This is a genomic window from Pantoea sp. MT58, assembly GCF_014495885.1.
In the GTDB taxonomy this organism is placed as follows: domain Bacteria; phylum Pseudomonadota; class Gammaproteobacteria; order Enterobacterales; family Enterobacteriaceae; genus Pantoea; species Pantoea eucalypti.
In genome coordinates this window covers 172,200-287,542 of record NZ_CP061083.1, presented here as the reverse complement: position 1 = coordinate 287,542, position 115,343 = coordinate 172,200, and the positions used below count along the sequence as shown (strand labels likewise).

Here is a 115,343-nt window from a genome sequence, read left to right as displayed (position 1 = left end):
ATCTCAACAAGGCTCAGCGGGTAGTCGGTGTAGGAGCCACTGATCGACAGCGCCGTCTCAACAAAGGTCTTTAATCCTTTAGGGCCATAGACCGTCATCGGTGAGGTCAGTCCGGCCATCGACCGGCTGGTGAGTAATCCCGGCAGCCCGAAAATATGATCGCCATGCAGATGGGTGATAAAAATCTTGTCCAGCTTGCCCGGTTTCAGGCTCGAGCGCATAAACTGTAATTGCGTGCCTTCCCCGCAGTCAAACAGCCAGGTTTCACCACTCAGTGCGCGGGTAAAAGCAATGGAGGTCACGTTACGTTGCAGGCTGGGAGCACCGCCGCCGGTGCCAAGAAAAGTAAGGTGCATGGTATGCTTCCCTGTAAGCGAGTGAAAAAACAGAACCCTATTACAATCATAGGCGCAAACTTTGCGTCATTTCGACCTCCAGCGTTACACTCAACCCCAATTTTTTATGCAACCGGATGGATACTTCAATGACCCGACATTTCGACTATCTCGCCATTGGCGGCGGCAGCGGCGGCATCGCCTCAATTAACCGTGCAGCTATGTATGGCCAGAAATGTGCCCTGATTGAAGCAAAAGAGCTGGGCGGCACCTGCGTAAACGTGGGTTGCGTGCCGAAAAAAATCATGTGGCACGCTGCACAAATCGCCGAAGCTATCCATCTCTACGGGCCGGACTATGGCTTTGACACCACGGTGAATCGCTTCGACTGGGCCACACTGGTGAAAAACCGCAGCGCCTACATCGACCGCATCCATAACTCTTACGACAACGTGCTGGGTAAGAACAAGGTTGAAGTCATTAAAGGCTTTGCCCGCTTTGTCGATGCGCACAGCGTTGAAGTTAACGGCGAGATTATTACGGCTAACCATATTCTGATCGCCACCGGCGGTCGTCCGGTTCACCCCAATATTCCGGGTGCGGAGTACGGCATTGATTCCGACGGTTTCTTTGAGCTGGATGCCCTGCCAAAACGCACCGCCGTGATCGGCGCGGGCTACATCGCGGTCGAGCTGGCCGGCGTGGTAAATGCGCTGGGCTCAGAAACCCACCTGTTCGTGCGTAAACATGCACCACTGCGCAGCTTCGATCCGCTGCTTACCGAGACGCTGGTCGAAGTGATGAACACGGAAGGCCCGGCGCTGCACACCGAATCCATTCCAAAAGCCGTGATTAAAAACAGCGATGGCAGCCTGACGCTGCAGCTGGAAAACGGCAGTGAATATATTGTCGATTGTCTGGTCTGGGCGATTGGCCGTGAGCCAGCCAACGATAACCTCAACATCGAAGCTGCGGGCGTGGCGCTGAACGACAAAGGCTATATCAATGTCGACAAGTTTCAGAACACCAATGTCTCAGGCATTTATGCTGTGGGTGACAACACCGGTGCGGTTGAGCTGACACCGGTGGCGGTTGCCGCTGGCCGTCGTCTCTCTGAGCGTCTGTTTAACAACAAACCGGACGAGCATCTGGATTACAGCAATATTCCGACCGTTGTATTCAGCCATCCACCGATTGGTACCGTGGGACTGACTGAGCCACAGGCGCGCGAACAGTATGGCGATGACCAGGTGAAGGTCTACAAATCGTCGTTCACCGCCATGTACACCGCGGTCACCCAGCATCGCCAGCCGTGCCGCATGAAGCTGGTCTGTGTGGGTGCCGATGAGAAGATTGTTGGTATTCACGGCATCGGATTCGGCATGGATGAGATGCTGCAGGGCTTCGCCGTGGCACTGAAAATGGGTGCGACCAAGAAAGACTTCGATAACACCGTGGCGATCCACCCGACCGCAGCGGAAGAGTTTGTGACAATGCGCTAGTAACTCACCTCATGCGCATCCGTTACCCGCTGAAACGTTGTTCTGCGGGTAACGGCCTTAATTAAAATAGGTTTCCCGCAACGGCGTCAGTGCCGCGCCCAGTGCCGAACTGTCTCCCTCAATGGCGCTTAGCAGAATATCCGGATATTCCGCAGAAATGTCCCAGCGTTTACCCGAACACGTCCGCGGCATGGCTAAGAACATTTCGCCCAGCTTCCGGGGAATTTCGCCTCCTAAGATAATGGCCGCGGGATCGATCACCGCATTCATGGCATCCATTGCCCGATGCAGGTTTGGCGTTACCTCTTCTACCCACTGTTGCGCAATCGGCCAGGCCGGATCGAATTTATGATTGAGATCGCGAATATCTTTAATTTCAATACCGCCGTGACGTAACCGATCGATCAGGATCCCCAGAGCCGGCCGCAGCTTGCCCTCTTCCGGCGTAAAAATACGGCTGATCTCCCCCGCATTACCAAATGCCCCCTGGAACGGTTTACCGTTAATCACGATGCCACCGCCGAATCCATAATTAAAAGAGAGATAACCAAACGTATCGTATTTCAGCCCGGCGCCTAAAAAGGCTTCAGCGTGCGCCGCCGTCGTGGCGTTATTTTCAATCCATACCGGTCGATCAAATAACATGGTAATTTCACGACGCAGATCGATACCCATCCAGTTTTTTAAAGGTTCAGGCGGATTGAAATACTTTCGGGAATCATAAAGAAAGCCCGCCATGCTGTATCCCACACCACAGACTTTTTCTGGCGAAATATCGTATTGTTTTAAGGTATCCAGATAGTGATGTTTGATATTGAGTAAGGTACGGGCAGGGTCGCGCGGATGCGTATCCAGTACGCAGTATTCTGTAATACCGCCCCGGAAATTAATCAGGCTGGCGGCAACACTGTCTGAGTTAATAGAGATACCGTAACCATAACGTGCATTCGCATTCAGTGATAACGACGGGCTGGGCTTGCCTCTTCCCTGGGACGGCGATTCCCCCAGGCTGAGAAAGCCATTTTCGGTCAGCGTATCAACAATACGGTGAACAGATGACTGATTCAAAATGGTTTGCGAAACCAGTGAGGAGCGGGAAATGCCATCGTTACGGCGGACAAGCTCCAGAATGAGTTTTTCACTGCGATTAAGTTCGACATCATGACCAGCGGAATATCCATGAACCACAGCGTTGTCCTCACCATATTTAATAATGGGTTCTGTTAATACCCTAGCATGCTTTTATGCATGACGAATAGTAAAGGGCCCTGCCTTTATGTTTTCGTAAAATGTGCTGATTTTCAGCCTCTCCTGCCCTGCTTATCGCGATCATAAAAGCATCATAATAGTGAAACATAGCAGAGAGACACTCTAATATCATGCAGTGAGCATTATATTAAAACCGAGCCTGATGTCCGGATGGGTATTTTCGCTGTGCACTGGGTTTTGCCTCCATACACACGCTTCTTTTTATGCATCAGGTAAACAATGGAAACGCGCTTAAAGGTTGCTGAACGTATCGCACAAGAGGCTTCACTTTTGGCTCTGGACTATTTCAGACAGCTGAGTGAATTAGAGGTCTGCGAAAAAAGGCCGCAGGATGTCTTCAGTGAAGCCGATCGGGAAGTGGAAAATCTGATCCGGCAGCGTCTGGGAGATCATTTCCCACAGGATCCTGTTATCGGTGAAGAGTATGGCGGTGAGCTCAGCGCCAGCTACTGGTCTGTTGATCCTATTGATGGGACCAGTAACTTCCTGCGCGGCTCGTCATTGTGGGGGATTTCTGTTGGCTATGTGCAGGATGGCGAGCCGGTTATGGGCGTGATCGTCCATCCCGTTTTAAACCTCATGCTGAGCGGCGGCAAAGAGAGAGGTGTTTATCTGAATGGTGAACCCTTTGAACGGCCTGTGATCGCCGGGGGGCTTAAAACCGTGGCGATTGGCGACAGTCCATCATGGGATTTCACCCATCAGCTCTGTATTGAAAAGGCCTATCGGGACGACGGCTGGAATGTTGTGCGCTATCGCTGTGCCACCGTCGGTTTAACCTTTAGCGTGCTGGGTTACGTCGACGGTTATCAGGAATGTTTTAGCAGCATGTGGGACGTTTCTGCGGGCTATGCCCTCTGTAAAGCGGCGGGACTGGATGCGCATCTTGCCGGCACACAGGAAAAAAGCAGCACACATGTGAGTGTCGGCACGCCCGAAATGAACCGCCTTTCTGCCCGGTTTATCCCTTATCCTCGATTTACGCCTGCCTGACCACGCATTGCCCCGGACTTACCTTATCACTGCATTTCAGGACAGCGTCTCCCCGCTGCCCTGCCCGCTGTGCGCGCTCTGCCAGAGCATCTTAACCCTCTGAACTTAATATTAATCATAATGCATTAAAATAATTAGCGCGTTAAACATACGATTTCAAATAAACCTTACATTAACCTGTTAAATATAGGTTTTAAAAACTTAATAAATTCTTAACCTCTCTGAAATTGCTTAAATTCACTACGCCTGATTATTATGCGCATCGCATTAATTAAGAAATCCCTGGCATTTTATGACGGAGCAGACCACGTGAACACGCTAGAAATCCACAATGCCATGCTGACATTTGACGATTTTGTCGCGCTGAACGGCATTTCACTGCAGGCCAAAAAAGGGCAATTTGTTTCCCTGCTTGGCCCCTCTGGCTGTGGCAAAACCACGCTGCTTAAAGTCATTGCCGGCTTTTACAGTCTTGATAGTGGCGAAGTACTGATCCACCAGCAGGACATGCATCATGTCAAACCTGAACATCGCGACACGGCGATGTGCTTTCAGTCCTATGCGCTTTTTCCTCACCTGTCCGTTGCTGAAAATATCGGTTTTGGCCTCAGGCAGATGAAGATGGCAAAAACGGATATTCACGATCGCGTAGCGCAGACCGCTGCTCAGGTATCACTCAATGCGCATTTGCCTAAACTGCCGGCGCAGTTATCCGGCGGTCAGCAGCAGCGCGTGGCGCTTGCCAGAGCGCTGGCCGTGCGTCCGGAAATCGTGTTGTTTGATGAGCCGCTGTCAAATCTGGATGCCAAATTACGGGACAAGGTACGACTGGAGATCAGACAGCTTCAGCGCTCCCATGGATTTACCGCCATTTATGTTACCCATGACCGTGCAGAAGCCCTGTCGATGTCTGACATTGTGGTGGTCATGAATGCCGGAAAGATCGAACAAATCGGTACGCCGGATGAGATCTATTATTCCCCGATAAACCGCTTTGTCGCCGGTTTTGTCGGTCAGGCTAACGTGATGGAAGCCCGCGTACTGGACGGAGACAGCAGCAGCGGTATTTATCGTATTGCGTGTGTCATGGGCGAAATGGAAATACACAGTCACCAGCCGCCCGTCTCGGACAAGGTCTATACCTTCTGGCGTCCTGAGGATGCCCTGCTGAGCGAACAGGATACGGGGAAAAACACCCGGGCTTTTGAGATCGGTGCCGTGAGTTTTCTTGGCAATATTTCTGAACTCCAGGTTCATCCGATTGGGCATGAAGAAACAGACTATCAGTGGTGTATCCAGTTAGTCGGCAAAAACACCATACAGGAAGGTGATCGGGTTAACTTCTCCATTGCGCCAGACAGAATCCGTTTTTTACAGGAAAGCTGTTCATGAAAATGCGCAACCGCAACAGGCTTAGCTGGCTGCTGGTTTTGCCTGCCGTCGCGCCGGTCGTGCTGACGCTGGTGCTGATTGTCATCATGGCGCTGGCGCAGTCCGTTGGTCTGTTTAATTTTGGCGCGCCGGCGCATTTCACACTTCAGTACTGGCAAACCATCCTGAACGACAGTCAGCTTTGGCGCGCGACAGGCTATTCACTCAAAATTGGCGTCATCAGTGCCGTTCTGTCCGTCGCGCTGGCGCTCCCGCTGGCACTGTGGCTGAGAAAACCCTTTCCCGGCTCAATGCTGATGGGCGGTTTGCTTAAAGCCCCGCTGATGGTGCACGGACTGGTTGCCGCGCTGCTGTTTATCAATCTGATTTCCTGGCAGGGTTTTATTAACCTGGGCTTGCTCAAGCTGGGGATCATCTCTCACCCCATCAGGATGCAAAATGACCGCTGGGGAACGGGCGTGATTATTTTGCAGGTCTGGAAACAGCTTCCCTATGCGCTGCTGATTATTACCGGCAGCCTGCGCGCGATTGGCGACGAAATTTTTAATGCCGCGCGGGATTTGGGTGCCGGCAGAGCTGCCCGGCTGTTACAAATCATTCTGCCTTTATCTATCAAGTCCGTTCAGGTGTCGCTGGTGCTGATTTTCATCGGTGCATTAGGTGACTTTTCATTCCAGGTCGTTGCGGGGCCGACCAGTGTGTTCTCTCTTTCGCAATACATGCTGCGCTTCCCCGAAATCAGCGCCCAGGGCTGGAATCTTGCCGCGGTTGTCGCCGTGATTTTAATGCTGGCGGCTTTTGTCGGTGCAGTCGTGCTTGCCGCCCTGGCGAAGTGGCTACAACAAGTCGGAGAACAGCGATCATGAAAGCCAGAGAGACCTTATCCCCGCTGCGAATCGTCATGATGATCATTATCATCGCCCTGTTTATGCTGTGGCTGGTCATTCCCTTTATGTTGACCGTCCTGTGGTCACTGGTCGATAAAACCCATCCGTGGGCATGGCCAGATGCCCTGCCGCCGGTTGTCTCCCTGGGCCGTTGGGTGGAAGTCTGGACCACGACCGCGTTACCGCAGGCGCTCAGGAACAGCTATTTACTGGCGGCAACCGTCTCGGTCTGCACGCTGATGCTGTCTCTGCCTGCCGCGTGGGCGTTTGGCAGAATGTCGTTTACGGGCAAACATTTTTTACAGAATGCGATCTTATTGCCGCTTATCGTTCCGGGCTTTGTCGTGGCACTGTTTTTTTCCATGTTGCTTAACGTGGCGGGCATTCACAGCCGGTTTGGCGGCATTTTGCTGGGGCATATTATTATCCTGATGCCTTATGCCGTGCGCATTCTCACCCTGTCGTGTTCGCAGATACGCCAGGACACGCTTGATGCGGCACGGGATATGGGCGCTTCGGTGATAAACCGTTTTTTAGTCGCCTGCCTGCCCACCATCAGGCCGGGAATATTTGCCGCACTAATTATTGTTTTTACGTTATCAATAGAAGAGTTCGCCATAAGTTTCATTGTTGGCTCACCCGATTTTATTACCGTCCCGGCCATTCTCTATTCTTATCTGGGTTATAACTTTATTCGACCCAATGCGGCGGTCATTTCTTTAATGCTGGTTGTGCCAAATGTCATTTTAATGCTGATTGCAGAAAAATTACTGACAAGAAATCCTGTCGCCGCCTTTGCAGGAAAAGGCTGACAGTCTTTAATTCGCGTTATTGGGGAAACATATGTTCAGATTCGTTGCTGCAATATTATTGCTGGCCGGGGCTTTCTGTAGCCAGGCTCAGGATTTAACTACGATGAACTGGGAACAGATTGTCGAACAGGCGAAAAAAGAAGGGGAATTAACCTGGTATCAATGGTATTACCAGGACCGTTTAAAAGAGCAGGTCAGCCTGTTTGAAAAACAGTACGGTATTAACGTTACCCTGTCTGAAGGCACACTACAGGGTAATATTAATAAACTCATGGCAGACCGGGGACGGGATACGGGTGACATTGATCTGTTTTCGATTGGCGGCGGGGCATTCGGGACCGTATCACCTCAGAAAACGTTTTTTGGCCCGATTAATACACTGCTGCCGGCAGGCAAAACCCTGAACTACACCATTGAGGGAACGGACAGTAAAGGCTATGGCGTGGCATTTTGGGGCAACCAGACCGGTCTGGCCTACGATTCGCGCCGCCTGAAAGAAAGTGAGTTACCGCGAACATTGCCGCAGATTACGGCCTTTCTGCAGCGTCATCGTCAGGAGTTTGGCTTCAACGTTGAAAACGGCGGATCCGGCCCGGCCTTTATTGAATCGGTGACGCGCACACGGGTACCGGGTTTTGATTTCACGAAAGGCGATGCGGATCTAAAAAGCCTGACGGCTCTGCAGCCGGCCTGGAACTGGTTCAAACAGCAGCGCCCCAACTACATCATTACGGCCTCCAACGCCGACAGCGTCACCCGGCTGGTCAGCGGTGAATTCCTGCTGGTCCCCGCCTGGGAAGATTATCTGGTGGGATTAGAAAACCACGGTGAAGTCCCGAAAACGATCCGGCTCTATATCCCCGATTTCGGCATGCCCGGCGGCGGAAATATGGTGGCGATACCTGTAAACGCACCCCATAAAGCGGCAGCGTTGCTGTTTATCCACTGGCTGACGCTGCCCACCACCCAACGGCTGTTTCAGCAGGTTTATGGCATTACGCCTCAAAACAAAGACGTAAATCGTGATGCCGGACTGATTAACAGCAAAGAGCGTATCCATGGCACCCAGTTCATGCCTAAACCGCTGGGTGATGAAGTCAGAACCGAATTTTCTAACCAGGTTTTGCTCAGGTAGACCTGCGATATAACCCTAACAGAAGGTAACGCCAATAATGTCGACCCAAAAACACCCTGCACGTGTAGTGAACTCCCGTCTGATTGCCCATCGGGGAGCACCGCTACTGGCACCGGAAAACACGCTACCTTCGTTTCTGGCGGCGGTGGAACACGGCGCAACGTGGATAGAGGTGGATGTCAAACTCACCAAAGATATGCACCCGGTCATTATTCATGACGATTCCGTAAACAGGACAACGAATGGCAAAGGCTATGTGGCGAATCTGACCCTGGATGAGATCCGGTCGCTGGAGGCTGGCGTATGTTACGGCCACCTTTTCAGGGGCGTGAAAGTGCCTACACTGGCTGAAACAGTCGGCTTTGTACTGGATAAAGGCGTCGGGCTACAACTGGAAATCAAACCCACCTCCGGGCAGGAAGTGGAGACGGCGGAGATTGCGATCGCTCAGTTGAAATCACTGTGGCCAGCAAGCGAGAAGAAATTATTCATCAGCAGTTTTTCTGAGATTTCGCTGCAGGTTGCCGCACGGCTTATGCCTGACGTACCCCGCGGGCTGGCGGTTTGCGTCCCGCCGAAAGACCCCGCGGCGCTTCTCGCCAGAACAGGTTGCCAGATCCTGCATTTCCTGGGTGACTTCGCGACAGACGAAGACCTGGCGCGACTGGCCCGTTCAGGTATTGAATTCGCGATTGCCACGATCAATGACCCGGTTCTTGCCCGAAAATATATTGATGCGGGCGCGCAAACCGTATTAAGCGATATACCTGACTTAGCCTTTTAATAAAAAATCACCAGGAAATACGCTACCAGAATGTAATAACACCAGGGAAAGTCATTATAAAAAATGGCCATAACCTTTATGGCCGATATCACCATTTCATGATTTAGCGATTAAACAATACGAATGTGAGATTGAAATAAATACCGTCCTGAGCGGTAACCTCCTCATGCTTCAGCTAACTGAAAAGGGCAGATGATATGCACAATAAAATAAAAACAGCCGCGCCGTATGCAATGTTTTTTATGGTCTCATTCTCTGCATGCTCCGCTGGAATTTATAATAAAGATGGAAATAAGCTCGACCTGTACGGTAAAGTCGATGCGCGCCATGTTTTCTCAGATAATATTGCAGAAGATGGCGACAACTCTTATGCACGCCTGGGTTTTAAAGGTGAGACGCAAATTAATGATCAGCTTACCGGTTATGGTCAATGGGAATACAATTTCCAGCTGAATCACAGTGAAGGCGGTAGCGACGCGCAAACGGGGAATGCCACACGTTTAGGCTTTGCAGGTCTGAAAATGGTCGACTTCGGCTCGTTCGATTATGGCCGTAGCTTTGGGGTACTGTATACCGCCTCCGCCTATACGGATATGGCACCGGTCTACGGTTCCGGCACCATGACCACTAACGATAACTTCCTGTCAAAACGCTCAACCGGCCTCGCGACCTGGCACTCTCCGGAGTGGGGTGGATTAAAGCTAACCCTGCAGTATCAAGGGAAAAATGACCGCGCAACCGCCAGACTGGCTAACGGGGATGGTTACGGTGCTGGCCTGACTTACAACATTACCGATGGACTGAGCATTGCGGCGGCAGGGATGAAAGCAAAACGGACGCTGACTCAGCAAGCTGACGGTCAGGGAGACGATGCCACCGCCTGGGTAACCTCTGCAAAATATGATGCCAGCCAGATCTATCTGGCCGCCATGTATGGCGAAGCCAGTGACGTTACGCCTTATGGACAGCTGGCACAGGTCGCTGACAAAACCCATAACGTTGAGGCAATTGCGCAGTACCAGTTCCTGAACGGTTTGCGCCCTTCAGTCGGTTTTGTCACGCAGCGTGGCGAAAACCTGCAGGGCGCAGGAAATTTTGCCGGGGGCAGTCAGACGATGCAGAAATATATTGCGGTGGGCACCTATTACTATTTCAACAAGAACATGCTGACCTACGTGGACTATCGCATTAACCTGCTGAAGGAAAACGACTTTACGCGTGCCACCGGCATTTCGACGAAAGACAGTATCGCTATGGGCCTGACCTATCAGTTTTAATCAGGCGGCCTCTGCCTGCACACAAGCTTTAACCTGTGTCGCTTCAATCCTGAAAATCGCTACTGTCGCGAGGCCGGCGAATGCCGGCTTTTTTTACGTCAGTCGCAAGGGGAAGGGTTACAGGGATGAGTCGTGCATGCCCAGGTATGCAACCTGACGGAGGTTTTCCAGCCACTTAACATACGCCTGATCCCATAACGCCGCGGGCGTGCCCGCCTTGCCAAGACCAAATCCATGTCCGCCTTTGCTGATTTGAATCAGCTCAACCGGCACGCGGTTGCGGCGACAGGTGTCGCGCATCAGCTCGGTGTTAAACGGATTTGAGGTGTGATCGTCCTCGGCCTGCGCCAGAAACGTGGGCGGATATTGCCGGGTGACATAGTTCTGCACTGACCAGTTCGCCTCATCCTGCGGCGTGGCATTTTTGCCGACCATCATCAGATGGGTATTAGTGTGCTGATAAGGCGCTTCCAGGGTAATAACCGGATAGATCAGGCCAACACTGTCGACTTTCGGCACCACTTCATCCAGCGGATCGATGGCCGGATACGATGCAAAATCTGGCCGCGCTGCCGCCAATCCCAGCAGATGTCCACCTGCCGAGAAGCCCAGTGCATGCACTTTGCGCTCAAAAGATCGCACCAGCCGGATGGCACGCTGCGCATCCTGCAGCGGTGCCAGCCGTCCCGCCTGCCACTTCTCATGCGGCAACCGGTAGCTGAGCACATAGGCGGTATAGCCACTGGCATTGAGCCAGCGCGCCACCGGCCAGGCTTCGCGGCCCATACCGATCCAGCGATAACCGCCGCCTGCAGCGATTAATACGGCTTCACCATTGGGGTTTTCCGGTTTAAAGCGCTGAATGGCCGGACTGACGATATTTGACCAGGAACCGGTGCTGTTAATATTTAACTGGCCGGATGGGCCGCCGCCGCCGGGCGGATCATCCGGCCAGAGGGGAATAATGTCATCGCGGGCAAATAATTTGCCGGTGGTCATGGAGAGCCCGAGCGCTCCCGTGCCGAGAATAAAGCGTCGACGCGTAATCATAATGCCTGTTGTGTGAAGCCCGAAATGTCAGCAAACCGTTGCGGTAGGCTAAAGAAGTATGAACAAATGCAAGTCTGGTGCACTGGCTGGCGATTATGTACGCAACAGCCCCTGAAAAGCCATAAAAAAACGCGCCCGGCAGGCGCGTTTTATTTCATTCCGTCTGGTTAATCTTCCTGCTGGAACTGCGCCATCACGGCCTGTTCACACTGCTGTTCGTTGACGCGCAGTTTGGCACGCTCATCGTCCCCCAGTTGCAGCCAGGCACTGGCCACTTCACGCGCAGACTCTTCGTCGAATTCGGGCTGATTCATCGCCGACGGTGACTGGCCGCCCGCCACGGTCGATTTCATCTGCTCAACGTAATGATCTGCAGTGGCGACCTTTTTCTCGCCGCTGACGATGTGGCATAACTGACTGGCGTAAACATTCTGCTCAGTGTCAGTGTCATCCGCCGCCAGCGCGCTGCCGGTGGCGAGGATACTCAGCAGCACTATCTGAGTTACTTTCATTCTTAACTCCTGTTCGTTCGGGTTAAACCTTGCGCTGAAGGGCTTCGAGGCGCTTCTGACGCCAGTTCAGCAGCGGCGTCACGGTGGTGCCGTGAACCACCACGCTGCAGACCACCAGCGTTAACGCCATATTGGTCATAATTTCCATCTGCGGGCCTTGCATCCCGTGCGTCCAGGCATAGGCGATGTAGTTCAGACTGCCAATTCCCCGGATGCCCAGCCAGCCAATCAGCAGGCGCTGCCCCAGCGGCAGTCCGGCTCGCATTGTTACCAGCCAGACGGCCAGCGGTCGCACCACCGCAAACAGCACCAGGCCAATCAGCACGCCGTAGATGTTCCAGTGCTGCGCCAGTGTGACGCCCAGCACCACCATCATGCCAGCCGCCAGTAAACGTTCAATAGTATCGCCAAAAGAGAGGGCGTCGCCTACTACAAACCCAATCGATTTGACCATATTCGTGCCGCCCTGATGCGCCAGACGCATGTTAGGATTTACCAGCGCCTCAGAGGGCAATATCCGCTCGTCGTCAGAGAGATCGTCCGGCTGATGGCGACGGAACACGCCCAGTTCTGCGCGGCGTAATCCCAGCCCGGCGGCAAAGGCTGCAAGGAAGCCGGAAGCACCCAGCCACTCCACCAGTGAATAACTCAGTGCTATCAGCGCCAGCGCCAGAAAATCATTGGGTGCGACATCGCCATTGGCATTGCGCAGTCGGGTCGCCAGCATGCCGATCAACTGCCCCAGGACAAACCCGATGACAAGCCCGCCGCCAATCGCCCAGAGCACTTCGACCGCGCCCCAGTGCGCCAGCATCGCGCCATTCAGGCTTTCGCCATTGAACAGCAGCAGCGCCAGCATCAGCAGTGGCAGCGCGGAGCCGTCGTTCATGCCCGCCTCGCTGGATATTGCCACGCGAAGTGAATCATCATCCTGTGCATCATTGACCGAGATTAAGCTCGCCAGCACCGGATCGGTCGGCGCGACAATCGCCCCAAACGCCAGCGCAATCGGCCAGTCTAATCCCACCAGGAAGTGTGCCAGCAGGGTCATTGCGGCGACGGTGAGCAACATGGCGGGAAAGGCCAGCTTCAGCCCGGTGTGCCAGCAGTTATTCTGCAGCGGCTGACGCAGCTTGAGACCGGTGATAAACAGCGAGGCTGCCATGGTGATTTCAGTGATGTGGGCCACGGCTTCGGAATGGGTAACGATATCAAGGTGGATAACATCAAATCCCCACGGGCCGCACAGCATACCCGCGATCAGAAACAGGCCAAATGAGGTAACTGGCCCCCGGTGAATCCAACCGGAAGCCAGCGACATCAGCAGCAGGAGGCCGCCCGTCGCTGCTGTCCAGGCTAAAAAGTTCATAACACTCCAGAATATTTCGGGTTTATGAATAAGCCTGGCACATTTTTTGACGGGCGAGGTGTCAGTTTTTCAGGTGACGACTGGCGAAGCGGACCGCGACAGCGGCTGCACCAGCTATGGTGGCGAGTGCAACCACGCCATTCCAGCCCCAGTGTGCCAGCGCCAGACTGCCCAGCGCCGCACCGGTCGCCATACCGATAAACACCACGGTAAACAGCAGGGCATTAAGGCGACTACGTGCTTCCGGGGCCAGGCCGTAGACCAGCGTCTGATGCGCCACCAGCGTGGCCTGTACGCCTAAATCAAAGCCGATAGTACAGACGACTATCAGCGCCAGCTGCGCCGGCATGGGCAGTAATGGCAGCAGGAACATCAGCGCAAAAGAGATCGTTACCAGCGCGGCACCCGCCTGCGTGACCCTTGCCGGACCAATGCGGTCAGCAAAACTGCCCGCCAGCGGTGCCGCCATGGCGCCCGCTGCACCGGCTAAACCAAAGGCTCCGGCAACGGCACTGTCCAGATGAAAGCGGTCGCTAAGCATTAATGCCAGTGTCGACCAGAAGGCGCTGAAGGCCACTGACAGCAGACCCTGAGCCAGCGCGGCCCGGCGCAGCGTCTGGTGGTGGCGCCACAAATGCACCAGCGACAGCAGCAGGCGCGGGTAGCTTACCGAGGTGCCTGGTGTGAAGCGCGGCAGCACACGCCACAGCGTCAGCGTAATCAGCAGCACCGCCAGCGCGGCAATCATATACATGGTGCGCCAGCCGAAATACTCCGCCACCACCCCACTGACCACCCGCGACAAGAGGATGCCAACCAGCAGCCCGGTCATCACCGTGCCGACCGTTTTACCCCGGCTGCGTTCCGGGGCCAGCGCCGCCGATGCAGGCACAATATCCTGCGCCACCGTAGCCGTCAGGCCGGTGATAAAACTGGCAATCAGCAGCGCGCTGAGCCCACCGGAAAAACCACACAGCAGCAGCGCTGCCACCAGCAGTAAGCCTTTGATAAAGATAATGGTGCGACGGTCATGACGATCGCCCAGTGGCGCCAGCAGCAGAATGCCCAGGGCATAGCCCGCCTGGGTCAGCATCGGCACCATACCGACTGCGCCAATGCCTGCGTTAAACTGTTTGCTGATGATATCCAGCATCGGCTGGCTGTAGTAAATCGACGCAACGCTGAGTCCGGCACCCGCGGCCAGGGTAAACACCAGCGGTGTGGAGAGCGATTCATTTTGAGTCTGGGTTGATATGGCTGACATGCTGTAATCCTCTTCATTTCGTACAACCATTAAAGCGCATCGCGGTTATACGCGGTAGACTGATATCAGGCAAAACCGTTATGCGTGGTACGTATGAACAATCCTAACAGCAGCGATCGCATCGACCTGATGCAGACCTTTATCCGTATCGTCGAGAGTGGCAGCTTATCGGCCGCCGCGGCCCAGCTGGGTACGACACAACCTACCGTCAGTCGTCGGCTGCAGACCCTTGAGCAGCGGCTGGGGCTGAAGCTGATCCTGCGCACCACGCATGCGCTGAAACTCACCGATGATGGTGAACGCTGCTACGCCCAGGCACGGCAGCTGCTGGCGACCTGGCATACGCTGGAAGATGAGCTGACCGGCGCCAGTGCCGATCCGGTCGGTACACTGCGGGTTCGTGCCCCGCACGCCTTTGGTCAGGATCAGCTGATCGCCCCACTGGTGGACTATCTGCATCGCTATCCCCGGCTCAATATTGAGTGGATGCTGAACGATCGCACACCCGACTTTATGGCCGAGAATGTCGACTGCGCCATTCAGGTCGGTGCGCCAACCGATCCCTCGGTGGTGGCGGTTCTGCTGGCCGAAGTGCCGCGCATTGTGGTGGCGGCCCCGCACCTGCTGGCACAGTATCCGCCCATAGCGCAGATTGAACAGCTGCGAGATCTGCCATGGCTGGCCCTCACCAGTTTTTACCGTAACGAAGTGGCATTGCAAAAGATTGACGATGGCCAGCCGGTGAATCTGGCGATTACGCCACGGCTGAGCAGTGACAGTTTGTATGCGGTGCGCAAAGCGGCGCTGGCGGGCATGGGTGCGGCAATTGTCTCCTCCTGGGCGGTACAGGAAGATTTAGCCGATGGCGACCTGGTTCAGCTGGTGCCTGCGTGGCAGGCACCACCGCTGCCGGTGTGGCTGACTTATCCCTGGGCGAGTTACTACCCGGCCAGGCTGCAACACTTTTTTGCGATGATTAAAGAGGTGATGCCGCAGCTGGCGGGCACGCGTCCGGCGTCGCAGCCAGCAGGTCGTTCAGGGAAAACAGATCGGCAGGGATAACGCAGAGGCCCGCGTCAGCGGGCCACCAGGGGGATATTTTACTTTTTATCGTAGCGCGACATTTTGTCCAGCCAGCCCATCACAAAGGCAGAGAGCACAAAGGTCAGGTGGATAATCACGTACCACATGAGTTTGTCGTTTTCGACATTACGCGCTTCCATGAACACCCGCAGCAGGTGAATCGACGAGATGGCAACGATGGAGGCAGCGACTTTGTTTTTCAGCGAGCCGGAGTCCATCTTGCCCAGCCAGCTCAGCTTCTCTTTGTCTTCGTCGATGTCGAGTTTAGAGATGAAGTTCTCATAACCCGACAGCATTACCATCACCAGCAGGCCGCCAACCAGCGTCATATCCACCAGTGAGAGCAGCAGAAGAATCAGATCGTTTTCCGCAATGCTGAAAATGTTGGGCAGCAGGTGGAAAATTTCCTGGAAAAATTTAATGGTCAGCGCCAGTAATCCCAGCGAAAGTCCAATGTAAACCGGAGCCAGCAACCAGCGCGATGCATACATCAGGTTTTCGGTAAAACGTTCCATACAATCCCACGAATAATCAAACAGGACCGGCAGTATAACTGATCCACTGTGAAGTTATTTCAGCCCTTCGTCAGAAATTTCAGGGGCGGGCGGCAGCGGCAGCGAGAGACGAAATGCCGCGCCACCTTCGGGCCGGTTTTCGGCCCAGATCTGGCCGCCATGGCTCTCGATAATGGTTTTACAGATCGCCAGACCCAGCCCGACGCCCGGCACCGCCGACTCTTTATTGCCGCGCCAGAACTTATCGAATATCCGGGTTAAATCCTCTTCGGCAATGCCGGGTCCGCCATCCCAGACCGCAATTTCCAGTCGTGATGCTGCACGCCAGGCGCGGATGCCGCGTGGCGCGCTATTACCGGCATACTTCAGGCTGTTCTCTATCAGGTTAGTGAAAACCCGCTCCAGCAGCGTGCTGTCCCCTTTGATCAGCACGATGTCATCCGGCAGGTCGAGCTGGACCTCATGCCCCTTGAGCGAGGGTGCCATGCTGCTCAGCGCCCCACCAATCACCTCTTCCAGCGCCAGCCACTCTTCCCGCAGATTGAGGCCGCCCGACTGAATGCGCGCCATATCCAGCATGTTGCTCACCAGCCGGATGGTGCTGAGCGTCTGCTCGCGAATCTGGCTGGCCTGCGGCACATATTTTGAGTTGTCACTGGCCAGGTCAAGCATCAGCATTTCTGCCTGACCAAACAGTACGGTCAGCGGGGTGCGCAGGTCGTGTGACAGCGCCGACAGCAACGCATTGCGCAGCTGTTCACGCTCCGCTGAGAGACGGGACACTGCCTCGCTGTGTGACAGCGCCATCCGCTCCAGGGCATTGGCGATCAGCACCGTAAAGGTTTCCACCAGCCGCTGCTGCTCAGGAATCATCAGCTGACGCAGGTTCTGCGGCTCCACCACCAGTAATCCCCGGCACTGCGCGCCGCTTTTCAGCGGCAGGATCTGATAAGGCACTGCCGGTAAGGTATCGGTGCCCGCGCCTGCAGGCTGGCCTTTGCTGTAACTCCATTTAGCAATCGCGCGATCCGGCTCGCTGGCCGGTAACGCATCGCCCACCGCTTTCAGCTCGCCCTGCTCATCGGGCAGCAGCAGCAGGCAGCGCGCCTGTAGCGTGGCGTCGAGCACACGCTGGCTGGTGGCGGCGATATCCTGCGGTGTCAACGCACTGCCCAGCGATTTCGCCATCTCATAGAGCTGACGCGCCCGCTGCTCGCGGTAGCGCGCCACCCGCGCCTGATAGCGCACGCCTGCCGTAAGATTCCCGACAATCACGCCGACCGCCAGCATCACGCCAAAGGTCACCAGGTATTGCAGGTCGGAGACCGCCACCGTGCCGGTGGGGGCCACAAAGAAGAGGTCGAAGGCGACGATATTTATCACCGTGGCGATCACCGACGGCCAGCGGCCATAGCGTAGTGCCACGATCACCACCGCCAGCAGGTAGATCATCACGCAGTTGGCGGGATCGAAATTGATCAGCACCGATTGCCCGGCTGCGGTCACCAGGATACAGAGCACCAGCGCCATCATCACGCCGCGCAGCTGAATGCGCCATTTTTCGCTGTTAACACGACCATCCGGCAGCGGATGCGGCGCATCTTTCAGCGGCTCATCCAGCGCCACGACCAGCAGATCGAGATCCGGTCCAAGCTGGCCCAGTCGTTCAGCAAAACTGTCACGCCGCCAGCGCCGAAGCGGGCGACGGCCGGTGACGATTTTGCCCAGATTGTGTTCGCGGGCATAACCCAGCACCGCTTCCGCTTCATCCGGTTCAGAAAGGGTGGCGGTTTCCGCGCCCAGCTCCTGTGCCAGCTGTAATGTGCGCAGGATGGCCCGTCGCCGTGCTTCCGGCAGCCGGTTGAGCCGGGGCGTTTCAACATAGACCGCGTGCCATTCGCTGCCCAGTCGCGCCGCCAGTCGGGCTGCGGTGCGCACCAGCTTTTCACTGCCGCTGTCGTCGCCAATACAGAGCAGGATAGCGTCGCGGGTGTGCCAGACCCGATCCCGGCCCTGCTGATCGCGCCAGGCGCGCATCTGATCGTCTACCCGATCGGCGGTGCGGCGCAGCGCCAGCTCACGCAGGGCGAAGAGGTTACCTTTACGGAAAAAGTTTTCGATGGCGCGCTCAGCACGATCGCCAATATAAACTTTGCCCTCTTTCAATCGCTGGCGCAGATCGTCGGGCGGCAGATCGACCAGCACCACTTCGTCGGCACTGTCAAAAAAGGGATCGGGTACGGTTTCGCGCACCTGAATGCCGGTGACGCCGCCGACCACATCGTTGAGGCTTTCAAGATGCTGCACGTTGACGGTGGTCAGGACGTCGATGCCCGCTTCCAGCAGCTCCTCAATATCCTGCCAGCGCTTGGGATGGCGCGAGCCCTTAACGTTGGTGTGCGCCAGCTCATCCATCAGGATGACGGCAGGATGGCGGGCCAGCGCGGCATCGAGATCAAACTCTGCATGACGCGAACGGCCGGTGGCGCGACGCGGCAGCAGGGTTAATCCTGTCAGCAGCTGTGCGGTTTCCGGCCGTTCGTGGGTCTCTACCACGCCGATCAGCACATCCAGACCCTGCGCACGCAGCCGCTGTGCCTCCTGCAGCATGGCGTAGGTTTTGCCCACGCCAGCACAGGCACCAAAGTAAATTTTCAGCTGCCCGCGATGCGTTTCGCGGTTAGCCTGCAGCAGCGCGTCGGGATCGGGACGCTGGGGTTCGTGGTTCATCGCTTCCTTAACACCATTACAGTTCGTTGAGCGCCATATTCAGCTGCAACACGTTGATCGTCGGTGTGCCGAGGAATGGCATCAGTGGACGATGCGTCATCTTTTCAATCAGCGCCTCGACCTGCGCCACCGGCACTTTGCGGCTGGCGGCGACACGCGGCGCCTGCCAGCGCGCGGCCTCCGGCGAAATATCCGGGTCCAGCCCGCTGGCTGAGGCAGTGACCAGCTCGACCGGCACGGCAGCCGGTGCCTGCGGGTTCGCGGCCCGCAGCGCAGCGACGCGATCGGCTACCGCTTTATCCAGCGCCGGATTGCTGGCGGCCAGGTTGCTGCCGCCTGAGGAGAGCGGGTTATAGGGTTTATCGCCTGTGGCTGAAGGGCGGCCCCAGAAATAGTTGGGCTGGGTAAAGTTCTGGCCAATCAATGCTGACCCGCGCGCCACGCCATCTTCCTCCAGTAGCGAGCCGCTGGACTGGGACGGAAACAGCCATTGCGCCAGACCAGTAGTAAGCAAAGGATAAACCACGCCGGTGACAAGCGTAAGCAGCAACAACAGTAAAATTGCCGGACGTAACTGACTCATTTTTCTCTCCTCAGGCCATGCCTGAAAACACTAACAGCAGATCGATCGCTTTGATGCCGACAAACGGCACCAGCAGGCCACCCAGACCATAAATCAGCAGGTTGCGGCGCAGCAGCGCAGCGGCGCTCAGTGGGCGGTAGCTGACGCCTTTCAGGGCCAGCGGGATCAGGAAGACAATCACCAGGGCGTTAAAGATCACCGCCGACAGGATTGCGCTGGCGGGCGAGTGCAGCTGCATCACGTTAAGCATGTTGAGCTGCGGATAGGTCGCCGCAAACGCCGCCGGGATAATGGCGAAATATTTCGCCACGTCGTTGGCAATACTGAAGGTGGTCAGCGAACCGCGCGTCATCAGCATCTGTTTACCGATGTGCACCACTTCCAGCAGCTTGGTCGGGTTAGAGTCGAGGTCGACCATGTTGCCCGCCTCTTTCGCCGCCTGGGTACCGGAGTTCATCGCCACCGCCACATCCGCCTGCGCCAGTGCTGGCGCATCGTTGGTGCCGTCACCGGTCATCGCCACTAAACGGCCTTCGGCCTGATACTGACGGATCAGCGCCAGTTTGGCTTCTGGTGTGGCCTCTGACAGGAAGTCATCCACGCCCGCTTCTGCGGCAATCGCCGCGGCGGTCAGCGGGTTATCACCGGTGATCATCACCGTTTTGATACCCATTTTGCGCAGCTCGGCAAAGCGCTCTTTGATGCCGCCTTTCACGATATCTTTCAGCGCCACCACACCCAGCACATTTGCGCCTTCTGACACCACCAGCGGCGTGCCGCCACTGCGAGCCACCTCTTCCACCTGCGCATTCACTTCGGCAGGGAAACGACCATGGTTCGCTTCGATATGGCGACGAACGGCATCGACCGCGCCTTTGCGGATCAGCCGGTCCTGCACGTTCACGCCACTCATGCGGGTCTGGGCTGAGAACGGAATAAAGCTGGCGCCCATGCTGCTGAGATCGCGTTCACGCAGATTGAATCGCTGTTTCGCCAGTACCACGATGCTGCGACCTTCCGGCGTCTCATCGGCCAGCGAGGCGAGCTGCGCGGCGTCGGCCAGTTGCTCTTCGCTGACGCCTGGCGCGGGCAGGAACTGGGTCGCCTGACGGTTACCCAGCGTGATGGTGCCGGTTTTGTCCAGCATCAGCACATCCACATCCCCTGCGGCTTCCACCGCACGACCGCTGGTCGCGATGACGTTTGCACCCAGCATCCGGCTCATCCCCGCCACGCCAATCGCCGACAGCAGGCCGCCGATAGTGGTCGGGATCAGACAGACCAGCAGTGCCACCAGTACCGTGACGCTGACCGGCGTGCCACCCCATGCCGAGAACGGCCAGAGCGTCACGGTCGCCAGCAGGAACACGATGGTCAGTGACACCAGCAGGATGGTCAGGGCAATCTCATTTGGCGTTTTGCGGCGTTTTGCGCCTTCCACCATAGCGATCATCCGGTCAAGGAAGGTTTCGCCTGGGTTGGCGCTACAGGTGATCACCAGCCAGTCAGAGAGAATACGCGTACCGCCAGTGACTGAGGCGAAGTCACCGCCTGACTCACGGATTACGGGTGCAGACTCACCGGTAATGGCGCTCTCATCCACTGAGGCACCGCCCTCCATCACTTCACCATCACAGGGAATGATATCGCCCGCTTCAACCAGCACCGCGTCGCCTTTACGCAACTCATCGGCACTGACCTGCTGCCACTCGGCACCATAGCGCGCCGACGCCAGTTTCTTGGCAAAGCTGGTTTTTTTCACCCCTTTCAGGCTGCTGGCCTGGGCCTTACTGCGCCCTTCTGCCAGCGCCTCTGCCAGGTTGGCGAACAGCACGGTGAACCAGAGCCAGACCGCAATCGCCCCGGTAAAGCTTGCGCTGCCGCTGATGCGTCCGGTCAGCATGGCCAGCGCCAGCAGCGAGGTGAGGATGCTGCCGAGGTAGACCACAAACATCACCGGGTTACGGAACTGCACCCGGGGATCGAGCTTTTTTACCGCATCCCAGGCCGAGGTACGCAGCAGGGCTGCGTCAAATAACGCCTGTTGTTGACGACTCATGAGGATTGTCCCTGAACAAGTTGCAGATGCTCAGCCACCGGGCCCAGCGCCAGAGCAGGAATAAAGGTCAGTGCACCCACCAGCAGCACCGTGCCGATCAGCAGTGCAATAAACAGCGGACCGTGGGTTGGCAGCGTGCCGTTACCCACCGGCTGCACTTTTTTCACCGCCATCGCACCGGCGATTGCCATCACCGGAATGATGATGCCGAAGCGACCCAGCAGCATGCAGACAGCCAGTAACAGGTTCCAGAACGGCGTGTTCACACTCAGTCCGGCAAAGGCGCTGCCGTTGTTGTTAGCCGCCGAGGAGACCGCGTAGAGCACTTCGCTGAAGCCGTGAATGCCCGGGTTCGCCATTGCGCTGCGTCCGGCGTCGGTCATCATCGCCAGGGCGGTGCCGATCAGCACCAGCGCCGGAGTGACCAGAATCGCCAGCGCGGTCATTTTCATCTCCCACACATCGACTTTTTTGCCCAGGAACTCCGGGGTACGGCCAATCATCAGTCCGGCAATAAAGACCGCCAGCAGTACAAACAGCAGCATGCCGTAGAGGCCGGCGCCAACACCGCCAAATACCACCTCGCCCAGTTGCATCAGCCACATCGGCACCATGCCGCCCAGCGCGGTAAAGGAGTCATGCATGGCATTAACGGCACCGCAGGAGGCGGCGGTGGTAATGACCGCGAACAGGCTGCTGTTAAGGATGCCAAAGCGCGTCTCTTTGCCTTCCATGTTGATGGCGCTGTCGGCCCCCAGCTGGAGGAAATGCGGGTTGCCCTGCAGTTCGGCCCACATCACGACGGCGACCGCCGCCACAAACATCAGCGTCATCGCCCACAGCAGCATGTGGCCCTGACGACGGTCACGCACGCTTTCGCCAAACGCGAAGCAGAGCGCTGCCGGGATCAGGAAGATGCTCAGCATCTGCACCAGATTCGTCAGTACCGTCGGGTTCTCAAAGGGATGTGAGGAGTTGGCGTTAAAGAAGCCGCCACCATTGGTACCCAGCATTTTGATCGCTTCCTGCGACGCCACCGGTCCCATCGACAGCGTCTGCTGCACGCCTTCCAGCGTGGAGAAGCTGTGATAAGGCGAGAAGTTCTGGATGCTGCCCTGACTGACAAAAAACAGCGCCATCAGCAGGCTGATCGGCAGTAAGACGTAAAGCGTGATGCGGGTCAGATCTCGCCAGGCGTTACCCAGAGTTGCAGAGCTGCGATTGGCGAAGCCACGGATCAGCGCAAAGGCCACGGCGATACCGGTCGCGGCAGAGAGGAAGTTCTGCACCGTCAGGCCCACCATCTGACTGAAATAGCTCAGGGTGCTTTCGCCACTGTAAGCCTGCCAGTTGGTGTTGGTCACGAAGCTCACGGCAGTGTTCAGCGCCAGATGCCAGCTCAGGCCAGGCAGCTGCTGAGGATTCAGCGGCAGCGAGCCCTGCAGCAGCAATATAGACAGCAGCACCACGAAACCCAGCGCGTTGAACAACAGAATCGCCAGCAGGTAGTGCGGCCAGCGCATGTCCGACGCCTGCGCGCCTAGCAGTCGCCACAGTGGCGTTTCCAGGCGGGCAAACACCGGCTTGTCCGCCACTAACGAGGCCAGACCCCGTCCGAGCGGCTGCGCCAGTACCATCAGCAGCACCAGATAAAATGCGATGAGTAAAAAAGCATTGGCCGCCATCAGAAGGCCTCCGCATTTAACAGGGCATAGATCAGATAGCCCAGTAACAACACCACCAGCACAATGCCGGTTATTACGCCCACGCTCACAGGAACCTCCAGAGGATTGGATTTATGGCTTAGCTTGCGCGGAGGCGTATAAAGACGGGGTTAAAATGCAGCGGGCGGGCGTAAAAATAGTGTAAAAATGGCGAAAAATCAGGCGACTTCCAGCGCCCAGATACGATTAAGATCGACGTTACCCCACAGCTTGCTGTCTTCTGCACCTACAATGCTGTCGGTGCAGAAGCTGTCGCCGAGGTCGAGCTCTTCCGGTTTCACTTCACGCTGAGCGTGCAGCGACCAGAAAACGTGCACACAGGGACGCATCAGCGATTTCTCACCCGCTTTCACCACTAACGCCACCCGGCCAGAGGCCAGACGCACCAGCGATCCCACCGGATAGATACCAATGGTTCTGACGAAGGTGTGCAGTAATGCAGGGTCGAAATGCCCGCGCCAGCTCAGCATCTGATGCATTGCCTCTGCCGGTGTCCAGCCGTTGCGATAGGAGCGGGTCGAGGTGACGGCATCATAGACATCACACACCGCCGCCATGCGGGCGTAGAACGAAATCGCCTCGCCTTTCAGGCGGTGCGGATAGCCGCTGCCATCATATTTTTCATGATGATGAAGAGCGATATCGAGCAGATCGTCGTCAGCGTTGGCCTCTATCAGCATCTGCGTGCCGACCACCGGATGCTCACGCATCACCCTGAACTCCTCTTCAGTCAGCTTGCCCGCTTTGTTCAGGATCGCCAGTGGCACAGCCGCTTTGCCGACATCATGCAGTAAACCGCCCATGCCCACCCGGCGCAGCTGCTGCTCATCCAGCCCGAGTTTTTTACCCAGCGCAATCATCAGCCCGCAGACCGCCATAGAGTGCAGATAGGTGTAGTCATCATGATTTTTCAGCCGCGCCACGCTCAGCATGGCGGAGGGTTCACGCGTGATCGATCCGGCGATTTCATCCACCAGGTCCATCATATAATCGAGCTTCAGGCCGTTACCCAGCCGCGCTTCGTTGAACATCGCCCGCACTTTCGGCTTGCCCTGCTGAAAGATCTGCTGCGCCTGATCCATTTCCTGAAAAAACGGAGTGCGGCCAATGGTTCTTTTTGCGACCGTGGTGGCGATCGGCGTCTGAACCGATCGATCGAGGTCGATCCAGAGCTGGCGGATCCCTTCGCTGCGTAGCGTGGCAATTTGTCGTGGATCGGTGATCAGCATCTGATTATGAATGCGCTGCTCTTTTATCCACCAGACTTCCAGCTTGTGGATAAACATCCCCGGGCGCAACTCATCAATGGTAATCAGCTTAATCACGCTATCACTCCTTAACATTAACGGTTGGGATAAGGTGATATCGGCAGCCGGGCTGATTTTCTTCAGGCTGTTTTGTGCGAAGCGTGGGGTCGGGAGAGGGATCAGAGGAGAGGCGAACTCTTCAGACAGAACGATAAATCGGTGTTCAGGTCCAGACTGAGCGGGACAACAAATCCATAATCATCCATGGAAGATTATGGATTTTCCCTTAACAGCCAGATCGTTAAACGGATTATTTATGACTTGATGGATCGTCTTGAGTGCAAGAGCAAAGATTCGAACATTCTCAGTCAGTGTGACGAAACCACTCGTAACCCTAAACAGTAGTTTTTGCGTAACTCAATAGAATTATTTATATTTATGACGCATATTTTTTGCTTACCAATGGTACTAATAATAGGATCATAACCCTGTTTTAAATGACGGAGAATGGATGCATGGCGAAGAACTTAGCCCCCCGGATATTGTGTAGTGGAACGTCCCGGAACACTTGAATATCAGGCGCGGGAACTGTTCAGAGATACACGTTCACCCGCTACCAGCCTGTTTATGAAACTTAATGCAGATACGCCGTATCTTAAGCCAGGGCAAATCCTGATTGTGGCTGACTCCGATACATCCCCTCAGCTTACAATGCAGATGCTAACAACGCTCCGTCAGGCTAAGAATAAAACTAATGCGGCATTGATTGGTGTGAACGACGATGACGCCAGTTTTATGCAAAAACATTATGGAACGATTGCCGCACTGACAGGTGCTGGAGACAAGATTTTTAGCACTCCAGGAGATGCGGGTGAAAAATATTTTAATGCTATTGAACAAACTCTGAAAAAAATCGAAGTCAGCTACCAGAATCAGTTCCGCACGCAGGGTTCTCTGATAGGCCAGCAGTTCTTTGTTGAACGCAATCAGCTACTACAGCAGCTTAAAGAGCTGGTCAATAAGCCGCTGTTAAAATCCCTTGCACGGTATACTGTAAAATTCCAGCAGTATGACAATATGAAGCGCGCATTAAATCTCTCCAGCCGCTCGATAGTGCATGAATGGTCTACTGTTGGAATAGGTGGCATTCCAGGGTATTCATACTATGTCGGTAATGCAGCCAGAGCTGCGCGTTTTTTAAAGACTGGCGGACTCATCGGGATTGGATTCGCTTTTGCAGGCACGACTAATGATGTGGTTGATGCATGCAGCAAAGGGCGCGAGGATGAATGTGGGAAGATTGCCGTTAAAGACTACTCAAAGTTTGCTCTCACTACAGGTGGAGGGATGTTGGGTGGTGTTTGGGGCAGCTCTGCCGCGTTAGCTGGCTGTGCGGCTATTGGAATAGCAACAGCGGGCGCTGGTGGTGTTGCATGTGCAGTTGTAGGGTCGGTCGCCGGTGGTGTTGCAGGTAGTTCAGGCGTCGAAACTATAATTAATAAAGTTGCAGAATATTATGATAACTAATAAATTGCTGGCTGGTACTTCATTATTTTTTGGTGGGCTGGGATGCGGCCTTCTGATTCTGTCGCTTATAATATATTTAATTAAACGACAGGATTATTATAACCTGGTCTCTTCTTACAGAGAGAAATATAATTTCCCCGGCCCCTGCTCCTTTTATTATACGACTGGCTTCTTCGGAGTTTTTCCGGTTTTACGGTTTTTCATAAAATTAAGTCGCAGGCAGAAAATAAGCTACCTTGCCATCAATGATCCTGGCTATGATTTCTTTGAAAATAATAAACAGAAGATATCTCCCTGGATGAAGATTTATTCTTTTTTTTGGTTTGCCGCTACCGCATGCTATATCTTATTTGCTATCTTTGGACTGCTTTTACCTTAACAGTTAATGGCCCAACTAAGGGCCTTTCTTTAGATCCCGCCAGCCCAACCGAAACACAGTAAACGTTTTTTCGATATTCTCAATCAGCTGCGGTGGCAGAAATTCCCCTTTGATCAGCACTTTACATTGCTTTAATGCCATCTTCTTTCTCCTGATTGTTAAATGATGCCGGGCGTCCGGTCTCTTCGCCGACACGTTCAATCGGCCCCATCACCAGCAGGAACAGCAGCGCTGCGACCACGCAGTGTGCCGCCACAAACGCCAGTCCAATGCTGTAGCTACCGGTCAGCCCAACGATGATGCCGAACAGCAGCGGCGTGGTGAAACCGGCAATATTGCCGATGCCGTTAAAAATGGACCCCGCCAGACCCACCGCCTCTTTGGGTGCGGTATCACTGATCACCGTCCAGGTGCCTGCGCCAGCCGCGATGCCTTTACCAAAGAAGGCGAAGGACATAATGGCGATGATGCCGCCGTTACCGGGAATAATCGCCGCCAGCACCAGGCTGGACGCCATCAGCATGCCGACGATATAGGGCGTTTTACGTGCCCAGGAGACGCTCCAGCCTCGGGCGAGTAACTTGTCTGACAGGTAACCGCCACTGATGCCGCCCAGAAAACCGAACAGCGCTGGCGCAATAGTGGCGAATCCCGCTTCCATGATGTTCATGCCGCGCGCCTGCACCAGATAGATTGGAAACCAGGTAATAAAGAAGTAGCTGAGCGCAATGATGCAGTACTGACCGAGATAGGCGCACCAGAGCATGCGATTGGTGAGCAGCTTTCTGAACATCGCTTTGCTGACCGGTGGTCGCGCTTTCAGCGTCTGCGCCGCATCGATATCCACCAGCGCGCCACCGTCGACAATGTGGCGCAATTCACTTTCCGATACGCCGGGGTGGTTGCGTGGCTCGCGCATCCAGGCCGCCCAGACCAGGACCGCCACCAGACCGATGCCGCCCAGCACAAAGAATGGCCATTCCCAGCCAAAGCGCGAGACCAGCCAGCCTGAAAGCGGCGAGAAGATAGCGACAGCAAAATATTGCGCCGAGCTGAACAGCGATGATGCGCGTCCCCGCTCTGCGCCCGGAAACCACATAATGACCACGCGCGCATTAGCGGGAAAGCTGGGTGCCTCTATGAGTCCCAGCATAAAGCGCAGTCCAAACATCAGCATCAGCGCGCCGGTCATGCCGCTGGAGAACTCGCCCACAAATCCCATCGCCAGCGTTGAAACTGACCAGAGCGCCAGTGTAGCGCCATACACTTTTTTGGCCCCGAAGCGGTCAAGCAACAGTCCGCCAGGAATCTGACCGATGACATAGGCCCAGCTGAAAGCAGAGAGGATCAATCCCAGCTGGATCGCTGACAGACCGAACTCCTCTTTGATTGCCGACCCGGAGATCGAGAGGATCGAACGGTCGGCGTAAGCCACAACCGACAGAAACAGGATCAGGCAGAGGATCCCGATGCGGACATGGGTCGTCCGTTGAGGCGTTTGTTCTTTAGGCATGAGCTGAATTCCTTAAAAAGCGGCAGGTTGCGCCACGAGGTTTTTTTCAGGAATAACGCTGAGAATTCCCGCTTCTGGAAATATAGATAGGAGGCTAACGATGGGTCACTGTGCAGATGTCAGGATCGTCTGGCCCGATTAAACGGTTTTCTGACAATCCTCACAACTGCCCGTGCGGCACTGCACAAAAGCGCGAAAAGCTGCGGCTCACTACTGCAGAGTGTGCACCAGGTCGGGGATTTCCCCCGCGCTGACCGCTATGACGAGGCGATTTCACGGCAAAATGTGGCGGCGCTAGCAAGAGTGAAAAGGACCGGTTGTCAAACCTGATGGCAGTTTCTAATCTGCAAATGATCCTGCTTTTCCATTTTTATAATAAATGAAAATTCCATTCCATCCGGTAACCTCGGGAGCCTCTAATGAAAAAACATGCATGGGCAATACTCTGTCTGCTCTCTCTTTCAACACCGGCGCTGGCTGAGAAGATAGGTGTCTCGATGGCCTATTTCGACCAGAACTTCCTGACTATCATCCGCCAGTCGATTGAGAAAGAGGCTAAAGTGCGCCAGCTGGAGGCGCAGTTCGAAGATGCACGTGGCGACGTAGGGCGTCAGACCGATCAGGTGCAGAGCTTTATCAGCGCCGGGGTGGATGCGATTATTGTCGACCCGGTGGACTCTGCCAGTACGCCAGCCCTGACAAAACTGGCGCAGCAGGCCCATATTCCACTGGTCTATGTTAACCGCTCACCGGGCGATAAAACCCTGCCGCCAGGCGTGGTGTTTGTTGGCTCTGACGAGCGCGAGTCAGGCACGTTGCAGATGGAAGCGCTGGCAAAGCAGGCCGGTTACCGTGGCAACGTCGCCATCATGATCGGCAACCTCAGCGATGCGGGCGCGCTTCAGCGCACCAAAGATGTGGAGCAGGTGGTGGCGAAGTATCCCAATATGAAAGTGGTGCTGAAGCAGACCGCTAACTATGCACGCAATGAGGGGATGGATTTAATGCTCAACTGGCTGTCGAACGGTGAGGATATCGATATTGTCGCCGCGAACAACGACGAAATGGCAATTGGCGCCACGATGGCCATTGCTCAGTCGAAGCCGAAGAAAACCATTCTGGTGGGCGGGATTGATGCCACGCCGGATGGCCTGAAAGCGCTGGCCAGCGGTAAACTGGCCGTAACCGTGTTCCAGGATGCCGTGGGTCAGGGCAAAAAATCAGTTGAAGTGGCGCAGCAGATGATCAAAGGCCAGAAGGTAGATTCTCACCAGTGGATCCCGTTTGAGCTGGTAACGAAGCAGAATATGCAGCACTACAGCAATAAAAATCCGTAATGCAACACGGAGCGGCCGTGATGCCGCTCCGGTTATCACTTCTCGTGCAGCAGCTTCGCCATCATCACCACGTCGCGCAGCTGACCGTCGCGGAGTGCCGCCTGGCGCATCACCCCTTCCCGCTCAAAGCCCAGCCGCTCATAGAGCCGCAGCGCCCGTTCGTTGTCGTGAAACACCTCCAGCTCCATACGGGTAATGCCCAGCCAGTTGCGGGAGTAGTCCATTGCGGTGCGAATCAGCCGCTCACCGACACCGCGACCGCCGAAATCGGGATGCACGCCCAGTCCAAAACTGATGCAGTGGCGGGTGCGCGGCTTGTTATCGACAAACAGCGTCAGCTCACCGACCAGCTCGTCATCAATTTCTGCCACAAAGGCGATAAACCCCTCGGCGTCCATTCGGGCAATTTTTTTCTCCCAGGTCGCAACGCTGGGAAACGGCAGTTGCAGTGTCCAGGGATAGACATCGGGATGACTGTAGAGGCGCTGATAGGCGGCGGCATCCTGCGGTTCCCGTGCCCGAATAATGATTTCCATATTTTCTCCTTTTAGCCGAACGGGGTTCATGCACTAAGCTGTAGCTCTTTACCGGACGGAAAGAGTATCGCTATGTTGTATCGTCGTTTTGAACGTTTTATCAATATATTTCATGACGCGCCCACCGATTCGCCGCCCTCAACGGTCTGGTCGTTTTACCTCTACTACCTGCGCCAGGTCTGGCCCAGTTTCGCAGCACTGCTGGTGGTGGGACTGGCGTCAGCGCTGATCGAAGTGTCGCTGTTCAGCTATCTGAGCCGCATTATCGATATGGTGAACCACTCCACACCCGCCAGCCTGTTTCAGGATAACTGGCCGATACTCCTGTGGATGGGAGCAGTGGCGCTGATTCTGCGGCCGATTTTTATCGCCCTGCACGACATGCTGGTTCACCAGAGCATCAGCCCGGGCATGACCAACCTGATCCGCTGGCAGAATCACAACTATGTGCTGCGCCAGAGCCTTAACTTCTTCCAGAACGATTTTGCAGGTCGTATCGCCCAGCGCATCATGCTGACCGGCAGTTCACTGCGTGATTCCGCGGTGCAGCTGGTCGACGCTATCTGGCACGTGCTGATCTACGCCGTGACGTCGCTGGTGTTGTTTGCGGATGCCGACTGGCGACTGATGATCCCACTGATTATATGGATGGTCGCTTACAGCGCCTCGCTGCGTTTCTTTGTGCCCCGCGTCAAAGCCCGTTCGGTGGTCTCTTCAGAGTCGCGTTCGAAGCTGATGGGCACCATTGTTGATGGCTATACCAATATTGCCACCATCAAGCTGTTCGCCCACAGCGATCTGGAGCGTAAGTATGCGCGTGAGGCGATGCAGGAGCAGACGGAAAAAACTCAGCACGCTGGCCGCATGGTCACCAGCATGGATCTGACCCTGTCAGCACTGAACGGCCTGCTGATTGTCTCTACATCCGCGCTGGCGCTGTGGTTGTGGAGCCAGTCGCTGATCAGCGTAGGCGCCATTGCGCTGTCGACCGGTCTGGTCATCCGCCTGGTCAATATGTCTGGCTGGATCATGTGGGTCGTCAATGGCATCTTCGAAAATATCGGTACAGTTCAGGATGGCCTGAAAACCATTGCGCAGCCGCTGAGCGTGCAGGATGCGCCGCAGGCTAAACAGCTTAAGGTGACGCGCGGCAACATCCGATTCGAGGATGTGCGCTTTGACTATGGCGGTGGCCGTCAGGTGATTAACGGCTTTAATCTCGACATTAAACCGGGCGAGAAGATTGGTCTGATTGGTCCTTCGGGGGCCGGTAAATCGACGTTAGTGAACCTGCTGCTGCGTCTTTATGACCTTAACGGTGGGCGGATTGTGATCGACGATCAGGATATCGCCGCAGTGACGCAGGAGAGCCTCCGTAGCCAGATTGGCATGATTACGCAGGACACCTCGCTGCTGCACCGTTCGATTCGGGAAAACCTGCTTTATGGTCGTCCTGACGCCAGCGAAGAGGAATTACAGCTTGCGATTCACCGCGCCCGCGCCGATGAGTTTATTCCGCTACTCTCCGATTCACTGGGCCGCACCGGGCTGGATGCACACGTGGGGGAGCGTGGCGTGAAACTGTCGGGTGGTCAGCGTCAGCGTGTGGCGATTGCCCGCGTGCTACTGAAAGATGCGCCGGTGCTGATCATGGATGAGGCCACCTCGGCGCTGGACTCCGAAGTGGAAGCGGCGATTCAGGAGAGCCTGGAGTCACTGATGCAGGGCAAAACCGTTATTGCGATTGCACACCGCCTGTCGACCATCGCGAAGATGGATCGACTGGTGGTGCTGGATAAAGGCGGTATTGCTGAGATGGGCAGCCATCACGAGCTGCTGGCGCAGAACGGTCTGTATGCCCGTCTGTGGCAGCATCAGACCGGTGGCTTTGTCGGCATCGATTAATCGCCGCGTCGATAGGGTAAGGCGTCGCGTGCTTCTTCCGCCCAGCCGCGCACGCCTTCCCGCTCCTGCACCAGAAAATCGGCCACGGCATCGCGCAGGCCGGGATGCAGCAGATAGTGCCAGGAGTGGGTAATCTGCGGCTCAAAGCCGCGCACCAGCTTGTGCTCGCCCTGCGCACCCGCATCAAATCGCGTCAGCCCTTCATCCAGGGCTAAATCCATTCCCTGATAGAAACAGGTTTCGAAGTGCAGCCGATCAAACTCCGCCAGGCAGCCCCAGTAGCGGCCATAGAGCGAGTGGTTGTCCCGCAGATAAAAAGCCATTGCCGCCGGTTGCTGCTGTAAGCGGGCGATCACCACCACAATATTCTGCGGCATTCGTTCCGCCAGCAGACTGAAGAAGTCGCGCGTCAGATAGGGCCGCTGACCGCGCACCGCATAAGTGTTGGCATAACAGGTATAGACAAAATCCCACTGATCTTCGCGCAGCTCATCACCGCGATAGCGGTCAAACACAAAACCGCTCTGCGCCACCTGTTCACGCTCTTTACGCAGCTGTTTGCGCTTGCGCGACATCAGCGTGTCCAGGAAATCCTGAAAATCGCGGTAGCCGCGATTATGCCAGTGATACTGACAACCGAGCCGTAAGAGCCAGTCGGGCTGATCGGCCAGCAGCGCGTTAGCCTGCGCATCGGTAAAATTGATGTGCGCACCGCTTAAGCCCTGCTGCAACAGGCTTGCCGGCAGGGCTGAAACCAGCTGAGACGCGGCAGAGGCTTCTCCCAGCAGGCGTGCACCGGTGACCGGGCTGAAGGGTATCGCGCCCAGCCATTTCGGGTAGTAGCGGATGCCGGCGCGCTGGCTGGCATCCGCCCAGGCGTGATCAAAGACATATTCGCCCTGTGAATGGCGTTTGCGGTAGCCCGGCAGCGCGGCGCGGGTCACGCCCTCTTCCCGCCACAGCAGATGGTCAGGCTGCCAGCCCGCCTCAAACCGTACGCTGCCACTCTCTTCCAGCGTCAGCAGAAAGGCGTGGCGCAAAAATGGCTGGTCATCAGGCAACAGCGCATCCCACTCGGCGGCCGGAATCTCCGCCAGTGACGTCAGGTGAATCAGCGACATGAAATACTCCAGTGAACGTCGGGCAGAGAATCAGTCAAGCAGGTTTTCCGCGCCAGCGAAAGGGTTAAGGCACGCAAAGTGAAGGCTGCATCGCCTGGCCACAGCCCCTATACTGCGACTTTACCTCCTCAGGACTTGGCCATGGATCGACTCGATTGTGACCGGATGTTTGTCACGGTGCTGGAAACCGGCAGCTTTTCTGCCGCGGCGTTGCGTCTCGGCACCAGCAGCAGTCAGGCATCAAAACTGGTTTCAAAGCTGGAGCAGCAGCTCGGCGTGCAGCTGTTGAAGCGCAGCACGCGCGCGCTGTCGCCCACCGATGTCGGACGCAGCTATTATGAGCGGGTGAAGAATCTGCTCGATGCCTTTGAGGCGCTGGATGCCAGCGTGCGTGAAAGTGCGACGACGCCCACCGGCAGGCTGAAAATCAGCGCACCCGGCTCCTTTGGCACGGCGGTATTGTCTCAGGTGCTGGTGGCGTTTGCCCGGCGCTATCCGTTGATTGAGCTGGATGTCAGTTTTTCAGACCGGGCCGTGAACATCGTCGATGAAGGTTTTGATATGGCGATCCGCATCGGCACGCTCAGCGACAGCAGCCTGGTGGCGCGCAAGCTGAGCGAAGTACATGTGCGTATCGCCGCATCACCGGTCTATCTGGAGCAGTTCGGCACGCCGCAGCACTGGCGTAACATGGCACAGCATCAGTGCATTATCGACACCAATTTTCGCGATCCCCGGCACTGGCCGTTTACCAGCGGGGACGGCAGCAGTGAAATTGTGACTGTGCCGGTGCGTGGACGTTTGCGCTTCGCCAATACTGAAGCCTGTCTGCAGGCCGCCATCGCCGGTCTGGGCATTGCGCGTTTGCCCGGTTTTATTGCGGCCCCGGCGCTGCAACGTGGGGAGATTGTCCGGCTGCTGGAAAACTTTGAGACGCCACCGCTAGGCTTGTTTGCGGTTTATCCGCCCGCCCGTCATCTGCCACATCGGGCACGCCTGCTCATCGACTTCCTGGTGACGCACTTCACGCACGCTCCACCGGCGTGATTTCTTCCATATTGGAAGAAATCATTGTCTTACAGACCCGATTATCAGTCGTTTAGTCATCAGTTAAGCTACTTCTCTCACCACAGAGGAGTTGCGCGATGTTAGTAGAAGGCAAATGGAGTAGTGACTGGCATCCGGTGCAGGCTACCGATAAACAGGGCGGATTTGTTCGCCAGACATCCGGTTTCCGGCACTTTATCAGTAGCGATGGCTCGACTGAATTCGCCGCCGAACCGGATCGTTACCACCTCTATGTGGCGCTGATCTGCCCGTGGGCGTCACGTGCGCTGATGGCCCGCAAACTCAAAGGGCTGGAGTCAATGATTAGTGTCACGGTGGTTGAGCCGCAGCTCGGGGCTCAGGGCTGGCGCTTCGGCACGTTTCCCGGCGCACAGCAGGACCCGCTGAATAACGCGCAATATCTGCATGAAATCTATACCCGTGTCGCGCCCGATTACACCGGCCGCGCCACCGTGCCGGTGCTGTGGGACAAGAAGACCGGCACCATCGTCAATAATGAGTCCGCTGACATTGTGCGCATGTTCAACAGCGGCTTTGGCGATCTGGCCGATAACCGCATCGATCTCTATCCCGCCGCGCTGCGCCAGGAGATTGACGCGCTGAATGAGAGTCTCTATCAGCGTCTGAATAACGGTGTTTATCGTGCTGGCTTCGCCACTACCGCCCTCAGCTATCAGCAGGCATTTAATGACGTCTTTAGCCAGCTCGATGAACTGGAAGCCCTGCTCAGCGATGGTCGCACCTTCCTGCTGGGAGAACGGCTGACTGAATCCGATATTCGCCTGTTCGTGACGCTGATTCGCTTTGACGCAGCCTACCATGGCCTGTTCAAATGCAACCTGCGCCGGATACGCGACTATACGCTGCTGAATCGCTATCTTAAGAGCATGTTATCGGTCTCCGGCGTACGTGAGACGGTCAGTATCGATCACATCAAACAGGGTTATTACTCGATCAAGGCGCTGAATCCGAACGGGATTGTTCCGGCTGGCCCGGATATGAGTGAATACAATTTGTAAGGGCATAAGCTAAAGGAGCAATGATGGCAAAAGCACTGGTAATTTTTCTGCATGGCGTGGGCAGTAACGGCGACGATCTGGCACCAATTGGCCGTCACTGGGCGAAGCTGTTGCCGGATGTGATTTTTGCCTCTCCCAATGCGCCTGAACGTTTTCCCGGTGGTTTTGGCTGGCAGTGGTTCAGCCTGGCGGACATCACACCTGAGAACAGGCCTGCCCGTGTTCGGGCAGCGCGGGCGGCATTTGATGCAACCCTTAGCGAGATTATTGCGCAGCACGGCTTCGCGGAACGCTGGCAGGATGTGGTGCTGGTCGGCTTCTCGCAGGGATCGATCATGGCACTGGATGCCCTGGCGTCAGGCCGTTATCCGCTGGCAGGCGTGGTCGCCTTTTCCGGGCGTCTGGCGGTTGACGGTGAATTAACCCCGCAGGCTCATGTGCCCGCGCTGCTGATTCACGGTCAGGCCGATGAGGTGATCCCGTGGCAGGAGAGCGAATCTGCCGCAGCACGACTCCGGGCCGCAGCGGTGCCGGTCGACGCGCGCTTTGAACCCGCCACCGGCCACACTATTTCCGCTCAGGGTGCTATGCACGCCGCCGGATTTATCGGCCAGTGTTTACAGGACTAACCCCAGTAGCGGTTTAACGCCTGCCAGGCATGACGTGCTGCGACGTCGGGCGGCAGGCGTTTCAGCGTATCATTAAAGACTTCGATACCCACCGGCCCCTGATAGCCTGCACTTTTCAGCTTATCGACGAAGCGTTCAACATCAATAATGCCATCGCCGGGCAACTGACGATGGTGTTTTGCCATCGCCATCAGGCTATGCTTATCCTGCGCGGGAACCGCGGCCATATCACACAGCTGCACTTCATAAATACGGTCGGCAGGAATGCCGTCCAGCTGCGAGGCGTCACCGCCCAGTGCGCAGATATGGAAAAGATCCACCACCAGCCCGATATTGGGCTGATCGAGCCGCTGCAATCGCTGCCACGCCAGCGGCAGCGTATTGTCCACGCTGCACCAGGCCATCGGCTCATACATAATGCGCATGTTGTAGCGTGCAGCTTCAGAGGCCATCCAGCGCAGGTCATCATCAATCTGGTCGGCGCAGCAATCTTCGCGGGTGCTGGCCGGTGCCTGAATCGTGTCGCAGCCCAGCGTCCGGGCAATCTGTATAAACTGGCGCAGCTCTTCGCGCTTCTGGCACCGTAGCGCACCCGGTGCGCCGGTAAAATCGCGCAACACCTGCAGATTAGTAAAGCCAGGTCCCTTCAGTGCGCTGATCTCAGCCAGTGCTGCCGCACCGCCCTCGTATGCGTCAACATCCTCGCGCCAGATCTCGACCTGATCAAAACCGGCGTCGCGCGCCGCCTGCAGTTTCTGGTCGGGTTCACCGTTTAACAACACCAGGTTAAGGAAGGTAGGATTGGTTCGCATGGCTCGGCTCCTTAATCGTCCGGAATAATCGGTGACGTTCAGCGTTACGCCCGCAATAGCCATGCGGGCGTAAAACCTGAAACAGTATCTACCTCTTAAGCGTTAAGACAAGCGCCGATTAGCCAGATCAGCCCAGCAGCGTGACCAGCGCAAAACCCGCAAACGCCATCAGCAGTGAGCCAATCACATGCACTAGCGCGCTGGCCATCGCCCACATATATTTTCCGGTCTGAAGCAGCCCCATTAATTCCGCAGTAAACGAGGAGAATGTTGTCAGGCCGCCACAGAGTCCGGTGACGATCAGCAGTTTCCAGATCGGGTCCACGTCGGGATGGCGCACAAACCAGGCCATTGCGCCGCCGATCACCAGCCCGCCGATCAGATTCACCAGCAGCGTGCCCGGCGGCAGATTAGGAAAGAGCGCATTAAAACGCATCGAGAACAGCCAGCGCAGTACACAGCCGGCAGAGCCGCCGATCATCACAGCCAGTAACGGTTTAAACATGTGTTGCTCCTGATAACAGAGTAATGTCGGGCTGAGGGGGGAAAGGCAGAGATAAACTGCGCCTGACACCTCAGCTCCCGCGAAAGGATTGAGTGTCAGGCGTCATCAGCCGGTGTTAAGCCCACCGGCGGTTGGGAAAGGTGGCACGCCATCACCTTGAGCCGGTGATAATACGACGCCCGTTTCAGGCTGGCAAGCCTGTGCGCATGGCGGATGAATCGCTTGACGCCCTGCCCGCTGGCGGGGTAATGCTGAGAGTTTACAGCCTGTTGCGGAGAGCCTATGCGTACCCTGATTTTTGATACTGATATCGGCGTGGATGATGCCTTTGCGCTGGCTTATGCGGCGCGGACGCAGCATCTGCTGGGAATTACCACGGTGTCTGGCAACGTAGCGGTGGGTCAGGCGGTGAAAAATGCCCGGCTGTTCTGCGACAAAATGGCGATTAATGCGGAGGTCTATCGCGGCTGTTCACGGCCGCTGGCGCTGGCGCCCTCTGCGCCCGCCCGGCTGCACGGTGAAGATGGACTGGGCGATGCGTTTGATAACACCTGCAGCGATGAGGCGCCAGGCGCGGTGCAGTTTATTATCGACAGCGTGCGGGCGCAGCCGCATCAGATCACCCTGGTGGCGATTGGTCCGCTGACCAACATCGCCACGGCCATTAATCAGGCGCCGGATATTATTCCGCTGGTGAAAGAGCTGGTGATCATGGGCGGCGCGTTTGGCACCGATGGCCACAGCGGCAACGTGACGCCCTTCAGCGAATTTAATATCTGGAAAGACCCGCATGCCGCCGATCAGGTGCTCGCCTCGGCGCTGAACGTGGTGGTCATCCCTCTGGATGTCACGCACAAGGTGTTAATCAGCAGTGATGAGGTTCAGCGTCTGAACCAGCCGGTGCTGAGCGCTATCTGTCGTCCTTATCTGGCTTACAGCCTGGCAAAGGAGGGTTTTGCCGGTATGGCGCTGCACGATACCCTGGCAGTGGCGTGGCTGACGCTGCCGCAGGCCTTTACCCTCACTGAAAGTCCGCTGCGGGTCATCACCGAGGGCATCGCCTGCGGTCAGACTGTGCGTAAGCTCGGCGCACTGGCGTCGCGCGATGATCCCTTTGCCGGTCTGCCCGCCCAGCGTATCGCGCTCGGCGTGGATGCCGACGCGGTGCGGGCGCACTTCTTTGAAACCCTCACCGCGCCCTGAAACGCCGCGTTAGCGGTCGAAGTGAATCACGCCTTTGATCAGTTCGCGATTATTGATGACTTGCGACTCAAAGGTTTCATCCAGCGTGGAGAAAGCCAGGTGATGATTCAGCATCATTTCAGCACGCAGCTGGCCGCTGGCCATCAGTGCACTTACCAGATTAAAATCTTCGCGGGTGGCATTGCGGCTGCCCATCAGCGTGGTCTCTTTTTTGTGGAATTCACTGTCAGGGATAACCAGATCGCCTTTGTGCAGGCCGACATAGACGATTGTGCCGCCGTGCCGCATCAGGTTAACCGCATTGTTCATCGCCGCCGGGCTGCCGGTGGCGTCGATCACTTTCAGCGCCAGACGACCACCAAACTGATCCCGTAGCGCGCTGTAAAACGCCTCATCCGCCGGATTCAGTGCCGCCAGACCCAGCTGATCAGCGACATGCTGGCGACGGAATTCGCTGGTGTCCGCCACCACGACCTGCGCGCCACTGGCGGCGGCAATGGCGGCGACACCCAGCCCAATCGGTCCGGCACCCACCACCAGAACCTGCTCATCCGCCACAATGCCTGCACGACGCACCGCATGGGCGCTGATGGCAAAGGGCTCAATCAGCGCGGCCGCTTCCGGGGCCACCTCATCCACCGCCAGCAACGTGCTGACCGGCACGCTTAAGTAGTCGCAGAAACCGCCATCCTGATGCACGCCTATCACCGAGATCTGTTCACAGCAGTTGGTCTTGCCACTCTGGCAGGCGTCGCAGCGCAGACAGGAGATGTAGGGCATTAACGCCACCCGCTGGCCTGCCTGAAAGCCCTCGGCGCCACTACCCAGCGCCACCACTTCCGCACAGATTTCATGGCCCAGCACCCGTGGATAGCTGAAGAACGGCTGATTGCCGGACCAGGCGTGGATATCCGTGCCGCAGATTCCGGCGGTGAGAATTTTAATCAGCGCCTCGCCAGCGGCAGGCGTGGGGGTGTCGCGGGTGGCCCAGACCATCTTACGTGGTTCAGCGATGACCAGTGCTTTCATTGTTGTCATGGTGATTCTCCGGTTGTCCTGCAGGCAGTTACGGCGAATCCTGCCTGATGCGCAGCGTTCGTTTACGGGAAGTGTGAAGCACGGCGATTTTTTTGGGCTTTGAATGGTTTTTAATGCATTAAAAACCGGAGAGTCAGATGAGCCGCAGCCAGAATTTGCGCCAGAACGTCATCAACCAGATGCTGGAGAGTATCGCTCAGCGACATATTCGTTCGCCCCTGCCACCGCAGGCGGCGCTGGCGGAGATGTTCAATATCAGCCGGACCACGGTGCGACATACCCTGCACTATCTGCATCAGTGCGGCGTGCTGGATAAAGTGGATCAAACCTACGTTATCGTGCGTGATCCCCGCGATGAGGACAGTTTTAGCGCCTTAACGCCGCCGATTGAGCAGCAGGCCAGTCACTTTGAGCAGATGTTTTTTAATATGATCAATCAGCGGCAGCTGGTGCCCGGCGACACCTTCAGCGAGCTGCAACTGGCGCAGCAGGTGAAAGTCAGTCCGGTTGTGGTGCGCGAATTTCTGCTGCGCTTTATGCGCTATGACCTGCTGGAGCCGGTGAAACGCGGTCAGTGGCGCATGAAAAAATTCACTCAGGATTATGCCGAGAAGCTGTTTGAACTGCGCGAGATGCTGGAAACCCACGCCCTGAGCCGCTTCCTGAATCTGCCCGCCAGCGATGAGCGCTGGGTGCAGGCGCGGGATCTGCTGGATCGTCACCGATCCATGCGCGACACCATCGCCAGTAACTATCGCCACTTTGCTGCGCTGGACCGTCAGATGCATTCGCTGATTTTATCCGCCGCCAATAATCCATTTTTTAATCAGTCGCTGGAGATCATCTCAGTCATCTTTCACTCGCATTATCAGTGGGATGAAAGCGATCTTAAGCAGCGTAACATTGTCGCGCTGGAGGAGCATATGGCGATACTGACCGCGCTGATTGGCCGTCAGGATATTGATGCGCTCTGTGCATTACATAACCATCTGGCGACCGCTAAAACCTCAATGGTGCGCTCAATCGGTCAGTACAATTAAAAACCGATTAAAAACCACAAAGCATTAGCTCCCGCACGATTCAGAAACATCTTTGCAACATCCTTAACCCTTTGCTCTTAGTCTCGACTGCAACGTCACGGCGGCCTTTTGCCGCTGCGCGCAGACCCCTTCTCACCATAACGATAAGTACCCAGTTTCGGGAGAGTGCAATGGAAAAGACCTCAGTAACCGGTCGCGACAGCGTGACCGGCGACACGCCACCAGGCCAGGATTTCGTGCCAATGCGCAGCGATGTGGTGCGTTCACCGCGTATCCGCAAAGTGCAGATTACGGCGATGCTGCTGTTGCTGTTCGCCGCCATCATCAACTATCTGGATCGCAGCTCGCTGTCGGTCGCGAACATGACCATCCGCGATGAGATGGGGCTAAGCGCCACCGAAATCGGCTTCCTGCTTTCTGCTTTTTCGCTGGCGTATGGCCTGGCGCAGTTGCCGTGTGGCGCGCTGCTGGATCGTAAAGGGCCGCGCATTATGCTCGGCATCGGCATGTTTATCTGGTCGCTGTTCCAGGCCGCCTCGGGTCTGGTGCATAACTTTACCCAGTTCATCCTGGTGCGCATTGGCCTGGGTATTGGCGAAGCGCCGATGAACCCGTGCGGCGTGAAAGTGATCAACGACTGGTTCAACATTAAAGATCGCGGCATGCCAATGGGGATGTTTAATGCCGCTTCAATGATTGGGCTGTCGGTGGCCCCGCCGATTCTGGCGGCGATGATGCTGGTGATGGGCTGGCGTGGCATGTTTGTCACCATCGGTATCCTCGGCATGTTCCTCGCTATCGGCTGGTATATGATTTACCGCGACCGGGATAACAACACCCTGAGCGCCGAAGAGATCCACTATCTGCAGGCGGGCAGCGTGGCGTCGCGGAAAGAGCCCATCAGCTTCAAAGAGTGGCGTGGCCTGTTTAAGCAGCGCACCATGTGGGGCATGATGATTGGCTTCAGCGGCATCAACTACACCGCGTGGCTCTATATCGCCTGGCTGCCGGGCTACCTGCAGTCCACCTATCATCTCGATCTGAAAAGTACTGGCCTGCTGGCGGCGATTCCGTTCCTGTTTGGTGCAGCGGGAATGCTGCTGAATGGCTATGTGGTTGACTCGCTGGTGCGTCGTGGCTTTAACGCCGTAAAAACCCGCAAAGTCTGCATCGTTAGTGGGATGCTGCTGTCAGCCGGATTCACCGCCGTGGTGACCCGCGCGACCGACACCACCAGCGCCGTGACGCTGATTGGCATGGCGCTGTTCTGTATCCACTTCGCCGGGACCTCGTGCTGGGGATTGATCCACGCTAACGTCACCGCCCGCATGACCGCTTCGGTCGGCAGCATCCAGAACTTTGCCAGCTTTATCTTCGCCTCGTTCGCGCCAGTGATCACCGGCTGGGTGCTCGACACCACCAAATCGTTCAGCCTGGCGCTGATGATCTGTGCCTGCGTCACGCTGGTTGGCGCACTCGCCTACCTGCTGCTGGTGCGCCAGCCCATCACCGACGGCGAATAATCGCAGGACGGCGTGGCGGCTACGTCAGCGCCGTCAGCGTGACGCCATGTTTTGCACCGTAACGTTTAATACCTGCCATCACCTTCTCTGAATTAAGCGGAGGCGGCGGTGGCAACAGCGGTGCCCGTTCACGCAGCGCCGAGTCGAAGCGGGCAAACGTCGCGAAGTCACGCGGGTAGCGGGCTTCATCCACACCAATTAAAACTCCCTCGTCACGCGCATGGGACAGCAGCGCCCGCCAGCGATCAATCTCCGCCAGCCCGATACTGTCGGTACCATGAGAAAAGAGCATCATATCGATGTTACGGAATGGCGGCTGTTTTTCCAGGAAACGTTGCAGCGCTAATGCCGAGGATTCGCTGCTAAAGCTCAGCCAGAACGGAATCGACTGCTGCTGCTGCGTACACCACGGATCCATCAGCAGGAAACTGTCCACCGTCAGCCGGGTCGGTAAGATTCCCGCCGCCAGATACCAGTCGCGGTAGATCTCCGCCACCACATAACTCATTGCTTCCGGATTCTCGTAGCGAATCTCCATCAGCTTCCAGCTCTGCGCTTCGGCAAGCTTTTTCAGCGGTGCGATCAGATAACCATCCAGCCCCCACTCCGCTTCCGGCACCCGGTCGGTAATGGCTGGCGGCGTCCAGCGCTCACGATCCACACCGTAACGTGCCAGATATTCCGCCACGCGCGGACCGCCCTGCATAAACTCTTTTTCGCTGGCTCCGCCCGGCGCACCAAACTGAAAGAAAGAGCGATCGCTGGTGCGCGTTACCGGCCATTGCTGGGTGCAGTGATTGATAAACAGCGTGGAACCGGCGGGCAGACTGCCCATCAGGAATTCGTTAAAAGCCAGCGGCAGTTCGCGCAGTTTCAGCCGGAAATAGCGCATCTGGTCGAGCATCAGGCGATCCTGATTCGGATCGTGCATGTGGTGAACCGCCAGCCGTGGCCAGGCAGCCAGCAGCGCGGCGGCCACCTCTTTACCCTGCTCAAAATTCGCTTCTGCATCATCCGGATCGTTACTGGCGGCGCGCACCGGACAGAGAAACGTCTGCGGCAGCCAGGGCACGTTCATTGCCGACGCCAGATGTACCAGCGCGCCGTTCGACGAACCGATAAAGGCCGCCGGATAATCCTGCTGTGGGTACTCACTCACCATCCATTCAGCAATGCCTTCTATATCCAGCTCACCCGCCTGCCGCAGGCTGATGCCTTCTGCCATGCCGCCCAGCGCATAACCCCACTCACGTAGCCCGGTCGGCAGACGATTCAGCGAGGGCAGTAACCGGTCAAGCGTCGGTGACTGGCTCGGACTGGCGAAGGGACGATCGTGAAGCGCATTTGCAAGCGCCAGAAGCATGGCGGCAGCAGAGTCAAAACGGGCGATGCCCTTGGGCGGTTTACTCATGCTGATTCTCCTGCTGAATGCGCGCCACGAACGGGCGGATGGCGTTGCAGAAACTCCACGGATAGACGTAGTGCAGCGTGTGGGTACCATCGCGCAGCGTCAGACGTTCGCTGCGCGGCATCAGCGCGGCGAGCTCATCCAGCCAGCGTGCCGGGCAGACTGGATCACGCGAGCCACGCAGCAGCAGTGTTGGCGCGTTGATGTAAGTGAGGCGATGCTCAATATGGTCGCGCATCATGACGCGTAATGTGCCGAACGCGCGCCATAGCCCGGCCTTGGCGTAGTCGATGCGCGCCAGCGAACCCGGCGAGCGATGCGCCTCCAGACCACGATTGCGCCAGTTGCGCCAGAACTGGCGTGTCAGACTGCGCGCATGGCGATCCACCGTCGGCCCTTGCAAGACCAGCCCCGCTACCGCCTGCGGATATTTCACCGCCAGCGCAGCCAGAATCTGGCAGCCAAACGCATTGCCCACCCAGATGGCACGCTGAAACCCGTTGTGCTGCAGCCAGAGCCAGAGCGCATCAGCCTGCTGATCCACCGTCATGATGGGTGCGGAAGGTGGCAGCGTGCTGGCCCCAAAACCAGGCAGATCCGGCACCAGTACGTGATAGTCGCGGCCCAGTGCCAGTGCGAGCGGCTCCATCGCCCGGCCCGACATCACCAGCCCGTGAATCAGCACCACCGGCAGTCCCTGATCCTCATTAGGTGTGACACGCGTAAACATGCGCCAGTCGCCCACCTGCTGGAAATAACCCGCCAGCCCGGCGTGGTGACTGCGCGGCAACACCGGCGGCGTCTGCTTCAGTTGCTGCCAGCGTTTCATACCCCAAAGCGTAGCCGCTACACCTAATCCCACGCCTGCCACAATCGCTGCCTGTTTTCGTCGATGCTTCTGGATCATCCGCTGCTCCTGATTTGGGGAGGATAATTCAGTGTAGGACGGGATTGGGTTGAAGGCGGGTTAATGGTGGGTTGAAGGTTTGGCGTAAGAGGTAATTTCTTAGAGAATGGCAAAATTTGCTGTGTAGCGTCGCTTGCTGTTTTGCGGACAACATGACCCCGACCGTACACTATATTGCAGATGGCAAGTAGCGCACTGCTGCATAATCCTGTTTACAAGTGCTTCGCGCTTTAGAGCTGGATATCAGACATAAAGAGTAGTTATCAGAAAGAGTGCCCTTTGCGGGATTTTTAGTGCCATTATCAGGTAAAGTTATTTAAGCTACACAGGTAATTTTAAGGATAAAAGTCTATGAAATTGAACGAAAAGGCGCTGCTGGATTCCGGCTTTAACTATGCAGATCTTCAGAAGCTTAAAAACAACATTGCTAACTATGGCGGCTCTCTGGATTCGGTTATCCATGACCTTGCTAACCGCTTTATTGCTGCAAAGTGGATTACTATCGTTGCCTTAGCCATTCTCGTTCTCACGTTAGTGCTGGCATCCTCAGATACCAGCATCACGCTCACAGGTACACTTGCAATTGTATTACCTTTTATATGGTATCTAACGCCAGCAACACTTGCCTATAAGGCATGGCGCTATCGTAAATTAACAACTAATTCTGAACAGCGCCCTTAACAGATATAAGGTCAAATATGACTTTGGCCGTAACACCATAACCGACTATGTGCATTGTGAGTTTGGCGCGGCTCATTGTGTTAACTTTTCGGAAATAATCGGATGGCATGTATCTGAATAAACGCCAGGTTCCGGGGCGCCTGAAGAGGCCAAATACGGTATAAGCATTTGCGACCAGCGAGACTGATTTATAGACTGCCAGCCCGCTGTTTGGACTGAACCCCATAAATTGAGCGGAAGACATGGCAGCATCAGCCACTAAACCTTCGGTGTTTTTTATACCCATAACGTAGTTCGAAAATTCTTTGCTTATGCCGTTAGCGCCGTCAATAACCAGCACTGCACCGGCCAGAATACCCATAGGCGTCATAGAACCTATAAGGGTTAGGCCAGTAGCTATTTCGGCACCGGCCATAACAACATTTACAGCAGAAATCACATACCCAACGATTTTATTGTTTTCCTTAACAAACTCCACTTTGGCGTAGAGTTTCGCAGCTTTCATGCGCAGCATTCTGTCCTGCTCCTGAAGGTTTTCCATTTCTATCCGCAAATTTCTAATACATGCCACGCACTCTTCGTCAGATTTTGCACGTCGTGCAGCGGCAAATTCCTTCTCAATGAGATCTCTAATCTCCTGAACGAACTTTACCTGAGTCATGCCATTTGAAAGATGGGCCGAGGACACATGATTAGCCGTATTGATCAGCTTTCTGGCCTCAAGATTAATCATTGTTTCAGCCCAGTGCTTATTTCGGCCTGAGCGCATCATATCGAGCAATGCTGCATCCATTTATATTCTCCCTGAACATTATATCGCCGATAAGACCTCATATATTCAGCTATAAGCCGTCGATTACGACAGAATTAAGCTACATGAGATAGCATATTAAAGGATGACCTATCAGAAAAAATTTACAACTTAGAGCGGCACTAAATCATGACACTTTTGCCATGATTCTCACGTTGACGCAGAGACAATCAGCATGAAATCGAAAACCAGGTTACATAAACAAGGAATTACAACCAGCACATAACGCACGGCTGCAAAGGCGTCATTTTGTCGCCAGAAAGTGTTTTTAGCGGAAACACAACAAGAAGAGTGGCAGAAGCAGATTAGACGCACCAGGAAGTGCAAAACGCGGGTTTACTCAGAAGAAAGCAAAAGCAAAAGGTGATAATCACAGGTCGATCCCTGACCGCGATTATCGAGGGTTTCTTGCGGGGTGCTTAGTACATGGCACCCGGCGGTACGTGTTTGAACGTCTCAACATAAGCGCGGAACACGTGTTTAATGATGCGTTTCATAAAATGCCTGATTCAAATTTAGTTGAACATATACTGAAAAAGTATAGCCGCTGTGCGTTTTAACAGCAAATAAATTTGAAGCAGATCACAAAAATACCGCTTTTATGTGCAAAGGCCCTAGGCGGTGTAGCCAAGATGCTGCAACAGAATGGTGGAGCCGACGGCGATTAACACCACGCCACCCAGTACTTCCGCCCATTTGCCCAGTACCGGACCGATAAAGCGTCCGACTAATACGCCGGTCGTCGCCATCACTGTGGTGGCGGCACCAATGGTCAGCGCGGTGGTGATGATATTCACCTGTAAAAAGGCCAGACCAACGCCGACCGCCAGTGCATCCAGGCTGGTCGCGACGGCAGTGGTCGCCAGGACCATAAAGCCATGACTTTGCGGGGCTTCACAAGGTTCTGCGACGGCTGTCTGACGAAAACCTTCCATCATCATACGGCCACCCAGAAAGGCCAGCAGGGTGAAGGCAACCCAGTGATCCCACGCCATGATGTAACGACTGGCCGCCAGGCCAAGTGCCCAGCCAATCAGCGGGGTCAGCGCTTCAATAGAGCCGAAGATCAGACCGGTACGCAGCGCTTCTTTAAAACCAGGACGATGCAATGTGGCACCTTTGCCCAGCGCAGCGGCAAACGCGTCCATCGACATACCCAGCGCAAGAATTAAAGTGGCAATAAAGGTCATGATTTATTCACCTGGGGCGAAAAAGCGGCAATTCACGCTGAATTCACCACACAAAGTGTTCAGTTATGAAAAAGTGGGCGCAGTCTACCACGCAAACCTCAAGATAAAAAGACAGTAAAATCAGGGATTTAAGTATAGCAAAGGCTATAACTCTTATCATTCGCTATGAATGGCGCTAAGTCGATGGTGGCAAAGCATTTTCTGGCCGTTTTCCCTGCCCTGCACTACGCCGTGTGGGCGGATTGCCGCACACCACCATTGAACCCTGTCGGCGATTACCGGAAAATGCCGGGCTGATAAATATGGGAAACCGGTTATGAATAGCCCTTTTGAAACGTTGGTTGTGCCTGGTGGCATTTTGCTGCTGGGCTTTCTCTCGGCGCTGCTGCTGCCCGCGCCCGCTTTTAGCGTGACAGTAGCGCAGCATCTGTTGCAGATGTTCCATTTACAGGATCTGAATCAGCTCTATACGGTGGTGTTTTGCATCTGGTTTTTGCTACTGGGCGCCATAGAGTTTTTTGTTATCCGCTTTGTCTGGCGTCGCTGGTTCAGGGGCTGACCGCCTGCGCATCGACCAGCGCTTTTAGCCGTTCAGCGCTGCGCGCGTAACCTTCACGCGGCAGATGTGCCGCACCCAGTACCAGACCCGCACCGCGCTGCCCGGCCTGCTGATACCAGACCGACAGCGGCGAGGGGGCCATGCCCCACTCCACCGCCTGCTGCGCAATGGCCTCATCCGGAGTACCGGCGGGTAAGCGGACAATCACCGCCAGCCCGGCGCGTTGCAGGTCGGGAAAGTAAGGATGGAGCGCCGCGATCATCTGCTCCAGTCGCTCATGATAAACGCGCTTCATGCGCCGCAGATGCCGCATAAAGTGGCCTTCCCGCAGAAACTCCGCCACCGCGTTGTGTAACAATCCTGAGGATGCAGGCGAAAGCAACGCGCAGACCTCACCGAAGCGCGCCGTCAGCGCCGGCGGAACCACCATAAAACCGAGCCGCAGTTGCGGCGTCAGCGTCTTGCTGAAGGTGCCGATGTGCAGCACCCGCCCTTCACTGTCGAGCGCGGCGAGTGCAGGGGCCGCGCGATTACCGGGCTGAAGCTCGCCGAGATAATCATCTTCGATAATCCAGCGCTGCTCCCGGCTGGCCCAGTTCAGCAATTCATGACGGCGTACCAGACTCATGGTGATGCCAAGCGGCGCCTGCTGTCCCGGTGTGACCAGCGCGAAAGCGGCATCCGGCGCGCGGAAAATCCCGGTCGCCACCTGCAACCCTTCGGCATCAACCGGCACGGCAACCGGCGTGACGTGTAGCGCTTCAACCGCGCGACGTGCCACCCAGAATCCGGGGTCCTCCAGCCAGGCCTTTTTGCCCTGAAAATTCATCGCCAGCCCAATCAGGCCCATCGCGCCCGCATAACCGCTGGTGATAATGATCTGATCCGCCTGACACCGCAGGCCGCGTGCCACCGCCAGGTAGGCCACCAGCGCCTGACGCAGCGCTAAGCTGCCGCGTGGATCGGGATAACTCGCCGGTCTGCTGACCTGCATGCGCGTCTGACGCTGCAGGATGCGCAGCCAGACTTTTGCCGGAAACGCATCGCTGGCCGGAATGCCCATCTGAAAGGTCAGCGGTGGCGCTTCATACTCTTCAATTCCATCAGGATGGAGTGACTTGCAGTTGGCATCATTGCCGGCCGGTTTTAACGGTGGTAATGGGCTGACGAAGGTGCCTGCTGCGCCTCTGGCCTGCAGAAACTGTCCATCAACCAACATGTCATAGCTGGCACGCACGGTGCCACGTGCCACGCCGAGCTGCGCCGCCAGATCGCGGCAGGAAGGTAAACGCGTACCAGGCTGTAAACGCCCTTCACCAATCGCCTGTTCAATCAGCAGTCGCAGCTGTTCGCTGAGCCCCCGTGATGCACCGCGTTGCAGTGTCAGCGTAGAAAGCGGCGATGGGCCAGTCAGACTCTCATTTTTTGGCACTTTATCTGCTCCATTGAAAGGCCGAAAATCACCTCATCAATCCCAGGAGGCAATAAGATGAGCGAACGTATCGATTTTCACCTTGCAGCACCGGCAGGCATGAAAGCGCTGGGCGGCGTATACAGTTATCTGGCACAAACCGATCTGCCACTCACTTTACTGGAACTGCTGTTCCTGCGCATTTCCCAGATTAACGGCTGCGCCTACTGCATTGATATGCATACTAAAGCGCTGAATAAATCGGGTATGAGCTGGGATAAGATCGTGCTGACCCCGGTCTGGCATGAATCGGGGACGCTGTTCAGTGAGAAAGAGAAGGCCGCTCTCCACTGGGCTGAATGCCTGACGCTGATTGCTCAGCAGGGTGCGCCAGACGCCTGCTATGCGGCACTGACAGCCGAGTTCAGTGAAAAAGAGATTGTCGATCTGAACATCGCGATTGGCCTGATGAACACCTATAACCGCATGGCGATAAGTCTGAAAAAGCTGCCTGCCAGCGCGAATCAGTCATAGGTGAATCCGATGCGTGGGCCGATGCGCACGCATTTTCACACTCACAAAAATGTAACATTATTTTTACACAAGCGGCTGTTAAGGCCCTGCCATCCTGATTCCTGTTATTCCTTACTGCGCAATAAATCGCTAAATTTCAGCTAATTAAATAATTCCGCACTGTTCACATCCTTTCCGGCACTGCACCAGCATGGGGCTTTTCCGCAACATCCGCTTTTAGTTAACTCACTGACTTCACTCTAAAAAATCACTAATACGCCGCGCATCGTGATGATTAATTCTTATGCTGAATCATTTCTGCATTTAAAAAATAAACTAATGTTTAATTCAGATGCGAGAATGTTATATTCGGATGACTAAGCATAACGTTCAGTTAACGCGTTATCACCGCTTTAACCCTATACCTGAGACTTAACCTTTGAGAAATAGCGCAACGCGCTCGTAAGAAGCGTGACTATTTCGCCTGCGAAACTGTTGGGCTTCAGGTCAACAGAAGAGGAGATATCGCCTCATGAGCAATTCAGCTGTAAACCTTGCGCTCGCGATGAGTGCCATGGCAAAGGACACCACTACTGCGCAGGAGCGCAAAGACGTTGACGTGCTGCTGATTGGTGCTGGTGTGATGAGCGCTACCCTCGGTGCATGGCTGCAGGATTTAGAGCCGGACTGGTCCATCGAAATGGTGGAGCGGCTCGATAGCGTGGCCGAAGAATCCTCCAACGGCTGGAATAACGCGGGCACCGGTCATGCGGCGCTGGCGGAGCTGAACTATACGCCTCAGCAGGCGGATGGCAGCATCGACATCTCTAAAGCGATAACGATCAACGAATCGTTTCAGATTTCCCGCCAGTTCTGGGCTTATCAGGTTCAGAAAGGCAACCTGCGCAATCCCAAAAGCTTTATTCATAGCACGCCGCACATGAGCTTTGTCTGGGGCGACGACAATGTCGACTTCCTGCGCAAGCGCTTCAAAGCGTTGCAGAAAAGCACTCTGTTCCGCGGTATGGCCTACTCCGAAGATCCGCAGCAGATTGCCCGCTGGATCCCGCTGGTAATGAATGGCCGTGACCGTCGCCAGAAAGTGGCCGCGACCTGGACAGAGATGGGCACCGATGTGAACTTCGGTGAGATCACCCGTCAGCTGATCGCCTCGTTAGAGAAGAAAGCGAATTTCCAGCTGCGTCTGCGTCAGGAAGTGCGGGATCTCAAAAAGCTTGCCGATGGTCGCTGGCAGGTGACGCTGCAGTGTCTGAACAGCGGCACGCGTCGCACGCTGACGGCGAGCAAAATCTTTATTGGTGCGGGTGGCGCGGCGTTACCGCTGCTGCAGAAAGCCGGTATCCCGGAAGCGAATGGTTACGCCGGTTTCCCGGTGGGCGGTTCATTCCTGGTCACGGAAAACCCGCAGGTCGTTGCGCAACACATGGCTAAGGTTTACGGCAAAGCCAGCGTCGGTGCGCCGCCGATGTCCGTGCCGCACGTTGACACCCGCGTGCTGGATGGCAAGCAGGTGCTGCTATTTGGCCCGTTCGCCACTTTCTCGACCCGGTTCCTGAAACAGGGTTCGTTGATGGATATGTTCACGTCCCTGAACAGCAGCAATATGTTGCCAATGGTCAAAGTGGGGCTGAAAAGCTTCGATCTGGTGAAATACCTGATGGATCAGGTATTGCAAAGCGACAGCGACCGGATGGAGGCGCTGCGTGCTTATGTGCCGCAGGCGAAGCAGGAAGACTGGCGCCTTGTCACAGCGGGTCAGCGTGTGCAGATTATCAAGAAAGATGAGAAAGAGGGCGCCGTGTTGCGTCTGGGCACCGAAGTGGTCGCCTCGCAGGATGGTACGATTTCCGCTCTGCTGGGTGCCTCGCCAGGCGCCTCAACGGCGGCACCCATCATGCTGGAGCTGCTGCACAAGGTCTGTCCTGAGCAGATGGCTTCACCGGAATGGCAGAACAAAATCCGTGCGGTGGTCCCCTCCTGGGGACGTAAGCTTAATGGCGACGTGGCGCTGACAGAAAAAGTGTTAGCCGAGACCAGTCGTGTTCTGCAGCTCGACTATTCGCCGGTTACGCCGATGGCGGCCAACGATGAAGGACGGGAAACCGCGTTCGTCGTCGGCAAGTAATACAGTGCCGTTGATAAAAAGGCTCCGCATAGCGGGGCCTTTTTTATTGGGCGGTTGCCTGGTCGTCCTGAGGATTCTCTATTAGGGTTAAGGCATCTTTTAGCCGAACGATCAGGAGGAACCCGCATGTCTTACTCCCCTGCGTCACCCGAATTTACCCTGCTCGACCGCTACTGGCGGGCAGCGAACTATCTCTCAGTTGGACAGATTTACCTGATGGATAACCCGCTGTTGCGCGAGCCACTCAGGCCGGAACATATTAAACCGCGTCTGCTGGGTCACTGGGGCACCACGCCAGGTCTGAATTTTATCTATGCCCACCTCAACCGTGTTATCCGCAAACAGAACCTGGATATGATCTATATCTGCGGGCCAGGCCACGGCGGTCCCGGCATGGTGGCGAATACCTGGCTGGAGGGCAGCTATAGTGAGATTTATCCGCACATCTCGCAGGATGCGGCGGGTATGCAGCGCCTGTTTAAACAGTTTTCCTTCCCTGGCGGCATTCCCAGCCACGCGGCACCGGAAACGCCGGGCTCAATTAATGAAGGCGGCGAGCTGGGCTATTCGCTCTCTCATGCCTTTGGTGCGGCCTTCGATAATCCCGATCTGGTGGTGCCGTGCGTGATTGGCGACGGCGAAGCGGAGACCGGGCCGCTGGCCTCCAGCTGGCACGGCATCAAATTCCTCAATCCTGAACGTGACGGCGCAGTGCTGCCGATTCTGCATCTTAACGGATACAAGATTGCTAACCCGACGCTACTGGGCCGCAGCAGCGATGAGGATCTGCACCAGCTATTCAGCGGCTACGGCTATGAGCCGCTGTTTGTCTGCGGGCATGAACCGGAAAAAATGCATCCGCTGATGGCGGAGACGCTGGATACCGCCTTCAGTAAGATCGCTGCGTATCAGCGTGAGGCGCGCAGCGGCAACGCCAGCAACGACGTGCCGCGCTGGCCGATGATTATCCTGCGTAGCCCCAAAGGCTGGACCGGCCCTGAAACGGTCGACGGCAAGAAAGTGGAGGATTTCTGGCGGGCGCATCAGGTGCCGGTCGCGGCCTGTCGTGAAGATGAAGGTCATCGCCAGATCCTTGAAACGTGGATGCGGAGCTATCAGCCCGACGATCTGTTTGATGAACAGGGTCGCCTGAAGCCGGAACTGCAGGCGCTGGCACCGGAAGGCGATAAACGCATGGGGGCTTCGCCATATGCCAATGGCGGCCTGCTGCGCCGTGAGCTGGATGCACCTGACATCGCGGAGTTTGCCTGCGATATCAGCGAGCCAGGCACAGAGATAGCGCAGGCCACAGAGCATCTGGGGCGCTATCTCAGCGTGTTGTTCCAGCGTAACCGCGATAATTTCCGCCTGTTTGGCCCGGATGAAACGGCCTCTAACCGTCTGACGCCGGTCTTTGACGTGACCAGCCGCACCTGGCTGGAACGAATAGAGCCGTACGATGAGCAGCTGGCGCGGGATGGCCGGGTGATGGAAATCCTCAGTGAGCATCAGTGTCAGGGCTGGCTTGAAGGCTATCTGCTGACCGGCCGCCACGGGCTGTTCAACTGCTATGAAGCTTTTATTCACATCGTCGATTCGATGTTTAACCAGCACGCTAAGTGGCTGAAAGTGACGCGCAAGCTGGGCTGGCGTAAACCGATTTCGTCGCTGAATTACCTGCTCTCTTCGCACGTCTGGCGTCAGGACCACAATGGCTACAGTCATCAGGATCCGGGCTTTATCGATCATGTTGCCAACAAGAAAGCAGACATCGTGCGCATCTATCTGCCGCCCGATGCCAATACGCTGCTTTGGGTGGGCGATCACTGCCTGCGCACCTGGGACCGCATCAATGTGATTGTGGCGGGCAAACAGCCTGCGCCGCAGTGGCTGGATGTGGCCAGTGCCGTGACCCATTGTGAAGCGGGTATGGGCGAGTGGCGCTGGGCGGGCACCACGCCGGCACATGACCAGCCAGATGTGGTGATGGCCTGCGCCGGTGATGTCCCAACTATGGAGACGATGGCGGCGGTCGATCTGCTGCGTGAGATGCTGCCTGAACTGCGCATCCGCGTGGTGAACGTGGTCGATCTGCTGGCACTGCAGCCGGAAGATCAGCATCCGCATGGCAAATCTGATGCGGAGTTCGACGCGCTGTTTACCCAGGATAAACCGGTGATTTTTGCTTTCCACGGCTATCCGACGCTGATACATCGCCTGACCTATTCCCGAACCAACCACCGCAACTTCCATGTGCGCGGCTTTAACGAAGAGGGAACCACCACCACGCCATTTGATATGACGGTACTGAACGAGCTTGACCGCTATCATCTGGCGCAGGAGGCGATTCTGCGCGTGCCGGGCCTGGCCGACGCGCATCCTGAGCTGCTGGAGGATTTACAGCAGCGTCTGGCGGAACATCATCGCTATGTCCGTGAGCATGGCGAAGATTTGCCGGAGGTGCAGAACTGGAAATGGCCGTCGGCCACTGCACCGGGTGTGCCCGATTAAGCGGCCAGCAGCGCGTCGGTCAGCATCCAGACGGTGGTCGCCACCAGCGACAGCGCCATCAGGCTGTTAAACAGCTGGCGCTTCCAGGCAATCTGCAGATGGCTGCGCAGGCGATCGCCCAGTGCTGCCCAGATCAGGATGCAGGGCAGATTGAGCAGCATAAAGCCGATCATCACCGTCAGGACGCCGCTGCTGCCGCTATAGAGCAGCGCGACGTTGGTGGCCATCAGCCAGGCCTTGGGATTGATCGCCTGGAAGCAGGCGCCGCCCACTATCGTCATTGGCTGAGGACGGGTGCGCGCTTCGGGTGCGGCAGCGCGAAAAATTTTCCAGGATAACCACATCAGATAAGTACAGCCTGCCAGCGTCAGCGGCAGGCGAATCGCCGCCATCCAGTGCAATAACACCTCCAGCGCCATCCCGGCAATCACCGTCTGCACCGCACAGCCCACCAGAATACCGAACACCATTGGCAGAGTGCGCCGCATGCCAAAATTGACCCCGGAGGTCGCCAGCAGCAGATTGTTCGGGCCTGGCGTAATTGACATCACGGTAACGTAACTGAAGAAAGAGGGATCAAGCATGGTGACTCTCCTGAAGGTAGACAGAGTTCTATGCTACGGCGGGGAAAGAGATGGTAACAGGGACACAAAATCACTATTGTTATGGTTACAGTTATCGTTAACAGAAATTGTACCCATTCAGGCCGGAGGCTATTGTGTCCCTTGCTCCCACCACCGAACAACCCCTCTATCAGCAGCTGGCAGAGAGCTTCGCTGAAGCCATCCATCAGGGAACGCTGAAACCCGGTAAACGCCTGCCGGCGATCCGCCGTGTTGCGCAGTCACATCAGGTCAGCGTCAATACCGTGCTGAATGCCTGGCAGATGCTGGAAGATCGCGGGCTGATTGAGGCGCGTCCGCAGTCGGGCTATTACGTGCGCGGCGTGTTGCCCGCCGTCACCCGCCACGGTCAGCATAAGACCCGGGTACGCGATCCCAGCAGCGGTAAACTCGACCTGATCGATAAGGTGTTTGCGGCGCAGAATCATCCCGACTACACCAATATTTCGCTGGCCTGCCCGCAGGACAGTGAGCTTTTCCCGGCGGCACGCATCGCCCGGATTACCGCCTCATTGTTGCGTCGTGATCCCAACATGATTGGTCGCTATGCGCTTCCGCCCGGTAGTGAGCGCTTACGGGAGGAGATAGCGCGACGGGCGCTGCACGCCGGACAGACAATTACCGCCGATGAGATCACCCTGACCCACGGCTGCATGGAGGCGCTTCAGCTGGCGCTCAGAGCAGTCACGCAGCCCGGCGACTGCGTCGGACTGGAGTCGCCGACCTACTTTTTCCTCTTTCCGCTTCTGGCCTCGCTCGGTCTGAAAGCACTGGAAATCCCCACTGACCCACAGCACGGGCTCTCGCTGGATGCACTGGAGATGCTGCTGCAGGAGCAGCGTATCAAGGCGCTGATTGCGATGCCGAGCGCGCAGAACCCGCTGGGCTGCGGTATGTCGCTGGAGAATAAGAAACGGCTGGCAAAGTTAGTGAACACTTACCACGTTCCGCTGATAGAAGATGGGCTGTATGACGAGTTGCAGTTCGACTGGCCGCTCTCACCCGCCGTGAAAGCCTTTGATCGCGATGGCTGGGTGATCTACTGCACCAGTTTCACTAAAACCGTGGCACCCGATTTTCGTATTGGCTGGACCGCCGCAGGCCGTTTTCATGATGCGATTGCCCGACTGAAAGCCGTCTCCTCAATGGCTGAATCTGCCCTGCTCTCCGAAACGCTGGCGGAGTTTCTGGCTTCCGGCGGTTACGACCACCATCTGCGCACGCTGCGCCGTCGCTATGCAGCTAATCTGGATGAGGCGCGGGGTCTTATCGCCCGCTACTTCCCGGAAGGCACGCGCGCAACACTGCCGCGCGGTGGCTTCGTTTTCTGGGTTGAGCTACCGGGCGGCGTGAATACCACCGCGATGTTTGATCGGCTGCTGCAGGAGCAAATTTGCGTTACGCCTGGCGCACTCTACTCACTGAGCGAGCGCTACAACCATGCGCTGCGACTCTCCTGCTGCTATCCGTTTGATGCGCGCTACAGCCGGGCGATTCAGCGTGCAGGCGAAATCGCCTGTGAGCTGGCAGGAATACCGTGCGGTGAGGCTCAGGGTGTACCGTTGCGGCCCCAGACGGTATAGCCGCGACGTTCAGTCAGGCGCTCGTAATAAGTCCGCACCGCAGGGTAATCGGGATGGTCGAGCGGGGTCTCAAACCAGCGGTTCACCGCCAGGCCAATCGGAATGTCTGCCAGCGTGAAATTACGTCCGGCAACATAGCGGCCGGTTTTTTCCAGCTGCTGATTGAGAATGCTCATAGTGTGCGCCCAGCCTTTACTGGCCGCAGCCAGCAGACGCGGATCCTGATGAGCCGGGGAGTTTCGCACCAGCGACATAAATGCGTAGCGCCATGAGGTGTTGAGTTCGGTAGCTTGCCAGTCTATCCACTGATCGACAGGCGCTCGCGTTTGCGGATCATGAGGATAGAGCCACTCGCCGCCATAGGCGTTCGCCAGATAGCGCAGAATGGTATTGGATTCCCACAACACAAAGTCATCATCTTTCAGAACCGGCACCATCGCATTGGGATTCAGTGCCATGAATTCGGGTAGGTGGGTTGAGCGGAAGCCATCGCCCCACTCTTCGCGCTCAAAATCAAGGTCAAGTTCGTCACACAGCCATAGTACTTTGCGCACGTTGATTGAGGAGGCGCGTCCCAGGATCGTTAGCATTCAGAGTCTCCGGTAAAATCTTTAACTTATTGATAACGCTGTTAGCTGTTATAAGCAATCATCCGGCAGAGAAAAGGCCACACTGAACCCAGAGCAAGGAGTCACAATGAAGGTCGCGTTTAAGCAAGTCGATGTGTTTACCTCATCCGCCTTTAATGGCAATCCGCTGGCGGTGATCATGGATGCTCAGGGGCTAAACGACAGCCAGCTGGCGGCAATTGCCCGCTGGACGAACCTGTCGGAAACTACCTTTGTGCTGCCGCCGCAGCACGAAGAGGCGGATTATCGGGTGCGTATTTTTACCGTGGAAGGCGAACTGCCGTTTGCCGGTCATCCGACGCTGGGCACCGCACATGCGCTGCTGGAGGCGGGCTGGCCTACCCGAACGCCGGGTGAAATCGTGCAGGAGTGTGGCGTCGGAAACGTGACGGTGAAGATAGGTGAGGCGGGCGAACTGGCATTTGCCGCGCCGGCGGCCACCCTGATGCCGTGGCAGGATGCGCTGATGGGGAACGCTTTAAACAGCGACGCGTTCGATCTGACGCAAAGCCCGACGGTGGTCGATATGGGGATTCGCTGGCTGCTGGTACCGATGGTCAGTGCCGACGCTGTGCTGGCGCTGCAGCCCAATGTCAGCGATTTGCAGCGTCTGGTTAAGCATGCGGGTGTTTCGGGAGTGATGCCGTTTGGCCGGTTGCCTGAGGGCGAGCCTGAGCAGTATGAAGTGCGTGGCCTGCTGGTAGAAAATGGCAGCCTGACCGAGGATCCGGTGACCGGCAGCGCCAACGCCTGTCTGGCGCGTTACTTCGCAGCCGCAGGCCATACCACCGCCTATCGCGTTCGCCAGGGAACGGCCCTGCAGCGTGCAGGCCGGGTGAACGTATCTTTCGCTGGTGAGACCATCTGGATTGGCGGCAATACGGTTACCGTCATCGATGGCACCATTACACTGTGAAAGACGGCGGCGTCGTGTTTTCAACGACGCCGCCCGCGGTTAAATCCCCTGCCCGCCTGAAGCCTCAATCCGCTGCGCGGTGATCCAGCCGGTTTCGTCACTGAGGATCGCGCTGATGGCGTCGCCGATATCATCCGGCAGTCCGACCCGACCCAGCGCCGTCAGTCCGGCAATCTGATCGTTAATCTCGCGGGTATCACGCACCCGGCCACCACCAAAGTCAGTCTCTATCGCGCCAGGTGCCAGAATATTGACGCGAATGCGCCGTTCGCCCAGCTCTTTCGCCTGGTAGCGCGTCAGGACTTCCATCGCCCCTTTCATCGACGCATAGGTCGAGGAGCCAGGGTAGACCAGTCGGGTCAGCCCGCTGGAGATGTTCAGGATGCGGCCACCGTCATTGATCAGCGGCAGCAGCTTCTGAGTGAGAAAGTAAGGCCCTTTAAAATGCACATTGACCAGCGCATCAAATTCCGCCTCGGTGGTGTCGGTAAACGGCTTGTAGTGTCCATGACCCGCGTTGTTCACTAAATAGTCAAATCGCTCCCGTTGCCATTGCTGCTGCAGTGCCTGTTTCACCTCTCCAACAAAGCGGTCGAACTGACCGGTTTCGCCGACATCCAGTGCCAGCGCCACGGCGCGCCTCCCCATCGCCGCAATTTCCTTTACGACCGCCTGCGCCTCATCGGCATGGCTGCGGTACGTCAGAATGATATCGGTGCCTCTGGCAGCCAGTTTTAAGGCTCCATTCCGGCCTAACCCACGGTTTCCACCGGTAATTAACGCCACTTTCTGATTCATCGCTCACACCTGTTGAAAAATTGAACACGGGTTAAGGATATTCGCGAATTATTGATCTATAAACAGGGGTAAACGCGCATCACTGTTTCAATAAAAACAACAATCGGTGAACAACATGGACAAAATTCACGCAATGCAGGTCTTCGTGCGGGTGGCAGAAATGGGCAGTTTTACCCGCGCAGCAGAAAGTTTAGGTGTGCCGAAAGGCAGTGTATCCCGGCAGATCCAGGCGCTGGAGAATCAAATGGCAACACGTTTGTTGCATCGCACCACGCGCCGGGTGCAACTCACCCAGGATGGATTAGTCTATTACGATCGCTGTCTGGATTTATTGTCGATGATTGACGATATGGACAGCCTGTTTCAGCACGAACCCGCCTCGCTCAGCGGTAAACTCCGGGTGGATATGTCGGTGGCGATGGCCACCGGTTTTATCCTGCCACGACTGCCCGAATTTTTGCAGCACTATCCCGGCATAGAGATTGAGCTGAGTAGCAGCGATCGTCAGGTGGATGTGATCCGCGAAGGGTTTGATTGTGTCCTTCGGGTTGGCGAACTCAAAGATTCGGGGCTGATTGCGCGAAAAATTGGTACCCATACCTTGATTAACTGCGCCAGCCCTGGCTACCTTTCGCGGTTCGGGATGCCCATCCGGCTGGAAGAGCTGTCGCAGCATGCGATGGTGCATTACAGCCAGCAACTCGGTCAGGCATCACCCGGATTTGAATATTTTGATGGCAGGCAGTGCCATTACGTTCATACCGGCGGCGTGGTGACGGTGAACAGCACCGAAACCTATCGCGCCGCCTGCCTGGCGGGCTTAGGGATTATTCAGGTGCCTGCCGCCGGCATTCAGACATTGCTGGAAAGGGGTGAGCTGGTGGAAGTGCTGCACCGCTTTCCCGCCAGGCCGATGCCGATCCATCTGCTCTATCCGCACCGGCGCAATGTGGCACGTCGCGTGCGGGTATTTATGGAGTGGCTGAGTCAGGTGTTACAGGAGTACGTCACCTGAGCGGCTATACTTTGATTTTAATGATAAACAGGACAGTGAAGGTCTATGACAGACAAGCAGGAAAATCCGCAGGATTTGCAGCCACAAAAGCCGCTTATCGATATTAAAACCGGCAACCACACCGTAGATGAATCTATTGTTCGCGTGTCGCGTTTCGCCACCTGGTTTCAGGCTATTCCGGCGGTGGCGCATTTCATTCGCGCCCTTGACCGCTTTAACGATCGGCTCGGCAGCCAGTTTGGCGCGGCGATTACCTATTTTTCGTTTTTATCGCTGATTCCCATTCTGATGGTGTCGTTCGCCGCCGTGGGTTTTGTGCTGGCATCGAATCCGGATTTGCTGACCGATATCATCAACAAAATCGTCAGCAGCATCAGCGACCCGACACTGGCAACCACGCTGAAAAATACGGTGAATACCGCGATTCAGCAGCGTGCCACCGTGGGGATTACCGGTTTACTGCTGGCGCTCTACTCCGGCCTTAACTGGATGGGTAACCTGCGTGAAGCGATTCGTGCCCAGTCGCGCGACGTATGGGAACGCAAACCGGATGACAAGGAGAAGATCTGGAAGCGTTATATTCGCGATCTGCTGTCGCTGGCGGGTCTGATGCTGGCGCTGGTGATTACGCTGTCGCTGACCTCGGTAGCCGGCTCTGCGCAGGCCTCTATCGTGAGTGCGCTGGGCCTGGATGGCATTGACTGGTTGCGGCCTGCGCTGACCATTATCGCCACCTCGATTTCCGTTATGGCGAACTATCTGCTTTTCCTGTGGATTTTCTGGATTCTGCCACGTCATAAGCCACGTAAGAAAGCGTTGTTCCGCGGGACACTGCTGGCGGCAATCGGCTTTGAGGTGATTAAGTTTGTGATGACGCTGACACTGCCGAAGATGGCGACCTCGCCTTCCGGTGCCGCCTTTGGTTCAGTGCTCGGCCTGATGGCATTCTTCTACTTCTTCGCTCGTCTGACGCTGTTCTGTGCTGCGTGGATCGCCACTGCCAAATATAAAGACGACCCACAGATGCCTGAAGCGGGCAGCGCGTCACGACACAAATCATCGTAATCCGTTAACAACAGCGGAAAATATTTCCCCTCGGCTATTTTTTAATCAGATAACAGGATGAATAGCTGAGGGGTCACTTTTATTTAGCCCTTTCTTAGAGTATCCCGCCATATATCGTCCGGTTTACCCCGGTATCACCCGGTATTCACAGCACCACAGAAATTATCCTCTTTTTGCCCTCTGAAGCCAGACGCGGCGCGGGTTTTCATCATTGAATGCGCCCTGGCAGATGCGTAAGATTCTTTATCTGTATTTACAAATAAGAAACAGTTATGCAAGCCTCCCTCACAGACACACTCGACAAACAGCAGGATCCCACGCCGGTTAACTCACGCAGTAAAGTGGTGATTGCCTCGCTGGTCGGTACGGCCATCGAATTCTTCGACTTTTATATTTATGCCACGGCTGCGGTAATTGTTTTCCCGCACATTTTCTTCCCGCAGGGTGATGCCACGGTCGCAACGCTACAGTCGCTGGCCACTTTCGCTATCGCCTTTATCGCGCGTCCGATTGGCTCAGCGGTGTTTGGTCACTTTGGCGATCGCGTCGGGCGTAAAGCCACGCTGGTTGCCTCGCTGCTGACCATGGGTATTTCCACCGTGGTGATTGGTCTGCTACCCAGCTATGAGACGATTGGCGTGATGGCGCCGCTGCTGCTGGCGCTGGCGCGTTTTGGTCAGGGACTGGGGCTGGGTGGAGAATGGGGTGGTGCGGCGCTGCTGGCGACGGAAAATGCGCCAGCGAAGAAGCGTGCGCTTTACGGTTCGTTCCCTCAGTTGGGTGCGCCGATTGGCTTTTTCTTCGCTAACGGGACTTTCCTGCTGCTTTCATGGCTGCTGACCGACGAGCAGTTTATGCAGTGGGGCTGGCGCGTGCCGTTTATTCTCTCTGCCGTGCTGGTGCTGGTTGGTCTGTATGTGCGCGTTTCGCTGCATGAGAGTCCGGTGTTTGCCAAAGTGCAGAAAGAGAAGAAGCAGGTTCGGGTGCCGATTGCGGCGCTGCTGAGCAAGCATCTGACCGCCACGATTCTCGGCACTTTTATCATGCTGGCGACCTATACGCTGTTCTATATCATGACCGTCTATTCGATGAGTTATGGCACCACGGCAGCACCGGCGGGTCTGGGCATTCCGCGTAACAGTATGCTGTGGATGCTGATGCTGGCGGTGATTGGCTTTGGGGTGATGGTACCGATTGCTGGTTTGCTGGCTGACCGTTTTGGTCGTCGCAAGACGATGATTACCATTACGCTGATGATTATCGGGTTTTCGTTCCTGTTCCCGGCAATGCTTGGTTCAGGTTCACAGGCGCTGGTGATGGCGTTTCTGCTGCTGGGTCTGAGCATTATGGGGCTGACGTTTGGCCCGATGGGCGCGCTGCTGCCGGAGCTGTTCCCGACTGAAGTGCGTTATACCGGCGCATCGTTCTCCTATAACCTCTCCTCGATTCTGGGTGCCTCCGTTGCGCCTTATATTGCGACCTGGCTAAATGCCCATTATGGTTTGCAGGCGGTGGGGCTGTATCTTGCGTCAATGGCAGTACTGACGCTGATCGCGTTGCTGGCCTGTAAAGAGACGCGTCACCAGACGCTTTATGACGTGTAATCCGGTTGGATGAAGGTCAGTGAAACCCGGCAGATGCCGGGTTTTTTTATGGGTTGTTGAGTAAATAAAGGGCGTTTCAGGGAGCATACATCTACTCCGCAGGGTTTAAAGTGTCGCCTTGAGGTCAGGTAGCAGGCTCAGGGCGCATACGCCTTTCGCAAAGACGTAAAAGACGCCATCCCTGGCAGGCTCAGCGCGGCCGATTACGCACCTCATCCCTGAGGTGCGCCCGTAGCTGGGCCACGCATTGCGTTATTCAAAAACGCTCCCGCCGTTTTTGTCCCTGGCCCGTGATGCTTTGCTACAGGCGTATGCTCCCATCGCCTGAAGCAGGTTAGCTGTCAGTTTGAAGATCTTGCATAGTGCTAATGAGGCAGGGTGATTCGGGCAGCAATGAAGAAGCTTGAGGGCACTGGCAACACGGGCAGAGGAGGAAAGCGTCCCGCGCCAGGGACGGCGCGGGCCGAGCATGCCAGGGATGGCGGGTTTTGCGTCTTTCCGATCTGACCGTATTGCCTGTGCAGCTCGATCTTACAGCGAAGCAGGCAGTGCAGGCTCCGTTCCTACAGCGAACCTTCCAGGCAGTGTTCCCAAACAAAAAACCCCGGCGAGCCGGGGTTTGTTTTGCTGAAAATTGTGATGAGGTTGATTAGCCCGCGACAGCGATGCGCTTCATGTCGGTCATGTAGCCACGCAGTTTGCGGCCAACGGTTTCAATCGGGTGCTGGCGAACGGCTTCGTTGACGTCACGCAGCTGCGCGTTATCAACCTGAGTGCCTTCAACCGCTTTACCCAGATCGCCTGGCTGCAATGTGGTCATGAACTCTTTCAGCAGCGGAACTGCGGCGAAGGAGAACAGATAGTTACCATATTCGGCAGTATCAGAGATAACCACGTTCATTTCATACAGACGCTTACGGGCGATGGTGTTAGCAATCAGCGGCAGCTCATGCAGTGATTCGTAGTAAGCAGACTCTTCAATGATGCCGGCGTCTACCATGGTTTCAAACGCCAGCTCAACGCCCGCTTTCACCATCGCTACCATCACAACACCTTTGTCATAGTATTCCTGCTCTTCGATTTTGCCTTCATACTGTGCGGCGGTTTCAAACGCGGTCTGGCCGGTCTCTTCACGCCAGGTCAGCAGGTTTTTATCATCATTTGCCCAGTCAGCCATCATACCGGAAGAGAATTCACCAGAGATGATGTCATCCATATGCTTCTGGAACAGCGGCGCCATGATGGTTTTCAGCTGCTCTGACAGCGCATAGGCGCGCAGTTTCGCCGGGTTAGAAAGACGATCCATCATCAGGGTGATACCACCAAACTTCAGTGACTCGGTGATGGTTTCCCAGCCGAACTGAATCAGTTTTTCTGCGTAAGCCGGATCGGTACCTTCAGCCACCAGCTTGTCGAAGCAGAGCAGTGAACCCGCCTGCAACATGCCACACAGGATAGTCTGCTCACCCATCAGGTCAGATTTCACTTCTGCAACGAAGGAGGATTCCAGCACGCCAGCACGATCGCCGCCAGTCGCAGCTGCCCAGGCTTTAGCAATCGCCATGCCTTCGCCTTTTGGATCATTTTCAGGGTGAACCGCGATCAGCGTCGGCACACCAAAGCCACGTTTGTACTCTTCACGCACTTCAGTACCCGGGCACTTCGGCGCCACCATCACAACAGTGATGTCTTTACGGATGCTTTCGCCCACTTCAACGATGTTGAAACCGTGTGAGTAGCCCAGTGCAGCGCCATCTTTCATCAGCGGCTGAACAGCCTGAACCACAGCAGAATGCTGCTTGTCTGGCGTCAGGTTAACCACCAGGTCAGCCTGCGGGATCAGCTCTTCGTAAGTACCCACTTTGAAACCGTTATCGGTCGCTTTGCGCCATGAAGGGCGTTTCTCCGCAATCGCTTCAGCACGCAGTGCATAAGCAACGTCCAGACCGGAATCGCGCATGTTCAGACCCTGGTTCAGGCCCTGCGCACCACAGCCAACGATAACGACTTTTTTGCCTTTCAGGAAACTGGCACCATCCGCGAATTCATCACGTGCCATGAAGCGGCATTTGCCTAATTGCGCCAGCTGGTTGCGCAGGTTCAATGTGTTGAAATAGTTAGCCATGGGTACTCCAGTAAGGTTGTGTTTGCTTTTTTTGTTCAGGAACGGCGAATCGTGCAGCGCCGCGAATGACCCCATCATATGACAGGAATTCTGTTGCTTAAATTGATATATTAACAACGTCACATTGCAATAAATGCAACACCACTCAGAGGCGACGCGCACATGGATTTACGGGATCTGAAACTGTTTCTTCATCTGGCAGAAAGCTGCCACTTCGGGCGCACTGCGCGTGCGATGCACGTCAGCCCTTCCACGCTGTCACGCCAGATCCAGCGGCTTGAAGAAGATGTCGGCCATGCGCTGTTTCTGCGTGATAACCGCACCGTGACGCTGACGGAAGCGGGCGAACGCCTGCGCCAGTTTGCCCAGCAGACGCTGTTGCAGTATCAGCAACTGCGCCATGTGATGGATCTTAACGGCCCGTCACTCAGCGGCGAACTGCGACTGTTCTGTTCTGTGACGGCGGCCTACAGTCATCTGCCGCCCATCCTTGACCGCTTTCGCGCTGAACATCCGCAGGTCGAAATCAAACTGGATACCGGCGATGCCGCGGATGCGGTGGAAAAAGTGCACTCCGGCGATGCCGATCTGGCGATTGCGGGACGGCCTGAAACCCTGCCCGCCAGCATTGATTTTATGCCACTGGGGCTGATCCCGCTGGTACTGATTGCGCCTGCGCTGCCCTGTGCTGTTCGCACCCAGGCCACACAGCCGCAGCCCGACTGGTCAAAAATTCCGTTTATCCTGCCGGTGCAGGGACCTGCACGACGGCGTATCGACCTCTGGTTCCGCCGTCAGCGCATCCCGAATCCGGTGATTTACGCCACCGTATCGGGTCATGAGGCGATTGTCTCGATGGTGGCGCTGGGCTGCGGTATTGCACTGTTGCCGGATGTGGTGCTGGAGAACAGCCCGGACCCGGTGCGTAACCGCGTGCTGTTACTGGAGAATATTGACTCGGTTGCACCGTTCGAGCTCGGCATTTGCGTGCAAAAAAAGCGGCTCGGAGAGCCGCTGATCAGTGCTTTCTGGAGTCAGCTGTAATCAGTTGCCTGACAGGAAGAAGCGGAACGCCGGGTTCTGGCTTTCGTCATGAAAGTCGTAACCCAGATCGGTGAGATGCTCCTCGAAACGTGGCTCATCGCTGCCGAGTTCAAAAGCCGCCAGCACACGACCATAGTCGGTGCCGTGGCTGCGGTAGTGAAACAGCGAGATATTCCAGTGAGTGCCCAGCGTCTGCAGGAACTTCAGCAACGCGCCAGGTGCCTCCGGGAATTCAAAGCTGAAGAGCCGTTCACGCAGCGGCTTGGAGGGACGTCCGCCCACCATGTAGCGCACGTGCAGTTTCGCCATCTCATCATCTGAAAGATCGACCACCTGATAACCGCCGCTGGTGAGCTCGCTGATGATTTCGCTACGCTCCTCTACGCCACGGGTCAGACGCACGCCAACAAAGATGCAGGCTTTGTCCGCATCCGCGTAGCGATAGTTGAACTCGGTAATGGAACGTCCGCCCAGCGTCTGACAGAAGCGCAGGAAGCTGCCCTGCTGTTCCGGGATGGTGACGGCCAGCAGCGCTTCACGCTGCTCGCCCAGCTCACAACGCTCGGAGACGTAACGCAGGCCGTGGAAGTTGACGTTGGCACCTGATAACACATGCGCCAGCCGCTCGCCTTTGATCTCGTGCTGCTGGATATACTTTTTCATGCCCGCCAGCGCCAGCGCGCCAGACGGCTCCGCCACGGCACGAACATCTTCGAACAGATCTTTCATCGCCGCGCAAATCGCATCGCTATCGACGGTGATAATGTCATCAATGTAAGCCTGACAGAGCCGGAAGGTCTCGCTGCCAATCCGTTTGACCGCGACGCCTTCGGCAAACAGCCCGACGCGCGGCAGATCGACCGGATGACCCGCTTCCAGTGCGGCTTTCAGGCAGGCTGAATCTTCTGACTCCACCGCAATCACTTTGATTTGCGGCATCAGCTGCTTGATCAGCACAGCCACGCCGGCGGCCAGACCGCCGCCGCCAACCGGGACAAAGACCCGGTCAAGGTGCGCATCCTGCTGCAACAGCTCCATCGCCAGCGTGCCCTGTCCGGCAATGACAGCCGGATGGTCAAACGGCGGCACGAAGGTGTAGCCGCGCTGTTCAGCGAGCTCTATCGCTTTGGCTTTCGCCTCATCAAAGTTGGCACCAAACAGGAAAGCCTCACCGCCAAATGCGCGCACTGCATCAACCTTGATGTCTGCGGTCGCCAGCGGCATCACAATCAGTGACTTGATGCCCAGTTTCGTCGCGGAGAGTGCCACGCCCTGCGCATGGTTACCGGCTGACGCCGTCACCACGCCGCGCGCTTTCTGCTCTTCGTTCAGACCGGCAATCATCGCGTAAGCACCGCGCACCTTGAAACTGTGCACCGGCTGGCGATCTTCCCGCTTCACCAGAATGGTGTTGCCGAGACGCGCTGAAATTTTTTCCATAACCTGCAGCGGCGTCACCTGTGCCACTTCATACACCGGTGAACGCAGCACTGCGCGCAAATATTCGGCGCCGCCAGGCGCGTCAGGTAGCGGTTGAGACTCGGCCATTTTTAGCCTCCCAGCTTGCTCTTATCGCGGACGGCGCCTTTGTCAGCACTGGTCGCGAGTAATGCGTAAGCACGCAGCGCAAAGGAGACTTCACGCTGACGATTGACCGGCGTATAGGCCGCATCGCCACGTGCCTGCTGCTCTTCACGGCGGGCGTGCAGTTCGTTATCCGGCACAGCGAGTTTGATGCCGCGATTAGGGATATCGATTTCAATGGTATCGCCATCTTTGACCAGCGCAATGGTGCCGCCGTTAGCCGCTTCCGGCGAAGCGTGGCCGATAGAGAGGCCCGACGTACCGCCGGAGAACCGACCGTCGGTGATCAGTGCGCAGCTTTTGCCCAGGCCCATCGATTTCAGATAGGTGGTCGGATAGAGCATTTCCTGCATGCCCGGCCCACCTTTTGGTCCTTCGTAGCGGATGACGACCACGTCGCCTGCCACAACTTTGCCGCCCAGAATCGCTTCTACCGCGTCATCCTGGCTTTCATAGACTTTAGCCGGACCCGTGAAGGTCAGGATCTCTTTGTCTACGCCCGCCGTTTTAACGATACAGCCATCTTCGGCGATGTTGCCGTAAAGCACGGCCAGACCGCCATCCTGCGAGTAAGCGTTTTCGCGGGTGCGGATACAGCCTTCGGCACGATCATCATCCAGCGTGTCCCAGCGGCAGTTCTGTGAGAACGCCTGGGTAGTACGGATGCCTGCCGGGCCAGCGCGGAACATATCTTTCACCGCCTGATCTTTGGTCAGCATGATGTCGTACTGATCCAGCGTTTCACGCATCGTCTGCTGCAGAATATTACGGGCGCTGCTGTCGAACAGGCCTGCGCGATCCAGCTCGCCCAGAATCGCAAAAACCCCACCCGCGCGATGCACATCTTCCATGTGATATTTCGGGGTACTTGGCGCGACTTTACAAAGCTGAGGCACTTTACGTGACAGGCGATCGATGTCGGAGATATTAAAGTCGATGTCGCCTTCCTGTGCCGCCGCCAGCAGGTGCAATACGGTGTTGGTGGAACCGCCCATGGCGATATCCAGCATCATGGCGTTCTCGAAAGCGGCCTTGTTAGCGATGTTACGTGGCAGCATGTTGACGTCATCCTGCTCGTAGTAGCGCTTGGTCAGACTGACGATGCGCTTACCGGCATTGATGAACAGCTCTTTGCGATCGGCGTGCGTGGCCAGCAGTGATCCGTTGCCAGGCTGCGACAGGCCCAGAGCTTCGGTCAGACAGTTCATCGAGTTGGCGGTGAACATACCGGAGCAGGAGCCACAGGTCGGGCAGGCAGAGCGTTCGATCTGATCGCTGTCGGCATCGCTGACGTTCGGGTTGGCCCCCTGAATCATCGCATCCACCAGATCCAGCTTGATGATTTTATCAGAAAGCTTGGTTTTACCCGCTTCCATCGGTCCACCGGAAACAAAGATCACCGGAATATTCAGGCGCAGTGACGCCATCAGCATTCCCGGCGTGATTTTATCGCAGTTAGAGATGCAGACCATGGCGTCTGCGCAGTGCGCGTTGACCATGTACTCGACCGAGTCGGCAATCAGTTCGCGCGAAGGCAGTGAATACAGCATGCCGCCATGACCCATGGCAATACCGTCATCCACCGCGATGGTGTTGAACTCTTTAGCCACACCACCTGACGCTTCAATCTGCTCAGCGACGAGTTTACCCAGGTCGCGGAGGTGAACGTGGCCAGGGACAAATTGGGTGAATGAGTTAACCACAGCGATAATCGGCTTGCCGAAATCGTCGTCGGTCATTCCTGTCGCGCGCCATAAGGCACGGGCACCCGCCATATTGCGGCCGTGGGTGGTAGTGGCGGAACGGTACTTAGGCATGCTCTATTTACTCCAGTAAGAATAAGCTCGCGGACGTCAGATGACGCCCGCGCTGTATCTGATTATGGGTTAACCGGATCTAACCAGCCCCACTTGTCTTCTGTTTCGCCAGTGAACAGACCAAAGAAGGCCTCCTGGATGCGTTTGGTGACCGGACCACGTTTGCCTTCGCCCACCTGAATGCGATCCACGCTGCGTACCGGCGTGATTTCTGCGGCGGTGCCAGACATAAAGACTTCGTCAGCCAGATAGAGCGACTCACGCGACAGCGTCTGCTCACGCACTTCAATGCCCATATCGCGCGCCAGCGTGATGATGGCATCGCGGGTGATACCTGGCAGTGCAGAGGAGGTGAATGGCGGCGTAAACAGCACACCATCTTTAACTTCAAACAGGTTCTCGCCAGCACCTTCTGAAATCAGGCCATTGGTGTCCAGCGCGATACCTTCCTGATAACCGTGACGACGGGCTTCGCTGCCCACCAGCAGTGAGGAGAGGTAGTTACCACCCGCTTTCGCGGCGGTTGGCAGGGTATTTGGCGCAACGCGGTTCCATGAGGAGACCATCGCATCGATGCCGTTTTCCAGCGCTTCTGCGCCCAGGTATGCGCCCCACGGGAAGGCAGCAATGATCACATCGGTGGTGAAGCCGTCTGGCGGGTTCACGCCCAGGCCCACATCGCCAACAAAGGCCAGCGGACGGATATAAGCACTTTTCAGTTTGTTCAGGCGGATGACTTCGCGGCACGCTTCCATCAGCTCATCAACGCTGCTTTTAATCGGGAAGCGGTAGATTTTGGCGGAGTCGTGCAGACGTTGCATGTGTTCGCGATGACGGAACACAACCGGTCCTTTGTGAGAGTCGTAGCAACGCACGCCTTCAAATACCGACGTACCGTAGTGCAACGCGTGAGACATGACGCTGACCTTCGCATCTTCCCACTTAACCATCTCGCCATTGAACCAAATAAAGTCTGCTTTCTTCGTGCTCATTGTTATTTCCTCTCGCGGCTACGCGCGGATTTGTTGTGTTGTCTGTTGTTGAATCTGAACGCATGCAACGTCGATCAATTTACTTAACTGCGAAGACAGTAAATCGACGGAGCGCTGGCTGGCAACGGTCATTTCAATATTAATGTTTTCTGCGTTAGCGACTGAGGCCATGTTCATAGAACAGACCTGAAAACCGCGGTGACGCACGACGCGTAAAATGCGCTCTAATATTTCAGGGCGGAAACGGGCTTCGATAGACAATTGATGCTGGTTCATACGGTTTTCTCCATCATGTTTGCATTGCTGGCACCCGGCGGTACCAGTGGCCAGACGTTTTCATGCTCATCTATTGCAACATGCAGGAAGTAAGGACCTTCGCTGTTCAGCAGAGCATCAAGGGCGGCGTCGACCTGATCTTTACGGGTAATGCGCTGGCCAGGAATGTTGAACGCGCTGGCCAGCGTGAGGAAGTCGGGATTATCGGACAGATTGGTTTCGCTGTAGCGACCGTCAAAAAAGAGCTGCTGCCACTGGCGCACCATGCCCAGACGCTGGTTATCCATCAGTACGATTTTAACCGGCAGCTTGCCGCGCTTGATGGTACCCAGTTCCTGAATGTTCATCATGATGGAGCCATCACCCGAGACACAGATAACCGTATCTTCCGGGCGTGCAACCTGTGCGCCGATAGCGGCAGGCAAACCAAAGCCCATGGTGCCTAAACCACTGGAGGTGATGAAGTTTTCCGGTGCGCTAAATGCCATGTGCTGTGCCGTCCACATCTGATGCTGACCAACGTCGGTGGTCACAACAGTATTGGCCGGTTTGCGATCGGAAAGCTGCTTCAGCAACAGCGGCGCATAGATCGCTTCGCCTGGATGGTCATAGCGCCATGAGTGACTGGCTTTAAGCGCTTTCACCTCATCACGCCAGGCGTTGATATGCAGCGGCTGACTCAGAGCAGGCAGCAATTCGTTGAGATCACCCTGCAGAGAGACGTGTGCGCGACGTAATTTGTTTAACTCAGCGGGATCGATGTCGAGATGAATCACGCTGGCGTGGGGTGCAAAGGTATCCAGCTTGCCGGTGACGCGGTCGTCGAAGCGCGCACCGACCGCGATCAGCAGGTCACATGCCTGTACGGCCAGGTTAGCGGCTTTGGTGCCGTGCATCCCCAGCATGCCCAGATAGACCTCACTGTATGGATCCACACTGCCTAAGCCTTTCAGGGTAGCCACTGCCGGAATACCGGTTTCTTCTGCCAGCGCACGCAGTGCCGGAACAGCCTGCGCCAGACCGACGCCACCGCCAACGTAGAGCATGGGTTTTCTGGCCTGCGCCATCAGTGCACGTGCTTCGTGAATTGCCTGATGTGGCAGCGCGCTTCCCTCTTCTACCGGCACCAGATGCGGTGCGGGCTCACCCTGCGCAATCTGAATGTCTTTCGGGATATCAACCAGCACCGGACCCGGACGACCCGACTGCGCCAGCGCAAAGGCTTCCGCCATGATAGCGGGCAGCTCATCCAGCGACTCGACCAGGAAGCTGTGCTTGGTACAGGCCAGCGAGAGTCCCAGTACGTCGATCTCCTGGAAAGCATCGGTGCCGATGAAGGCAGAGGTCACCTGACCGGTGATTGCCACAACCGGAACCGAATCCATCATGGCATCCGCCAGGCCCGTAATCAGGTTAGTCGCGCCAGGGCCTGAAGTGGCGATACAGACGCCAGTTTTGCCGGTTGAGCGGGCATAGCCAATCGCCGCCATCACTGCGCCCTGCTCATGACGACACAGTAGGTGTTCCACGCCGCCATCATAGAGCGCGTCGTATACCGGCATGATTGCGCCGCCAGGGTAACCAAATACGGTATTAACCCCCTGCGCGCGTAAAGCCTGAACTACCCACTGTGCACCTGTCATCGCTATTCTCCTGTGTCCTGACCGGAACAACAGAATTTTATGCTACTGTTCATTGTTTGTTCCTTGTGGATTTACTGATATTTCCTCGGGTCGAAAAAAAACCCCCGGACCTTTCGGTGCGGGGGTTTTTTCGGATTCGAGGCTTGATTTTTAAGCCTTTCTTTCTCCAAGCGTTGCCCCGCACGGTAGGTTAATAACCACCACCACGCTAATCACGACCAGGCTAATCACTTGTAGAAGGGCTTTCATGTGTTGTTCAATTCTTTTACGTGTTCGAAGTAATGCCTACAGAGTTATCATAGTCAGGGGTTATGGCACAACTTTTTTTACAGACTTTTTTTAACCACAGGCGCTGGATAACGACCTATCAACCTGTATTACAAGAAATAATTACGTGATGATAATTATTCATCACTTTAGTGGCGTAATCATGTTTTGATGAATTTGCGCGCAGTCGCACAAGGTTTCAATACGGCATGAAAAAAACGCTGATGAGCTGGACGATGGCCCGAACAGTGCTGATCATCCCCTCGCTTTCATTTGACGCTGTCACCAGACTGGCGGCAACAAGGAGCGAGTATGTCATTATCAAAAGTTCTGACCCGGGCAGCATTAGGCGTAGAAGCCCCGCTGGTGACCATTGAGGCGCATATCAGTAACGGCCTGCCAGCGTTAACACTGGTGGGTTTGCCTGAAACCACCGTGAAAGAGGCACGTGAGCGGGTCCGCAGCGCCATTATCAACAGTGGTTTTACCTTTCCGGCTAAGCGCGTCACCATCAATCTGGCCCCGGCAGATTTACCCAAAGAGGGCGGGCGGTATGACTTACCTATGGCGATCGCCATTCTGGTCGCCTCTGAGCAGCTTCCTGCCGATAAGCTGACGCACTATGAGTTTCTGGGTGAGCTGGCACTCGACGGCGCAGTGTGCGGTGTACAGGGCGCGATTCCAGCGGCTATGGTGGCGATACAGGCGGGAAGGCAGCTGGTGCTCTCCGTTGAAAATCAGGGTGATGCCGGACTCATCCGTCAGGGGTTGTCGCTGGTCGCCTCTCACCTCAGCCAGGTATGCGCCTTTCTGCGTAATGCGCTCACATTACCGACGGCCCAATACCCTGAACAGCAGGGCGACGTGCCGGCTGATGATCTCGCTGATGTCATTGGTCAGGAGCAGGGGCGCAGAGCACTGGAGATCACAGCGGCAGGCGGTCATAACCTGCTGCTGATTGGGCCACCGGGCACGGGTAAAACCATGCTCGCCACCCGACTGCCTGGCATAATGCCTTCTCTTAGCGATCAGGAAGCTCTGGAGTGCGCGGCAATCGACAGCCTGGTGAACAACAATACCCTGCACCGACAGTGGCGCACGCGGCCTTTCAGGTCACCTCACCATAGCGCATCTCTCTATGCTTTGATTGGTGGCGGATCATTGCCACGGCCCGGTGAGATATCCCTCGCGCACAATGGCGTACTGTTTCTGGATGAGTTACCGGAATTTGATCGCAAGGTACTGGACTCCCTGCGCGAGCCATTAGAGTCGGGCGTCATCGCTATTTCCCGTGCCCGGGCAAAAGTTACCTATCCGGCACGGTTTCAGCTGATCGCTGCGATGAATCCAAGTCCAACCGGGCATTATCAGGGACAACACAACCGCTGCTCACCCCAACAGGTTTTGCGGTATCTCAGCAAGCTATCAGGCCCTTTTTTGGATCGTTTTGATCTTTCGCTGGAGGTGCCGCTACTGCCGGGTGGGATGCTCAGCGGTCAGCGCGCCAGAGCGGAAGCGTCTGAGCAGGTACGTCATCGGGTGGTCGCGGCACGTAACATTCAGCTGGCCCGTACAGGCAAGATCAATGCGCATTTAAACAATGCAGAGATTATGCGCTGGTGTCAGCCTGCCAAAGAAGACGCGGAGTGGCTGGAGTCCGTGCTGGAGAAACTGGGTTTGTCTGTGCGGGCATGGCAGCGGATTTTGAAAGTGGCGCGTACCGTTGCCGATCTCGCGGGGGATACGGATATTAGCCGGTCACATCTGCAGGAAGCGGTCAGTTACCGTACAATAGATCGATTAATGATTCATCTGCACAACAGCCTGCAATAAAAAAAGGGGCTTTCGCCCCTTCTCTGTTAATCGTCGCTGTCGGTAAAGTCTTCAACGGTGTCCATCTGCGGTTTACCGCCAGAGAGCGTATGAAAACGCTTAGGACGCTTAATGCGGGTCATATACTTAGACCACACGCGCTCAGCTTCCGTTTGCGGCTCACGCACGCCACGACACACTTCAATAAACAAACGTTCTTCTTCAGTTACAGGCTCACGCTTTGATAAATCCAGCTCATTAAAAGCAAAACCGTGGCGTTCAAGAAGCTGAGCCTCTTTAATAGTAAAGTCACCGTGGCGTGAGAAACCACGCGGGTAATGTTTGTTATCAAAGAAACGATTCTCTGTTGAGAAGCTTTCCGCCATGTTACACGCTCCTGATTTTCTAATGCCGTGCTGTTAATGGCGCGGAGTATTAGATAGGCTTGACAGAGTGTAAAACAAAACATTTAAATCTATACGACAAACATTTTTTGGGAGAACGCTGTGGATACGGAATTACTGAAAACTTTCCTGGAAGTGAGCAGGACACGTCATTTTGGGCGTGCTGCAGAAGCACTTTACCTTACGCAATCTGCTGTCAGTTTTCGCATCCGTCAGTTAGAAAATCAGCTTGGCGTTAATCTTTTTACACGGCATCGCAATAACATACGTCTGACAGCGGCAGGAGAGCGACTGCTTCCCTATGCTGAAAGCCTGATGAGCACCTGGATGATGGCGAAGAAGGAGGTTTCTCATACTCAGCAGCATCATGAGCTTTCTATAGGTGCCAGTGCATCTCTATGGGAAGCCTATCTGACGCCATGGCTACAGACGCTGTATGAGAATCGGGAGAGCCTGCATTTAGAAGCGCGCGTAGCACAGCGGCATCTGCTGGTTAAACAGCTTCATGAGCGCCAGCTGGATCTGTTGATTACCACTGAAGCGCCTAAGATGGATGAGTTAACCAGTCAGCAGATTGGTCATATTTCACTGGCGCTGTTCTGCGCCCGGCAGAGCGAAAAGCGTGAGAAATATGATTATATTAAGCTGGAATGGGGAGCTGATTTTCATCAGCATCAGAGCTATCTATCGGGGGCTGATGATGTGCCGGTCCTCTCCACAACGTCAGCGCATGTCACCCGTGAACTGCTGCATACCACCGGCGCATGCGCGTTTCTGCCGGACTTCTGGCAAAGTGTTTACAGTGAGTTGATGATGATTCCGGATACACCCGTTGCCGTTCGTCCGCTCTATGCTGTCTGGTTGCAGAACAGCGATCAGCAGGCACACATCCGCCAGTTGCTTAAATTCCCGATTCTGGTCAGGCAAAACAGCTGAATTTACGGGAAAAAGAGGTGAGCAGGGAAGATCAGAGGCCAGTTAGCGTTAGCTGGTTTTTCTTTTTTGCTTTTTTAAAGGCAAAAAAAAATCCTTTGCCGAAGCAAAGGATCGTTTTCTGGCAGGGGCGGAGGGACTCGAACCCCCAACACCCGGTTTTGGAGACCGGTGCTCTACCAATTGAACTACGCCCCTAATAGGGTGGCGGAACGGACGGGGCTCGAACCCGCGACCCCCTGCGTGACAGGCAGGTATTCTAACCAACTGAACTACCGCTCCACCGATTCTTTCACGGTTCTCAGCAACCGGCTGAGAGCCGTCTGTTCCTGTTGCTTTCCTTGTCAGGGGAAAAGGAACGAATTCAATGCCTGGCAGTTCCCTACTCTCGCATGGGGAGACCCCACACTACCATCGGCGCTACGGCGTTTCACTTCTGAGTTCGGCATGGGGTCAGGTGGGACCACCGCGCTAAAGCCGCCAGGCAGATTCTGTTCTCCGCGCCGCCCCTTAAGGCCGCGCAGATTATTATCCGGTACAGGCTGAAAATTGTCTCTCTCAAAAACGCCTCTGGCGTTGTAAGGTTAAGCCTCACGGGTCATTAGTACCGGTTAGCTCAACGCATCGCTGCGCTTACACACCCGGCCTATCAACGTCGTAGTCTTCAACGTCCCTTCAGGACTCTCAAGGAGTCAGGGAGAACTCATCTCGGGGCAAGTTTCGTGCTTAGATGCTTTCAGCACTTATCTTTTCCGCACTTAGCTACCGGGCAATGCCATTGGCATGACAACCCGAACACCAGTGGTGCGTTCACTCCGGTCCTCTCGTACTAGGAGCAACCCCCCTCAATTCTCCAGCGCCCACGGCAGATAGGGACCGAACTGTCTCACGACGTTCTAAACCCAGCTCGCGTACCACTTTAAACGGCGAACAGCCGTACCCTTGGGACCTACTTCAGCCCCAGGATGTGATGAGCCGACATCGAGGTGCCAAACACCGCCGTCGATATGAACTCTTGGGCGGTATCAGCCTGTTATCCCCGGAGTACCTTTTATCCGTTGAGCGATGGCCCTTCCATTCAGAACCACCGGATCACTATGACCTGCTTTCGCACCTGCTCGAGCCGTCACTCTCGCAGTCAAGCCAGCTTATGCCATTGCACTAACCTCACGATGTCCGACCGTGATTAGCTGACCTTCGTGCTCCTCCGTTACTCTTTAGGAGGAGACCGCCCCAGTCAAACTACCCACCAGACACTGTCCGCAGCCCGGATCACGGGCCTACGTTAGAACATCAAACATTAAAGGGTGGTATTTCAAGGTTGGCTCCACGCGAACTGGCGTCCGCGCTTCAAAGCCTCCCACCTATCCTACACATCAAGGCTCAATGTTCAGTGTCAAGCTGTAGTAAAGGTTCACGGGGTCTTTCCGTCTTGCCGCGGGTACACTGCATCTTCACAGCGAGTTCAATTTCACTGAGTCTCGGGTGGAGACAGCCTGGCCATCATTACGCCATTCGTGCAGGTCGGAACTTACCCGACAAGGAATTTCGCTACCTTAGGACCGTTATAGTTACGGCCGCCGTTTACCGGGGCTTCGATCAAGAGCTTCTCCTTGCGGATAACCCCATCAATTAACCTTCCGGCACCGGGCAGGCGTCACACCGTATACGTCCACTTTCGTGTTTGCACAGTGCTGTGTTTTTAATAAACAGTTGCAGCCAGCTGGTATCTTCGACTGGCTTCGGCTCGGGGAGTAAATCCCTCCACCTACGCGCCAGCGTGCCTTCTCCCGAAGTTACGGCACCATTTTGCCTAGTTCCTTCACCCGAGTTCTCTCAAGCGCCTTGGTATTCTCTACCTGACCACCTGTGTCGGTTTGGGGTACGATTCTGTGTTACCTGATGCTTAGAGGCTTTTCCTGGAAGCTGGGCATTTATCACTTCAGCACCGTAGTGCCTCGTCGTCACGCCTCAGCGTTGATAAGGGACCGGATTTACCTGGACCCTCCGCCTACACGCTTAAACCGGGACAACCGTCGCCCGGCTGATATAGCCTTCTCCGTCCCCCCTTCGCAGTAACACCGAGTACAGGAATATTAACCTGTTTCCCATCGACTACGCCTTTCGGCCTCGCCTTAGGGGTCGACTCACCCTGCTCCGATTAACGTTGAACAGGAACCCTTGGTCTTCCGGCGAGCGGGCTTTTCACCCGCTTTATCGTTACTTATGTCAGCATTCGCACTTCTGATACCTCCAGCATGCCTCACAGCACACCTTCGACGGCTTACAGAACGCTCCCCTACCCAACAACACATAGTGTCGCTGCCGCAGCTTCGGTGCATGGTTTAGCCCCGTTACATCTTCCGCGCAGGCCGACTCGACCAGTGAGCTATTACGCTTTCTTTAAATGATGGCTGCTTCTAAGCCAACATCCTGGCTGTCTGTGCCTTCCCACATCGTTTCCCACTTAACCATGACTTTGGGACCTTAGCTGGCGGTCTGGGTTGTTTCCCTCTTCACGACGGACGTTAGCACCCGCCGTGTGTCTCCCGTGATAACATTCCTCGGTATTCGCAGTTTGCATCGGGTTGGTAAGCCGGGATGGCCCCCTAGCCGAAACAGTGCTCTACCCCCGAGGATGAGTTCACGAGGCGCTACCTAAATAGCTTTCGGGGAGAACCAGCTATCTCCCGGTTTGATTGGCCTTTCACCCCCAGCCACAGGTCATCCGCTAATTTTTCAACATTAGTCGGTTCGGTCCTCCAGTTAGTGTTACCCAACCTTCAACCTGCCCATGGCTAGATCACCGGGTTTCGGGTCTATACCCTGCAACTTAACGCCCAGTTAAGACTCGGTTTCCCTGCGGCTCCCCTATACGGTTAACCTTGCTACAGAATATAAGTCGCTGACCCATTATACAAAAGGTACGCAGTCACCCCCATAAAGAAGGCTCCCACTGCTTGTACGTACACGGTTTCAGGTTCTGTTTCACTCCCCTCGCCGGGGTTCTTTTCGCCTTTCCCTCACGGTACTGGTTCACTATCGGTCAGTCAGGAGTATTTAGCCTTGGAGGATGGTCCCCCCATATTCAGACAGGATACCACGTGTCCCGCCTTACTCATCGAGCTCACAGCACGTGTGCTTTTGTGTACGGGAGTATCACCCTGTACCCTGCGACTTTCCAGACGCTTCCACTAACACACATGCTGATTCAGGCTCTGGGCTGCTCCCCGTTCGCTCGCCGCTACTGGGGGAATCTCGGTTGATTTCTTTTCCTCGGGGTACTTAGATGTTTCAGTTCCCCCGGTTCGCCTTGCAGCACTATGTATTCATGCTGCAATGATGCACAGAGTGCACCGGGTTTCCCCATTCGGACATCGACGGCTGTAGCGGTTCATATCACCTTACCGTCGCTTTACGCAGATTAGCACGTCCTTCATCGCCTCTGACTGCCTGGGCATCCACCGTGTACGCTTAGTCGCTTAACCTCACAACCCACAGGCGTTTTACAACGCTGCGAGCTGCAAGCATTTGAGAGACTCGAACGTGTCGCGCTTTTCATTCTTATTACGGAGAATGAAAACGACACGTCGTTTCAATTTTCAGCTTGTTCCGGATTGTTAAAGAGCATAATACTTCGCAGCACACCGTTGCCGGTACGCTCTGAAGTATTCAGAAAAAACAGTTAAAACGGTATGGTGGAGCTAAGCGGGATCGAACCGCTGACCTCCTGCGTGCAAGGCAGGCGCTCTCCCAGCTGAGCTATAGCCCCATACAGTTACTGCAGAGACCACTACTACCACTCAACCGAGTACACTTCTTGAGAAATGCAATTCGTGCTCAGGCAAGGCATGTTTCCGCGAAGCATAGTGAACTATGCGAGCCGGGAACATAACGCAGCGTGAGTGCGAATTTGGTAGGCCTGAGTGGACTTGAACCACCGACCTCACCCTTATCAGGGGTGCGCTCTAACCACCTGAGCTACAAGCCTGTAGAGGTTTTTTCTGCTCGTTACTTTTTATCAGACAATCTGTTGTGGACACTGCGCGGGAAGGTATCTTCAGGTAAGGAGGTGATCCAACCGCAGGTTCCCCTACGGTTACCTTGTTACGACTTCACCCCAGTCATGAATCACAAAGTGGTAAGCGCCCTCCCGAAGGTTAAGCTACCTACTTCTTTTGCAACCCACTCCCATGGTGTGACGGGCGGTGTGTACAAGGCCCGGGAACGTATTCACCGTGGCATTCTGATCCACGATTACTAGCGATTCCGACTTCACGGAGTCGAGTTGCAGACTCCGATCCGGACTACGACGCACTTTGTGAGGTCCGCTTGCTCTCGCGAGGTCGCTTCTCTTTGTATGCGCCATTGTAGCACGTGTGTAGCCCTACTCGTAAGGGCCATGATGACTTGACGTCATCCCCACCTTCCTCCGGTTTATCACCGGCAGTCTCCTTTGAGTTCCCGCCATCACGCGCTGGCAACAAAGGATAAGGGTTGCGCTCGTTGCGGGACTTAACCCAACATTTCACAACACGAGCTGACGACAGCCATGCAGCACCTGTCTCACGGTTCCCGAAGGCACTAAGGCATCTCTGCCGAATTCCGTGGATGTCAAGAGTAGGTAAGGTTCTTCGCGTTGCATCGAATTAAACCACATGCTCCACCGCTTGTGCGGGCCCCCGTCAATTCATTTGAGTTTTAACCTTGCGGCCGTACTCCCCAGGCGGTCGACTTAACGCGTTAGCTCCGGAAGCCACTCCTCAAGGGAACAACCTCCAAGTCGACATCGTTTACGGCGTGGACTACCAGGGTATCTAATCCTGTTTGCTCCCCACGCTTTCGCACCTGAGCGTCAGTCTTTGTCCAGGGGGCCGCCTTCGCCACCGGTATTCCTCCAGATCTCTACGCATTTCACCGCTACACCTGGAATTCTACCCCCCTCTACAAGACTCAAGCCTGCCAGTTTCAAATGCAGTTCCCAGGTTAAGCCCGGGGATTTCACATCTGACTTAACAGACCGCCTGCGTGCGCTTTACGCCCAGTAATTCCGATTAACGCTTGCACCCTCCGTATTACCGCGGCTGCTGGCACGGAGTTAGCCGGTGCTTCTTCTGCGGGTAACGTCAATCGGTAAGGTTATTAACCTCACCGCCTTCCTCCCCGCTGAAAGTACTTTACAACCCGAAGGCCTTCTTCATACACGCGGCATGGCTGCATCAGGCTTGCGCCCATTGTGCAATATTCCCCACTGCTGCCTCCCGTAGGAGTCTGGACCGTGTCTCAGTTCCAGTGTGGCTGGTCATCCTCTCAGACCAGCTAGGGATCGTCGCCTAGGTGGGCCATTACCCCGCCTACTAGCTAATCCCATCTGGGTTCATCCGATAGTGAGAGGCCCGAAGGTCCCCCTCTTTGGTCTTGCGACGTTATGCGGTATTAGCCACCGTTTCCAGTGGTTATCCCCCTCTATCGGGCAGATCCCCAGACATTACTCACCCGTCCGCCACTCGTCACCCAAGAGCAAGCTCTCTGTGCTACCGTCCGACTTGCATGTGTTAGGCCTGCCGCCAGCGTTCAATCTGAGCCATGATCAAACTCTTCAATTTAAGTTTGATTTGCTTAAACAAGTTAAGCGGTGCTCATCTGTAAAACGTCATAATGAATTTCATTATGTGTTCACTCGTGAGGCTTTGATATTTTTTTGCGTCCTAAGACGCTGATATCAATCCTGCGAGTGCCCACACAGATTGTCTGATAAATTGTTAAAGAGCATGCCGCGATTTACTGCGGCGCGGGCTGCGTATATTACGCTTTCCGCATTGTCAGTCAAGCATTTATTTTCGCTTAACTCACTGGTTCGTATGATTTCGAACCTACTTAACCCGGCGCTTCGTAAGCCGTTGTGCCGTGTCAGTGGAGGCGCATTATAGGGAGTTCTCGGAGGCTGACAAGTGCTAATTTCAAATAAAATTTCGAGTGCTTCTTTTTTCAGCGAAAAGCCGCTAAAACGCCAGTTTTTCAAGCAACGGGAAGCCATAACGCTGTAAAACGGGTGATAATTGTACCGCTTCACCATCCAGCGCCGTGCAGAATGCGACGTTCTGTTGCGAAGAATTTACTTCAGGCGCTTCATGTTCCAGTAGCCAGGCTGTTCGTCGGGCAATTGCCGCACCGGAATCAATCAGACGCGTCCCTTCAGGTAACACCTGCTGCAGCTCTTCGCGCAGTAAAGGGAAGTGCGTACAGCCTAAAACAACCGTGTCCGGTGGTTCAGCCATCCGCAGCCACGGCTGAACAATACGGCGCACCTCATCCAGTGCAACCTCAGCACCGTGTAGCTTAGCTTCTGCCAGTTCCACCAGCTCCGCCGATCCCAGCATTTCGATGTTGCAGGAACCGGCGAATTGCGCCACCAGCTCGTGAGTATAAGGACGGCGCACTGTAGCCCGCGTCGCCAGCAACCCGACCACACCATTTCGCGTCAGGCGCGCGGCAGGTTTAATCGCCGGAACCACACCCACGACAGGAAACGCAAAGCGTTCACGTAAAGCAGGCAATGAAACCGTGCTGGCTGTATTGCAGGCGATGATGACTAATGAGAGAGGATAACGCTGTGTAATGGCCTCAACGATAGCGACCACGCGTTCCACGATGAAGGTTTCGCTTTTCTCGCCGTAAGGGAATCCAGCGTTATCGAAGGCATAGAGATAATGAAGATCCGGCAACAGCTGACGGACCTCATCATAGACAGAAAGCCCACCGACGCCGGAATCAAACACCAGCACGGTGGGACGCAAATCAGAAGTTGTAGCTGCCGCTGAGGTAATACTCTCGTCCTGGAGTCTGATAGCCATACACTGTCTCGTAATCTTTATCGAACAGGTTGGCAATTCTACCACGAACCGTGAGTTGTGAAGTGACAGGATATGAGACGGCGAGATCCCACAGGCTGACACCGCCTAATTTCACACGACGGCTGGGCGTGCTGTTGAAGTCGGTATCATAACGGTCGCCCAGATAGTGATAAGTCACGGACCAGTCAAACTCATGCAGTGTCCAGTCAAGCTGATACTTGACCTGCTGCTTAGCCCGGCGAACGAGCGGCTGATCGGTGCTGCCATCCCGCGCATCGACATAATCATATGAGAGCTGATGCGTCAGCGGCCCGGTATCGAATCCAGCGGTGGCTTCAACGCCTTTAATACGTGCCTTCTCAATGTTGTAGTAGCGGAAGGTCTGCGGATCGCCTTCAATCAGGTCATCAATGTCGTTGCGATAGCCCGACACGCGCCAGTTCACCGGCCCGGTCAGCCCCTCAAAGCCGCCTTCCCACTGCTTACTTTTTTCAGGATCGAGGTCGCGGTTGCCATAAAATGGGCTGTATACCTGCGACAGATTAGGCGCTTTGAAAGCAGTACCATACGAAGCGAACGCGCGGTACCCGGAAATAAACTCCCATGACGCCGCCGTCTGCCAGGTGTTATGCCAGCCGAACTGATTGTTATCGTCACCACGTACCGCACCCTCAAGAGTGACGCTGCCAAACTGTTGCTGCCCGGTCACGTAGAGGCCGGTATTACGCTGTTCATAGCCATCTGATAAATAGTTCGTGCCCGGTTCCGTTGTCTCTTTCTGCCAGTCCACACCCGCACTGACGGCGCCCTGCCCCACCTGCACAGTATTGCCCCACTGCAGATTGTACTGAGTGACATCATCAAAGGTGGATGCAGCGCCGTAGCGGCCATTGCGCGGATCGTAGTTAATGTCTTTGGTATGGCCATAACTGGCAATAAGCTGGGTGGAGTAGACGTCGCGGTTGAAGCGTAACCCGGTGTCCCAGGTCTGGCTGTAGAGCTGACGGGTATCCGCCAGGCCGATGATATTCGTGAAGCTGTCATCATACGTGTAAGACCCGTCATAGGCAGTGCGGTTATCAAAGCCATAGCCGCGCACAAAACCACTGAGTTCATCGCTGAACTGATGCTCAAGGTTGCCATACAGGGTTTTGCTCATGAAGCCGTCGCGATCGTGCTGCGCCGGGCCATAGTCATTGGGATAGCCCGCCACAACGTCATACCCTTTGGTGTAGGTATAGTTGCCTGCCAGGGTAAGCTTTGTCGCGTCGCCCAGCATCTGCTGAGTTGAGCCGTCATACGATTGATAGCCGTTGGATCCCATGCCCGCCGTCAGCGTCGTGCCCGGTTGCGATCGGCCCGTAATAATATTCACCACGCCGCCAATGGCATCAGAACCGTAAACCGCGGAACGTGCGCCGCGAATATATTCGATGCGTTGCACCAGCGACAGGGGGATCTGGCTGAGGTCGGACGAACCGGTAATACCCGCCTGATTAAGCCGGATACCATCAATCAGGATCAGCACATGTCTGGACTCAGTACCCCGAATAAACAGCGAACTCTGCTGCCCTGACCCGCCGCTTTGCGCGACATCGACACCCGGCAGACGGCGCATCACATCTGTCAGATTTTTGGCCTGCCAGCGATCAATCTCATCACGCGTGACGACGGTTGTCGGCGCCAGCACCCCGGAAACAGGTTCGGCAAAACGGTTGGCAGTAACGATTTGCGTATCATCATTCCCCTGCGCAAAACCGTTTTGCGCCCAGAGAGAAATCGCCGTTGCGCTCAGAGCGAACAGCGATGCAGTTTTTTTTGTCATTTTAATCGCATCCATAAGACGAAGCAGGATGCCGCAGGCCGACAATCAATAGAACGCGATGATTGTACGAGTAGCGACGTTACACCGGCAGGTCTTCGGGCTGGGAACCATAAATGATGATGACTTCCCATCCCGGAGGACAGTGTCTGCAATTGCACTCATCACGACATTCCTTACCGCTGCGCGTCAGCTCCAGATTCACACTGGATTCCCTATTAACTCGGGCTTGAGGCCGGCGTCTGCAGTCTACGGAGTGGAGATACGGAAGTCCAGACTGCTAAATATCTTATCGCTGTGGGACTGGACATCAGCAAGTGAATGCCTACAATCGCCCGCTGGTAAGCTATTAATCAGGATTACTCATGACACCCGAACATCTCCCCATTGAAGACTATGACGCACAGCTGGCGGAAAAAGTCAGTCGTTTAGAGACGATGATGACGCCGTTTGCTGCGCCCGACGTGGAGGTGTTCCGTTCGCCGGTCAGCCACTATCGGATGCGCGCCGAATTCCGCCTGTGGCACGACGGTGATGATATCTATCACATCATCTTTGATCAGCAGACGCGCGAGCGGATCCGGGTCGATCAGTTCCCGGCAGCCAGCCAGCTGATCAATCAGCTGATGCCAAAGATGATCGCCGCGATCCGTGATAACCGCACCCTGCGTCACAAGCTGTTCCAGATCGACTATCTGTCAACCATGAGCAATCAGATTGTGATTTCACTGCTCTATCATCGCAAGCTGGATGATGAGTGGCAGCAGGCCGCCGCCGCGCTGCGTGATCAACTGCGTGCGGAAGGTCTGGATGTGCAGTTAATTGGCCGTGCGACCAAAACCAAAATCTGTCTGGATCGCGACTATGTGGATGAGTGTCTGCCGGTTGCAGGTCGCGAGATTATCTATCGTCAGGTCGAGAACAGTTTTACCCAGCCTAACGCGGCAATGAATATTCAGATGCTGGAGTGGGCGCTGGATGTGACGCAGGATTCACAGGGTGACCTGCTGGAACTGTACTGCGGTAACGGCAACTTCTCGCTGGCGCTGGCGCGCAATTTCCGCCGCGTTCTGGCAACGGAAATCGCCAAGCCTTCTGTTGCGTCGGCCCAATACAACATTGCCGTGAACCAGATTGATAACGTGCAGATCATTCGCATGGCGGCGGAGGAGTTTACTCAGGCGATGAATGGCGTGCGCAGCTTTAATCGTCTGGAAGGGATTGATCTGACCAGCTACGAGTGCGAGACGATATTTGTCGATCCACCACGTAGCGGCCTGGATGAAGAGACGGTGAAAATGGTGCAAGCGTATCCGCGCATCCTTTATATCTCCTGCAACCCACAAACCCTGAGCGACAATCTGCAAACGTTGTCAGAAACGCACGACGTGACGCGGCTGGCGCTGTTTGATCAGTTCCCCTACACCCACCACATGGAATGCGGTGTGCTGCTGACGCGTAAAGCGTAAACAAAAACGGGAACCCTGAGGTTCCCGTTTTTTTCCCTGCCGATATCCCTACTGATTACGCTTGCGCTTAAACCGCGTCGCAATCCAGAACACCAGCGCGACCATCAGAACGGTGGGAACGAAATTTGAGCCAATGTCCGGGTATTCTGCCCGCACCAGCGCGCTATAAACCAGAATCCCCAGCAGGAAAAACGCCGCCGCCAGGCCTGGCATGCCGTCCGGCATGTTGGTGTTGAGATACCGCTGATGCAGACACCAGGCCGCCAGACCCAGCGCAATCAGCGGAAAAATCGAAAAGGGAACAAAGGCGCTGAACAGCACAGAAAACGAACCGTTAATCGCTAAGCCGGTAATAAAAGCCAGTGCCAGAGTGCTTTTATCGCGGGTACCTGGGTGGGTCATGAACTGATCCTTACTCATTGCTCTTCGGGTTTTTCCAGGGTGACCGCCAGTCGTTCCTGCTCACGGCGGTACCAGTAATAAGCGCCTTTGGCGATCATCCGCAGCTGTAACACCAGCCGATCCTCAAGCTTACGTCGCTGCTCAGCATCAACGTCCAGTGCTTCTGCACCGGCGCTGAAGACAATGGTCACCATCGCTTCAGCCTGCGCTTCGGTAAAACTGCGCGGCATGCGATTTTCGACCTCAAGATAGTCAGCCAGTTCAGCGATAAAGTGCTGAATTTCACGCGCCACGGCGGCACGGAAAGCAGCAGAGGTGCCGGAACGTTCACGCAGTAACAGGCGGAAAGCGTTGGGGTTGTTGCCGATGAACTCCATAAAGGTCGACACCGACGTTTTAATGATGCTGCCGCCTTTGGCGATACGCTGTCGTGCCTGACGCATCAGCTGTCGCAGCATCAGCCCACTTTCGTCCACCATCGTCAGGCCAAGCTCATCAACATCCTTGAAATGACGATAAAAGGAGGTGGGTGCAATCCCCGCTTCACGGGCAACTTCCCGCAAACTCAAACTGGCAAAACTGCGTTCGGCGCTGAGCTGACTGAACGCTGCTTCAATCAGTGTACGTCGTGTACGTTCTTTTTGTTGCGCTCTGACGCCCATTCTCTCTGCCTTTAGCGGTGTTGAGCGGGCACTATAGCAAAATTTTCAGCGTACAGATTGGCATTCTTTGTCACTGCCTGTGAACCTCACACTTTGTCAAAATGTGATGAAAATCGCTGATAGAATTCAGAAGTGCGCGACGAGATGTTAGAATCTCGTTGTAAAAATGTATAAATAATAGGACGTATCGGTATGCAAAAGTCTTACGATTACGATGCCATTGTGATTGGCTCAGGGCCCGGCGGTGAAGGGGCGGCGATGGGGCTGGTAAAACAGGGAGCGCGCATCGCCGTGGTCGAACGCTACCACAACATCGGCGGCGGCTGTACACACTGGGGAACCATCCCTTCCAAAGCCCTTCGCCACGCCGTCAGTCGCATTATCGAATTCAACCAAAACCCGCTCTACAGCGATCATACCCGACTGCTTCGCTCCTCTTTCGCCGACATTCTTAATCACACTGAAAGCGTGATCAGCCAGCAGACAGCCATGCGCCAGGGCTTCTACGAGCGTAACCGCTGTGAGCTTTATCAGGGCGATGCCCATTTTGTTGATGCCAATACGATTGAGATTGAACAACCTGATGGCACGCGTGAGACGCTGACGGCAGAGAAGTTTGTTATCGCCTGTGGTTCACGGCCTTACCATCCTGATAATGTCGACTTTACGCATCCCCGCGTCTACGACTCCGACTCTATCCTTAATCTGCACCACGAACCGGGTCACGTCATTATTTACGGCGCTGGCGTCATCGGCTGTGAATATGCATCGATTTTCCGTGGTCTCAACGTCAAAGTTGACCTGATTAATACCCGCGATCGCCTGCTGGCGTTTCTCGATCAGGAGATGTCGGATTCTCTCTCATACCACTTCTGGAATAGCGGCGTAGTGATTCGTCACAATGAAGAGTTTGAGAAGATCGAAGGCGTGGAAGATGGCGTCATCATGCATCTGAAGTCGGGCAAGAAAGTGAAAGCGGATTGCCTGCTGTACGCCAACGGCCGTACCGGTAACACCGATTCCCTTTCGCTGGAAAACGTCGGTCTGGAAGCCGATGGGCGTGGCCTGCTGAAAGTGAACAGCATGTATCAGACAGCGCAGCCGCACATTTATGCCGTCGGTGACGTGATTGGCTATCCAAGCCTGGCCTCAGCCGCCTACGATCAGGGCCGTATTGCCGCACAGGCGATTATCAAAGGGGAAGCGTCAGCACACCTGATTGAAGATATCCCAACCGGTATCTACACCATTCCGGAAATCAGCTCCGTGGGTAAAACCGAGCAGCAGCTGACGGCAATGAAGGTGCCTTACGAAGTGGGCCGCGCGCAGTTTAAACATCTGGCACGCGCGCAGATTGTGGGCATGAACGTTGGCAGTCTGAAGATTCTGTTCCATCGGGAAACCAAAGAGATTCTGGGGATCCACTGCTTTGGCGAGCGTGCCGCTGAGATCATTCACATCGGTCAGGCGATCATGGAGCAAAAAAATGGTGGCAACACGATTGAGTACTTCGTGAATACCACCTTTAACTATCCGACGATGGCCGAAGCCTACCGCGTTGCGGCGTTAAACGGCTTAAACCGCCTGTTTTAACGCAGCGTCGAAATAGTGTGCCATGTGGGTTTTAATTGCCTCTGCCAGCTGTTCATAACGGCTGCGCAGAGGTGAACCCGGACGATAGACCAGCGCGATCGTGCGCTGTGGCACCGGTTTGTAGCAGGTGAGATAGCAGACACCGTCGCGAATACGCTCTGGTGGAACTGCCAGCGCCGGTAACAGCGTAATGCCACTGCCTGCCGCCACCATATTGCGCAGTGTCTCAAGACTGGTCGCCCGGAAATGGGTATCTTCATCGGCACCCGCCTCAAAGCAGAATCCCATCGCCTGGTCACGCAGACAGTGTCCATCTTCCAGCATCAGCAATTTCTCGCCGGCCAGATCGGACATTGGCACACGATCGCGATCGCACCACGGATGATCGGCATAGACAGCCAGCTTCATTGGCTCATCAAACAGCGGCACTTCGATAAAGGCCTGACTCTCTTTGACCAGCGCAACAATCGCACAGTCGAGCTTGCCACTGTCGAGCTGTGACAGCAGCTGTTGCGTCTGCGCTTCGTGCAGATACATCTCCAGTTTCGGGAAGGTCTGGTGCAGCGTCGGGATAATCTGTGGCAGTAAATACGGCGCGGTGGTCGGGATGAGGCCGATATGCAGCGGACCTGACATCGCTTCCCCTTGCTGACTGGCCATCTCTTTCAGCACTTTCACTTCACGCAGCACCGTACGCGCCTGATCCACCAGCAGTAAACCTGCCTGCGTGAACAGCACTTTACGGCTGGTGCGCTCCAGCAGCATCACACCCAGCTCATCTTCCAGCTTACGGATCTGCCCGCTTAACGTGGGCTGACTGACATGACATGCATCCGCCGCACGGCGGAAATGACGGTGTTCAGCAAGCGAAACCAGATATTCAAGATCACGAATATTCATTATTACCCTCCAAACCACGATAGCCCGTGGCGATAGATAGAATAGCAATGAACGATTGGCCCTATCAAGGGTGGTTGGGAATAATGCGCGCAACAAAAAGCTCAGGAGTCTGTCTTCATCTCTATAAAGCCAGCTGCGGCTTCTGTGCGCAGGCCATACAGAGGCTGAGTGAGCATGTCATTGAGTACGAAAATTGTGATGGGACAGGATTCGACAACCGTCAGTTCAGGAGCCGTTTCAGGCCTGGCGACGGTACTGCAGGTCTTCATGGGCGGTCGTCATGCTGGCGGCAGTGAAGATCTGCGTCAATACTTGCTGTCAGCATAAGAGAGTCTGAGCGTCGGCCGGGAGAGCGGGCGCTTTGATGATGTGCCTATAAAAAATAGTAGTTCTGAAGCTAGAGGTTGGCGGGCATTTTAATGTGCCCGCTTTTTTTTACCTGCTGATCACGCCAGACGCTGTTTAGCGTCACCGATAGCGCGGGCAACCTGCTGCGGAGAAACACCGCCCTGCGCATTACGCTTATCCAGACACGATTGCAGCGCCAGAATCGGATAGACATCCTCGCCAATCACCGCGCTGAACTGCTGAAGTTGTGCCAGCGACAGCGCTTCAAGTGCTACGCCCTGCCCGATAGCCGCCACGACGACTTCGCCAACGATATGGTGTGCTTCACGGAATGGCACGCCTTTGGCGACCAGATAGTCGGCCAGCTCAGTAGAGTTTGCGTAGCCCTGTTCAGCGGCTTCCTGGCAACGCGGACGTTTAACCTGCAGGCCATCCAGTACCAGCACTGACATATGCAGACAGTCGAGCCAGGTATCCAGCGCGTCAAACAGACCCTCTTTGTCTTCCTGCATATCTTTGTTGTAGGCCAGCGGCAGACCTTTTAGCGTCATCATCATGCCGGTCAGTGCACCCTGCACACGACCACATTTGCCGCGAATCAGCTCCAGCGCATCCGGATTTTTCTTCTGCGGCATCAGTGATGAGCCTGAGGTCACTTTATCTGACAGCTCAATAAAGCCTGCTTCGCCGGTGTTGAAGAAAATCATATCTTCCGCAAAGCGCGACAGATGCACCATGCCAATGGCCGCGTCAGAGAGCAGTTCCAGCACGTGATCGCGGTCTGATACGGTATCCAGACTGTTACGTGTGGCGGAAGCGAAGCCCAGCCAGCCTGCCAGCTGCTGACGATCAATCTCGTAAGCGGTACCGGCCAGTGCGCCACAGCCCAGCGGGCTGACATCAAGACGCTTCAGGGTATCCTGCAGACGGCTCTCGTCACGCGCCAGCATTTCAACGTAGGCCAGACACCAGTGCGCAAACGTCACCGGCTGCGCACGCTGCAAGTGGGTGTAGCCCGGCATCACTGCATCCTGATTGGCTTCGGCGGTAACCACTAACGCCTGCTGCAGCTCACGTGTGGCGCCCAGCAGCGCTTCGATCTGTACCTTGCACCACAGTTTCAGATCGGTCGCGACCTGATCGTTGCGGCTACGGCCGGTGTGCAGCTTTTTGCCCAGCGAGCCGACTTTGTCGATCAGCTTACCTTCAACCCAGCTGTGAATATCTTCGGCATCGCTCTGCAGAATCTGTTCAGGATTTTCACGCACTTCATTCAATAGCGAATTCAGGGCCGCTTCAAGTTGCTGCTGCTCATCCTGAGTCAGCACATTGACCGTCACCAGCGCTTTGGACCAGGCAACAGAGCCAATGATGTCCTGCTCTGCCAGGCGGTAATCGAAGCGCAGCGAGTCATTGAACTGTTTAAAACGTTGATCCGCTGCCTGAGTAAACCGTCCACCCCAAAGTGCCATGTGAAAACTCCTCTGAATCGTTAAACAAGAGGCGGCATAAATGCCGCCCCTGAATCAAAACTGTGAGGCGAGGCGCACCCCGCCTGAAAAATTACTTCTTCTGCTCGTTCAGGGCGCGGATACGCGAAGAGAGCGAGAACAGACGGATAAAGCCGCCCGCGTGACGGTGATCGTAAACTTCATCTTCACCGAAGGTAGCGAACTCTTCCGAGTAGAGGCTGTTCGCAGAACGCTTCTGAGTGGCTGTCGCCTGGCCTTTGTAGAGCTGCAGCACCACTTCACCGTTAACTTCTTCCGCCAGCGATTCGGCAGCAGCCTGAATCGACTTACGCAGCGGAGCGAACCAGCGACCATCATAAACGACGTAAGACATCTCGTGGCCCAGCTGCTCACGCCATTTGAAGCTATCGCGATCCAGGACCAGCTGCTCAACCGCACGCAGCGCATTCACCATGATGGTGCCGCCAGGGGTTTCGTAGCAGCCGCGGGATTTAATGCCTACCAGACGGTTTTCAACGATATCGATACGGCCGACGCCATGTTTTGCGCCCAGCACGTTCAGTTTTTCCAGACACTGGAACGGACTCAGTTTTTCGCCGTTAACCGCCACAACACGACCTTTCTCAACGGTTACAGTCACGTCTTCAGGCTGGTCAGGCGCTTCCAGCGGATCGACAGTCCAGACCCAGCAATCTTTATTTGGTGCATTGGCCGGGCTTTCCAGCACGCCGCCTTCGGTGGAGATATGCCAGGCGTTTTCGTCACGGCTGTAGATTTTTTCCAGCGAAGCGGTGGTCGGAATGTTGCGCTCTTTCAGATAGTCCAGCAGTGCTTCACGTGAACGCAGGTTCCATTCACGCCACGGTGCCACGACTTTCAGCTGTGGTGCCAGCGCGGTGTAGGTGGTTTCGAAACGCACCTGGTCATTGCCTTTACCGGTTGCACCATGACACAGCGCATCCGCGCCTACTTTCAGTGCCAGCTCAACCTGCGCTTTTGCGATGATAGGACGCGCCATAGAGGTGCCCAGCAGATAGGTTCCTTCATACAGAGCACCGGTCTGCAGTACCGGATAAACGTAGTCGCTGATGAACTCTTCACGCAGGTCAACCACGTGACATTCAGAGGCGCCAGACTGCAGGGCTTTCTTCTCAACACCTTCCAGATCGCCGCGCTCCTGACCAATATCCGCTACAAATGCGACCACTTCACAGCCGCCGTAGTTCTCTTTCAGCCATGGAATGATGGCCGAAGTATCAAGACCACCGGAGTAAGCCAGAACGATTTTTTTGATGTTTTGCGTTTGCATTTCGTAATCCTTGAATCAGAGTCGTTAAGCGAGAATCCGGGTGCCAATCGACACGCCGTTAAAAAGATCAGTCAGCCGCTCAGCGTGACGCCAGCTGGCAATATCGACCGGGCGACCCAGTGTACGCGCCGCATCAAGTGCCGCGTGGACTTTAACAATCATGCCATCGGTAATAATGCCCTGGGAAATCAGCTGCTCAGCTTTGTCGGCGGTCATCTCTTCGATGCGCTGACCTTTGCCGTCGAGAATACCACTGACGTCAGACAACAGAACCAGATCGGCACCCAGCGTCGAGGCCAGCGCGGTTGCCGCCTGGTCAGCGTTGACGTTCATCAGGTCGCCGCTGTCAGTAATACCAATTGAGCTCACCACCGGCATGTAACCCGCCGCCAGCAGCGTGTTCAGCAAGGCCGGATTACCCGGCGTTGCGTGGCCAACATGGCCAAGTTCGTCATCAAACGGAGCGACATTCACAATGCCCGCATCGCCCAGGCAGAGGCCGACCGCGTTGATGCCCGATTTTTTTGCCCAGGCCAGCAGCGTTTTGTTTGCGGTTCCCGCCAGTGCACCAGTAATGATGTCGATCTGATCGGGTGGGGTGACGCGCAGGCCATTTTTCTTCATGACTGGCAGCGCCAGCTTTTTCATCAGTTCATCGACCAGGCAACCGCCGCCGTGGACAATGAGCAGCGGACGCTGATGGGCGCTGCGATATTTCAGCAGCGCTTCAAACAAACGGGCCAGCGCTTCTTCGCTGTCTAACAGCACACCGCCCAGCTTAATAATCAATGGATTGGTCATGGTCTAGTTGTCCGTTAAATCAGTGACTGCGTTTCAGGGAAGCCGAACCGGATGTTCAGGCACTGTACCGCCTGCGATGCCGCGCCTTTCAGCAGATTATCTTCGGCGGCGACGACAATCAGATGTTCGCCCTGTACTTCAAAACCGATATCACAGTAAGGCAGGCCCACAACGGCTTTCAGCGCCGGCACGCCCTTATCATAGAGCCGCACCAGTGGCTTATTGTCATAGGCGCGATGGAAAACAGCGGCGATATCTTCGCGGCTGACACCCGCTTTCAGACGGCAGGTAATCGTTGCCAGAATACCGCGCGGGAAACTGCCCAGATGCGGCGTAAAGATCACGGGTGTACCGAGGTGCGCAACAATTTCCGGATGGTGACGATGGTTAAACAGGCCATAAGGCTGCAGGCTTACTTCGCAGAAACTGGTGCCGACATTGGCTTTACGCCCGGCACCGCTCACGCCGCTGGTGGCGTTAATAACCGGCCACTGCGCATCGTTTAACAGTCCGGCATCCACCAGGGGTTTCAGTGCCAGTTGCGCAGCGGTCGGGTAGCAACCCGGTACCGCTACCAGCTGCGCCTGCTGAATTTTCTCATGCTGATATTCCGCCAGGCCGTACACGGCTTTGTCCAGCCAGTCACCATGCTGATGGGTAAAGCCATAGAAACGGGTATAAAAATCAGCGTCATTAACGCGGAACGCGCCTGACAGGTCGAACACGACACAACCGGCCTTAAGGAATTCCGGCGCCAGATCGTGGCTGACTTCATGCGCCGTCGCCAGGAACACCACATCCACTTTGTCTGCCCACTCAGCTGCGCTGCTTAGCGGCTGTAGCGGCAAATCCACTACGCCTTTCAGCTGTGGATGCAGGTCAGAGAGGCGCTTGCCAGCATCAGGGCTTTGCGCAGAAACCGCCAAAGCGGTTATGTTGATATGTGGATGGCGATTCAGGAAGGTGGCAAGCTCTACACCGGCATAACCACTGGCACCAACGATCAGCGTATTCAACATCAGGCTGTAACCCTTTTTACAGTCGCACGTTCCGGGTCGCGGCCTTGCCCCGTTACCCACCCTGTCATCTGCAGTGATTTATGGTTCCCTTGCAGAGGACGTTAATGTATTTTTATTCACTATTACTGCATGAATATGGATACATCCTAACCCAAGGACCGCCAACAGTGAAGACAAAATTACCGCCTTTTATTGAACTGTACCGCCAGTTGATCGCCACGCCGTCGATCAGCGCAACCGATGCCGCACTGGATCAGAGTAATGAAACTTTAATCAATTTGCTGGCCGGCTGGTTCCGCGACCTTGGCTTCAGCGTTGAAGTGCAGCCGGTGCCCGGCACCCGCAATAAATTTAATATGCTGGCGCGAACCGGCACCGGTGCGGGCGGCCTGCTGTTAGCCGGTCATACGGATACCGTTCCCTTTGATGATGGCCGCTGGACGCGCGATCCCTTTACCCTGACCGAGCACGACAACAAGCTCTACGGCCTGGGCACAGCAGACATGAAAGGCTTCTTCGCCTTTATTCTCGACACGCTGCGCGATGTGGATGTCAGCACGCTGAGCAAACCGCTCTATATCCTCGCCACGGCCGATGAAGAGACCACCATGGCTGGCGCCAAATATTTCTCTGAATCGACGCAGCTGCGTCCCGACTGTGCCATCATCGGTGAACCGACTTCGCTTAAACCGGTGCGCGCGCACAAAGGCCATCTGTCGAATGTGATTCGCATCGAGGGGAAATCGGGCCATTCCAGCGATCCAGCACGCGGTGTCAACGCCATTGAACTGATGCATGAGTCGATCACTCATCTGATGCAACTGCGCACGACGCTGCAGGAGCGTTATCACCATGACGGCTTCGCTATCCCTTATCCGACCATGAATTTCGGCCATATTCATGGCGGAGACGCCGCGAACCGTATCTGCGCCTGCTGTGAACTGCATATGGATATTCGTCCGTTGCCGGGCCTGTCGCTGAGCGATCTGGATGGGTTGCTGAACGAGGCGCTGGCACCGGTGAGTGCACGCTGGCCGGGCCGGGTCACCGTGGCCGAACTGCATCCGCCGATTCCGGGCTATGAGTGTCCGGTAAATCATGAACTGGTGAGTGTGGTTGAGAAATTACTGGGTACGCCAACCGAGGTAGTGAATTACTGTACCGAGGCGCCGTTTATTCAAACACTCTGCCCAACACTGGTCCTGGGCCCGGGCTCAATCAATCAGGCGCATCAGCCCGACGAATTTATTGATACGGCATTTATTAAGCCGACACGGGCGCTAATCAGTCAGGTTGTGCAGCATTTTTGTCACTGATTGACAGCAAATGGGGCATTTCACTGTATTAACAGCAAAATGCCCCCGCAATCTGCGGGATTTAACAATAAGAATAACTTATCCCGCTTCTTTCTCTATAAATTCTACGAATTTCCGTTAGTTAGCCACATCTTCAGTGCACTTTAACGCATTTGACGAACGCAGCATTACGTGGCTAGATAAAAGACGATGTTATGCCCACCGGGTGATTATCCAGAACGTTTCAGAATGTGGACAGGCGGCAACGGAGCCGGTTCCCTGTAGATTATCGGGGACACAATGTTGCTGTTTTTTCTGCTGCCTGAAAGGTCGGGTGTATGAGTTTTTCAAGACGATAAGGGTGTCAGGGTCCAATGAACGAACAATATTCCGCAATGCGAAGTAATGTCAGTATGCTCGGCAAACTGCTCGGGGATACGATTAAGGATGCACTGGGAGAGAACATCCTCGACCAGGTTGAAACCATCCGTAAGCTCTCCAAGTCATCCCGTGCAGGAAATGACACTCATCGTAAAGAACTGCTCAATACGCTGCAGAACCTCTCCAACGAGGAGCTTCTGCCGGTTGCACGCGCTTTCAGCCAGTTTCTGAACCTCACTAACGTGGCTGAGCAGTATCAGACCATCTCGCAAAGTGGTGAGGGTGAGAACCATCCTGAACTGCTGAAAAAGACCTTTGATACCCTGAAACAGCAGAAAGATATCAGCGAAAGCGACATCCTTGCGGCCATTGAATCACTGTCTCTGGAGCTGGTGCTGACTGCGCACCCGACCGAAATCACCCGTCGTACACTGATTCACAAGCTGGTTGAAGTTAACAGCTGCCTGAAGCAGCTTGATCACAGCGATGTCTCCGACTACGAACGCAACCAGATTATGCGCCGTTTGCGCCAGCTGGTGGCGCAGGCGTGGCACACCGATGAGATCCGTAAATATCGTCCGACCCCAGTAGACGAAGCCAAATGGGGCTTTGCCGTCGTAGAAAACAGCCTGTGGGAAGGCGTTCCTGCTTTCCTGCGTGAGCTGAACGAGCAGGTCGAAGAGGCGTTTGGCATCAGGCTGCCGGTCGATTTCGTGCCGGTTCAGTTCACCTCGTGGATGGGTGGCGACCGCGACGGTAACCCGAACGTCACGGCGTCGATTACCCGCCATGTGATGCAGCTGAGCCGCTGGAAAGCCACTGACCTGTTCCTGCGCGATATCGGCGTGTTGATCTCCGAGCTGTCGATGTCCGAGTGCAGTGAAGAGATCCGCGAACTCAGCGGCGAGCCGGAAGCGCTGGAACCTTACCGTGTGATCCTGAAACGTCTGCGCAGTCAGCTGATGACGACCCAGTCGTTCCTGGAACGCCGCCTGAAAGGCGAACGCCTGCCGCGTCCGGCCGATCTGCTGGTCTCCAACGATCAACTGTGGGACCCGCTGTTTGCCATCTATCAGTCACTGCAACAGTGCGGCATGGGCATTATCGCTAACGGTCAGTTGCTTGATACGCTGCGCCGCGTGAAATGCTTCGGCGTGCCGCTGGTGCGTATCGATCTGCGCCAGGAGAGCACCCGTCACACAGAGGCGATTGCCGAAGTGACCCGTTATCTCGGCCTCGGCGATTATGAAAGCTGGTCTGAAGCGGACAAGCAGGCGTTCCTGATCCGTGAACTGAATTCCAAGCGCCCGCTGCTGCCTCGTACCTGGGAACCCAGCGATGAGACGCGTGAAGTGCTGGAGACGTGTCGTGTCGCGGCGGAAGCCCCGCAGGGTTCTATCGCCGCCTATGTTATTTCGATGGCGAAAACCCCTTCCGACGTGCTGGCCGTGCATCTGCTGCTGAAAGAAGCGGGCATCGGTTATGCCATGCCGGTTGCACCGCTGTTTGAAACGCTTGATGACCTGAATAACGCGAACGACGTGATGAGCCAGCTGCTGAGCATCGACTGGTATCGCGGCTTTATTCAGGGCAAACAGATGGTGATGATTGGCTATTCTGACTCGGCGAAAGATGCCGGTGTCATGGCCGCCAGCTGGGCGCAATATCAGGCACAGGATGCCCTGATTAAAACCTGCGAGAAGGCCGGTATTTCACTGACGCTGTTCCATGGACGCGGCGGCAGCATTGGTCGTGGCGGCGCGCCCGCCCATGCCGCACTGCTGTCACAACCGCCAGGCAGCCTGCGCGGCGGTCTGCGTGTGACAGAACAGGGTGAGATGATCCGCTTTAAATATGGCTTACCGGCCGTGACCATCGCCAGCCTGTCGCTCTACACCGGCGCAATTCTGGAAGCAAACCTGATGCCACCGCCAGAGCCAAAACGCGAATGGCGCGACATTATGGATCAGCTCTCAGCTGACTCCTGTGCGATGTATCGTGGTTATGTGCGTGAAAACGCTGACTTCGTCCCTTATTTCCGTTCGGCGACGCCGGAGCAGGAGCTGGGTAAATTACCGCTGGGATCACGTCCGGCCAAACGCCGGCCTACCGGTGGCGTAGAGTCGCTGCGTGCGATTCCATGGATTTTCGCCTGGACGCAGAACCGTCTGATGCTGCCTGCCTGGCTGGGTGCCGGTGCTGCATTGCAGCAGGCGATGGCAGCCGGTCATCAGGATCAGCTGGAAGCGATGTGCCGCGACTGGCCATTCTTCTCCACCCGTCTGGGGATGCTGGAGATGGTCTTCTCGAAAGCCGACCTGTGGCTGGCGGAATATTACGATCAGCGTCTGGTCGATAAATCACTCTGGCCGCTGGGTAAACAACTGCGCGAACAGCTTGCTGCGGATATCAAAGCGGTACTGACCATCGCCAATGACTCACACCTGATGGCTGACCAGCCGTGGATTGCCGAGTCGATTGCGCTGCGTAACGTCTATACCGATCCGCTCAACGTACTCCAGGCAGAACTGCTACATCGTTCACGTGCGCAGGAAGCCCGTGGTGAGGAGCCGGATGCCCGCGTAGAGCAGGCGCTGATGGTGACGATTGCAGGTGTGGCGGCAGGTATGCGCAATACCGGTTAATCGTGGTCAGGCGCTGACAACGGTCAGCGCTGCCCGCCAGAAAAACAAAAAAGTCGGGACGTTCCCGACTTTTTTATTGGCTGTAACAAGAGGCTTAAGCCGCAGCGGCAGGACGCACACCTAACGTGTGACAGATGGCGTAACTCATTTCGGCACGGTTCAGCGTGTAAAAATGGAAATCTTTCACCCCTTCGCGTGACAGAATTTTTACCATGTCCATCGCGATATTGGCGCCCACCATTTTGCGCGTTTCCGGATCATCATCCAGACCGGCAAACATCGCGTTCATCCAGCCTGGCACACGCACATTGGTCAGCGTGGCAAAGCGCTGGAGCTGTTTAAAGTTAGAGACCGGCAGAATGCCCGGCACAATTTCCACATCAATACCGGTCGAAACACAGCGATCGCGAAAACGTAAATAGCTTTCAACGTCGAAGAAGAACTGGGTAATCGCCCGGTTTGCGCCCGCATCAATTTTACGCTTCAGGTTAATCAGATCGGCCTGGGCACTTTTCGCTTCGGGATGGACTTCAGGATAGGCGGCGACGGAAATATCAAAATCGCCGACCTCTTTCAGCAGCGACACCAGATCGCTGCCGTACATCTCAGGCTTGCCGCTGCCGGGAGGCAGGTCACCGCGCAGCGCCACAATATGGCGAATGCCATTGTTCCAGTAATCCTGAGCAATGGTGCGCAGTTCATCCCGCGTGGCATCAACACAGGTCAGATGGGGTGCAGCCTCCAGCCCGGTTCTATCTTTAATGCCTTTGATAATGCTGTGGGTGCGGTCGCGTTCCCCTGAGTTCGCGCCGTAGGTAACGGAAACGAATTTTGGTTTCAGGCTGCTCAGACGATCGATGGAGGTCCACAGGGTCTCTTCCATTTCGCTGGTACGCGGCGGAAAGAACTCAAATGAAACATTAATTTGCCCGTTCAGCTCAGCCAGGCTCTGGTTTAGCGCTTCGCGCTGATTGGCATGAAAGAAACTCATCCTGCACCCTCATCGATTAACAATCGGCCTGCGAACATCTACACGTTTAGACGTCCAGATGTTCAAAATGACGTAATCTGCGGATGCCGTCAACTTAAAAATGATCAACAGACGTGATCAATTTTCAATCAACTTGAAGAAGTTTCAACAGAGGAGAGATAACGCATTGAAAACAGGCGCCGAAGCGCCTGTTTAAGAGAAATTACAGCAACTGTGCGAGGCGATTAATATCTGACTGTATTGCACCTGCGGTAACATCACGGCCAGCACCGGGTCCGCGGATGACCAGCGGATTATCGCGATACCAGCGACTTTCAATCGCAAAGACGTTGTCGCACGGCAGCAGCGAAGCCAGCGGATGTTCCGGACGCACCGCTTCGACACCGACACGTGCTTTACCGTTGGCATCAAACCGGGCAACGTAACGCAGCACCAGGTCCATCTCCTGCGCGGCTTCCAGACGCTGCAGCATCTGCTCATTCAGCTCTTCACCATTTTCAAAGAAGTGGTCTACTGAGCCCTGCTGACAGTTGTCTGGCACCAGCGATTCCACCCGTACCTGATCCGGCTCGATGTTGTAGCCTGCTTCACGCGCCAGGATCACCAGCTTACGCATCACATCCTGACCCGAGAGATCGGCGCGCGGATCCGGCTCGGTTAAGCCCTGCTGCCAGGCCTGATCCACCAGCTCGGTAAACGGCACCGTGCCATCAAACTGCAGGAACAGCCAGGACAACGTACCGGAGAAGATCCCGCTGATTGCCAGGATGGTATCGCCGCTGTCGCGCAGGTCGCGTACCGTGTAGTTGATCGGCAGGCCTGCGCCTACGGTGGCGTTATAGAGCCAGTGACGCCCGGTTTTGGTAAAGGCATCACGAATCTGCCGCCAGGTCTGACTGTCTGACGCACCCGCGACCTTATTGGCGCTGATCACGTGAAAGCCGTGGCTGGCAAAGTCGAGATACTGCTGTGCCAGCGGTGTGCTGGCTGTGACATCCAGCACTACCAGGTCATCAAACGGATGCGCGCACATCCACAGGAACAGCGACTCTTCATCGCGTTCCACCGCTTCATCATCAAAGAAGGCGAGTGCCCGACTGGCATCCAGCCCTTCATAGCTCAGCAGACTGCGACGGCTATCCGCGACACCCGCCAGCACAAATTCAAAGCCGGTCCGCGCTGACAGCGTTTCCTGATCGCGGGCAAACAGCTCCAGCCAGCGTGAACCGATATTCCCTTTGCCAAACAGCATCAGGCCGATGCGCTTTTCTGCACGGAACAGCGACTGATGGAGTCCCTGAATCAGATGCTGCGTCGGGCCGACGCGCAGCACCGCGACCACGCTGATGTGCTCTTCTGACTGCCAGATGAACTCAACCGGCTGATCTTTTAACTGCTGCCAGAAGCGATGGGTATGCAGCGGATTGCGGGTAACGCCTGCGCCAACCAGCGCCACCAGCGCAAGGCCATCGCGCAGCTGCAGATGGCCCGGTAAACCGGCATCCTGTAGCAGCGTAAAGGCACTGTTAACCACTTCGGAGGTATAACAGAGCTGCAGCAGTTGACGGTCAGGATGAACGCCAAACGCCAGCGGTCGCAGCTGCGCGCGCTTCAGCAACAGGTCGATCTCTTTGTGAAGGATGGCAAAGTCATGCTGCTCTGGCAGCTGAATCTCAATCAGGCAAACATCGTCATGGCTGGTGACAATGCGCGCGCCTGTTCCGGAGGCCAGCACGCGTTCAATTCGGGTTGAGCCCTGCTCCGGCTGATAACTGCAGCGCAATTGCAAATCGATATCACTGCCGGAAACCGGCTGCAGCGTACGGGTATGCAGCACGGGTGCCGCCAGACGCGCCAGCTCACTGGCCTCATCCAGCCTTAACAGCGGCAGCAGACAGGCATCAGAGACTTTGCGGGGATCGGCGCTGTAAACGCCTGCCACATCGCTCCAGATAGTCACACGTCCGACACCTGCCAGCGCACCAATCTGCGTAGCGGAATAGTCGGAGCCGTTACGGCCAAGCAGGACGGTTTCACCGGCATCGTTACGGCTGATAAAGCCGGTGACCACGATGCGCTTATGGGGATGCTGCGCCAGCAAAGTCTGCAGCAGTGGCCAGGATTTACCCTCATCCACCTGTGGCTGAGCGGCACGTTCAGCACGCAAAAACTCACGCGCATCCAGCCAGCAGGCCTGCAGATCACGCTGGCTCAGGACCGCTGACATCAGGCGTGCTGACCAGACTTCACCGTGCCCGACCACTTCGGCATAGACCGCATCGGTAATCGGCGCATCCAGCAGGGCCGCCAGCTTTTCCAGATCGCGAATAAACGCAGTAATTAAAGGTTCGGCGATCTCAGCAGGCAGCAGCGCACCGATCAGTTCGCTCTGGTAGCGACGCAAGGCCTGTTGCACCTGGTGCGCAGAGAGGCGATCGCTCTGGCTCAGCTTCAGCCAGCTAATCAGCTGGTTAGTGGTTGAACCTGCCGCAGAGACCACCATCAGGTCGCCCGGCTGGCTGTAATCCGCCATAATGCTGGCAACGCGCTGATAGCAACGCGCATCGGCCAGACTGCTGCCACCAAACTTATGCAACTGCCTGATAGTCGGCGTTCCCGCGCCTGCTGAAATCGTCATACTTAACCCTCGGCTGCGATCCGGAATGCATTATCCAGATCGGCAATTAAATCTTCGTGATCTTCAATACCAACAGAAACCCGTAGCAGCGTATCGGAAATGCCCGCTGCCGCGCGTGCTTCTGCTGACATACCCGCGTGCGTCATGGTGGCGGTATGGGAGATCAGACTTTCCACGCCACCCAGCGATTCCGCCAGCGTAAAGAGCCGCAACGCTTTCAGGAAGCGGCGCAGCAGTGCCTCATCACCGTCGATTTCAAAACTCAGCATGGCACCAAAGCCGCGCTGCTGACGTACGGCATGTTCGTGTCCGGCGTTTTCCGGCAGCGAAGGATGATACAACTTTTTCACTCGCTTCTGCTGCTTCAGATACTCAACAATCGCGAGTGCGTTGCGTTGTGCGGCCGCAATGCGCGGCGACAGGGTACGAATTCCGCGCAGCAGCAGATAGCTGTCAAATGCCGCGCCGGTTACACCAATATTATTCGCCCACCAGGCCAGGTCGGTTGCCAGTTGCGGATCTTTGGCAATCACTGCGCCCGCTACCACATCGGAGTGGCCATTGAGGTATTTGGTACAGGAATGGATCACCAGATCGGCACCCAACGCCAGAGGGTTCTGCAGCGCCGGACTCATAAAGGTGTTGTCCACCACGCTGATAGCACCTGCTGCGCGGGCAGCGGCGCAAATCGCGCTGATATCCACTACGCGCAGCAGCGGATTGCTGGGGCTTTCAATCAGCACCAGTTTAGGGTTTTCATCCAGTGCCGCCTGCAGCGCCACCGGGTCGCCCTGATCGACAAATTTAACCCGATACGCGCCGCGCTTGCTCAGGCTGTCAAACAGCCGATAGCTGCCGCCATAACAGTCGTGTGGCGCAACCAGCAGATCGCCAGGCTTCAGGAACACCGTCGTCACCAGGTGAATCGCCGACATCCCGGTATTGGTTAATACCGCGCCCGCTCCTCCCTCCAGTTCGGCCAGGGTACGCTGTACGACATCACGCGTGGGGTTGCCACGACGGGAGTAGTCATGCGCACGAGGCTCATTAAAATCCAGGAAGTTGTAGGTCGTAGAGAGGTGGATTGGCGGGACAACGCAGCCATATTGCTCGTCATCATTCAAACCGCTGCGCACTGCGATGGTTGCCGGTTTACGCGTCATGAGCGAATTGTTCCTGAAGAGTGAATAAAATGTAGGCCACAGGATATCACCCTCTAATTAGACGTCAATACATCTGGACATCTAAATGTCTTTGCGTATAGATTGAGCAAAAACGCAATAACCGCTAAAATTATGCGTCATCGCCTGGCGTTCCCCTCTGTGATGCAGAGGCAGTGAGCGAAGAAAACCCGCCATATCAGGGGTCAGGCAGGAAAAAATCAGGCATAATTCGCTGATTTCCTCACATTTAACGTTTATTAATTAAGGTAACCCATGGCTGAATGGAACGGCGAATATATCAGCCCGTACGCTGAGCACGGTAAGAAGAGCGAGCAGGTCAAGAAGATTACAGTATCTATCCCATTGAGCGTGCTGAAGATTTTAACGGATGAGCGTACCCGTCGTCAGGTGAACAACCTGCGTCACGCCACCAACAGTGAGCTGCTTTGCGAAGCCTTTTTGCATGCCTTTACCGGGCAACCGTTGCCAGACGACGTGGACCTGCGTAAAGAACGCAGCGATGAAATTCCTGAAGAAGCGAAAAAGATCATGCGCGATATGGGCATCGATCCCGACACCTGGGAATATTGATTCGTCAGCGCATAAAAAAACCCAGCCGAAGCTGGGTTTTTTCTTGCCGCCGAACCCGCAGGTTCAGGTGCCTTTTAATCTTATTTTTTAGCGCCTGGCACGCTGAAACGCTTGTTAAAGCGGTCAACACGGCCACCAGTTGCCACTTCACGCTGCTTACCGGTATAGAACGGGTGGCATTTGCCACAAACGTCCAGGTTCAGTTCGTGAGTCAGTGTTGAACGGGTGTGGATCTCGTTGCCGCAGGTACATTTGATAGTAACTGCTTCGTATTTCGGGTGAATACCTTGTTTCATGGGAAACCTCATAGAAGGCCGTGTCGCTCTCCGTGCCAGGCTTTGACCTGCACAGCACCACACGCGGTTGAACATTATAGGGTGTACTCCGGCCAGATATTTCTCACCGAAGGCGGCATATTATACAGGTAAGTTTCGATTGCTGCAAATATCTGCTGAGATACCCGCCATCAGGGTCAGCGTGTACACTAGCTTCCCCGATGATGATGCCGGAAAGAGAGAGTTATGCCCTTAGTCCAGGTCGCCCTGCCCGTCCCCTTGCCCCGCCTGTTTGACTATCTGCCGCCACAGGGTGCGCAGCCGGTCATCGGCGGTCGCGTAAGTGTGCCCTTTGGCAATCGCAGGATGATCGGGATTGTGGTCGCCTTTCGTGACAGCAGCGATCTGCCGGAAGCACAACTCAGGCAAGTGATCGAGGTGCTGGATAGTGAGTCACTCTATCCGTCGTCGCTGTGGCGCATCCTTAACTGGGCCGCCAGCTACTATCATTCGCCGCAGGGAGAAGTGCTGAGCCATGCCATTCCAGTGCTGCTGCGCCAGGGCAAAGCGGCGCAGGATAATCCCTTATGGCGCTGGGAAATTACCGAGCAGGGCCGGGCAACGGCACCCGAAAGTTTAAAGCGGGCCCCGAAACAGCAGCAGGCACTGGCAGCACTGCGTCAGCAACCCCTCTATCGTCATCAGGTCAGTGAACATGACCTTACGGAAGCCACGCTGCAGGCTCTGCGGGCCAAAGGGTTGTGCGAACTGCATGAGCATCAGCCGCAGATGCACGACTGGCGTACTACCTATGCTGTGAAAGGCGAGCGTCTGCGACTGAATACGGATCAGGCGATGGCAGTAGGTGCGATTCGGGCAGATGATGAGCATTATGCTGCGTGGCTGCTGGCGGGCATTACCGGTTCCGGCAAAACCGAGGTTTACCTCAGCGTGCTGGAAAATGTGCTGGCACGCGGTAAACAGGCGCTGGTGCTGGTGCCGGAGATTGGCTTAACTCCGCAGACTATCGCCCGCTTTCGCGAACGTTTCGATGCGCCCATCGATGTGCTGCACTCCGCCTTAAATGACAGTGAGCGGCTGGCGGTGTGGTTACGTGCACGGCGCGGTGAAACGGCGATTGTGATTGGCACGCGATCGGCGCTGTTTACGCCGCTGGCCCGTCCTGGCGTCATCATCATTGATGAAGAGCATGACAGCTCTTACAAACAGCAGGAAGGCTGGCGTTATCAGGCGCGCGATCTGGCCGTCTTCCGTGCGCATGAAGAGGATATCCCGATTGTTATGGGATCGGCGACCCCCGCTCTGGAGACGCTGCACAATGTCCGCAGCGGCAAGTATCGCCAGCTCGATCTGACAAAGCGCGCCGGCAATGCCAGACCGGCGCTGCAACAGCTTATCGACTTAAAAGGTGTGCAGCTGATCGGCGGCCTGGCACCGGGCCTGATTGGTAAAATGCGCCAGCATCTGCAGGCCGATAATCAGGTGCTGCTGTTTCTTAACCGCCGCGGCTTTTCGCCCGCCCTGCTCTGTCACGACTGCGGCTGGATTGCCGAATGTACCCGCTGCGATCGCTATTACACGCTGCACCAGCATCATCGCCAGTTACGCTGCCACCATTGCGACAGCCAGCGTCCGCTGCCTAATCAATGCCCGCAGTGTGGTTCAACGCATCTGCTGCCAGTAGGTGTCGGAACCGAACAGCTGGAGCAGCAGCTCGGTACACTCTTCCCTGGCGTGCCGGTGTCGCGAATTGACCGTGATACCACCAGCCGCAAAGGGGCGCTGGAGCAGCATCTGGCTGACGTTCATCGCGGCGGCGCACGCATTCTGGTCGGCACCCAGATGCTGGCCAAGGGGCATCATTTCCCGGATGTCACCCTGGTGTCGCTGCTGGATGTTGATGGCGCACTGTTCTCAGCCGATTTTCGCGCGGCAGAACGCTTTGCGCAGCTCTATACTCAGGTCGCCGGTCGTGCTGGCCGCGCTGGCAAGCAGGGCGAGGTGTTATTACAGACGCATCATCCGGAACATCCTCTGCTTCAGACACTGCTGCACCAGGGATATTCGGCATTTGCGCAGCAGGCGCTGCTGGAGCGACAGGCAGTTCACCTGCCGCCCTGGAGCCGCCATGCGCTGTTCCGCGCGGAAGATATGGACAATCAGCAGGCGGCGGAATTTCTGCAACAACTCCGTAACTTGCTGGAGGCGAGCCCGCTCAATGACAAGGCGATGTGGTTTATGGGTCCATTGCCGGCTCTGCAGCCAAAACGCAGCGGACGCTGGCGCTGGCAACTGCTGCTGCAGCATCCTTCCCGACAGCGTTTGCAACAGCTGCTGAGCAGTTCATTGCCGCTGGTTTCCACGCTACCCGCCGCGCGCAAAGTGAAATGGACGCTGGATATTGACCCGACAGAGAGCTGATTTTTTCTGACACTGCGAGCCAGATCGAAAAATGTCGCATAAGTCACAATTTTTATGCAAATTAAGTAACAACCAGCCGGGCAATCGTTAACAATGTTGCCCGGTTTGCTTTCAGGTCAGGCAAAAACAAAATCGAACGCGCCATAACGCGTCAGGAGCATGTGTTGGAGCAGAATCAACAACCGCCCGCCGCCACGATGAAGGATGTCGCGGAACACGCGGGCGTCTCAACCGCCACCGTATCGCGTGCGCTGATGAATCCAGAGAAGGTTTCTGCGGCTACCCGCCATAAAGTCGAGAAGGCGGTTGCCGCCGTCGGCTATGCGGCCCATGGCCCCACACGCAACGCGCGTCGTAATGAGACGCGTACCATCCTGGTCATTGTCCCTGACATCTGCGATCCCTTCTTTAGTGAAATCATTCGCGGCGTCGAAGTCACAGCCGCCGAAGAGGGCTATCTGGTGCTGATCGGCGACTGCGCCCATCAGAATCAGCAGGAGAGAACCTTTCTTAACCTGATGGTCACACGACAGATCGATGGCATGGTGCTGCTTGGCTCACAACTGCCTTTTGATGCCAGCATTGATGAGCAACGCAACTTGCCACCCATGGTGATGGCGAATGAGTTTGCACCGGAAATGTCGCTGCCCACGGTTCACATTGATAACCTGACTGCCGCGTTTGAAGCGGTAAATCATCTGCTGCAGTTAGGTCATACGCAGATCGCCTGTATCGCCGGGCCGGAAGAGATGCCACTCTGTCAGTATCGTTTACAGGGTTATGTCCAGGCGATGCGTCGCAGCGGGCTGACGGTCGATCCCACCTATATTGTGCGCGGTGACTTCACCTTTGAAGCAGGCGTTGCCGCCATGAATCAGCTGATGACTCTGCCGCAACCGCCGCGCGCGTTGTTCTGTCACAGCGATATTATGGCGCTGGGCGCGATGAATCAGGCCAGACGCTGCGGGCTGCGGATACCGGAAGATCTCTCTGTGGTGGGATTTGATGACATTGAGTTATCACGTTACTGCGAGCCACCGCTGACGACGGTCACACAACCACGCTATCAGATAGGCCGGGAAGCGATGCTTCTGCTGCTGGATGAGTTAAATGGCAAACGGGTGATCAGCGGCTCGCGGCTGCTGGATGCCGGTTTAACGATTCGGGGCAGTACGGCACGCGCAAAAAAGCGTGAAAAATAAGCGTATTCGTCTGGTTTTTTCAGTAGATTCTTAAGGCGAACACAGCTGGTCAAAGTTCCGGCCCTTAAGTAACATGGCGGACTCCTTGCCGGGCGCGTAAAAATCATCATTTCGCCCAACTGGCACTATTTTTGAAGGGTATAAGAACGAGAGTGGCACAAAAAGATTATGTAGGCCGCGGGCGTTCAACAGGGACGCGTCGCAAAAAAAGCCCCAGCCGTGGCAAGAAGAGCAAAGGCGGTTCGGGAACTTCTAAATTGATGATTGTACTGGCGGTCGCTGTGTTGGTGACCTTTGCCGGTGGTTTATGGTTCCTGGCGCATCATAAGAAAGAAGACGTGCCGGTCATTACGGATCATAAAGCCAACGGCAATGGCTTACCGCCGAAGCCTGAAGAACGCTGGAAATACATTAAAGAGCTGGAAAACCGTCAGGTTACTGTGCCGACACCGATCGAACCCTCTTCGGGTGGCGAAGTGAAGTCGCAGACCCAATTGACCGATGAACAGCGCCAGTTGCTGGAGCAGATGCAGGCTGATATGCGTCAGCAGCCAACACAGCTCAATGAAGTGCCGTGGAATGAACAGACGCCGGCGCAACGTCAGCAGACGCTGCAGCATCAGCAGCAATTGCAACAGCTGCAACGTCAACAGCAGCAGGTTCAGCAGCAGCAACAGGTTCAGCAACAACGTCAGCAGTTGCAGGCTCAGCAACAACAGCAACGCCAGCTGCAGTTGCAGCAACAGCAACAGCGTCAACAACAGCAGCAGTTGCAACGTCAGCAGCAGCAGCAGCAGCAGCAGCAGCAAAACGTACAGCGCCAGTCGCAACCTGCGCCAGTAACGCGGGAACCAGACGTGCAGACAAAGCCACAGGAGACCGCGAAGGCGAAACCGGCGGAGAAAGCCTCTTCGCAGCGCTGGATGGTGCAGTGTGGTTCGTTCAAAGGCACTGACCAGGCTGAGTCGGTACGTGCGGGCTTAGCCTTTGAAGGCTTTGAAAGCCGCATTACCACCGGTGGCGGCTGGAATCGTGTGGTGATTGGTCCGTATAAAGATCGCGCATCCGCTGACAGCACCCTGAAACGTCTTCGCAGTTCCGGACACTCCAGCTGTATACCGCTCTCCGTTGGGGGTTGAAACCCGTCAAACCCGCCCCATATCTGTTGCATGATACTCCGCGCCCCGTGCGCGGAGTCCTTTTCCGACAGCAACAAGGGGTCTGCCCGTGACAACAATAGTAAGTGTACGACGCAACGGCCAGGTAGTGATTGGCGGTGATGGCCAGGCTACGCTCGGCAATACCGTGATGAAAGGCAACGTTAAAAAAGTGCGTCGTTTATACAACGATAAGGTGATTGCCGGATTTGCTGGCGGCACCGCAGACGCCTTCACCCTGTTTGAACTTTTCGAACGTAAACTGGAAATGCATCAGGGCCACCTGGTGAAAGCAGCGGTGGAGCTGGCCAAAGACTGGCGTACCGACCGTATGCTGCGCCGCCTTGAAGCCTTACTGGCCGTCGCGGATGAGTCAGCCTCACTGATCATCAGCGGTAACGGTGATGTCATCCAGCCTGAAAACGATCTGATCGCCATCGGCTCCGGTGGGCCTTTCGCCCAGGCAGCGGCACGTGCGCTGCTGGAGAATACCGAAATGGGCGCACGCGACATCGTCGAGAAGTCGCTGAATATCGCGGGTGATATCTGCATCTACACTAACCACAACGTTAATTTCGAAGAATTAACGTCTAAGGCGTAAGGGTATAAATATGTCTGAGATGACTCCACGCGAAATCGTTAGCGAACTGAACCGCTTTATCATCGGCCAGGACAGCGCCAAGCGCGCCGTGGCTATTGCACTGCGCAACCGCTGGCGCCGTATGCAGCTCGACGAAGAGCTGCGCCATGAAGTGACCCCAAAAAATATCCTGATGATCGGTCCGACCGGTGTCGGTAAAACCGAGATCGCACGTCGTCTGGCAAAGCTGGCGAATGCACCGTTCATCAAAGTCGAGGCGACCAAGTTTACCGAAGTCGGTTATGTCGGTAAGGAAGTGGACTCTATCATTCGTGATCTGACTGATTCCGCCATCAAGATGGTGCGCAGTCAGGCGATTGAAAAGAATAAATACCGTGCCGAAGAGATGGCAGAAGAGCGCATTCTTGATGTGCTGATTCCACCCGCGAAAAACAACTGGGGTCAGGCTGAGCAGAGTGCTGAACCCTCTGCAGCGCGTCAGTCATTCCGCAAGAAGCTGCGCGAAGGCCAGCTGGATGATAAAGAGATTGAAATCGATCTGGCGGCCAGCAGCCCAGGCGTCGAAATCATGGCGCCTCCGGGCATGGAAGAGATGACCAGCCAGCTGCAGTCGATGTTCCAGAACCTCGGCGGCCAGAAGCAGAAAGCCCGCAAGCTGAAGATCAAAGAAGCGATGAAGCTCCTGATCGAAGAAGAAGCGGCAAAACTGGTTAACCCGGAAGAGCTTAAGCAGGATGCGATTGAAGCGGTCGAGCAGCACGGTATCGTGTTCATCGATGAGATCGATAAAATCTGTAAGCGCGGCGGCCAGAATGCGGGCGGACCCGATGTCTCTCGCGAAGGCGTTCAGCGCGACCTGCTGCCGCTGGTTGAAGGCTGCACCGTCTCCACCAAGCACGGCATGGTCAAAACCGACCATATCCTGTTTATCGCCTCAGGCGCGTTTCAGGTTGCCAGCCCTTCCGATCTGATTCCGGAACTTCAGGGTCGTCTGCCGATTCGTGTTGAGCTACAGGCGCTGACAGTCAATGATTTCCAGCGCATCCTGACCGAACCGAATGCCTCGATTACCGTGCAGTACAAAGCACTGATGAATACCGAAGGCGTGAACATTGAGTTCACCGAAGAGGGTATTCGCCGGATCGCTGAAGCCGCATGGCAGGTTAACGAAACCACCGAGAACATCGGTGCGCGCCGCCTGCATACCGTGCTGGAGCGTCTGATGGAAGATATCTCGTATGACGCCAGCGATCGTCACGGTGAATCCTTTACCATTGATGCTGACTATGTGGCTAAACACCTGGATGAACTGGTGGCTGACGAAGACCTTAGCCGCTTCATTCTCTGATTCACTGATTCAGCGCTTTTCCGAAGCCCAGCCCACCCGGCTGGGCTTTTTTATGCATGTTCTTGATCGAACGATGCTTTTTTCATACTGATGATTTTGCCAACAATCTGCATATAGCGATATACTTACCCTTCCTGTGGCAAACAGACGAAACCCTTATGAAATACGATACATCTGAACTCTGCGATATCTACCATGAAGAAGTGAATGTTGTTGAACCGCTTTTTTCAAACTTTGGTGGGCGCACTTCATTCGGTGGTCAGATTACCACAGTGAAATGCTTTGAAGACAACGGCTTACTCTACGATCTGCTGGAAGAGAATGGCCGTGGTCGCGTACTGGTGATTGATGGCGGCGGCTCAGTGCGCCGTGCGCTGGTCGATGCCCAACTGGCACGCCTGGCGGCAACTAACGAATGGGAAGGCCTGGTGGTTTACGGTTCGGTACGTCAGGTTGATGAGCTGGAAGAGCTGGAGATTGGCATTCAGGCCATTGCCGCGATTCCGGCCGGCGCTGCGGGTGAAGGGATTGGCGAAAGCGATGTGCGCGTCAACTTCGGCGGCGTCACCTTCTTCTCTGGTGACCATCTCTATGCCGACAACACCGGTATCATTCTGTCAGAGGATGCGCTGGACCTCGAATAGGCCAGACATGAAAACGGGTGCCAGAGCACCCGTTTTTCACATCAGCTGAGGCTTCAAACCTCTTCCATTTTTCCCAGCAATGCACGCAGACGTTCCTGCCACACGTGTTGCTCTTCTTTCAGATGCTGATTTTCGCGCATCAGCGCATCGTGGTTACCCGCGACTTGTTGCGCATCGTTACGCAGTGAGTTGTTCTGCTCTTTCAGCTCTTCGATTTCCATCTGCAACAGCGTGATGGTATCAATCGCCTGCTGTACTTTCGCTTCAAGTTTCTCAAATACTTCAAATGACATCTTTCTGACCTCTCCTAAATTCCTGCAAGGCGTTGATGATGCCAGCTTAAGCCAGCAACGTTGTCCCGATTGTATGTAGCCTCACCCCTCAAGTCCAGCAACGCGGCCGCTGCGAGCGCAGTCTGTAACACTTTTCAGCCAATCCCTGAATTTGCGCTGCGCTTACTGCGTCTGCTTTCCAGCACGTGTCCACCCTCTCTGTCATCAGGCGCGAATATGGGCTAAGGAAAGCCGGAATACGCGAAAACGCGCATTTTTATGACGCAGTACACAAAAAATGATTTCGCTATTTCTCGTTTATGTTCGTTAACGATAAATTCACATCAGCCCTACATTAAAGCTGGGTGCCTCACGGACTGAGAACAAAAACTGATAAAATTTAACCTCGCTTCAGGAACCACTATTATGAGTCAGACAACTAACACGCTCAAAGGTCAGTGTATTGCCGAATTTCTGGGGACAGGCTTGATTATTTTCTTTGGCGCAGGCTGTGTAGCTGCGCTGAAACTTGCCGGTGCCGCCTTCGGTCAGTGGGAAATCTGCATCATCTGGGGCTTAGCCGTCTCAATGGCTGTCTATCTTACCGCTGGGGTATCTGGCGCGCATCTGAACCCTGCCGTTACCGTTGCACTCTGCCTGTTCGCCAACTTTGAAGGCCGTAAAGTGGTGCCGTATATTCTGGCGCAAATCGCCGGGGCATTCTGCGCGGCCGCGCTGGTTTATGGTCTCTACTACAGCCTGTTTTTCGATTACGAACAGAGTCATCAGATGGTACGCGGTACGGTTCAGAGTCTGGACCTGGCGGGTATCTTCTCAACCTATCCTAATCCGCACATCAGCGTAGGCCAGGCGTTCCTGGTTGAAATGGTTATTACCGCAGTGCTTATGGCGGTGATTATGGCGCTGACCGACGATGGCAACGGTGTCCCACGTGGACCGATGGCGCCGCTGTTGATCGGTCTGCTGGTCGCAGTCATTGGTGGCTCAATGGGTCCGCTGACCGGCTTTGCGCTTAACCCGGCACGTGATTTCGGACCTAAGCTGTTCGCCTTCTTCGCTGGCTGGGGTAACGTTGCCTTCACGGGTGGTAAAGATATCCCTTACTTCCTGGTACCAATTTTTGGCCCGCTGGTGGGTGCCTGCCTGGGTGCAGTAGGTTACCGCACACTGATTGGCCGCTACCTGCCAGGTGCCGCACAGGAACCGAGTGTTCCAGCAGACAAACCGGTTGCACGCGCTCAGCAGCGTAAAGCGTAAAGCGTAAGTTTCACTTTTTATCATCAGGAATGAATTTATGACTACCACAGATAAAAAATACATTGTCGCACTCGATCAGGGTACAACCAGTTCACGCGCCGTCATTCTCGACCACGACTCCAACATCGTCGCGGTATCGCAGCGCGAATTCACCCAGATCTACCCGAAAGCGGGCTGGGTTGAACATGACCCGATGGATATCTGGGCTTCACAAAGCTCTACGCTGGTTGAAGTGCTGGCACATGCCGATATCCGCTCTGATGAGATTGCGGCAATCGGTATCACCAACCAGCGCGAAACCGCTATCGTCTGGGAAAAAGAGACCGGTAAGCCGATCTACAACGCCATCGTCTGGCAGGATCCCCGCACCGCTGACTATTGTCACAAACTGAAGAAAGAGGGTCTGGAAGAGTACATCCAGCACACCACGGGTCTGGTGATTAACCCTTACTTCTCCGGTACGAAAGTGAAGTGGATTCTGGATCACGTTGAAGGTGCGCGTGAGCGTGCAAAACGTGGCGAGCTGCTGTTCGGTACCGTCGATACCTGGCTGGTCTGGAAAATGACTCAGGGACGCGTGCACATCACCGACTACACCAACGCCTCCCGTACTATGATGTTCAACATTCACAAGCTGGAGTGGGATCAGCGCATGCTGGATATCCTGGATATCCCGCGTGAAATGCTGCCAGAAGTGAAGTCCTCTTCTGAAGTTTACGGTCAGACCAACATTGGTGGTAAAGGCGGTACACGTATTCCTATCGCCGGTATCGCCGGTGACCAGCAGGCCGCGCTGTATGGCCAGTTGTGTGTACAGCCTGGCATGGCGAAAAATACCTACGGCACCGGCTGCTTCATGCTGATGAACACCGGTACTGAAGCGGTGACCTCAACCCACGGCCTGCTGACCACCATCGCCTGTGGCCCGCGCGGTGAAGTGAACTATGCGCTGGAAGGTGCCGTGTTTATCGGTGGTGCCTCTATTCAGTGGCTGCGTGATGAGATGAAGCTGATCAGTGAAGCGGCTGACTCTGAATACTTCGCGATGAAAGTGAAAGATACCAACGGCGTTTACATGGTGCCTGCTTTCACCGGCCTGGGCGCACCTTACTGGGACCCGTATGCCCGTGGCGCGATCTTCGGTCTGACCCGTGGCGCAAACTCTAACCACATCATCCGCGCGACGCTGGAGTCGATCGCTTATCAGACACGTGACGTTCTGGAAGCGATGCAGAATGATGCCAATACCCGCCTGCAGGCGCTGCGTGTAGACGGCGGTGCGGTGTCCAACAACTTCCTGATGCAGTTCCAGGCTGACATCCTCGGCACCCGTGTTGAGCGTCCGGAAGTGCGTGAAGTGACCGCGCTGGGTTCTGCGTATCTGGCGGGTCTGGCTGTTGGCTTCTGGCAGGATCTGGATGAAGTGCGCTCTAAAGCCGTTATTGAGCGTGAGTTCCGTCCAAGCCTGGAAACCACCGAGCGTAACTTCCGTTATGCTGGCTGGAAAAAAGCGGTTGCCCGCGCACAGGCGTGGGAAGAACAGGAGTAATATCAACGCCCGCGACATTGCCGTCGCGGGCCTTTTCCCCGCCCCACTCCCCCGCTGTGTTACACTGCCTGCCGGTTTTTTGTCAGGTAGATGCCATGAAACGAGAACTTGCCATTGAATTTTCCCGCGTAACCGAAGCTGCCGCCCTGGCAGGCTATCACTGGTTAGGACGCGGTGACAAAAATGCGGCTGACGGTGCGGCTGTCCATGCCATGCGTCATGTCCTGAACTCCATTGAAATTGACGGTCAGATTGTGATCGGTGAGGGCGAAATCGACGAAGCCCCGATGCTCTATATCGGTGAAAAAGTCGGTACCGGTCACGGCGATGCCGTCGATATTGCCGTCGATCCGATTGAGGGTACCCGCATGACGGCACTGGGCCAGGCGAATGCGCTGGCTGTGATGGCCGTAGGCGATAAAGGCAGCTTTCTGCACGCTCCCGACATGTATATGGAAAAACTGATCGTGGGTCCTGCAGCACAGGGCGCGATCGACCTCGACCTGCCGCTTGAAACTAACCTGCGTAATATCGCGATAGCGATGAACAAGCCGTTGTCACAGCTGACCGTGTCGATCCTGGCTAAGCCACGTCATGATGTGGTGATTAGCGAGTTACAGCAGCTGGGCGTGCGGGTATTTACCTTCCCGGATGGTGACGTTGCCGCCTCAATTCTGACCTGCATGCCAGACAGCGAAGTCGATGTGATGTATGGCATCGGCGGCGCACCGGAAGGCGTCGTTTCAGCAGCGGTGATCCGTGCGCTGGACGGTGATATGCAGGGTCGGCTGCTGGCGCGTCATCACGTCAAAGGCGATAGTGCTGAAAACCGTCGCCTCGGCGAGCAGGAGCTGCAGCGCTGTGCGGAGATGGGGATCGAAGCGGGTAAGAAGCTGACGCTAGGTGAGATGGCGCGCAATGACAACGTGGTGTTTGCCGCCACCGGCATTACCAGTGGCGAACTACTGAAAGGCATTACGCGTCAGGGCAATATCGCCACCAGCGAAACCCTGCTGATTCGCGGTAAATCTCGCACTATTCGCCGCATCCAGTCGATTCATTATCTTGACCGTAAGGATCCGGCGCTCCATTCGTTTATCCTGTAACCGGCTGGTTGCCGCGCTCCGGCTGACGTGAGAGCGGCAACCAGCAGAGCAGCATCACCAGTGCCGTAAAGAACATCAGCATGCCAAGACTGAACTGATCGCGCTGCGGCATCATGGCTGAAAGCCACGCGACAAGACCCGATCCCAGGTTCTGCATTCCGCCAATCAGT

97 protein-coding genes, 4 tRNA genes, 3 rRNA genes and 2 riboswitches (2 of these 106 cut by a window edge) are annotated in these 115,343 nt (G+C 55.6%); of the genes, 46 read left to right on the top strand and 58 right to left on the bottom strand.

Features of this window, described 5'->3' with window-relative positions; all coding sequences use genetic code 11:
- Positions 1-356, bottom strand: the start of a protein-coding gene (gene rnz / locus IAI47_RS01330) for a ribonuclease Z (protein ID WP_008926317.1). Its footprint begins 556 nt before the window's first position; 356 of the gene's 912 nt are visible here — the first part of the coding sequence; the start codon lies at positions 354-356; the stop codon falls past the left edge of the window.
- A gap of 128 nt (positions 357-484) precedes the next feature.
- Between rnz and gorA the strand changes: the two genes are divergently transcribed.
- Positions 485-1,837, top strand: coding sequence for a glutathione-disulfide reductase (gene gorA, locus IAI47_RS01325; protein WP_008926318.1), 1,353 nt, complete (start codon positions 485-487; stop codon positions 1,835-1,837).
- A 57-nt stretch (positions 1,838-1,894) separates the two neighbouring features.
- On the opposite strand, the gene IAI47_RS01320 is transcribed toward gorA, so the two are convergent.
- Positions 1,895-3,025 (bottom strand): ROK family transcriptional regulator, encoded by a 1,131-nt coding sequence (locus IAI47_RS01320; RefSeq protein ID WP_008926319.1) that lies wholly within the window; start codon positions 3,023-3,025, stop codon positions 1,895-1,897.
- Positions 3,026-3,325: 300 nt separating this feature from the next.
- Between IAI47_RS01320 and IAI47_RS01315 the strand changes: the two genes are divergently transcribed.
- The 7 genes from IAI47_RS01315 to IAI47_RS01285 all read left to right on the top strand — a co-directional run bounded on the left by IAI47_RS01315 (position 3,326) and on the right by IAI47_RS01285 (position 10,386).
- On the top strand, positions 3,326-4,099 hold the full coding sequence (locus tag IAI47_RS01315) for an inositol monophosphatase family protein (protein ID WP_008926320.1): 774 nt from the start codon (positions 3,326-3,328) through the stop codon (positions 4,097-4,099).
- Between the two features lie 255 nt (positions 4,100-4,354).
- Positions 4,355-5,491: an ABC transporter ATP-binding protein gene (locus IAI47_RS01310; RefSeq protein WP_008926321.1), complete on the top strand. Its 1,137-nt coding sequence runs from the start codon at positions 4,355-4,357 to the stop codon at positions 5,489-5,491.
- Positions 5,488-6,357, top strand: a complete 870-nt coding sequence (locus IAI47_RS01305; protein WP_187961164.1) for an ABC transporter permease — start codon at positions 5,488-5,490, stop codon at positions 6,355-6,357. Before IAI47_RS01310 ends, IAI47_RS01305 begins: the two co-directional genes overlap by 4 nt.
- Positions 6,354-7,190 carry an ABC transporter permease gene (locus IAI47_RS01300; protein ID WP_008926323.1) on the top strand — a complete coding sequence of 279 codons (837 nt, stop codon included), beginning with the start codon at positions 6,354-6,356 and terminating at the stop codon, positions 7,188-7,190. Before IAI47_RS01305 ends, IAI47_RS01300 begins: the two co-directional genes overlap by 4 nt.
- A gap of 31 nt (positions 7,191-7,221) precedes the next feature.
- Positions 7,222-8,325 carry an extracellular solute-binding protein gene (locus IAI47_RS01295; protein ID WP_033743318.1) on the top strand — a complete coding sequence of 368 codons (1,104 nt, stop codon included), beginning with the start codon at positions 7,222-7,224 and terminating at the stop codon, positions 8,323-8,325.
- Between the two features lie 37 nt (positions 8,326-8,362).
- Positions 8,363-9,109 (top strand): glycerophosphodiester phosphodiesterase family protein, encoded by a 747-nt coding sequence (locus IAI47_RS01290; protein WP_003852105.1) that lies wholly within the window; start codon positions 8,363-8,365, stop codon positions 9,107-9,109.
- 197 nt (positions 9,110-9,306) lie between these two features.
- Positions 9,307-10,386, top strand: a complete 1,080-nt coding sequence (locus IAI47_RS01285) for a porin (RefSeq protein ID WP_008926324.1) — start codon at positions 9,307-9,309, stop codon at positions 10,384-10,386.
- Positions 10,387-10,503: 117 nt separating this feature from the next.
- Here the strand turns inward: IAI47_RS01285 and IAI47_RS01280 are convergent, their stop codons facing one another.
- The 4 genes from IAI47_RS01280 to IAI47_RS01265 form a co-directional block, all read right to left on the bottom strand.
- The gene (locus IAI47_RS01280; RefSeq protein WP_003852102.1) at positions 10,504-11,436 is read right to left on the bottom strand and encodes an alpha/beta hydrolase; all 933 of its coding nucleotides are present in this window, start codon (positions 11,434-11,436) and stop codon (positions 10,504-10,506) included.
- Positions 11,437-11,603: 167 nt separating this feature from the next.
- Positions 11,604-11,948, bottom strand: coding sequence for a hypothetical protein (locus IAI47_RS01275; protein ID WP_008926325.1), 345 nt, complete (start codon positions 11,946-11,948; stop codon positions 11,604-11,606).
- A gap of 22 nt (positions 11,949-11,970) precedes the next feature.
- Positions 11,971-13,317 carry a sodium:proton antiporter gene (locus IAI47_RS01270; protein ID WP_003852099.1) on the bottom strand — a complete coding sequence of 449 codons (1,347 nt, stop codon included), beginning with the start codon at positions 13,315-13,317 and terminating at the stop codon, positions 11,971-11,973.
- 61 nt (positions 13,318-13,378) lie between these two features.
- Complete coding sequence (locus IAI47_RS01265) at positions 13,379-14,581, bottom strand: MFS transporter (RefSeq protein WP_008926326.1); 1,203 nt, start codon at positions 14,579-14,581, stop codon at positions 13,379-13,381.
- A gap of 93 nt (positions 14,582-14,674) precedes the next feature.
- Here IAI47_RS01265 and IAI47_RS01260 point away from each other — a divergent pair, with 93 nt between their 5' ends.
- Entirely contained in the window at positions 14,675-15,643 is a 969-nt protein-coding gene (locus tag IAI47_RS01260; RefSeq protein WP_003852095.1) for a LysR family transcriptional regulator, read from the top strand.
- A 38-nt stretch (positions 15,644-15,681) separates the two neighbouring features.
- Here IAI47_RS01260 and IAI47_RS01255 read toward each other — a convergent pair whose 3' ends face one another.
- The 7 genes from IAI47_RS01255 to IAI47_RS01225 all read right to left on the bottom strand — a co-directional run bounded on the left by IAI47_RS01255 (position 15,682) and on the right by IAI47_RS01225 (position 24,600).
- Positions 15,682-16,179 carry a TIGR00645 family protein gene (locus tag IAI47_RS01255; protein WP_003852093.1) on the bottom strand — a complete coding sequence of 166 codons (498 nt, stop codon included), beginning with the start codon at positions 16,177-16,179 and terminating at the stop codon, positions 15,682-15,684.
- A gap of 54 nt (positions 16,180-16,233) precedes the next feature.
- The gene (gene kdpD, locus IAI47_RS01250; protein WP_003852090.1) at positions 16,234-18,909 is read right to left on the bottom strand and encodes a two-component system sensor histidine kinase KdpD; all 2,676 of its coding nucleotides are present in this window, start codon (positions 18,907-18,909) and stop codon (positions 16,234-16,236) included.
- 16 nt (positions 18,910-18,925) lie between these two features.
- Positions 18,926-19,492 carry a potassium-transporting ATPase subunit KdpC gene (gene kdpC, locus IAI47_RS01245; RefSeq protein ID WP_003852087.1) on the bottom strand — a complete coding sequence of 189 codons (567 nt, stop codon included), beginning with the start codon at positions 19,490-19,492 and terminating at the stop codon, positions 18,926-18,928.
- Positions 19,493-19,502: 10 nt separating this feature from the next.
- Positions 19,503-21,551, bottom strand: a complete 2,049-nt coding sequence (gene kdpB / locus IAI47_RS01240) for a potassium-transporting ATPase subunit KdpB (protein ID WP_008926327.1) — start codon at positions 21,549-21,551, stop codon at positions 19,503-19,505.
- Entirely contained in the window at positions 21,548-23,236 is a 1,689-nt protein-coding gene (kdpA, locus tag IAI47_RS01235; RefSeq protein WP_008926328.1) for a potassium-transporting ATPase subunit KdpA, read from the bottom strand. The genes kdpB and kdpA overlap by 4 nt, the downstream gene beginning before the upstream one ends.
- Entirely contained in the window at positions 23,236-23,325 is a 90-nt protein-coding gene (gene kdpF / locus IAI47_RS01230) for a K(+)-transporting ATPase subunit F (protein ID WP_010253443.1), read from the bottom strand. The genes kdpA and kdpF overlap by 1 nt, the downstream gene beginning before the upstream one ends.
- Before the next feature lie 108 nt (positions 23,326-23,433).
- Entirely contained in the window at positions 23,434-24,600 is a 1,167-nt protein-coding gene (locus IAI47_RS01225) for an HD-GYP domain-containing protein (protein ID WP_008926329.1), read from the bottom strand.
- 471 nt (positions 24,601-25,071) lie between these two features.
- Between IAI47_RS01225 and IAI47_RS01220 the strand changes: the two genes are divergently transcribed.
- Positions 25,072-26,049, top strand: coding sequence for a hypothetical protein (locus IAI47_RS01220; RefSeq protein WP_008926330.1), 978 nt, complete (start codon positions 25,072-25,074; stop codon positions 26,047-26,049).
- Positions 26,050-26,549: 500 nt separating this feature from the next.
- Here the strand turns inward: IAI47_RS01220 and IAI47_RS01215 are convergent, their stop codons facing one another.
- Positions 26,550-27,941 carry an MFS transporter gene (locus IAI47_RS01215; RefSeq protein ID WP_008926333.1) on the bottom strand — a complete coding sequence of 464 codons (1,392 nt, stop codon included), beginning with the start codon at positions 27,939-27,941 and terminating at the stop codon, positions 26,550-26,552.
- Positions 27,942-28,360: 419 nt separating this feature from the next.
- On the opposite strand from IAI47_RS01215, the gene IAI47_RS01210 reads away from it, so the two are divergent.
- Positions 28,361-29,278, top strand: a complete 918-nt coding sequence (locus IAI47_RS01210) for a sugar ABC transporter substrate-binding protein (protein WP_008926334.1) — start codon at positions 28,361-28,363, stop codon at positions 29,276-29,278.
- Positions 29,279-29,313: 35 nt separating this feature from the next.
- Here IAI47_RS01210 and IAI47_RS01205 read toward each other — a convergent pair whose 3' ends face one another.
- Positions 29,314-29,814: a GNAT family N-acetyltransferase gene (locus IAI47_RS01205; protein ID WP_003852070.1), complete on the bottom strand. Its 501-nt coding sequence runs from the start codon at positions 29,812-29,814 to the stop codon at positions 29,314-29,316.
- Between the two features lie 72 nt (positions 29,815-29,886).
- Here IAI47_RS01205 and IAI47_RS01200 point away from each other — a divergent pair, with 72 nt between their 5' ends.
- The gene (locus IAI47_RS01200; RefSeq protein ID WP_008926335.1) at positions 29,887-31,719 is read left to right on the top strand and encodes an ABC transporter ATP-binding protein; all 1,833 of its coding nucleotides are present in this window, start codon (positions 29,887-29,889) and stop codon (positions 31,717-31,719) included.
- Here IAI47_RS01200 and IAI47_RS01195 read toward each other — a convergent pair.
- Positions 31,716-32,840: a GNAT family N-acetyltransferase gene (locus IAI47_RS01195; RefSeq protein WP_008926336.1), complete on the bottom strand. Its 1,125-nt coding sequence runs from the start codon at positions 32,838-32,840 to the stop codon at positions 31,716-31,718. The genes IAI47_RS01200 and IAI47_RS01195 overlap by 4 nt on opposite strands.
- Positions 32,841-32,981: 141 nt before the next feature.
- On the opposite strand from IAI47_RS01195, the gene IAI47_RS01190 reads away from it, so the two are divergent.
- The 3 genes from IAI47_RS01190 (at position 32,982) to IAI47_RS01180 (ending at position 35,556) form a co-directional block, all read left to right on the top strand.
- Positions 32,982-33,887, top strand: coding sequence for a LysR family transcriptional regulator (locus IAI47_RS01190; protein ID WP_008926337.1), 906 nt, complete (start codon positions 32,982-32,984; stop codon positions 33,885-33,887).
- Between the two features lie 98 nt (positions 33,888-33,985).
- Complete coding sequence (locus IAI47_RS01185; protein ID WP_008926338.1) at positions 33,986-34,927, top strand: glutathione S-transferase family protein; 942 nt, start codon at positions 33,986-33,988, stop codon at positions 34,925-34,927.
- Between the two features lie 23 nt (positions 34,928-34,950).
- The gene (locus IAI47_RS01180; protein ID WP_008926339.1) at positions 34,951-35,556 is read left to right on the top strand and encodes an alpha/beta hydrolase; all 606 of its coding nucleotides are present in this window, start codon (positions 34,951-34,953) and stop codon (positions 35,554-35,556) included.
- On the opposite strand, the gene IAI47_RS01175 is transcribed toward IAI47_RS01180, so the two are convergent.
- Together IAI47_RS01175 and crcB are read right to left on the bottom strand one after the other, a co-directional pair.
- Positions 35,553-36,368, bottom strand: a complete 816-nt coding sequence (locus IAI47_RS01175; RefSeq protein ID WP_008926340.1) for a sugar phosphate isomerase/epimerase — start codon at positions 36,366-36,368, stop codon at positions 35,553-35,555. The two genes, IAI47_RS01180 and IAI47_RS01175, sit on opposite strands and share 4 nt — an antisense overlap.
- A gap of 127 nt (positions 36,369-36,495) precedes the next feature.
- Complete coding sequence (gene crcB / locus IAI47_RS01170; RefSeq protein ID WP_003852055.1) at positions 36,496-36,873, bottom strand: fluoride efflux transporter CrcB; 378 nt, start codon at positions 36,871-36,873, stop codon at positions 36,496-36,498.
- An 89-nt stretch (positions 36,874-36,962) separates the two neighbouring features.
- Positions 36,963-37,038, bottom strand: a riboswitch (Fluoride riboswitch).
- A 117-nt stretch (positions 37,039-37,155) separates the two neighbouring features.
- Here crcB and IAI47_RS01165 point away from each other — a divergent pair.
- Complete coding sequence (locus IAI47_RS01165) at positions 37,156-38,076, top strand: nucleoside hydrolase (RefSeq protein ID WP_008926341.1); 921 nt, start codon at positions 37,156-37,158, stop codon at positions 38,074-38,076.
- 9 nt (positions 38,077-38,085) lie between these two features.
- Here IAI47_RS01165 and IAI47_RS01160 read toward each other — a convergent pair whose 3' ends face one another.
- The gene (locus IAI47_RS01160) at positions 38,086-39,114 is read right to left on the bottom strand and encodes a zinc-binding alcohol dehydrogenase family protein (protein WP_008926342.1); all 1,029 of its coding nucleotides are present in this window, start codon (positions 39,112-39,114) and stop codon (positions 38,086-38,088) included.
- Positions 39,115-39,251: 137 nt separating this feature from the next.
- Between IAI47_RS01160 and IAI47_RS01155 the strand changes: the two genes are divergently transcribed.
- Together IAI47_RS01155 and IAI47_RS01150 are read left to right on the top strand one after the other, a co-directional pair.
- Positions 39,252-40,154 carry a GntR family transcriptional regulator gene (locus IAI47_RS01155; protein ID WP_008926343.1) on the top strand — a complete coding sequence of 301 codons (903 nt, stop codon included), beginning with the start codon at positions 39,252-39,254 and terminating at the stop codon, positions 40,152-40,154.
- Positions 40,155-40,324: 170 nt separating this feature from the next.
- Positions 40,325-41,677 (top strand): MFS transporter, encoded by a 1,353-nt coding sequence (locus IAI47_RS01150; RefSeq protein WP_003852047.1) that lies wholly within the window; start codon positions 40,325-40,327, stop codon positions 41,675-41,677.
- 19 nt (positions 41,678-41,696) lie between these two features.
- On the opposite strand, the gene IAI47_RS01145 is transcribed toward IAI47_RS01150, so the two are convergent.
- Together IAI47_RS01145 and IAI47_RS01140 are read right to left on the bottom strand one after the other, a co-directional pair.
- A complete protein-coding gene (locus IAI47_RS01145) occupies positions 41,697-43,088 on the bottom strand; it encodes a hypothetical protein (RefSeq protein ID WP_003852046.1) in 1,392 nt (463 codons plus the stop codon).
- Positions 43,081-43,992, bottom strand: coding sequence for an alpha/beta fold hydrolase (locus IAI47_RS01140; RefSeq protein WP_003852045.1), 912 nt, complete (start codon positions 43,990-43,992; stop codon positions 43,081-43,083). Before IAI47_RS01140 ends, IAI47_RS01145 begins: the two co-directional genes overlap by 8 nt.
- 351 nt (positions 43,993-44,343) lie before the next feature.
- On the opposite strand from IAI47_RS01140, the gene IAI47_RS01135 reads away from it, so the two are divergent.
- Positions 44,344-44,673, top strand: coding sequence for a hypothetical protein (locus IAI47_RS01135; RefSeq protein ID WP_003852044.1), 330 nt, complete (start codon positions 44,344-44,346; stop codon positions 44,671-44,673).
- Here IAI47_RS01135 and IAI47_RS01130 read toward each other — a convergent pair.
- From IAI47_RS01130 to mntP, 3 genes are all read right to left on the bottom strand, one after another.
- Complete coding sequence (locus IAI47_RS01130; protein ID WP_008926344.1) at positions 44,651-45,466, bottom strand: DUF4225 domain-containing protein; 816 nt, start codon at positions 45,464-45,466, stop codon at positions 44,651-44,653. The two genes, IAI47_RS01135 and IAI47_RS01130, sit on opposite strands and share 23 nt — an antisense overlap.
- A gap of 437 nt (positions 45,467-45,903) precedes the next feature.
- A complete protein-coding gene (gene azuC / locus IAI47_RS22155; protein ID WP_123809971.1) occupies positions 45,904-45,981 on the bottom strand; it encodes a stress response protein AzuC in 78 nt (25 codons plus the stop codon).
- A 117-nt stretch (positions 45,982-46,098) separates the two neighbouring features.
- Positions 46,099-46,674 (bottom strand): manganese efflux pump MntP, encoded by a 576-nt coding sequence (gene mntP / locus IAI47_RS01120; RefSeq protein ID WP_003852038.1) that lies wholly within the window; start codon positions 46,672-46,674, stop codon positions 46,099-46,101.
- Positions 46,675-46,990: 316 nt separating this feature from the next.
- Here mntP and IAI47_RS01115 point away from each other — a divergent pair, with 316 nt between their 5' ends.
- The gene (locus IAI47_RS01115) at positions 46,991-47,233 is read left to right on the top strand and encodes a DUF1158 domain-containing protein (RefSeq protein WP_008926345.1); all 243 of its coding nucleotides are present in this window, start codon (positions 46,991-46,993) and stop codon (positions 47,231-47,233) included.
- Here IAI47_RS01115 and IAI47_RS01110 read toward each other — a convergent pair.
- Positions 47,223-48,665 (bottom strand): PLP-dependent aminotransferase family protein, encoded by a 1,443-nt coding sequence (locus IAI47_RS01110; protein ID WP_008926346.1) that lies wholly within the window; start codon positions 48,663-48,665, stop codon positions 47,223-47,225. The genes IAI47_RS01115 and IAI47_RS01110 overlap by 11 nt on opposite strands.
- A gap of 57 nt (positions 48,666-48,722) precedes the next feature.
- On the opposite strand from IAI47_RS01110, the gene IAI47_RS01105 reads away from it, so the two are divergent.
- The 3 genes from IAI47_RS01105 (at position 48,723) to IAI47_RS01095 (ending at position 53,814) form a co-directional block, all read left to right on the top strand.
- Complete coding sequence (locus IAI47_RS01105; RefSeq protein WP_008926347.1) at positions 48,723-49,178, top strand: carboxymuconolactone decarboxylase family protein; 456 nt, start codon at positions 48,723-48,725, stop codon at positions 49,176-49,178.
- Between the two features lie 511 nt (positions 49,179-49,689).
- Complete coding sequence (gene mqo, locus IAI47_RS01100) at positions 49,690-51,303, top strand: malate dehydrogenase (quinone) (protein ID WP_003852028.1); 1,614 nt, start codon at positions 49,690-49,692, stop codon at positions 51,301-51,303.
- Between the two features lie 126 nt (positions 51,304-51,429).
- Positions 51,430-53,814, top strand: a complete 2,385-nt coding sequence (locus IAI47_RS01095) for a phosphoketolase (RefSeq protein WP_187961163.1) — start codon at positions 51,430-51,432, stop codon at positions 53,812-53,814.
- Here IAI47_RS01095 and IAI47_RS01090 read toward each other — a convergent pair.
- Positions 53,811-54,398: a LysE family translocator gene (locus tag IAI47_RS01090; RefSeq protein ID WP_003852024.1), complete on the bottom strand. Its 588-nt coding sequence runs from the start codon at positions 54,396-54,398 to the stop codon at positions 53,811-53,813. The genes IAI47_RS01095 and IAI47_RS01090 overlap by 4 nt on opposite strands.
- Positions 54,399-54,532: 134 nt before the next feature.
- Here IAI47_RS01090 and IAI47_RS01085 point away from each other — a divergent pair, with 134 nt between their 5' ends.
- Positions 54,533-56,020 carry a PLP-dependent aminotransferase family protein gene (locus IAI47_RS01085; protein WP_008926349.1) on the top strand — a complete coding sequence of 496 codons (1,488 nt, stop codon included), beginning with the start codon at positions 54,533-54,535 and terminating at the stop codon, positions 56,018-56,020.
- On the opposite strand, the gene IAI47_RS01080 is transcribed toward IAI47_RS01085, so the two are convergent.
- Complete coding sequence (locus IAI47_RS01080) at positions 55,987-56,610, bottom strand: glutathione S-transferase family protein (protein ID WP_003852022.1); 624 nt, start codon at positions 56,608-56,610, stop codon at positions 55,987-55,989. The two genes, IAI47_RS01085 and IAI47_RS01080, sit on opposite strands and share 34 nt — an antisense overlap.
- 106 nt (positions 56,611-56,716) lie before the next feature.
- Here IAI47_RS01080 and IAI47_RS01075 point away from each other — a divergent pair, with 106 nt between their 5' ends.
- Positions 56,717-57,565, top strand: coding sequence for a PhzF family phenazine biosynthesis protein (locus tag IAI47_RS01075; protein ID WP_008926350.1), 849 nt, complete (start codon positions 56,717-56,719; stop codon positions 57,563-57,565).
- A 39-nt stretch (positions 57,566-57,604) separates the two neighbouring features.
- On the opposite strand, the gene IAI47_RS01070 is transcribed toward IAI47_RS01075, so the two are convergent.
- The gene (locus tag IAI47_RS01070; RefSeq protein ID WP_008926351.1) at positions 57,605-58,363 is read right to left on the bottom strand and encodes an SDR family NAD(P)-dependent oxidoreductase; all 759 of its coding nucleotides are present in this window, start codon (positions 58,361-58,363) and stop codon (positions 57,605-57,607) included.
- Positions 58,364-58,478: 115 nt separating this feature from the next.
- On the opposite strand from IAI47_RS01070, the gene IAI47_RS01065 reads away from it, so the two are divergent.
- From IAI47_RS01065 to IAI47_RS01055, 3 genes are all read left to right on the top strand, one after another.
- On the top strand, positions 58,479-59,378 hold the full coding sequence (locus tag IAI47_RS01065) for a LysR family transcriptional regulator (protein ID WP_008926352.1): 900 nt from the start codon (positions 58,479-58,481) through the stop codon (positions 59,376-59,378).
- A gap of 45 nt (positions 59,379-59,423) precedes the next feature.
- Positions 59,424-60,443, top strand: a complete 1,020-nt coding sequence (gene yhjD / locus IAI47_RS01060; protein WP_003852018.1) for an inner membrane protein YhjD — start codon at positions 59,424-59,426, stop codon at positions 60,441-60,443.
- Between the two features lie 272 nt (positions 60,444-60,715).
- Positions 60,716-62,047, top strand: a complete 1,332-nt coding sequence (locus IAI47_RS01055; RefSeq protein ID WP_003852017.1) for an MFS transporter — start codon at positions 60,716-60,718, stop codon at positions 62,045-62,047.
- A gap of 649 nt (positions 62,048-62,696) precedes the next feature.
- Here the strand turns inward: IAI47_RS01055 and ilvC are convergent.
- Positions 62,697-64,172: a ketol-acid reductoisomerase gene (gene ilvC, locus IAI47_RS01050; protein WP_008926354.1), complete on the bottom strand. Its 1,476-nt coding sequence runs from the start codon at positions 64,170-64,172 to the stop codon at positions 62,697-62,699.
- Between the two features lie 162 nt (positions 64,173-64,334).
- On the opposite strand from ilvC, the gene ilvY reads away from it, so the two are divergent.
- The gene (gene ilvY / locus IAI47_RS01045) at positions 64,335-65,216 is read left to right on the top strand and encodes an HTH-type transcriptional activator IlvY (RefSeq protein ID WP_008926355.1); all 882 of its coding nucleotides are present in this window, start codon (positions 64,335-64,337) and stop codon (positions 65,214-65,216) included.
- On the opposite strand, the gene ilvA is transcribed toward ilvY, so the two are convergent.
- The 6 genes from ilvA to ilvL form a co-directional block, all read right to left on the bottom strand.
- Positions 65,217-66,764 (bottom strand): threonine ammonia-lyase, biosynthetic, encoded by a 1,548-nt coding sequence (gene ilvA / locus IAI47_RS01040; RefSeq protein WP_008926356.1) that lies wholly within the window; start codon positions 66,762-66,764, stop codon positions 65,217-65,219.
- A 2-nt stretch (positions 66,765-66,766) separates the two neighbouring features.
- A complete protein-coding gene (gene ilvD / locus IAI47_RS01035; protein ID WP_008926357.1) occupies positions 66,767-68,617 on the bottom strand; it encodes a dihydroxy-acid dehydratase in 1,851 nt (616 codons plus the stop codon).
- Positions 68,618-68,679: 62 nt separating this feature from the next.
- Entirely contained in the window at positions 68,680-69,609 is a 930-nt protein-coding gene (locus tag IAI47_RS01030) for a branched-chain amino acid transaminase (protein ID WP_008926358.1), read from the bottom strand.
- A gap of 18 nt (positions 69,610-69,627) precedes the next feature.
- Positions 69,628-69,885, bottom strand: a complete 258-nt coding sequence (ilvM, locus tag IAI47_RS01025; RefSeq protein ID WP_008926359.1) for an acetolactate synthase 2 small subunit — start codon at positions 69,883-69,885, stop codon at positions 69,628-69,630.
- A complete protein-coding gene (gene ilvG, locus IAI47_RS01020; protein WP_008926360.1) occupies positions 69,882-71,528 on the bottom strand; it encodes an acetolactate synthase 2 catalytic subunit in 1,647 nt (548 codons plus the stop codon). The genes ilvM and ilvG overlap by 4 nt, the downstream gene beginning before the upstream one ends.
- A 150-nt stretch (positions 71,529-71,678) precedes the next feature.
- Positions 71,679-71,777: an ilv operon leader peptide gene (ilvL, locus tag IAI47_RS01015; protein ID WP_072101316.1), complete on the bottom strand. Its 99-nt coding sequence runs from the start codon at positions 71,775-71,777 to the stop codon at positions 71,679-71,681.
- A gap of 330 nt (positions 71,778-72,107) precedes the next feature.
- Here ilvL and IAI47_RS01010 point away from each other — a divergent pair, with 330 nt between their 5' ends.
- On the top strand, positions 72,108-73,628 hold the full coding sequence (locus IAI47_RS01010) for a YifB family Mg chelatase-like AAA ATPase (protein WP_008926361.1): 1,521 nt from the start codon (positions 72,108-72,110) through the stop codon (positions 73,626-73,628).
- Between the two features lie 26 nt (positions 73,629-73,654).
- On the opposite strand, the gene IAI47_RS01005 is transcribed toward IAI47_RS01010, so the two are convergent.
- Positions 73,655-73,993, bottom strand: a complete 339-nt coding sequence (locus IAI47_RS01005; protein WP_008926362.1) for a DUF413 domain-containing protein — start codon at positions 73,991-73,993, stop codon at positions 73,655-73,657.
- Between the two features lie 120 nt (positions 73,994-74,113).
- Between IAI47_RS01005 and hdfR the strand changes: the two genes are divergently transcribed.
- On the top strand, positions 74,114-74,947 hold the full coding sequence (gene hdfR / locus IAI47_RS01000; RefSeq protein ID WP_008926363.1) for an HTH-type transcriptional regulator HdfR: 834 nt from the start codon (positions 74,114-74,116) through the stop codon (positions 74,945-74,947).
- 119 nt (positions 74,948-75,066) lie between these two features.
- On the opposite strand, the gene IAI47_RS00995 is transcribed toward hdfR, so the two are convergent.
- From IAI47_RS00995 to btuB, 9 genes are all read right to left on the bottom strand, one after another.
- Positions 75,067-75,142, bottom strand: a tRNA-Trp gene (locus tag IAI47_RS00995).
- Between the two features lie 7 nt (positions 75,143-75,149).
- Positions 75,150-75,226, bottom strand: a tRNA-Asp gene (locus IAI47_RS00990).
- An 87-nt stretch (positions 75,227-75,313) separates the two neighbouring features.
- A 5S ribosomal RNA gene (rrf, locus tag IAI47_RS00985) occupies positions 75,314-75,429 on the bottom strand.
- A gap of 95 nt (positions 75,430-75,524) precedes the next feature.
- Positions 75,525-78,432 (bottom strand): 23S ribosomal RNA (locus IAI47_RS00980).
- Positions 78,433-78,640: 208 nt separating this feature from the next.
- A tRNA-Ala gene (locus IAI47_RS00975) sits at positions 78,641-78,716 on the bottom strand.
- 142 nt (positions 78,717-78,858) lie between these two features.
- A tRNA-Ile gene (locus tag IAI47_RS00970) sits at positions 78,859-78,935 on the bottom strand.
- 74 nt (positions 78,936-79,009) lie between these two features.
- A 16S ribosomal RNA gene (locus IAI47_RS00965) occupies positions 79,010-80,550 on the bottom strand.
- Together the 16S, 23S and 5S rRNA genes with 4 tRNA genes alongside form the textbook arrangement of a ribosomal RNA operon.
- 396 nt (positions 80,551-80,946) lie before the next feature.
- The gene (gene murI / locus IAI47_RS00960) at positions 80,947-81,798 is read right to left on the bottom strand and encodes a glutamate racemase (protein ID WP_008926928.1); all 852 of its coding nucleotides are present in this window, start codon (positions 81,796-81,798) and stop codon (positions 80,947-80,949) included.
- Positions 81,743-83,623, bottom strand: a complete 1,881-nt coding sequence (gene btuB, locus IAI47_RS00955; protein WP_187961162.1) for a TonB-dependent vitamin B12 receptor BtuB — start codon at positions 83,621-83,623, stop codon at positions 81,743-81,745. Before btuB ends, murI begins: the two co-directional genes overlap by 56 nt.
- A 68-nt stretch (positions 83,624-83,691) precedes the next feature.
- A riboswitch (cobalamin riboswitch) is annotated at positions 83,692-83,875 on the bottom strand.
- 110 nt (positions 83,876-83,985) lie between these two features.
- Here btuB and trmA point away from each other — a divergent pair.
- Positions 83,986-85,089, top strand: coding sequence for a tRNA (uridine(54)-C5)-methyltransferase TrmA (gene trmA, locus IAI47_RS00950; RefSeq protein WP_008926930.1), 1,104 nt, complete (start codon positions 83,986-83,988; stop codon positions 85,087-85,089).
- Positions 85,090-85,137: 48 nt separating this feature from the next.
- On the opposite strand, the gene IAI47_RS00945 is transcribed toward trmA, so the two are convergent.
- Together IAI47_RS00945 and fabR are read right to left on the bottom strand one after the other, a co-directional pair.
- Positions 85,138-85,491, bottom strand: a complete 354-nt coding sequence (locus IAI47_RS00945; RefSeq protein ID WP_003851197.1) for a YijD family membrane protein — start codon at positions 85,489-85,491, stop codon at positions 85,138-85,140.
- Positions 85,492-85,505: 14 nt separating this feature from the next.
- Complete coding sequence (fabR, locus tag IAI47_RS00940; protein ID WP_003851200.1) at positions 85,506-86,153, bottom strand: HTH-type transcriptional repressor FabR; 648 nt, start codon at positions 86,151-86,153, stop codon at positions 85,506-85,508.
- Between the two features lie 192 nt (positions 86,154-86,345).
- Between fabR and sthA the strand changes: the two genes are divergently transcribed.
- The gene (gene sthA / locus IAI47_RS00935) at positions 86,346-87,746 is read left to right on the top strand and encodes a Si-specific NAD(P)(+) transhydrogenase (RefSeq protein ID WP_003851201.1); all 1,401 of its coding nucleotides are present in this window, start codon (positions 86,346-86,348) and stop codon (positions 87,744-87,746) included.
- Here sthA and oxyR read toward each other — a convergent pair.
- Positions 87,729-88,646 carry a DNA-binding transcriptional regulator OxyR gene (oxyR, locus tag IAI47_RS00930; RefSeq protein WP_003851204.1) on the bottom strand — a complete coding sequence of 306 codons (918 nt, stop codon included), beginning with the start codon at positions 88,644-88,646 and terminating at the stop codon, positions 87,729-87,731. The two genes, sthA and oxyR, sit on opposite strands and share 18 nt — an antisense overlap.
- A gap of 180 nt (positions 88,647-88,826) precedes the next feature.
- On the opposite strand from oxyR, the gene IAI47_RS00925 reads away from it, so the two are divergent.
- Positions 88,827-88,973, top strand: a complete 147-nt coding sequence (locus IAI47_RS00925) for a hypothetical protein (protein WP_153574532.1) — start codon at positions 88,827-88,829, stop codon at positions 88,971-88,973.
- A 119-nt stretch (positions 88,974-89,092) separates the two neighbouring features.
- Here the strand turns inward: IAI47_RS00925 and argH are convergent, their stop codons facing one another.
- The 4 genes from argH to argC form a co-directional block, all read right to left on the bottom strand.
- Positions 89,093-90,466 carry an argininosuccinate lyase gene (argH, locus tag IAI47_RS00920; RefSeq protein WP_003851207.1) on the bottom strand — a complete coding sequence of 458 codons (1,374 nt, stop codon included), beginning with the start codon at positions 90,464-90,466 and terminating at the stop codon, positions 89,093-89,095.
- Positions 90,467-90,557: 91 nt separating this feature from the next.
- Positions 90,558-91,775, bottom strand: coding sequence for an argininosuccinate synthase (locus tag IAI47_RS00915; protein ID WP_003851209.1), 1,218 nt, complete (start codon positions 91,773-91,775; stop codon positions 90,558-90,560).
- Between the two features lie 24 nt (positions 91,776-91,799).
- Positions 91,800-92,576, bottom strand: coding sequence for an acetylglutamate kinase (argB, locus tag IAI47_RS00910; protein WP_008926932.1), 777 nt, complete (start codon positions 92,574-92,576; stop codon positions 91,800-91,802).
- A 14-nt stretch (positions 92,577-92,590) separates the two neighbouring features.
- Positions 92,591-93,595 carry an N-acetyl-gamma-glutamyl-phosphate reductase gene (gene argC, locus IAI47_RS00905; protein WP_008926933.1) on the bottom strand — a complete coding sequence of 335 codons (1,005 nt, stop codon included), beginning with the start codon at positions 93,593-93,595 and terminating at the stop codon, positions 92,591-92,593.
- Between the two features lie 167 nt (positions 93,596-93,762).
- Here argC and argE point away from each other — a divergent pair, with 167 nt between their 5' ends.
- Positions 93,763-94,911, top strand: coding sequence for an acetylornithine deacetylase (gene argE, locus IAI47_RS00900; protein ID WP_003851216.1), 1,149 nt, complete (start codon positions 93,763-93,765; stop codon positions 94,909-94,911).
- A 353-nt stretch (positions 94,912-95,264) separates the two neighbouring features.
- Positions 95,265-97,916 carry a phosphoenolpyruvate carboxylase gene (ppc, locus tag IAI47_RS00895; RefSeq protein WP_008926935.1) on the top strand — a complete coding sequence of 884 codons (2,652 nt, stop codon included), beginning with the start codon at positions 95,265-95,267 and terminating at the stop codon, positions 97,914-97,916.
- A 94-nt stretch (positions 97,917-98,010) separates the two neighbouring features.
- Here the strand turns inward: ppc and metF are convergent, their stop codons facing one another.
- The 3 genes from metF to metB form a co-directional block, all read right to left on the bottom strand.
- Positions 98,011-98,907, bottom strand: a complete 897-nt coding sequence (metF, locus tag IAI47_RS00890; RefSeq protein ID WP_008926936.1) for a methylenetetrahydrofolate reductase — start codon at positions 98,905-98,907, stop codon at positions 98,011-98,013.
- 202 nt (positions 98,908-99,109) lie between these two features.
- A complete protein-coding gene (locus IAI47_RS00885; RefSeq protein ID WP_003851221.1) occupies positions 99,110-101,545 on the bottom strand; it encodes a bifunctional aspartate kinase/homoserine dehydrogenase II in 2,436 nt (811 codons plus the stop codon).
- A 2-nt stretch (positions 101,546-101,547) separates the two neighbouring features.
- Entirely contained in the window at positions 101,548-102,708 is a 1,161-nt protein-coding gene (gene metB / locus IAI47_RS00880) for a cystathionine gamma-synthase (RefSeq protein WP_003851223.1), read from the bottom strand.
- A 273-nt stretch (positions 102,709-102,981) separates the two neighbouring features.
- On the opposite strand from metB, the gene metJ reads away from it, so the two are divergent.
- Positions 102,982-103,299 (top strand): met regulon transcriptional regulator MetJ, encoded by a 318-nt coding sequence (metJ, locus tag IAI47_RS00875; RefSeq protein WP_003851225.1) that lies wholly within the window; start codon positions 102,982-102,984, stop codon positions 103,297-103,299.
- Between the two features lie 80 nt (positions 103,300-103,379).
- Here metJ and rpmE read toward each other — a convergent pair whose 3' ends face one another.
- On the bottom strand, positions 103,380-103,595 hold the full coding sequence (gene rpmE / locus IAI47_RS00870; RefSeq protein ID WP_003851227.1) for a 50S ribosomal protein L31: 216 nt from the start codon (positions 103,593-103,595) through the stop codon (positions 103,380-103,382).
- A gap of 225 nt (positions 103,596-103,820) precedes the next feature.
- Between rpmE and priA the strand changes: the two genes are divergently transcribed.
- From priA to rraA, 6 genes are all read left to right on the top strand, one after another.
- On the top strand, positions 103,821-106,016 hold the full coding sequence (gene priA, locus IAI47_RS00865; RefSeq protein ID WP_008926937.1) for a primosomal protein N': 2,196 nt from the start codon (positions 103,821-103,823) through the stop codon (positions 106,014-106,016).
- A 164-nt stretch (positions 106,017-106,180) separates the two neighbouring features.
- On the top strand, positions 106,181-107,218 hold the full coding sequence (gene cytR / locus IAI47_RS00860) for a DNA-binding transcriptional regulator CytR (RefSeq protein WP_008926938.1): 1,038 nt from the start codon (positions 106,181-106,183) through the stop codon (positions 107,216-107,218).
- Between the two features lie 152 nt (positions 107,219-107,370).
- Positions 107,371-108,357 carry a cell division protein FtsN gene (ftsN, locus tag IAI47_RS00855; RefSeq protein ID WP_033743548.1) on the top strand — a complete coding sequence of 329 codons (987 nt, stop codon included), beginning with the start codon at positions 107,371-107,373 and terminating at the stop codon, positions 108,355-108,357.
- 88 nt (positions 108,358-108,445) lie between these two features.
- Complete coding sequence (gene hslV / locus IAI47_RS00850; protein WP_003851234.1) at positions 108,446-108,976, top strand: ATP-dependent protease subunit HslV; 531 nt, start codon at positions 108,446-108,448, stop codon at positions 108,974-108,976.
- Positions 108,977-108,986: 10 nt separating this feature from the next.
- Entirely contained in the window at positions 108,987-110,324 is a 1,338-nt protein-coding gene (hslU, locus tag IAI47_RS00845) for an HslU--HslV peptidase ATPase subunit (RefSeq protein ID WP_003851236.1), read from the top strand.
- Between the two features lie 158 nt (positions 110,325-110,482).
- Positions 110,483-110,968, top strand: a complete 486-nt coding sequence (gene rraA / locus IAI47_RS00840) for a ribonuclease E activity regulator RraA (RefSeq protein ID WP_003851240.1) — start codon at positions 110,483-110,485, stop codon at positions 110,966-110,968.
- A gap of 53 nt (positions 110,969-111,021) precedes the next feature.
- Here the strand turns inward: rraA and zapB are convergent, their stop codons facing one another.
- Positions 111,022-111,261 carry a cell division protein ZapB gene (zapB, locus tag IAI47_RS00835; RefSeq protein WP_003851242.1) on the bottom strand — a complete coding sequence of 80 codons (240 nt, stop codon included), beginning with the start codon at positions 111,259-111,261 and terminating at the stop codon, positions 111,022-111,024.
- 405 nt (positions 111,262-111,666) lie between these two features.
- On the opposite strand from zapB, the gene IAI47_RS00830 reads away from it, so the two are divergent.
- From IAI47_RS00830 to glpX, 3 genes are all read left to right on the top strand, one after another.
- Positions 111,667-112,518 (top strand): MIP/aquaporin family protein, encoded by an 852-nt coding sequence (locus tag IAI47_RS00830; protein WP_003851244.1) that lies wholly within the window; start codon positions 111,667-111,669, stop codon positions 112,516-112,518.
- 37 nt (positions 112,519-112,555) lie between these two features.
- The gene (glpK, locus tag IAI47_RS00825; protein ID WP_003851245.1) at positions 112,556-114,067 is read left to right on the top strand and encodes a glycerol kinase GlpK; all 1,512 of its coding nucleotides are present in this window, start codon (positions 112,556-112,558) and stop codon (positions 114,065-114,067) included.
- A gap of 95 nt (positions 114,068-114,162) precedes the next feature.
- Entirely contained in the window at positions 114,163-115,173 is a 1,011-nt protein-coding gene (gene glpX, locus IAI47_RS00820) for a class II fructose-bisphosphatase (RefSeq protein ID WP_008926941.1), read from the top strand.
- Here the strand turns inward: glpX and emrD are convergent.
- Positions 115,163-115,343, bottom strand: partial view of a multidrug efflux MFS transporter EmrD gene (emrD, locus tag IAI47_RS00815; protein ID WP_003851249.1) — the final stretch only. Its footprint extends 1,013 nt past the window's final position; only the last 181 of its 1,194 coding nucleotides appear in the window; its start codon lies off the right edge, out of view; its stop codon occupies positions 115,163-115,165. The two genes, glpX and emrD, sit on opposite strands and share 11 nt — an antisense overlap.

Bases quoted from the DNA above. Each gene is read 5' to 3' on its own strand.
- gorA (WP_008926318.1), top strand. From the start codon at position 485: ATGACCCGACATTTCGACTATCTCGCCATTGGCGGCGGCAGCGGCGGC.
- IAI47_RS01315 (WP_008926320.1), top strand. From the start codon at position 3,326: ATGGAAACGCGCTTAAAGGTTGCTGAACGTATCGCACAAGAGGCTTCA.
- IAI47_RS01310 (WP_008926321.1), top strand. From the start codon at position 4,355: ATGCGCATCGCATTAATTAAGAAATCCCTGGCATTTTATGACGGAGCA.
- IAI47_RS01305 (WP_187961164.1), top strand. From the start codon at position 5,488: ATGAAAATGCGCAACCGCAACAGGCTTAGCTGGCTGCTGGTTTTGCCT.
- IAI47_RS01300 (WP_008926323.1), top strand. From the start codon at position 6,354: ATGAAAGCCAGAGAGACCTTATCCCCGCTGCGAATCGTCATGATGATC.
- IAI47_RS01295 (WP_033743318.1), top strand. From the start codon at position 7,222: ATGTTCAGATTCGTTGCTGCAATATTATTGCTGGCCGGGGCTTTCTGT.
- IAI47_RS01290 (WP_003852105.1), top strand. From the start codon at position 8,363: ATGTCGACCCAAAAACACCCTGCACGTGTAGTGAACTCCCGTCTGATT.
- IAI47_RS01285 (WP_008926324.1), top strand. From the start codon at position 9,307: ATGCACAATAAAATAAAAACAGCCGCGCCGTATGCAATGTTTTTTATG.
- IAI47_RS01280 (WP_003852102.1), bottom strand. From the start codon at position 11,436: ATGATTACGCGTCGACGCTTTATTCTCGGCACGGGAGCGCTCGGGCTC.
- IAI47_RS01275 (WP_008926325.1), bottom strand. From the start codon at position 11,948: ATGAAAGTAACTCAGATAGTGCTGCTGAGTATCCTCGCCACCGGCAGC.
- IAI47_RS01270 (WP_003852099.1), bottom strand. From the start codon at position 13,317: ATGAACTTTTTAGCCTGGACAGCAGCGACGGGCGGCCTCCTGCTGCTG.
- IAI47_RS01265 (WP_008926326.1), bottom strand. From the start codon at position 14,581: ATGTCAGCCATATCAACCCAGACTCAAAATGAATCGCTCTCCACACCG.
- IAI47_RS01260 (WP_003852095.1), top strand. From the start codon at position 14,675: ATGAACAATCCTAACAGCAGCGATCGCATCGACCTGATGCAGACCTTT.
- IAI47_RS01255 (WP_003852093.1), bottom strand. From the start codon at position 16,179: ATGGAACGTTTTACCGAAAACCTGATGTATGCATCGCGCTGGTTGCTG.
- kdpD (WP_003852090.1), bottom strand. From the start codon at position 18,909: ATGAACCACGAACCCCAGCGTCCCGATCCCGACGCGCTGCTGCAGGCT.
- kdpC (WP_003852087.1), bottom strand. From the start codon at position 19,492: ATGAGTCAGTTACGTCCGGCAATTTTACTGTTGTTGCTGCTTACGCTT.
- kdpB (WP_008926327.1), bottom strand. From the start codon at position 21,551: ATGAGTCGTCAACAACAGGCGTTATTTGACGCAGCCCTGCTGCGTACC.
- kdpA (WP_008926328.1), bottom strand. From the start codon at position 23,236: ATGGCGGCCAATGCTTTTTTACTCATCGCATTTTATCTGGTGCTGCTG.
- IAI47_RS01215 (WP_008926333.1), bottom strand. From the start codon at position 27,941: ATGCCTAAAGAACAAACGCCTCAACGGACGACCCATGTCCGCATCGGG.
- IAI47_RS01210 (WP_008926334.1), top strand. From the start codon at position 28,361: ATGAAAAAACATGCATGGGCAATACTCTGTCTGCTCTCTCTTTCAACA.
- IAI47_RS01205 (WP_003852070.1), bottom strand. From the start codon at position 29,814: ATGGAAATCATTATTCGGGCACGGGAACCGCAGGATGCCGCCGCCTAT.
- IAI47_RS01200 (WP_008926335.1), top strand. From the start codon at position 29,887: ATGTTGTATCGTCGTTTTGAACGTTTTATCAATATATTTCATGACGCG.
- IAI47_RS01195 (WP_008926336.1), bottom strand. From the start codon at position 32,840: ATGTCGCTGATTCACCTGACGTCACTGGCGGAGATTCCGGCCGCCGAG.
- IAI47_RS01190 (WP_008926337.1), top strand. From the start codon at position 32,982: ATGGATCGACTCGATTGTGACCGGATGTTTGTCACGGTGCTGGAAACC.
- IAI47_RS01185 (WP_008926338.1), top strand. From the start codon at position 33,986: ATGTTAGTAGAAGGCAAATGGAGTAGTGACTGGCATCCGGTGCAGGCT.
- IAI47_RS01180 (WP_008926339.1), top strand. From the start codon at position 34,951: ATGGCAAAAGCACTGGTAATTTTTCTGCATGGCGTGGGCAGTAACGGC.
- IAI47_RS01175 (WP_008926340.1), bottom strand. From the start codon at position 36,368: ATGCGAACCAATCCTACCTTCCTTAACCTGGTGTTGTTAAACGGTGAA.
- crcB (WP_003852055.1), bottom strand. From the start codon at position 36,873: ATGTTTAAACCGTTACTGGCTGTGATGATCGGCGGCTCTGCCGGCTGT.
- IAI47_RS01165 (WP_008926341.1), top strand. From the start codon at position 37,156: ATGCGTACCCTGATTTTTGATACTGATATCGGCGTGGATGATGCCTTT.
- IAI47_RS01160 (WP_008926342.1), bottom strand. From the start codon at position 39,114: ATGACAACAATGAAAGCACTGGTCATCGCTGAACCACGTAAGATGGTC.
- IAI47_RS01155 (WP_008926343.1), top strand. From the start codon at position 39,252: ATGAGCCGCAGCCAGAATTTGCGCCAGAACGTCATCAACCAGATGCTG.
- IAI47_RS01150 (WP_003852047.1), top strand. From the start codon at position 40,325: ATGGAAAAGACCTCAGTAACCGGTCGCGACAGCGTGACCGGCGACACG.
- IAI47_RS01145 (WP_003852046.1), bottom strand. From the start codon at position 43,088: ATGAGTAAACCGCCCAAGGGCATCGCCCGTTTTGACTCTGCTGCCGCC.
- IAI47_RS01140 (WP_003852045.1), bottom strand. From the start codon at position 43,992: ATGATCCAGAAGCATCGACGAAAACAGGCAGCGATTGTGGCAGGCGTG.
- IAI47_RS01135 (WP_003852044.1), top strand. From the start codon at position 44,344: ATGAAATTGAACGAAAAGGCGCTGCTGGATTCCGGCTTTAACTATGCA.
- IAI47_RS01130 (WP_008926344.1), bottom strand. From the start codon at position 45,466: ATGGATGCAGCATTGCTCGATATGATGCGCTCAGGCCGAAATAAGCAC.
- azuC (WP_123809971.1), bottom strand. From the start codon at position 45,981: ATGAAACGCATCATTAAACACGTGTTCCGCGCTTATGTTGAGACGTTC.
- mntP (WP_003852038.1), bottom strand. From the start codon at position 46,674: ATGACCTTTATTGCCACTTTAATTCTTGCGCTGGGTATGTCGATGGAC.
- IAI47_RS01115 (WP_008926345.1), top strand. From the start codon at position 46,991: ATGAATAGCCCTTTTGAAACGTTGGTTGTGCCTGGTGGCATTTTGCTG.
- IAI47_RS01105 (WP_008926347.1), top strand. From the start codon at position 48,723: ATGAGCGAACGTATCGATTTTCACCTTGCAGCACCGGCAGGCATGAAA.
- mqo (WP_003852028.1), top strand. From the start codon at position 49,690: ATGAGCAATTCAGCTGTAAACCTTGCGCTCGCGATGAGTGCCATGGCA.
- IAI47_RS01095 (WP_187961163.1), top strand. From the start codon at position 51,430: ATGTCTTACTCCCCTGCGTCACCCGAATTTACCCTGCTCGACCGCTAC.
- IAI47_RS01090 (WP_003852024.1), bottom strand. From the start codon at position 54,398: ATGCTTGATCCCTCTTTCTTCAGTTACGTTACCGTGATGTCAATTACG.
- IAI47_RS01080 (WP_003852022.1), bottom strand. From the start codon at position 56,610: ATGCTAACGATCCTGGGACGCGCCTCCTCAATCAACGTGCGCAAAGTA.
- IAI47_RS01075 (WP_008926350.1), top strand. From the start codon at position 56,717: ATGAAGGTCGCGTTTAAGCAAGTCGATGTGTTTACCTCATCCGCCTTT.
- IAI47_RS01070 (WP_008926351.1), bottom strand. From the start codon at position 58,363: ATGAATCAGAAAGTGGCGTTAATTACCGGTGGAAACCGTGGGTTAGGC.
- IAI47_RS01065 (WP_008926352.1), top strand. From the start codon at position 58,479: ATGGACAAAATTCACGCAATGCAGGTCTTCGTGCGGGTGGCAGAAATG.
- yhjD (WP_003852018.1), top strand. From the start codon at position 59,424: ATGACAGACAAGCAGGAAAATCCGCAGGATTTGCAGCCACAAAAGCCG.
- IAI47_RS01055 (WP_003852017.1), top strand. From the start codon at position 60,716: ATGCAAGCCTCCCTCACAGACACACTCGACAAACAGCAGGATCCCACG.
- ilvC (WP_008926354.1), bottom strand. From the start codon at position 64,172: ATGGCTAACTATTTCAACACATTGAACCTGCGCAACCAGCTGGCGCAA.
- ilvY (WP_008926355.1), top strand. From the start codon at position 64,335: ATGGATTTACGGGATCTGAAACTGTTTCTTCATCTGGCAGAAAGCTGC.
- ilvA (WP_008926356.1), bottom strand. From the start codon at position 66,764: ATGGCCGAGTCTCAACCGCTACCTGACGCGCCTGGCGGCGCCGAATAT.
- ilvD (WP_008926357.1), bottom strand. From the start codon at position 68,617: ATGCCTAAGTACCGTTCCGCCACTACCACCCACGGCCGCAATATGGCG.
- IAI47_RS01030 (WP_008926358.1), bottom strand. From the start codon at position 69,609: ATGAGCACGAAGAAAGCAGACTTTATTTGGTTCAATGGCGAGATGGTT.
- ilvM (WP_008926359.1), bottom strand. From the start codon at position 69,885: ATGAACCAGCATCAATTGTCTATCGAAGCCCGTTTCCGCCCTGAAATA.
- ilvG (WP_008926360.1), bottom strand. From the start codon at position 71,528: ATGACAGGTGCACAGTGGGTAGTTCAGGCTTTACGCGCGCAGGGGGTT.
- ilvL (WP_072101316.1), bottom strand. From the start codon at position 71,777: ATGAAAGCCCTTCTACAAGTGATTAGCCTGGTCGTGATTAGCGTGGTG.
- IAI47_RS01010 (WP_008926361.1), top strand. From the start codon at position 72,108: ATGTCATTATCAAAAGTTCTGACCCGGGCAGCATTAGGCGTAGAAGCC.
- IAI47_RS01005 (WP_008926362.1), bottom strand. From the start codon at position 73,993: ATGGCGGAAAGCTTCTCAACAGAGAATCGTTTCTTTGATAACAAACAT.
- murI (WP_008926928.1), bottom strand. From the start codon at position 81,798: ATGGCTATCAGACTCCAGGACGAGAGTATTACCTCAGCGGCAGCTACA.
- btuB (WP_187961162.1), bottom strand. From the start codon at position 83,623: ATGACAAAAAAAACTGCATCGCTGTTCGCTCTGAGCGCAACGGCGATT.
- trmA (WP_008926930.1), top strand. From the start codon at position 83,986: ATGACACCCGAACATCTCCCCATTGAAGACTATGACGCACAGCTGGCG.
- IAI47_RS00945 (WP_003851197.1), bottom strand. From the start codon at position 85,491: ATGACCCACCCAGGTACCCGCGATAAAAGCACTCTGGCACTGGCTTTT.
- fabR (WP_003851200.1), bottom strand. From the start codon at position 86,153: ATGGGCGTCAGAGCGCAACAAAAAGAACGTACACGACGTACACTGATT.
- sthA (WP_003851201.1), top strand. From the start codon at position 86,346: ATGCAAAAGTCTTACGATTACGATGCCATTGTGATTGGCTCAGGGCCC.
- oxyR (WP_003851204.1), bottom strand. From the start codon at position 88,646: ATGAATATTCGTGATCTTGAATATCTGGTTTCGCTTGCTGAACACCGT.
- argH (WP_003851207.1), bottom strand. From the start codon at position 90,466: ATGGCACTTTGGGGTGGACGGTTTACTCAGGCAGCGGATCAACGTTTT.
- IAI47_RS00915 (WP_003851209.1), bottom strand. From the start codon at position 91,775: ATGCAAACGCAAAACATCAAAAAAATCGTTCTGGCTTACTCCGGTGGT.
- argB (WP_008926932.1), bottom strand. From the start codon at position 92,576: ATGACCAATCCATTGATTATTAAGCTGGGCGGTGTGCTGTTAGACAGC.
- argC (WP_008926933.1), bottom strand. From the start codon at position 93,595: ATGTTGAATACGCTGATCGTTGGTGCCAGTGGTTATGCCGGTGTAGAG.
- ppc (WP_008926935.1), top strand. From the start codon at position 95,265: ATGAACGAACAATATTCCGCAATGCGAAGTAATGTCAGTATGCTCGGC.
- metF (WP_008926936.1), bottom strand. From the start codon at position 98,907: ATGAGTTTCTTTCATGCCAATCAGCGCGAAGCGCTAAACCAGAGCCTG.
- IAI47_RS00885 (WP_003851221.1), bottom strand. From the start codon at position 101,545: ATGACGATTTCAGCAGGCGCGGGAACGCCGACTATCAGGCAGTTGCAT.
- metB (WP_003851223.1), bottom strand. From the start codon at position 102,708: ATGACGCGTAAACCGGCAACCATCGCAGTGCGCAGCGGTTTGAATGAT.
- metJ (WP_003851225.1), top strand. From the start codon at position 102,982: ATGGCTGAATGGAACGGCGAATATATCAGCCCGTACGCTGAGCACGGT.
- rpmE (WP_003851227.1), bottom strand. From the start codon at position 103,595: ATGAAACAAGGTATTCACCCGAAATACGAAGCAGTTACTATCAAATGT.
- priA (WP_008926937.1), top strand. From the start codon at position 103,821: ATGCCCTTAGTCCAGGTCGCCCTGCCCGTCCCCTTGCCCCGCCTGTTT.
- hslU (WP_003851236.1), top strand. From the start codon at position 108,987: ATGTCTGAGATGACTCCACGCGAAATCGTTAGCGAACTGAACCGCTTT.
- rraA (WP_003851240.1), top strand. From the start codon at position 110,483: ATGAAATACGATACATCTGAACTCTGCGATATCTACCATGAAGAAGTG.
- zapB (WP_003851242.1), bottom strand. From the start codon at position 111,261: ATGTCATTTGAAGTATTTGAGAAACTTGAAGCGAAAGTACAGCAGGCG.
- IAI47_RS00830 (WP_003851244.1), top strand. From the start codon at position 111,667: ATGAGTCAGACAACTAACACGCTCAAAGGTCAGTGTATTGCCGAATTT.
- glpK (WP_003851245.1), top strand. From the start codon at position 112,556: ATGACTACCACAGATAAAAAATACATTGTCGCACTCGATCAGGGTACA.
- glpX (WP_008926941.1), top strand. From the start codon at position 114,163: ATGAAACGAGAACTTGCCATTGAATTTTCCCGCGTAACCGAAGCTGCC.